Origin of the sequence: Natronincola ferrireducens, from assembly GCF_900100845.1 — a bacterium.
Taxonomy (GTDB): domain Bacteria; phylum Bacillota; class Clostridia; order Peptostreptococcales; family Natronincolaceae; genus Natronincola_B; species Natronincola_B ferrireducens.
The window spans coordinates 115,343-230,685 of sequence record NZ_FNFP01000002.1; the positions used below are offsets into that span (position 1 = coordinate 115,343).

The window sequence follows — 115,343 nt, forward strand, 5'->3', positions numbered from 1 at the left end:
TAGCATAGCTGAAGAGGTAGGAATAGAGGTAGGGGATATTTTATTAACTATTAATGGAGAACCAATAGAGGATATCATTGAATATAAGTTTTATTTAGGGGATGAATACTTAGAAGTAGAGATCGAAAAGCCTGATGGTGAGCAGTGGATAATTGAAATTGATAAGGATTATGATGAGGATTTAGGAATGGAGTTTGAAAATCCTATTATTGATCAAGCTAGAAGCTGTAAAAACAAATGTATGTTTTGCTTTATTGATCAATTACCTAAGAATATGAGAAAAAGCTTATATTTTAAGGACGATGATTCGAGGTTATCCTTTTTACATGGCAATTATATTACTTTAACCAATATGAAGGATGAAGACATTGATAAAATTATACAATACAGAATTAGTCCTATTAATATATCTGTCCATACTACCAATGGTGAATTAAGGAAAAAAATGTTAAACAATCCAAAGGCAGGAAACATCCTAGATACATTGAAAAAATTAGCTAAAAATAATATTGAGATGAACTGTCAAATTGTATTATGCCATTGTATCAATGATGGAAAGGAATTAGATAAAACCATAAAGGACTTAGGGAATTTGAGTGATGCTGTTAATAGTGTTGCAGTGGTACCGGTGGGATTAACAAGATATAGAGAAAAACTTTATCATCTAGAGCCATTTAACGAGGAAACATCAAAGAATACTATTGAGCAAGTAGAAAAATGGCAGAAGTTATTTTATAAAACATTAAAAAGGAAATTCGTCTATTTATCCGATGAGTTTTATCTATTGGCAGACAGGGCTTTTCCAGCCTATCAGGATTATGATGGCTTCCCTCAGTTGGAAAATGGTGTAGGAATGGTAGTGAAGTTCAAGGAAGAATTTTATAGCCACTTAGATGGATTAGAAAATCTTAGATTTGAAGGACCCCGAAAAGTAACGATATTAACTGGAACATTAGTATATAAAGAGATACAACAGATGTGCGATGACCTAATGGACAAAGTGAATAACCTTATGATACAGGTAATACCAATTAAAAATGAATACTTTGGTGGACAGGTGTCAGTAACAGGATTAATAACAGCTACAGATATATTAAAAACTTTAAAGGGAAAAGATTTAGGGGAAAATATATATATTCCAGAGTCTATGCTGAAGTCAGGGGAAGAAGTATTTTTAGATGATATGACTGTAGAAGATATAGAAAAACAATTAAATACTAAAATACACATATGTCAAGTAAAGGGTAGTGACTTGATTGATAGAATTTTAAATAAAAAATTATAGAAAAGTAAGAGGTGAAGGGTATGGCAAAGCCTATTGTAGCAGTGGTGGGAAGACCAAATGTTGGAAAATCAACACTTTTTAATAAAATTGCTGGAAAGAGGATAGCAATCGTAGAGGATGAACCAGGAGTTACAAGAGATAGAATTTATACTGAAGTAGAATGGTTAAATTATAAGTTTACCTTAATTGATACGGGTGGAATTGAGCCCGAATCGGAGGAAATTATACCAGCTCAAATGAGAAGGCAAGCAGAGTTAGCTATTGAAACTGCTAATGTCATTGTTTTTATGGCGGATGGGAAACAAGGGCTTACTGCTTCCGACAGAGAAATTGCTGATATGCTTAGAAAGTCAAAAAAACCTGTCATATTGGTTTTAAATAAAGTAGATACAAAGGAGCAATCTCCCCACTATTATGATTTTTATGAAATAGGTTTGGGAGATCCTATTGAAGTATCCTCCGCATTGGGCTTAGGTATCGGGGATTTACTAGACGAAATTGCAAAAAACTTTCCCGATGGAGCAGGAGAGGATTATGACGAAGAGGTTATGAAAGTAGCCATCATAGGGAAACCTAACGTTGGAAAATCATCTATTATCAATAAAATATTAGGAGAGAATAGGGTTATTGTTAGTGATATTGCTGGAACCACCAGAGATGCTATCGATACTCCCTTTACTGATGGAGAAGATCAATATGTTTTTATTGATACAGCAGGTATAAGAAGGAAAAGTAAGATAAAAGAGTATGTAGAACGATACAGTGTCATAAGATCACTGGCAGCTGTTGAAAGGGCTGATGTGTGTCTATTAGTAATTGATGCTAAAGAAGGGATTACAGAACAGGATAAAAGAATTGCTGGTTTTAGTCATGAAAATGGTAAAGGTCTAATAATTGTTATTAATAAGTGGGATTTAATTGAAAAGGAAACCAATACCATGAATCAATTTACAAAGGATATTCGTCAAGAACTATCTTTTTGTGAATATGCACCTATTCTATTTGTGTCAGCTGTAACAGGGCAGAGATTAATGAAAATATTAGATAAAATTAAATTTGTAGCAAATCAAAATGCCATGAGGATTCCTACAGGAACATTAAATGAGGTAATAGGAGAAGCTGTATTATTAAATCAACCGCCGTCTGATAAGGGCAAACGACTTAAAATATTTTATGGTACTCAAGCATCTGTTAAACCTCCTACCTTTGTGTTATTTATTAATGACAAGGAATTGATGCACTTTTCTTATCAAAGATATATTGAAAATAGAATCCGTGAAAATTTTGGATTTGAAGGAACACCTATAAGATTTATTCATAAGGAAAAAGCAGGAGGTGACAAATAGGTGCAACTTCTCGTTATACTGGTGGCGTATCTACTAGGAAATTTTTCAGCATCCTATATTATAGGTAAACTAACAGCAAATATCGATATTAGAAATTATGGTAGTGGTAATGCTGGTACAACCAATGTTATGCGAACTTTAGGCTATAAAGCAGCGGTGATTACCTTAATTATTGATTGCTTAAAAGGTGTATTAGCTGTTTATATAGCCAGACGGTTAGGAACAGAAAATCTAGCGTTGGTTGCTGGTGTTGCAGTAGTATTAGGTCATAACTGGCCCATATTATTAGGTTTTAAAGGTGGCAAGGGAATCGCAACAACAATAGGGGTAGGATTAGCTATTCATACATCAGCCGCGTTAATATGTATTGTCATTGGAATTATTATTCTTATTTTATTTAAATATGTTTCATTAGCAGCTATTATTGCTATTACCCTACTACCTATCATTTTAGCATTTGAAGGCCGTAACTATTTTTTGTTTGGTTTGATTTTATGTGCTTTAGCAATATATAGACATAGAGAAAATATTCAACGCCTACGGAATGGCACTGAAAGAAAAATCACCGAAAAACTAAAGGTAAAATAAAGGGGAGTTAGATATGAACTGTTATTCAATAGCTGTTTTAGGTGCTGGGAGTTGGGGGACGGCTTTAAGTCTAGTTCTTAACAGTAATAACCACTCAGTAAACCTATGGATGAGAAATAAGCAACAATATACCAATATTAGTGCAACAGGAGAAAATACCAAGTATTTGCCCCAGATCAAGATACCTTCTACTATAAACCTTTTTACAGATTATATAAAAGCCATTGAAAATACCGATATTATTTTATTAACTGTACCTACACAAAAAGTCAGGGAGGTTATTCAAAGCATTAAACCCTTTATAAAGCCCCATCAAATTATAGTTAATGCAGCTAAAGGAATAGAACAAAAGAGTCAATTAAGAATATCTCAGGTTATCCAAGAGGAGTTACCCAATCAACCCTATGCGGTTCTTTCAGGTCCCTCCCATGCTGAAGAAGCAGCTAGAAATATGCCTACAACAGTTGTAGTGGCTTCTGAAAAGAAAAGCACTGCAGAACTTGTACAGGAGGTATTTATGACTGCCCAATTTAGGGTATATACAAACCCTGATGTAGCAGGAGTGGAACTAGGAGGAGCACTTAAAAATGTTATTGCTTTTGGTGCTGGAATAGCTGATGGACTGGGTTTTGGTGATAATGCTAGAGCAGCCCTTATGACAAGGGGAATTCGTGAAATTGCACGATTAGGCAATGCTATGGGAGCTAATATCTCCACCTTTGCTGGACTTTCAGGTATTGGAGATTTAATCGTTACCTGTACCAGTATGCATAGCAGAAATCGTCGAGCTGGTATTTTGATTGGAAAGGGCAAAAATATGGAACAAACTTTACAAGAAATAGGTATGGTGGTGGAGGGTATTACCACCACCAATGTAGCTTATGAATTGGCTATTAAATACGGTATAGACATGCCCATAACAGAAGAAATATACAAGGTCTTATATGAAGGTAGAAATCCACGAGATGCTGTTGCTAATCTTATGACAAGAAGTCGTAAACATGAAATGGAAGAAATCGTTGATACTACTAATATTGATTGGTAATACTCATATAATTTATTAAAAAGAATCCCTAAAGGGGTTCTTTTTTTATGATAAACTTAAAAAAGTAGCATAAATTTCCATATAGAAAAATATAAAGTAGTAAATGGACTGAGCTGTCATAATTTTGAGGAGAAATCATATATTTATAGTGTTATAAAATATGGATACATAGTATTTATCTATATAATAAGGAGGGATAGAATGGAAAAATATAGTATATACAGGGATATAGCACAACGTACCCAAGGTGATATTTATATAGGTGTTGTAGGACCTGTTAGAACAGGTAAATCTACCTTGATTAAACGAGTGATGGATTTATTGGTTTTACCTAATATAGAAAACACCTATAAAAAGGAAAGAGCACAGGATGAGCTTCCACAAAGTGGTTCAGGAAAAACCATTACTACTACAGAACCTAAGTTTGTTCCTAATGAGGCTGTAGAACTGGTACTAAAAGAAAACGCATCCTTTAAGTTAAGAATGATTGATTGTGTTGGCTATTTAGTAAAAGGGGCTTTAGGACATCAAGAGGAAGGACAGCCAAGAATGGTAAATACTCCATGGTTTGAAAAACAAATACCATTTGAAGAAGCAGCAGAAATTGGTACAAGAAAAGTTATTCAAGAGCATTCTACCATAGGATTAGTTGTAACTACTGATGGCTCCATTACAGATATCGAGAGGGAAAGCTATATTGAAGCAGAAGAAAGGGTTATTAATGAGTTAAAAGAAATTGACAAACCCTTTGCAATTGTTTTGAATAGTAAATATCCACATTCGGAAGAGGCTGAAGCTTTAAGAGATAGCCTAGAAGAAAAGTACGGTGTTTCTGTAGTAGCTAAGGATTGTGCTAAAATGGATATTGACGATATCCATGAAATTTTAGAAAATGTCTTATTTGAGTTTCCTATTACAGAAATTAATTTTAATCTACCAGGCTGGTTAGAAAGCATTGAATCTACCCATTGGTTAAAGTCTACAATCATGAAGGGAATCAAAGGCATTGCTGGAGAAACAAGAAGACTTAAAAATATTGAAGGGATGTTGTCAGGATTAAAGGAAATTGAGAATATCAAGAAAGTAGCCCTTGAAAATATTAAGATGGGAGAGGGTAGTGCTTTAATAGAGTTAGCTACAGATGAGGGTTTGTTCTATAAAGTTATGGAAGAGAAGACGGGGTATAATATTGAAGGAGATCATCAGTTAATAGGATTAATTACTGAACTAGCCAGAGCAAAGAAGGAATACGATAGAGTAGAGAAGGCTTTGATGGATGTAAAAGAAATAGGATATGGTTTAGTCCCCCCAGCTTTAGAAGAACTAGCTCTTGAACAGCCGGAAATATTTAGACATGGCAATCAATTTGGTGTAAAACTAAGGGCTAATGCGCCATCTCTACACTTTATTAGAGCAGATATTGCAACAGAAGTATCACCTGTGGTTGGTACAGAAAAACAAAGTGAAGAATTAGTTAAATATCTATTAGAAGAGTTTGAACAAAATCCAGAAAAACTATGGGAAACCAATATGTTTGGTAAATCTCTTCATGATTTGGTTAAAGAGCAATTACAAAATAAGATCAATACAATGCCAGATGACACAAGAATTAAACTGCAAAAAACATTACAAAAAATTATCAATGAAGGTAACGGCGGTTTTATTGCTATTATCTTATAAGGATTTTTTTCTAAATGTTAGGACGAAAACGTCATAAAATAGGGGTATAGATGTATACCCCTAAAATTTTATGGCAAAAATACTTGACAATAACATAAAATCGACATACAATGTAATATGTAGTTTAATTAAATAACTGGCTGTGGCGCAGTTTGGTAGCGCGCCAGACTGGGGGTCTGGAGGTCGCAGGTTCAAGTCCTGTCAGCCAGACCAGTTCAAACCTGTATTTTCAATGAATGCAGGTTTTTTTACTTTTTGCAGAAAAAAACAATTAGATAGTTGGTCAATGTTATTAATAAAGGATCAACACTGAAAGAAGAAAGCTTAGCTCAAGTAGTAGATAGATTGAGAAGTTTAGTGGGATAAGCTAAAAGTCAGGGAGGATTAATTTTTCATTGAAAAAACTACTAGCAAGATTTGAAAATTAATTGTTAAAAAATATCGTTTTTTAAGAGGGTTTTGTTTTTCAAAAGGAAATAGAGAGGAGATGTAGAAATATATACATATATGTAAAATTCCATAATTCTAAATTCTAGTATCCTAGAACAAAGGGGAGCTCTATATAGAAAATGTAATCATTTTGTAATCAAAAATGTATCATTAAATTTTAGGATAGTTAATATTGTAATAGGAAGTCTATTTCATAAAAAATATAAATTGAGTCCTATGGAAAATCATTAGAAATAGAGGGCATGTAATATATTGATGTAAGCATATAAAAGCAAATATAAAATAGATGGAAAGAAGGACTGAAACATGTTTAAAGTATTTGATATATGCTTTAAAACTGGAGCACTATTTGCTGTCGTCTCCTTTGCTCTAGGTCAGATATTTAACTTTATGGGGGCAGGAGGAGATATAGATGTAGACGTGGATTTAGATGTGGATCTGGATTTTGATTCGGATACTGATTCTCACGGGAGTGGAAATACGGTTACTCCCTTAAAACCCGTAGTTATCACTGCATTTATTACTGTATTTGGAGGAGTAGGACTCATTAGCTTAAATAGAGGGATAGAATCTTTTTTAGCAACAATTATTGCTTCAGCATCTGGTTTAATTGTATCCACCTTACTTTATAAACTCGTAATCGTTCCCTTGCATAAGGCTCAAAACACCAGTGCTATTTCACAAAAAGAGCTCATTGGTCATCGAGCCAAAGTAAAATTAGAGATTAAAGCTAATGTCTTCGGAAGTATTGTATATAGTAAAGGGGGAAACACCTACTCTGCCCCTGCAAAATCAAGGGAGGGTGTGGATATTAAAAGGGGAGAAGAAGTAATCATTATTGCAATAGAAAAAGGTGTTTACTATGTAGAAAAAATATAAACTAGGGCAGTAGCTGCTGTTCAAAGATCTGCAACTAAATATATAATTATTTTTTAAAAATAATTCAACCAGTAGAGGAGGGAAAATTTTACTAAGTATACTTAAAAAAGTCAAAGGGAGGAATTTTTATGCTTATACCAATTATTATAGTTGGAGTTATTGTTTTACTTATTCTAGGTATTTTATTGATGTGGAAAAGAGTATCTCAGGACAAGGCATTGGTGATTACAGGACTTAAAAAACGTGTAATCTCTGGGGGTGGGGGATTTGTTGTTCCGCTATTAGAGAGAACCGACAAGATCTCCTTAGAAAACATGAAGATCGAAGTGAGAACAGATGGTGCTTTAACAGAACAAGGAGTAGATATTAAGGCTGATGGCGTGGCTGTTTTAAAGGTTAAATCTGATAAAGAATCTATCTTATCTGCAGTAGAGCAGTTTAATACAGGCCATGAAGCTAGAACAATAGAAGTAATAAAGGATACAGCAAAGGACGTATTAGAAGGCAAGCTTCGTGAGATTATTTCTAAAATGTCCGTAGAAGAAATCTATAAGGATAGAGAAAAATTTGCATCTCAAGTTCAAGAGGTAGCAGCTCTAGACTTAGCAGATATGGGGCTAGAAATCAAAGCCTTTACGATTCGTGATATTAAGGATGATAATGGTTATTTAATCGCCCTTGGAAAAAAGAGAATTGCAGAAGTAAAAAGAGACGCTGAAATTGCTGAAGCTGAATCCAAGAAAGAAACAAAGATTAAAACAGCTGAAGCCAATAAACAAGGGGAGCAAGCAAGGCTAATTTCTGAAACGCAAATTGCTGAAGCATCTAAGGAAAAGGAATTAAAGGTTCAAGCCTATAGAAAAGATCAGGAAACCGAAAAAGCCAAGGCTGACTTAGCCTATGAAATCGAAGCAAGTAAGGTTCAACAGGAAGTTGAAAAGGAAAAAATGCAGGTTCAAATCGTTAGAAAGCAAAAAGAAATTGAACTTGCAGAACAAGAGGCCCTTCGTAGAGAAAGAGAACTGGAAGCGACCATTAAGAAGCAAGCGGAAGCTGAAAAGTATAGCTCTGAAAGAAGGACAGATGCAGCTAAATACAAAGAAATCCAAGATGCTCAAGCATCAGCAGAATCTATTAAGCTAAGGGGGATGGCATCTGCTGAAGCTAAGAGGGCTGAAGGTATGGCAGAAGTAGATATTATTCGTGAAAAGGGTAAAGCTGAAGCTGAAGCCATGATGAAAAAGGCAGAGGCCTTTAAGCAGTACAACGATGCTGCTATTACCCAAATGATTATAGAAAAGCTTCCCGAAATTGCTAAGGCTATCGCAGAACCTTTATCGAAGACAGAGAAAATTGTTATCGTGGACTCTGGAAATGGAGAAGGAAAAGGAGCCGCGAAGGTTTCTGGATATATTACAGATATTATGGCTAGCTTACCTGAAACCGTCAATGCCTTAACTGGTACTGACTTAACCCAAATACTAAAGAGTAGAATTCACACAACTACTGAAAGTCCATCAGAGACTCAACCAGCACCAAAGATTCACCCAACTGAACAAGGGGAATAGATAAAAAAGTCTTAGCATAACTAGTGCTAAGACTTTTTTTGAGAAACAGTAAATACAAAGAATTTATTTGTTGAATGAAAAACTAAATTCCAGTGTCTAGAAGTTACCCATTTTATGCAGGATTAACTTCTATGTCAATACCTTAATAAACCAGTTTTTAGCTTTAACACCATAGATTTTAAGGATTTTCTGCACGACAAGGGGGCAACTGAAATTAGTGTGAAAGACTAAATTCCACTTTCCTTCGTGCAAGACTAAACTCTAAAAAGCAGAATTTAAATTTTCATTTTAGTTATAAATTACCTTTACTAAGAACGTATGTTCTGATATAATAAAAACAGAACATACGTTTGAATTCGGGAGGGGTAGTAATGAAGTCGATGGTATTTGTAGGAACAGTAAGGGAATTAAGACAATATCTAGAACAATGGAAAAAAACTACATCAAAGCAGGTAAAATAATAATGAATCTAAGCAAATTATGTAAGGGATGGAGGGATGTCCAAGTGAAGGGTGAACAGATAGAGATTTTAAAAGCCATTGAGAAATTTATAAGAGATAATGGATTTTACCCAACGATATGGGAAATATGTAGATTAGTAAATGTAAAATCTACTAGAGGAGTACATATGTATCTAAAACGGTTAGGAGAACTGGGAATTGTTGAAAATCAGGGGGCTTTACTTGGAACCATGAAGATCACCAAAAAGGGTAGAGATGTCATAAAGGCCTATGAAATTATAGGATGATTCTATTATGAATATAAGTATTAATCCAAGGTAGTGTTCACTTCTTCAATAGAAAGAGGGACCCTACCTTTTATTGTAGACCCTCTATTGCATAAAGAAGACAACCTATCCCCTAAACAATTCGACACATTGTGTTACTTTTTTGAAATTTCAATATTGCCTTGGTAATAGCTAAGTAATACTACAAGACAGTATAGCTACATCACTTCTTAAAAACTTGGCTTGGTTAAAAACTATTGTTGATTTTCACATTCCATGAATTCCTGAATTCTGTCATCGTGAGGGAACCAAAGGATCTTAGACTTTTCCCTATGGGCAGAGTGACAATCACTTAATATCTTGTTTATACAATATCAACATCTATCTTTAATATAGCCAAAAACTTAATTAATCTTTATATAATTCAATTGAAATGTCCTAGTATTTACTACAAGAGATTGCTGGTTTATAAAGTCATGTCGAATTTACTCTTTTTTTATTTATACGTTAATTTTAATATAGAAGAATGTCGAATAAATTGTTACAATGGAAATAGAAGGATAGATTTAAGATAAAGGGGGAGGGTAGAGGAGGCAAGTGACTGAAAGGATTACAAATAATTTAAAGTTTCTTCATAATAGCTTAACAGTTCTTCAGTGAATGTTTTAAAATGTCCGATATAATAGAGATAACAAAAGAAAACTTATACAGACTGGAGAGATTGGGATGAAAAAGTTAAGTGGAATATTAATTGCTGTGATAATGGTTATAGGACTTGTTGTAGGAGGATTTTCTTTTTCAGAAACTAGAAAACATATAACATCTAATGATTTACAAGAAATTGAAAAAGGCTTTCAAGAAGAGAAAGTCGTAGAAAATGAAGATAACCTAAAAGGTTTAGAGGATGAATTTAACGATAAAGAAGAAATGAACAAAGAAAAGGAAGAAAATAAAAAACATGAAACCATCAACACAGAAGATGGGAAAAAACCACTTCCAAACATAGGGGATTATGGACAAGAGGGTCATAAGTCTTCTAAAAAGGTATTTCTAACCTTTGATGACGGGCCCACTTCTTTAACACCTAAAATATTAGATATATTGAAGGAACATGATGTTTTAGCTACCTTTTTTGTTATAGGGAAATTAGCGGAAGATCAACCTGATATTGTACAAAGAACCTATGATGAGGGGCACATGGTTCTACCCCATTCTTATTCTCATGATTACAGCATTTATAGTACCTTTGAAACCTTTTATGATGATTTTTATAGGGCAGAAGAAGTTGTTGAAAACATATTAAACATAGAGGTACCTCCCATTTTTCGCTTTCCTGGTGGGTCCTCCAATCATAGCTCCTTTAGATATGGAGGTAAACAATTTATGCCTCAGCTTACAGAGGATATAAAAGAAAAAGGGTATTATTACATTGATTGGAATGTTTCATCTGGTGATGCAGGTCCTGATTATAATGATAAAGATAAGATGCTGAACAATATATTCCAAGGGGCAAAAAATAAAGATTTTATTGTAGTACTATGCCATGATGTTTCCTGGAATGTAAAAATGGCAGAAATATTACCCCAGGTAATCACAACGCTAAGAGAACAGGGTTACCAGTTTAGGACATTTAAAGATATTACTGAAGAAGAATTAAATAAAATGGTAAGCTTGAAAATTGCAAACAAGTCTATCGTGCGATAGAAAGAAGCGGGTTAGTAGTATACTCTAACCTGCTTTTAAAAATTAAAGCTATTCTAATTTTCACTTCATTACAAAATTCCACCCCTTCATTATATGATTAAGAACAGAATGTCAGTGTTGATTTTATTTTGTTATAGACAGGAGTAGTGGGCATATTTTTATAGTGTACTCAATATAATGGTTGTACAAATATAAATAATATGGGAGAAAAGCTTATGATTACAAAGGAGTCAATGGGTAAGAAAAGTGCTATAGCGGAGATAAAGAAACAGCAATATCGAGTTTTATACCAGGTGCTTCTGCAGATTTTAGAGTTTGCCTTGTTAATTGGCTGTTTGTTTGGATTACTTATGTTGTTCTTTGAATTGTATTATTAATAGTAAGATAGCTGCCATAAGGTGGCTTTTTCTTTTTTAGTGCCAAAGCATTACAAAATTTATCATATTCAATGAAGGATTTTAAAGGGAAATGAAGAATAAATATAATAAGAATCAAGCAGGCAGGTGATGGTTTTGGAAAAAAAAAGAAAAGCAAACAAGAGGATTTCCTTTAAAAAAGTTAGTAAATTATTTATAGGGATGATTATATTGTTATACTTTTTATCACGAGTATCTCCATTTTTTAGTCAAGCAACCAATAAGACCTATATAGCAGAGTATGGTAAAATAGAATCACTTGTATCAAGAGAAGGACTTGTTGTAAGGGATGAAAAAGTTGTTGGAACCTTAGGGGAAGGAGAAATAAACCTTGCTGTAAACATTGGAGAAAAGGTAGCAAAGGGTCAAAAACTAGCTACTATTTACTTAGATGAGGTGGATGAGAAAACAACAAAAGATTTAGAGATAATCAGTTTAAGAATAGAGAATATTAAGGGACAGCAAACCCAGCAATCAATTTTCCATAGAGATATTGAGAAAATCAATCAAGAGATAGCTGGAATTTCTAAGGAAATACAGCAAAATATAGAGGAAGGCCAATATGAAAAGATAAAAGGATTAAAAGAGAAGATAGCCCTTTTAGTGGAGAAGAAAAGTATTATCAGCGGTGAAAAAAGCTTTGCTGGTCAAAATTTAGAGCAATTGGAGAGACAACGGCAGATCCTTCAAAATAAAGTTAATGCATCTGTTGAGAAAATATATAGTGAATTTTCAGGCATAGTTGCTGTAGGCAGCGATGGACTAGAAGACATTTTAAGTTTGAAGAATATAGATGAAATTACGGGGCAACAATTAAGGGTAATTGAAAATACTTATGAGTCAGGGAGAAATAATTTACAGAAGCAGAATATAAAGATTATAAAGAGCCATCGATGGAGTATTATTGTTGAATTACAGGACTCAGAGATTGAAGGAATGGAGAAGGGAAAGACCATAAAGATAAGACAACGGGGAAATCCTAGAGAATACAATGCACTTATTAGGAATATTATTTCTGAGGAAGAAAGCAATATGGTTATACTGGATTTAAATGAGTTTATGGAAAGCTTTTATGAGGAACGAACCCTTGATCTGGATATGATTAAAAGTAGTTATGAAGGTATTATGATTCCTGAAACAGCTATTATAGAGAAAGAAGGACAAGAGGGTGTGTATCGATTAGATATTAATGGTTTTTCTAGATTTGTACCTGTTAAGGTAAAAGGAAGGAATCGAGAATATGCAATTGTTTATCATGGTTATTTTGAACATGAGGGTAATAGAGTAAACACCATAAACTTTTATGATGAAATAATAATGTATGCTGAAAAAATTTCAGAAGGCGATAAAGTACGCTAAATTAGGTAAGGAGGAATTTGTTTGACAATAGATATTAACATCAATCTTAGAGAAGTAGAAGAAAAAATCCGTGTAGCAGCTTTAAAGGCGGGAAGAGATGCTAAAGATATACAACTAATTGCTGTAACTAAAACAGTGGAGCCAGAGATTATAAAAAAAGCTATAGAGTATGGAGTTAAACATGTAGGAGAAAACAAAGTCCAAGAGTTGTTAAGGAAATATGAAGTAATAGGAGATCAAGTTCAATGGCACATGATTGGCCATCTTCAAAAAAACAAAGTAAAATATATTATTGATAAAGTTGCTCTAATCCATTCTGTAGATTCCTATGATTTAGCTTTAGAAATAGATAAGAGAGCTAAAAAATCAGGTCTTATAATGAAGTGTCTTCTACAGGTTAATGTTTCGGGAGAAGAGACAAAGTATGGTGTATCTCGAGAACAAGCAAAGGATTTATTAAAGGAAATTAGTAAACTGCATAATATTCATATTGTTGGTTTAATGACAATGGCTCCCTATGTTGAGGAAGCAAAGGAAACAAGAGCTTGCTTTGAAAGCCTCAAAGAACTATCTTTAGAGATAGAAAAAATGGGATTACATAATATCCAAATGAAATATTTATCTATGGGTATGTCTAATGATTTTGAAGTAGCAATTGAAGAAGGTGGAACTTTGGTAAGAATTGGAAGTAAAATTTTTGGAGAACGTAACTACTAGACTAAGGAGGATCAATTATGGCGGGAAAAATTATTGATAAGGTAAAATATTTTATGGGGTTAGATGTATTTGAAGAGGAAGAGATACAGGGTGATGATGAACAATATCAGCAGGATGATATGACACCTGTCTTAAATAGTAATAAAAAGAATAAAATTTTAAATATACATACAACAACACAAATGAAGGTAATTATTTATGAGCCTAGCAATTTTGATGAAGCTCCAGGTATTGTAGACAATTTAAAAAACAGAAAACCTGTTATTATTAATTTAGAAAATATCGAACCTGATTTAGCTAGAAAGTTTTTTGATTTTTTAAATGGTGCGATCTATGCCTTAGATGGAAATATTCAAAAGGTTTCCACAGGTATATTTATTTTAGCTCCTAACAATGTAGACATTATGGGGAACATTAAAGAGGAGTTAAAAAATAAAGGGGTTTTTCCCTGGCAGAAATAAAAAGGAGTGTGATTATATTTGTTTGCAACCTCAGATATTATAAGGGCATTATACTATTTAGCTAGACTAATCAATGTTTTTATTTTGATTAGAGTATTGTTTTCTTGGATTAACCCAAACCCCCACAGTTCATTGGTGCAGTTCATTTATGGGGTAACAGAACCTATCTTATCCCCTGTAAGAAATCTCATATACAAACTTGGATATACCGGCATGATAGATTTTTCACCAATTTTAGCTATATTATTGGTGAATATGGGCTATTCACTGCTGGTAAGGCTGGTAATTAGCCTGTGATTGACAAAGAACAGTATATACATCATATAAAGGATGATGCATTAAGACATTCAATGGTTAAAATATTGGACAAGGTAGAAGGCGTCCTAAGAAACCATGATATTAAAGGAACAGATTTTTTAAATCCATATGAGATAACAGCTGTAGAAGAAGTATTGTCTAACTTTGAAAATATTGCTTTCAAGGCATCTGGAGGATACAAAGGGGCAGAGAGACAAGTCCTTGTTATCTTTCAAGATTATTTGGCACTTGAATCTGTAAAAATCCCTGTGGCTGCTTTAGAACTCACTGGGAATATAAAATTCAAAACCTTAAATCATCGAGATTATTTAGGGGCTATATTATCATTAGGAGTTAAACGAGAAAAGGTTGGGGACATCATCATTAATGAAAATAGTTGTCAAATAGTTTTGCAGGAGGAGTTAAAAGACTTTCTTAAATTTCACTTGAATAAGGTAGGAAATGTTTCTATATCCATTAAAGAAATAGGGTTAGAAGAATTAAAGCCTTTGGATGTGACCTATAAAGAACTAAGTGGTACCGTTGCTTCATTAAGACTAGATAGTATTGTCAGCTTAGGATTTAAAGTGCCCAGAAGTGAAGCCCAAAGCTTAATAGCTAAGGAAAGAGTATATATAAACTGGAAACCTATTAATAAAAATTTCTATGAAATACATCCCAGTGATGTTATCTCTGTAAGAGGTAGAGGACGTATAATTGTGGAGGGTATCCAAGGGGAAACAAAATCAGGTAGAGTACATATCAAACTGAAAAAACCAATATAATAATGGAGGTGACCTTAATGCTTACACCTTTAGATATTCAAAATAAAGAGTTTAAAAAAGCGTTTAGAGGTTATAAAGAAGAGGAAGTAGATGAATTTTTAGACGAAGTTATGATACATTATGAAAAGCTATTTAAAGAAAATGCTGAATTAAAGGATAAGATAGAGAAAGCGCAGCAACAGGTGGAACAGTATAAAAATTTAGAAGAAACTTTGAAAAACACATTAGTTGTAGCCCAAAACACAGCGGAGGAAGTGAAAAGTAATGCATCTAAAAAATCTCAGCTAATTATTGAAGAAGCTGAGATACAAGCAAAAGAAATTATTAATAATGCCAAAAAAGATGTAGAAGATGTAAAGTATGAATATGAAGAAGTAAAAAAACAGATGAAAATTTTTAAAACTAGGTATAAAACCTTACTACAATCTCAATTGGAGACATTATTAGAAACCAAAGAAGAATTAGAAGGAAGTTAATGATTTGTTAGTAGATGCATTAATATTAAGTATGATAAAGTCTCGTTCTAATCAATAACTTGAACGAGATTTTGATTTGCGTATAAAAAACGCTGAAAAAGGTCTATACTTTAACAACAGTTAAAAAGGATTATTCTTAGAAAATTTAGGAGGTAAAAATATGAATAGGATAGGTATTATTGGAGCAATGGATGAGGAAGTAGATATTCTTAAGGACGAAATGAAGGTTCAAGAGATTAAAAATATAGGGAATATGGATTTTTATATAGGACAGCTGTCAAGTAGAGAGATTGTATTAGTTCGCTGTGGAATTGGGAAAGTTAATGCTGCAGTATGCACTCAAATCTTGATAGGACAACTTGGAGTAGAAGCTGTTATTAATACGGGAGTAGCAGGAGGAATTCATGATAGCTTAGAGGTTTTAGATGTAGTAATTTCTACAGATGTACAGCAGCATGATTTTGATGTAACAGGATTTGGATATAAAATAGGTGAAATACCAAGGATGGATACTTCTATCTTTAAGGCAGATGAAAACTTGCTGGATATGGGGTATAGGGCAGCAAAAAAAGCGTTGAAAAATCATAAGGTATTAAAGGGTAGAATTGTCTCAGGGGATGTTTTTGTTAGTAGTCCTGAATTAAAAAATAAAATACAGGAAGTTTTTCAAGCCTATTGTACAGAGATGGAGGGGGCAGCTATAGGACATACCTGTTATTTAAATGGAGTACCCTTTGTCATAATTAGAGCTATGTCAGATAAAGCGGATGGGTCGGCCCATACCAGTTTTACAGAATTTGTTACAGAGGCTGCCAATCATTCAAAAGCAATTGTTATGGACATGTTGAATCAAATTTAAAATATTCGTAAGCTCCTACTATGTAAAGTACTATTTTTACTGCTGTATAATGACCCTACTTAATAGCTAAAACAATACTTATTTGTAAAGAAAAAGGTACCCAAGTTACTTGATGTAGCACTGAATCTCCAATTTTTACAAAGTAAAAGCCGCAGGACTACAATATACTGAAGGATAAATTTCACTGAAAGGGTTAAAATATATTAACAGAGGAGAGCAGATATGTCTAGTAATAGAAAAAAGCCAAATCTAGGTGATAAGCTAGAGGATTTATCTAGAAAAATGGATAATATGAGGGTAGCAGAATATGTGGCGTTGGTTTCTAGCCCTAAAAAGCTTTTTTTAATGAATTTTTTGCTGGGGTTAGTTCGAGGCATAGGTATGGGCATAGGTTTTACCCTGCTCACAGGACTTATTATAGCGTTATTAGCTTATATGCTACGCAGTTGGGTAAATCTTCCCTTCATTGGTAAGATCATAGCAGATTTAATAGAAATTATTGAAAATTATAGGTAGGAGGGTTATTGTTTGAATGTAAAAAAACTAGAACATTTTAAAAACTTACTTTTAAAAGAAAAACAAGAAATTGTTGATACCCTAAGACGAATGGAGGAACATCAACCCCATAGTGGGTCTATGAAGGAATATACTGAAGAATTGTCGGCTTATGACAATCATCCGGCAGATTTGGGCACAGAAATGTTTATGACATCTATGCAGGCAAATTTGGAAAACAACGAAAAATATAGATTGCATGAGATTGATAGGGCTTTAAAAAGAATAGAAAATGATGAATATGGGATATGCAGAGATTGTAGTGGTGGTATTTCTGAAGAAAGACTAGAAATATTGCCAGAGGCAGATACTTGTATGGAATGTGAAAAAGGAAAAGTAGCTCTATATGATTCTAGTAGTAATCGACCTGTAGAAGAAAGACTACTGAGGCCTCCTTTTGGCAGAACCCATAAAAATACTGATGATTACACAGGCTATGATGGTGAGGATGCTTATCAAGAAGTAGCTAAGTATAATGAAGTGAAAAGTGATCCTTCTTTTTCCACCGGAGATAATCAAGGGGTATTTGATGATGATAGTTTAGGTATTGTTGAGGGAACAGATAAAATAACTGAAGGACACTATAAAAGCCAGATACCAGGCACAACTAAGGAAAGAAAAGGAAAGAAGGATTCTCAATAATAACACAGAAAAAAAGGTACTTTTTGTATCTTTTTTCTTTTTAGAATGATATAATCATAAAAGTAATAAAGAAGAAAGGGGCTCGTATATGAACTACATTATATCCTTTATTGTATTGTTATTGGATCAGGTGAGCAAAATATTAGCATTAAACTATTTAAAAGAAATTGGAGAAATTCCTATAATAAAAAACTTTTTATATTTTACCTATGTTGAAAATCGTGGTGCAGCCTTTGGTATACTTCAGAATCAAAAATGGTTTTTTGTTATTATGACATTTGCTGTTGTAGGATTTATCATTATTTATTTTACAAAAAACAAAGACTACCCCAAGCCTATGATGATTGGATTAAGCTTAATTGTCGGTGGTGCTATAGGCAATTTAATTGACAGGGTATTATATGGCTTTGTGGTGGACTTTATTGATTTTAGAGTATGGCCTGTATTTAATATTGCAGACTCTGCTATTGTAATAGGCCAAATACTGATTGTTTATGTTATTTTAAAATACGATCGCTTGAACCAAAAGGAGATGTAACGCTTTGGATAAAGAAGTATTTTTTGTATCGGAAGAAGAGGAAGGTATTCGGTTGGATTTGTACATTTCAGAGGAATATAAGGACTTAAGCAGAAGCTATATACAAAAGCTTATCAAGGATAGTATGGTTAAGGTGAATAATAAACATGAAAAAAGCAAGTACATTGTTAAAGAAGGGGATGAGATTGAGGTATTGATACCCCCTCCTAGGGAACTAGATATAAAACCTCAAAATATTTCCTTAGATATTGTCTATGAAGATGAAGATGTAATTGTGGTCAATAAACCTCAAAATATGGTTGTACATCCTGCTCCGGGAAACTATGAAAACACTTTAGTAAATGCCTTGTTATATCACTGTAAAAATCAGTTATCCTCTATCAATGGTGTAATTCGTCCCGGAATTGTCCATCGAATTGATAAAGATACCTCTGGTTTATTAATGGTTGCAAAAAATAATTGTGCCCATAGATCCTTAGCCGAACAATTAAAAGAACATACGATTACGAGGAAGTACCACGCTATTACCCTCGGAAGAATTAAGGAAAATAAGGCCACTATTAATGCTCCTATTGGCAGACATCCTATTCATCGTTTAAAAATGGCAGTGGTAGAGGGGGGCCGAGAGGCTGTAACCCATATACAGGTATTGGAAAGATTTCATCAATATACATATATTGAAGCAAAGCTAGAAACTGGGAGGACCCATCAAATTCGTGTTCATTTATCCTATATCAAGCACCCCTTACTAGGGGATGAGGTGTATGGAGGCAATACTAAAAAGTTTAACCTAGCGGGTCAAGTTTTACATGCTAAGGTTTTAGGATTTATTCATCCTAGCAAAGGGGAGTATATGGAATTTGAGGTATCTTTACCTCAAAACTTTGAAAGATTATTGAAAATAATAGGAAGTAGTAATTCCCAGGGATAAATTGTTAATTTATAAAGCGAGGTGTAAAAATGAAAAAACAAGTACATTTGATGGATGATAAAGCCATCAATAGAGCTATAACAAGAATAGCCCATGAAATATTAGAAAAAAACAAGGGCGCTAAGGACATTGTTTTAGTTGGCATCAAAACTAGAGGAGTACCTTTAGCACATCGTCTGGTAGAAAAGATTAAACTTATAGAAGAAGTAGTTGTTCCTGTAGGGGTACTGGATATTACTTTATACCGGGATGATCTAACAAAGGAAAATCTTGATCCTGTCATTCACGGCTCTAAAATACATATTGATATAAATGGAAAAAAAGTTATATTAATAGATGATGTTCTATATACAGGTCGAACGGTTAGAGCAGCCTTGGATGCCTTGGTTGACATTGGACGACCAAATACAATTCAATTGGCTGTACTGGTGGATAGAGGACATCGTGAACTACCTATAAGAGCAGATTATGTAGGAAAAAATGTACCAACTGCAAAGGATGAAGTGGTTAAGGTAAATCTTGAAGAAATAGACAAAAACAACTTTGTTATTATTGAAAAACTCTAAAAAAACCCTATGTAAATACATAGGGTTGCTCTTTATCAATAAGGCATTAACTCATTTGATATAGGTTGCAAATAGCCTTCTCGTTTCCGTCTACTAAAATAGTAGTATAATAATCATAGATTACCATACCTGGTTTAGCGCCTTTGGGTTTTCGCACATTTTTCTTTTGGGTATAGTCTACAGCTACTTTTGTAGCGTTTTTGGCTTTGCTATAATAGGCAGCTAAAGAAGCAGCTTCTTCAATGGCTCTTTGTGAGTACTTTTGGTTGTTTCCTTTTAAAATGACGTGGGAGCCGGGCATATCCTTAACATGAAACCATAAATCCTCTTTATCAGCAATTTTTAGAGTGATTTCATCATTTTGCTTGTTGTTTTTTCCTACTAATATTTCAAATCCATCAGAGGATTTATACTTTAAATGACCAGACTTTTTAAAATTAGCAACAACTTTTTTACCGTAACGCTTTTTAAGGTAACCTATTTCTACTAATTCACTATGGATTTCTTCAAGATCTGAAAGATAAGTTGATTGATCTATATTAACAATGATTTGCTCTAGATAATTAATTTCAGTTTGGGTTTTTTCTAACTGTTTATCTATCTCTAACAAAGCAGTTTTTGATTTATTATATTTTTTATAATAGGCCTGAGCATTTTGGGAGGGAGTTAACCTTTTATCTAACTGAAGTTTAATAGCCTGTTGAGCTTCATCATAATAATTAATTACCTCTATGGTATCCATACCTTTTTGAATTTGATATAAGTTAGCAGTTAAAAGTTCTCCCTTTAATTTATAGCTATCAGCTTTCTCTGCTTTTTTTAGATCTTGGTGAAGATTTTGAAGCTTATTGTATAACCGTTCAAGCTTGATGGTGATTGCTTTTCTCATGTCATAGGATTTTTGTTTAATCCTTTCTTTTGAATCACGATGAATGTAAAAAGTTTCTAGCATTTCACTGGTAGAGGAAGCTGCTTCATGTGTACAAAAGGATAGATGCTTCAAATCAACAACACTAAAGTCAACGTATTGATTACGGTTGGTATCTATAAAAATAGAAGGAACATAATTGTGATTTTTAACTGTTGCTGTAATGAAGGAAAATCCATTAAATAATTCAATGAATTCTAAATCTGATAGATTACTAATAAGTCCATCATTATCAACATTAGCTATAAAAGCAATTTCCTTAGCGATTAAGGGAGAGATCCCTGTAAAACAATTATATATAGCTTTTTCTACTGAAAGAGATGAAAAATGATTCAAGAGGGTTTGAAAGTCTTGGAAACTATTGACCGTTAATGGATTATATTTATTCTGCGAAGGAGGCATAGCATACTGTAATCCAGGTAAGACTTGACGATAACGACTAACATCTAAAGAAACCCTCTTAATACTATCTAAAATTTTGTTATCCTCACAGTCTATTAGTATGATATTACTATGACGACCCATCATCTCAATAATCAATTCCCTGGACTTTACCATATTTAATTCATCTAAGGTTTCAATTGTAAGTTTAACAACTCTTTCGAAATCTGGTTGTTGAATAGCTACTATTTTCCCTCCCTGTAAATATTTTCGTAGTAGCATACAGAAGTTTGGAGGAGTAGCGGGATTTTCTTTATTTGTATTTGTAAAGTGTATTCTAGGATAATTACTATTAGCAGATAATAAAAGCTTAAGGTTTTTTCCTTGACCTCTTAAATGTATAATAATTTCATCAACTTCTGGTTGATAGATTTTTTCTATCCTATTAAAGGTTAATAATTTATTTAAATCATAAACTAAAGCAGATACAACTAAACCGTCTAATGCCATAATCTATGCCTCCTATTCATTTGGTAATCCTACTATAGCATAAAAGGATGTTGAATGCAAAAAACATAGAATCTATAACAATTATGGAAGGAAACTATTGCATTCTTTAACTATTATTAGTATGCTTTTAATATTAAAAGAAATTTAAACTAGCTAAAAAATAATCAAAATTTACTTTAACAAAAATAAATTCCTATAAAAGTGTTAACACTTTAAAATAGAGTGAGGTGTAAAAATGAATATACCCTTTAAAAAGCTCCATGGAGCGGGAAATGATTTTGTTATCATAAAACATGAAAATTTCCCCTATAAAAAAGATTTTAGCCAGCTAGCTATAAAAAGCTGCCATAGACGATTTGGTATTGGAGCCGATGGATTAATGGTGGTGGCTGGATCTGAAATAGCTGATTTCAAAATGCATTATTATAACAGTGATGGTTCCGAGGCTAACATGTGTGGCAATGGTATAAGGTGTTTTGCCAAGTTTGTATTTGATGAAGGATTGATAAGGAAAAGACACTTTTCTATTGAAACCTTAGCAGGTATCAAAAACATTAGCATAAAGGAACAGGATGATAAAGTACATACTGTTGTTGTTAACATGGGTAAGATGATCCTAGAACCTAACAAAATCCCTGTTGTAACAGAAGAGGTGGACAAATTTATCAATCAATCTTTAGAGCTAGAGGACAAACAATTTGTTATATCAACGGTTTTAATGGGGGTCCCCCATACTGTTATTTTTACTGAAGATTTACAGTTAGCCACAATAGAAGAATGGGGGCCAATTATCGAAACACATAGGATGTTTCCTGAGAAGACAAACGTTAATTTTGCCAAGATTGTAGACAGATGCCACATAGAAGTTAGAACATGGGAACGGGGTGCCGGTTATACCCTAGCCTGTGGTACTGGCGTAACCAGTGTTTGTGGTGTTGCCCACTACTTAGGACTGGTGGATGAAACTGTTCGGGTTAATACAGAGGGTGGAGAACTAATAATTACTATATTTGAAGATGGTAATATAGATATGGAGGGACCCGCGGAGGATATATGCTGTGGGGTATATTTTTTCAAAGAATCTTAAACAATAGACTTGTAAATCTAACAGGTGACATATAGAATATTAAAGGGAGAATGATGAAAACGGAGGATGAATTTATGTTGATTAGCATGACAGGGTTTGGTAGAGGGGAAGGACAACAGGAGGGTAAACATTTTCAAATTGAAGTAAAATCCGTAAATCACAGATATATGGATATAAGTATTAAGATGCCCAGAAGTTTTACCTACTTAGAGGATAATATTAGACAATTAATAAAAGCATATATTAAAAGAGGTAGAGTGGAGATCTTTATTACCTATAAAAATCTTGGGGAAAGTGATGTAAAGGTCGTTACAGACGTTGCTCTAGCCCATCAGTATATAACGGCATTAGAGGAAATTCATAATAATTTTAAGGTTGAAAAGGATATTGCAGTTTCAACTATAGCAAAGTTTCCTGATGTCCTAAAGCTTGAAAAACAAGAAGAAGATGCAGAGATAATATGGAGACTTTTAGAAAAAGGCCTAGTAAATGCTTTAGAGGATTTAATGGATATGAGAAAGGCCGAAGGAAGTAAATTAAAAGAAGACCTATTGAAGCGCCTTAATATACTTATAGGTTTAATAGGGAAAATAGAAGCAAGGACGCCAGAGATAGTAAAGGAGTATAGAGAAAAACTAACAAAGCGTATTAAAGAAATATTAGATGAAGCTTTAGAGGTGGATGAAGGAAGGATAGCAATGGAGGTGGCTTTATTTGCTGATAAAAGCAACATAACAGAAGAACTGGTTCGCTTTAATAGTCATATAGAGCAATTTAAAAAAGCTATGGAACAAGATGATGCTGTTGGAAGAAAGTTGGATTTCCTCATTCAGGAAATGAATAGGGAAGTTAACACCATCGGCTCTAAAGCCAATGACTTAATCGTTTCTAATATTGTAGTAGATATTAAAAGCGAGTTAGAAAAAATAAGGGAACAGATACAGAATATTGAATAGGGAGGCCACATAATGAATATAAAATTAATCAATATTGGTTTTGGTAACATTGTCTCTGCTGGTCGTATTGTTGCCATTGTTAGCCCTGAATCAGCGCCTATTAAAAGAATTATTCAAGAGGCTAGGGACAGAGGTATGTTAATAGATGCTACTTATGGGCGTCGGACTAGAGCTGTTATTGTAACAGATAGCGATCACATTATTTTATCTGCAGTGCAACCAGAAACAGTTGCCCATAGATTAAATTCAAAGGACAAAGATGTTGAAACAATAACTGAAGTTGAATAGAGTAAGGAAGAGGAGATATATATTATGGATCAGAAGGGATTGTTGATTGTTATATCAGGACCTTCAGGGGCAGGAAAAGGAACGATTTGCAAGAGTCTACTTAATGCAAACAAGGATATAAAAATTTCTGTATCTGCTACTACTAGAAGTCCTAGAAAAGGTGAAGTAGAAGGAAAGAATTATTATTTTATTTCTAAAGAACAATTTGAGGAAATGCTACAGGAGGATGCTTTATTAGAATATGCGAAGGTCTATGAAAATTATTATGGTACACCTAAAAACTATGTATTAGAAAACCTAGACAGTGGTAATGACGTTCTGTTAGAAATAGATATAGTAGGAGCCCTTCAGGTTAAAGAGAAATTTAAGGATGGTATTTTTATTTTTATACTACCTCCTTCTTTGGAAGAACTGAAAAATAGAATTGTGGGTAGAGGAACAGAAAGTGATAAGGATATTGAAATACGATATGGCTGTGCTATTGAAGAAATTGAGCAAGTAATAAAATATGACTATGCTGTTATCAATGATGATATTGAAAGAGCTACAAGGGATGTAGAAGCTATTATTAAAGCTGAGAAATGTAAAGTTAGTAGAATGCATAACAACATAAAATCCATACTTTAAGGAGGTTTGATAACATGTTATATCCATCAACAAATGAGTTAATGACAAAGGTAGATAGTAGATATACTTTAGTGGTAGCAGTGGCTAAAAGAGCCCGTCAGTTAATAGACGGAAATGAACCAAAGGTGAAAGCTCCTTCTCTTAAACCAGTTTCTATAGCAACCCATGAAATTGTAGAAGATGTGGTGACCTATACACCAGCTGTAGAAGAGAAGGATAGAAAGGTTAATGAATAATGTTAAATAAAAAAAACATTGTGCTAGGAGTAACGGGAGGAATTGCTGTCTATAAAGCCTGTGATATTGTCAGTAGGCTTAAAAAGCTTTCTGCAAATGTAGACGTTATTATGACAAAAGCTGCTATGGAATTTGTCAACCCCCATACTTTCCAAGCATTAAGCCAAAATCCTGTTATTAAAGAAATTTTTGAAACCCCTAGACATTGGGATATAGAGCATATATCCTTAGCTCAAAAAGCGGATATTATTTTAGTAGCTCCTGCCACAGCAAATATTATAGGTAAAGTAGCCAATGGCATTGCTGATGATATGTTATCCACAACAATTATGGCATCAACTGCAAAGATTGTTTTTGCACCTGCCATGAATACAAAAATGTATGAAAATAAAATTTTTCAGTCTAATATGAAACGGTTAAAGGACTTAGGGTATGAATTTATCCCTCCACAATCAGGAAGATTAGCCTGTGGAGATATTGGGACAGGAAAATTAGCAGATGTTGATAAAATTATAGAGTTCCTTGTAGAACTTGAAACAGAGGAACAAGACTTGCTAGGTAAAAAAATATTAATTACTGCGGGACCGACGGCAGAAGCTATAGATCCTGTAAGGTTTATTACCAATCATTCCAGTGGCAAAATGGGTTATGCTTTAGCAGAGGCAGCCAGTAAAAGGGGTGCTGATGTTACCTTGATTGCAGGTCCCACTAAGCTAGCACCACCTATAGGTGTCAACCTTATTTCTATTAGAAGCACCCTGGACATGTATGCTGCTGTTATGAAGCATTTTCCTGAACAGGACATTGTTATTAAATCTGCTGCAGTAGCAGATTACCGGCCTGAAAATATTGCTGATAAAAAAATAAAAAAGGAAGAAGGTAACTTAACCTTAACCTTAGCAAGAAATCCTGATATTTTAGCAGAACTAGGAAAAATAAAAGAAAATAAAGTATTGGTGGGATTTGCAGCTGAAACAAACAATGTTATAGAGTATGCAAAAGAAAAAATCATAAAGAAAAACTTGGATTTTATTGTAGCTAATGATATTACTGAAGAAGGTGCGGGATTTGCTACTGACACGAATATTGTCTACTTAATTGATAAAAAGGGGGATGTTCGGAAAGTTGATAAAGCCACAAAACTAGAAATAGCTCATAATATCCTGAACAAAACAAAGGAATTTTTAAAATAATTATAGCCTGTATCTTTGGATACAGGTTTTTCGTTACAAAGAGCACTTTTTCATTTAGGTAGAAATTTGATATAATAAAATAATATGAAACAAAAAGTTGTATGTTTTGGAGGTGATAGGGTGGGAGAGAATTTATACATAGCACAGGCTATTGTAAATAATAACAGTCTTCACACAGATAAAATATTTGATTATAGCATACCAGAGGACCTCCAAGGAGTAGTGGCAAAGGGCATGAGGGTGATGGTTCCCTTTGGGATAGGTAATAATAGGTTAGAGGCTTATATACTTAATATAAAAAAAGAAGAAAAGGTAACCTACAAGCTAAAAGATATTTTATATCCTTTAGATGATAAACCAATTCTTACTGAGACTCAGATTAAAATGATTTTATGGCTGAAAAATAAATATTTATGCAGATATATCGAAGCCATCCATTGTTTTTTGCCTTCTGGAATTGTTAATAAAGAAAAGAAAATTGTTGAGCTTATAGAAAAAGATTGGCAGAAGGTTATTAGCAGGAATTCAAAAAATCAAATAGAGGTTTTAAGGATACTAGAAGATTTAGGTGGAAAAATAACATTAGAAAAATTGTTTGGGAAACTATCTTTTAAAAATTTCCAATCTACGTTAAAAATTTTAGAGGAAAAAAATATTATAAAAATAGATTATAGCATTTCTTCTAGAATTAAAATACAAACTCAACAATATGCACAGCTAACCCTCAAGGATGATGAGGTGGACACTACAATAGCATCCTTAAAAAATGCTAAAAGACAAAAGGAAATTTTACTGTTTTTAAAGGCCCATAAGGAATGTGCTGTGAAGGAATTGCTAGACATTTTAAAGGTTACTAGAAGCTCATTAAATGCTTTAATAAGTAAGGGATATATTACTATAATTGACAAGGAACATAAGAGAGATCCTTTTAAAGATATTGTATTTAAAGATTTTCCAAAGCTTGTTCCAAATTCCCAGCAAAAAAAGGTTATTGACGTAATTACCAATTACATCAAGGAGGAAAAAGCCCATACATTTTTACTCCATGGAATAACTGGAAGTGGAAAAACAGAAATTTATTTACAGTTAATGGAACAAGTCCTAAAAAAAGATAAGCAGGGAATTATTTTAGTTCCAGAAATAGCCTTAACTCCCCAAACAGTTGAGCGATTTTATGGAAGATTTGGAGAAGGAATAGCTGTTTTACACAGTAACCTTTCCGATGGAGAAAGATTTGATGAGTGGCGAAAAATTACTGAAGGAAAAGTAAATATTGCTATAGGAGCTAGGTCCGCTATATTTGCACCCTTTAAAAATCTTGGTATGGTTATTATTGATGAAGAACATGAAAATACGTATAAATCTGAAATCAATCCTAAATACCACGCTATAGAGGTAGCCAACTATCGTAGTAAGGAGGAGGGAGCTATTGTTGTACTAGGCTCTGCCACCCCTTCTATAGAAAGTTATTATAAAGGAGAACAAAAAGAAGTTTCACTATTTACTTTAACAAAGCGAGCTACAGCTTCGGATTTGCCAGAGGTAGAAATAATCGATATGAGGAAGGAATTAGACAATGGAAACAAAAGTATATTAAGTCATACATTGTTTTCTGCAATACAGCAAAACTTAGAAGTTAATAAACAGACAATACTGTTTTTAAATAGAAGGGGATTTGCAACCTTTGTCAGCTGTAGACAATGTGGTTACGTAGTAAAATGTAAGCATTGTGACATTGCTATGACCCATCATAAAAACATGAAAAATCTACAGTGTCATTATTGTGGAGATAAAATACAAGAACCTGAAACCTGTCCTTCATGTAGTAGTTCCAATATAAATTACTTTGGTGCTGGAACCCAACGGATAGAAAGTTTAATTAATACTTATTTTCCTAAAGCTATTATCGAGAGGATGGATATGGATTCCACAATAGTAAAGGGGTCCCATCAAAGGATTTTAGAGAAGTTTAAAAAAGGAAAAATAGATATCTTAGTGGGGACACAAATGATTTCTAAAGGATTAGATTTTCCTAATGTAACATTGGTGGGGGTTATTTCTGCAGATGCCTCGTTAAACCTACCGGACTTTCGAGCTTCAGAAAAGACCTTTCAATTAGTAACCCAGGTGGCAGGAAGGGCTGGGAGAGGATTGGATAAGGGTAGAGTAATTTTACAAACCTACAATCCAGAACATTATAGCATCTATACAGCAGCAAATCATGATTTTGAAAGCTTTTATAAAGAAGAATTACTGCTTAGGAAAGAATTTATTTATCCACCTTTTGTTCAGCTAATTAATATTTGTTTTACCGGCAAAAATGAAAAGGAAGTTTATATTGTTTCAGAAAAAATTACAAACAATATAAAATATATATTGCAGGCCAAAGGTTATAGCCAATACAATGAAATTGTCTTTGGTCCCAATCCTGCTATTATATCAAAGATTAATGAAAAGTTTAGATATCAAATATTATTAAAAAACCATGAAGTTCCCTATCATCTTTTAAGATCTATTGTAAAATATTTATTATTAGATAAGCGACAGAAGTTTATACCGTCAACCATTACTGTAAGCATTGATATTGATCCCTTATATATTATGTAAATTTGTTAGGAGGAAGAATATGGCTATTAGAATAATTAGACAAGAGGATGATCCCGTTTTAAGAAAGACGGCCAAGGTAGTAGAAGAAATCGATAAAAAGATTCATGTATTGATAGAAGATATGATAGAAACCATGTATGATGCTGATGGGGTAGGGCTGGCTGCTCCACAGATTGGTATTTTGAAAAGAATTATTGTCATCGATATTGGTGAAGGTCCTATAGAACTTATCAATCCAGAAATTTTTGAGAAAACCGGAGAACAATGTGATACCGAAGGTTGTTTAAGTCTTCCGGGAAGATCGGGGGAGGTTGTCCGGCCCAGAAGAGTTAAAGTAAAAGGAGTAAACAGACAAGGTAAAGAAGTAGTTATAGAAGCTACTGGTTTGCTGGCAAGAGTCTTGTGTCATGAAATTGATCATTTAAATGGTATCCTATTTATAGATAGAATAAAAGATGAATAGAGGTGAAGGTGATGAAAATCATTTTTATGGGAACACCGGATTTTGCAGTACCATCTCTAGAGGTTTTAATCCAAGAAAACCATGAGATTTTAGGGGTTTTTACTCAACCAGATAGACCGAAGGGCAGGGGAAAAAAAGTAGCTATGTCCCCCGTGAAGGAAAAAGCTTTAGAATATAATTTTGATGTATATCAGCCAACTACATTGAGAAGTCCAGAAGTGGTATCTACGATAAAAAATATGAAACCCGACCTCATGGTGGTGGTGGCCTATGGTCAAATTTTGACAAAAGAAATACTAGATATACCACCTTTAGGGTGTGTGAATGTTCATGCTTCTCTGTTGCCTAGGTATAGAGGTGCTGGACCTATTCAATGGGCTTTGATTAATGGTGAAAAAACAACCGGAATCACCACCATGTATATGGATGAAGGTCTCGATACAGGAGATATGATCTTAAAAGAAGAAATTTTTATTTCTCAAAATGAAACTGCTGTAGAGCTTCATGATAGATTAGCCCTTTTAGGTGGAAAGCTATTAAAGGAAACCATTAAACACATAATTGATGGAACTGCCCCTAGGGAAAAACAAAACCATGAAAAATCTACCTATGCCCCTAGACTTACTAAAGAACTAGGAGAGATCCAATGGAATAAAAACGCTGAGGAGATTCATAACTTAATAAGAGGAACAATACCTTGGCCAATGGCTTATACCACATATCTTGATAAAACTATGAAAATATGGAGAAGTGATGTGGAAAAAAGTCCTGGTCCCCATCAACCTGGAGAAATCGTCGAAGTAACAAAAAATAAAATTTACGTAGGAACTGGGAAAGATTTATTGGTAATAGAGGAACTACAATTTAGTGGGGGGAAACGATTATCAACAAAGGACTTCTTAGTAGGTAATAGCATAGAAAAGCATGTAATCCTAGGAGGATCATATGGAAATAAACAAGAAAATTGCAAGAGATAGCTCCTCAAAAACCTTTGCTATCCTATTAATTGTGATGCTAATGATAGTATTGGCTTTATCAGGAATAATATTTTGGCTATCCCTAAAGGAAAGTACAATCTTTTATCAAATCATTGGTTTTGGGAGTATGATATTTCTATTAATCATGGGGCTGTCCATAGGCTTAACTATTTTTGCTGTAATGATGTTATGGTATAATAAAAGAGTTCCTTCCATGGCGATAACTGTGATGGAGATTTTTATTCATGCTTCCTATCCCATCATTATAGCCTTAGGCAAGCTATTAAAATATGATAAAAATACTATCAGAAGGGCATACACCAACTTAAATAATCAATTGGTCCTAACTAGAGGGTATAAATTTAAGGGGGAAGACGTATTGATATTGACACCCCATTGTATTCAGAAATCCTCTTGTCCCCATAAAATCACCAACAATATATATAACTGTAAAAGGTGTGGTCTTTGTAATGTTGATAGATTAATAGATTTTAAAGAAAGATATAGCATTAATTTTAGTATTGTTACAGGAGGCACCCTGGCAAGAAAGATGATACAGGATTTAAAGCCAAGGGCCATCATTGCCATTGCTTGCGAGAGGGATCTTTTCAGTGGTTTGATGGATGTTAAAAGAATTCCTATACTAGCTATTGTCAATAAACGCCCAGAAGGACCCTGTATTAATACACAAGTGGATTTAAAGGAAGTAGAGAAAGGAATTTTACATTTTATAAAGGAGTGATAAAGTATGTATTTTATGCCTTTTGATTCAAGTATGATGATTTTAATTCCAGCCATTATATTTACCATGTATGCCCAAAGTAAGGTAAAAACAACTTTTAATAAATATTTAAGAATGCCTACTAAAAAAGGTTATACAGGATATGATGTAGCAAGAACCCTATTAGATCAAAATGACTTAAGGAATGTTCCGATAGAAATGGCTAGAGGGCATTTGTCGGATCATTATGATCCAAGAGGAAGGGTTTTAAGATTATCCAACGAGGTATATCGTGGAAGTTCTGTTGCTTCCATCAGTGTTGCAGCCCATGAGGTAGGTCATGCAATACAGCATGCTAGAGGATATGTTCCATTAACCTTTAGAAATGCTATATTCCCTGTAGCCAGCTTTGGCTCTTCTGCAGCATGGTTCTTTATTATGGCAGGCTTTTTGATCAGTGGATTTGAAGTTTTACTAGACGTAGGTATTTTATTGTATGCAGCAGCTGTGCTATTTCAAGTGGTAACCCTACCAGTGGAGTTTAATGCCAGTAGCAGAGCCTTAAGGCTTTTAGATGCTAATGGTTTTATTTCTAGGGATGAGTATAAACCTTCTCAAAAAGTTTTGAAGGCGGCAGCATTAACTTATGTAGCTGCAATGGCAGCAGCTGTTGCACAATTGCTTAGATTTATTGTGTTAAGAAATAGAAGAAATTAATAAAGGCGTGAAAACGCCTTTATTTTTTGGGTAAAATATCTCTATGAAGAAGAATATGCAAATATATTTATATGCATTGATACATCATATATAATAATTATAAATAGGAGGTAATAGGGATGGATGCTAGGGAAGGTGCTTTGAAGGTTTTATATGAAATAGAAGTAAACAAAGCCTATTCTAACATAGCTTTAAATAAAGAAATAAAAAGCAAACCATATACAAAGCTTGACAGAAATTTTATTACTGAATTGGTCTATGGAACTTTGGAAAATTTAATATTTATCGATTATGTTTTACAGCAGTTCTCTGCTATGAAGTTAAAAAAAATTAATCCTTGGGCTTTAAATATACTTAGGATGGGTATATACCAAATTCTATTTTTAGATAAAATCCCACCCTTTGCAGCTGTAAATGAAGGGGTAAATTTATCTAAAAAATATTGTAAAAGAGCCTCAGGTTTTATCAATGGCATCTTAAGAAATATCATTAGAAATCAAGGAACTATCAACATGCCTGATAGGAAAGAAAATTTATTGGAGTATTTATCCATAAAATATTCCCATCCCCAATGGATGGTTAAAAGATTTTTAAGTTATTATTCTGAGGATTTTACAGAAGAACTGCTAAAGGTAAATAATGAGACACCTAAGCTTTATATAAGAGTGAATACTTTAAAAACCACTGTTGAAGATGTAATAGAATTGCTGCAACAGCAGGAAATCAAAGCAGAAAAAAACCCTTATCTTTCGGAAGCCTTGGTCATTGAAGGTGGGTTTAGTGATTTAGAAGCTTTAGATGCATATAAAAAAGGACTGATACATATTCAAGATTTTAGTTCTATGCTGGTGGCCAGGATTTTAGACCCTAAAGAGGGTGAATTTATTATTGATGTATGTAGTGCTCCAGGTGGAAAGACCACCCATATAGCCCAGCTCATGAAAAACAAAGGACAAGTACTGGCCAGAGATATCTACGACCATAAATTGAAATTAATAAAGAACAATGCAAAAAGATTAGGCATCAAAATAATTAAGACAGAAAAATTTAATGGTAAGGACCTAGATCATGGTTTAATAGAAAAGGCTGATAAGGTTTTAGTAGATGCCCCATGTTCAGGCTTGGGAATTATTAGAAGAAAGCCAGAAATTAAATATCGTAAAGAGGCTGATGATATAAAGATTATTACAGAACTACAGCTTAAAATACTTATAAATGCTTCCAAATATGTAAAACCTGGTGGAGAACTACTTTATAGTACCTGCACTATTGATCCCAATGAGAACAATGGGGTAGTGGAAAGATTTTTAAAGGAAAATCCCCGATATCAGCTAATTGACATCAATCAACAGTATCCATTGATTTTACCAGGGGAATATCAAGAAAAAATGATTCAACTGTACCCTAATCTTCATGGAACTGATGGATTCTTTATTGCAAAGCTAAAGAAGAAATAAATATACGATAGTGTGCTAGGAGGTTTATCATTGGAAAAATTAGATTTACTGAGTTTATCATTAGAGGAAACCCAAGACCTAATAGATGGAATGGGAGAAAAGAAGTATAGGGGAAAACAGATTTTTCAATGGGTGAACAAAGGAATAAAAGATTTTGAGGATATGATGAATATACCAAAAGCTTTAAGGGAAAGGCTACAAGAAAATACTTTTATAACCCATATTCAGATGGAAAAGAAATTAATTTCTAATATAGATAATACAAGAAAATATTTATTTTTATTAGATGACGGCAACATTATAGAAGCAGTTGTGATGAGATATAAGCATGGTTTAACAGCCTGCATTTCTTCTCAAGTAGGCTGCTTAATGGGTTGTAGCTTTTGTGCTTCTACCAAGGGAGGATTAATAAGAAACCTAAGGGCAGGGGAAATGATGGATCAAATCCTCTTGATGCAAAAGGATTTAAATGAAAGGATATCTAATATTGTTTTGATGGGTAGTGGAGAACCATTACATAACTACCAGGAGGTCATTAAATTTCTTAAAATAGTCAATAATGAAAATGGGTTAAATATTGGCAATAGACATATAACCCTATCCACCTGTGGATTAATACCAGAAATTAAAAAATTGGCAGACCTCCAGATACCTATTAACTTAGCTATATCTCTTCATGCCCCCAATGATGGACTAAGACAACAGATGATGCCAATAGCCAAGAAGTATAATATTAAGGAGCTTATTGAAGCATGTAAATACTATTTAGAAAAAAATAATAGACGAATAACTTTTGAATATGCTTTGGTAAAAGGGGTTAATGATGAGGAAAATCATGCTCATCAATTAAGTGAGCTTTTGAAGGGAATGCTTTGTCATGTAAATCTAATCCCAGTCAATACTGTAGTAGAGAGCAATTATGAAAAGTCTAGTAATCAAAAGATTAATCTATTTCAAAAGGTTTTAAAGGAAAGAGGTATAGAAACTACCATTAGAAGAGAAATGGGAAGTGACATAAATGCTGCTTGTGGACAGCTTAGAAATAATTATTTAAATAGGGATTGAAGATAATAATTTCTACTAAAAAAATAATCAATAGAAACCTCTAAAATTGAAGGGTTTGGTACAAAACTGTCGAATATGTATATCGATAGGAGGGAGTAATTATGAAAGCAGCAGCTATTACAGATGTAGGCAAAGTAAGAGAAATAAATGAAGACAACTATTGTATTTATGAAAATGACATTGGGTTATATATGGTGGCCGATGGAATGGGAGGCCATAAAGGTGGAGAGGTTGCAAGTTCTATAGCTATTCATAGAATAAAAGACCATATTACCAAACACATAGAAGAAGAATTAGCTGAATTGGAGGGTCCAGCTATAGAGGGACTTATATTTGAAGCCTTTAATAGGGCTAATAGAGAAGTTTACAATAAGGCTAAGGAAGATTTAAATTGTGAGGGTATGGGAACAACTGTAACAATGGCTTTAATAGCAAATAACAAGTTATATATAGGTCATGTAGGAGATAGCAGAGGATATCTTTTAAGGAACAATACATTAGAGCAAATAACTCAAGATCACTCATTGGTGGCGGAATTAGTAAGAAATGGAAGCATTACCGAAAGAGAGGCTATGAAACATCCCCAAAAAAATATTATTACAAGATCCTTGGGAACAGATGAAAATATAAAAGTAGATATCTTTTCAGTAGAATTTCACGAAGGGGATATATTAATACTTTGCACCGATGGACTAACAAATTTTGTTGATAGGTATGAATTAGAAAAGATATTATTAGAAACAGATGATTGTGTTGAAGTTTGTAACACTTTAGTTTCTTTAGCAAACCAACGAGGTGGATATGATAATATTACTGTAGTTATCGTGAAAGAAAAAGCCACTGGCATAGAAGGTAGGTGAAAGAAATATGATTGGTAGGATATTAGGCAATAGATATGAAATTGTAGAAAAAATTGGCGGCGGTGGCATGGCTTTGGTTTATAAAGCTAAATGCAATTTATTAAATAGATACGTTGCGGTGAAAATTTTAAGATCTGAATTCACCAATGATAAGGATATTATTGAAAAATTCAAAAGGGAATCCCAAGCTGCTGCAAGTTTATCCCATCCTAATATAGTAAATCTATATGACGTTGGTGAAGAAGAAGATATTTATTATATTGTAATGGAATATGTCAAGGGCAAAACCCTTAAGGAAGTCATAAAAGAAAAAGAAATCCTAACCCTAGAGGAAATTATTAACTATACAAAGCAAATAGCCCTGGCTCTTCAGCAAGCCCATTATAATCATGTGATTCATAGAGATATTAAACCCCACAATATTTTAATCACAGAGGACAATAGAGCAAAAGTAACAGATTTTGGCATAGCATTAGCAGCTACTTCTTCTACTATAACCAATATGGGCAGTGTTATAGGCTCTGTTCATTACTTTTCTCCAGAACAGGCCAGGGGAGGATATACAGATGAAAAATCTGATTTATACTCCTTAGGTATAGTGATGTATGAGATGGCTACTGGAAAAGTACCCTTTGAAGGTGATAGTCCTATATCTGTAGCCTTGAAGCATATACAGGAGGAGCCTGTGCTGCCTTCTGAGGTTAACCCTCAAATATCAAAGGGGCTAGAAGAAATTATATTGCAATTAATACAAAAAGATCAGGCTTCTAGATATCAAAATACTCAAAGCTTAATAGAGGATTTAAATAAATTAAAGCAATCACCAGACGCCACCTATGTGGGAGGACCAATTAACCATGAAGATTCTCCAACTCAAATTATACCTAGAATTAAAGAAGAGGATATTCAAGTTCCTGGTAAAAAGCCTCAGAACAAGAAAAAAAGAAGGGATAAATTATTAATAACGTCTGCAGTCATAGCTGCATTGATTGCTGCACTGTTGTTTGTTTTTGGTCTTTTTTATGTAAGCAATATATTTAGAACTGAAGAAGTAGAAGTCCCAAATTTCGTTGGTATGGATATTGAGACAGCAAGACAACAGGCTGTTATACTGGAACTGGAATTAAGTGAAGAAACAACTCATAGTAAAGAAGTACCTATTGATGAAATTATTCGACAATACACTTCACCGGGCATGAAGGTTCGACCAGGGGCTACTGTTAAGGTACTAGTTAGTGAAGGCCCTAGAACAGTAACAGTACCTGATCTGAGGTTTGAGGATGAAACAAATGTACCCTATATATTGGAGAATGCTGGATTAGAGGTAGGGACACCTAGATATGAGTTTAGTGATTTTCCTAAAGGAGTTATTATTGAACAAAATCCTAGGGCTGGAGCTTCAGCCGTTGAAGGTACGATTGTGGATTATGTTGTTAGTCAAGGGCCCCAAGAGGTCACATTCCCTATGCCTAACCTCATTGGTGGGACTATTGAAAATGCTAGAAACATTATAGAGCAATTTCAATTGCAAAAAGGTAGTGAAAGACAAGAATATAATGATGAGTATCCTGAAGGCTTAGTTATAGATCAAAGCATTGCTCCAGGAAGCATGACAAGGGAAAATGCATTGATAAACCTTACGGTTAGCAGGGGACCAAAGCCAGTGCAAGAACCTGGAGAAGAAGATATTGAATTAGATATAAAAGAAGATGAAGAAGATGACCAAGAAGATAGTATAAACACTTCCACCACAAATACTTCTACTAAAAATCTTCGAGTGGAGCTACAGGGCTATACAGGTCTTGTAAGCATAAGGGTTAGAAATGTATCTAGTGGTGAAGAAGTATACAATAAAAACCATGATGTTTCAAGAGACGGAGAGACTGTTATGATTCCTATTACTGGAAGAGAAGGACAGGAATTTGAACTATATATCAATAACAAAAAGCACAACAAAAGCATTATACTTTAGGAGGAACTCAATGGAAAAAGGTCGGCTGATTAAAGGAATAGGAGGATTTTATTACGTTGATGTAATGGGAGAAATCTATGAATGTAAGGCTAGAGGAATATTTAGACAACACAATATAACACCTTTAGTAGGGGACCAGGTAATAATATCTGTAACCGATGAAGCAAAAAAAATGGGGGTTGTAGAAAAGGTTCTGGAAAGAAGAACACAATTAATTCGACCAGCTGTTGCAAATGTTGACCAAGCTATTATTGTCTTTGCTGTAACCCAACCAGAACCTAATATATCCCTATTGGACAGATTTTTAATATTGGCAGAAAGTGAAGACCTGGATATTATTATTTGTTTGAATAAAATTGACCTAGTGGAAAAAGAGGTATATGAAACCATCGTTAATATGTATACCTCTGCTGGGTATAAGGTTGTATTAACCAGTTATAAGGACAATGATAGTATATTAAATCTTAGGAGGATGCTACTAGAGAAAACCAGTGTTTTTGCAGGTCCTTCAGGAGTGGGGAAATCAACCCTATTAAATAAAGTTGATCCAAGGCTTAAATTAAAAACAGGGGTAATCAGCCAAAAAACAGCTAGGGGCAAACATACTACTAGACATGCTGAACTCATTGCTATTGAAAGAGAAAGCTGGGTTGTGGATACTCCAGGGTTTAGTGCATTAAACGTAGATTTTATTGATGAAGGAGAACTTTCCTTTTACTTTCCTGAATTTTTACCCTGTCTTGAGGAATGTAAGTTTGCCTCTTGTTACCATATGGATGAACCTAAATGTGGTGTTAAAAAAGGGTTGAAGGAAGGCAAGGTTTCAGAGCAACGTTATAGCAGCTATTTACAGCTTATACAGGAAATTAGAAATAGTAGGAGGTTTTAATTAATGATTAAATTAGCACCATCTATATTATCCGCAGACTTTAGTAATCTGTTGGCAGAAGTGGAAAAAGTGGAGAAGGCTGGATGTGATTTATTACATATTGATGTGATGGATGGACATTTTGTACCCAATATTACCTTAGGTCCACCTATAGTAAAAAGTTTAAAAGGAAAAACAAAAATGCCCTTTGATGTTCATCTTATGATAGAAAAACCCGATAACTATATTGGAGATTTTGTAGAAGCAGGTGCTGACATTATATCAGTTCATAGTGAAGCATGTACTCATCTACATAGAACAGTACAACATATAAAAAAACATGGGGTTAAAGCTGCAATAGCTTTAAATCCTGCTACACCATTGAGTGTTTTAGACTATGTCCTGGAGGACTTGGATATGATTCTAATTATGACTGTTAATCCAGGGTTTGGAGGACAAAGCTTTATACCTAGCACCATTGATAAAATAAAAGCATTAAAAAATATGATTGAAAGAAGAAATCTAAACATAGATATTCAAGTAGATGGTGGGATAAAGCCTGATAATATTCATTTGGTTACGGAAGCTGGTGCCAATGTAATCGTAGCAGGATCAGCTATATTTAATAGTGAGGATATAATGACTACAGTAGAATTAATGCGAAAAAATGCTGAGTAAAGAGGGAGCGTTATGGAGGTTATAATTATAGCCAATGGTGATATAGAAGACTTAGAATATGTTAGAAATATTGCAACTGACAAATATATCATTTGTGCCGATGGAGCTGCTAAATATTTAACCCAGTTGCTGATAATACCGAATCTATTAGTGGGAGATTTGGATTCCATAGCTTCTCAAGATTTAGATTGGATGATGGAAAAAGGGGTAAACTTCAAAAAATTCCCTACTAGGAAAGATCAAACAGATACTGAGTTAGCAGTGGAATACGCGTTAGATTTGCAGCCCAAGGCTATAACAATTATTGGAGCATTAGGCTCAAGACAGGATCATAGCTTAGCCAATGTTATGCTACTATGGAAGATACTTAATAGTAGCAACAATAGCATAAAAGCCAAAATTATTAATGAAAAAAATGAAATTATGATAACCAATAGCACACTATCGGTTAGAGGAGAGATAGGAGAAGTCCTTTCAATTATTCCTTTAACGGATATAGTAAAGGGAGTTACCCTTAAAGGCTTAGAATATCCTTTAGAAAACAAAGATATTGTTAGAGGGAGTACTTTAGGAGTAAGTAATGTATTTGCAACAGATAAAGCATATATTTCTATTGAAGAGGGAATATTAATTATTATTAAGTCAAGAGATTAACAATGAAATGTCACCTAATATTTTTTATAAGGTGGCATTTTTATTTTTTTTGAATATTATATTAGTAATAAACAGTTCAGGTAGGTGATTTGATGTTTCGAAGAAGAAGAAGAGGATTATCCTTTACAAAGATTATTGGACTTATTATATTCACCATAGGTATTGGAATATTTTTCTATATTATTCCCTTTAAGTTATGGATTTTTATATTTGCCTTTATTTGTATGGCAATAGGTATATTACTATATAATTTTTGAAACAAAAAAAGCCTACCCATTTTAGGTGGCTTTTTTTATTTATATTGCTCTTTCTACTTTACCAGAACGTAAGCATCTTGTACATATGTTGATTCTTTTTGGTGTACCATCAATGATAGCTTTTACTCTTCTTAGATTTGGTAACCAAGTTCTTTTGCTATGACGGTTAGAGTGGCTAACTTGATTTCCATATACTTTGCCTTTTTCACATACATCACATACTCTTGCCATTATGAACACCTCCTTCAAGCCCATGTTCAAACTTTAAAAACATTATAATATTATCATAATACCACTTCTTTTGCAACATGAATATGAAAATAATTGAAGTTAGTATATATATTTAGGGTAATAATAATAGACAAGGGTTGATTCATCGTTTTGTTATTGAACTATTTAATAGTTTCATATACAATAATTATATATATTTTAAATATATAATAAAAGGGATCACATATATTATTATATATTATTAGGGAAATACTAAAAAAATAAACTAAACTTGTAAAAATAAAGGAGGTTAAAAGATGCCAGGAAAATTAACCAATGATATTGGAACAATAGTTATTGATGACAATGTATTAGCTTCCATAGCCGGTGCTTCAGCTATGGAATGTTATGGATTGGTAGGGATGGCTGCAAAATCAGCAGCTGGAGGCCTAGTAGAGCTCTTAAAAAGAGAACATTCCAGTAAAGGTGTAAAGGTATATACAGAAAATGATGAAATAACTATTGAACTGTTTGTTATTGTAGAATTTGGCACAAGAGTATCTGTTGTAGCTAATAACATCATTGAAAAAGTAAAATACAATATTGAACATTTAACCGGTATGAATGTTAAAAAGGTGAATATTAACGTACAGGGTGTTAGAGTTCAAAAGTAATTTGAGGAGGTACAGGACTTGAAAATTGAATACATAGATCAACAACTATTGAGACAAATGCTTTTAGCAGGAGCACAATCTCTAGAGGCAAATAAGAAAGTGGTTAATGCACTAAATGTATTTCCTGTTCCTGATGGTGATACGGGGACCAATATGTCTTTAACAATGCAATCAGCTGTTAAAGAAATAAAAACTAATAAAGCCAATACATTAGAAGAAGTAGCCAGTTTAGTAGCTAATGGCTCTCTAATGGGGGCCCGAGGAAATTCAGGTGTAATACTATCTCAGCTTTTAAGAGGGTTTGCTAAAGGAGTAAGAGGTAAGGAAAGACTTAATACAAGGGATCTTGCTGATGCATTAAAATTAGCCTCTGATACCGCCTATAAAGCTGTAATGAAACCAGTGGAAGGAACTATTCTAACAGTAGCCCGTGAAAGTGCAGAACAAGCCATTATTATAGCTAAAAAAGAAAAGAGTATTACAACATTTCTAGAAAAAGTTATTCTTCAGGCAGAAGAAACCCTAAAAAGAACACCTGATATGTTAAAGGTTTTGAAGGACGCTGGTGTGGTGGACTCTGGAGGTAAAGGATTAATTTATATATACTTAGGTGCATTAGGAGCTCTAACAGGAAATGCTCCTACTACAGAGGACCTAGAGATTATACAACAAACCGTTGAACATGAAGAATATGTTGAAGGAAACATTGAGTTTGGTTATTGTACAGAATTTATCATTAACGCTCCTAATGCAAATGTGAAAAAACTTCAAAACATCTTAAAGGATTATGGGGATTCTATGTTGGTTGTAGGGAACGAAAATGTTGTAAAGATTCATATTCACACAAATAATCCTGGTGAAGTATTAGAGCATGGATTAAAGTTAGGTTACTTAAGTGATATAAAAATAGATAATATGAGATTACAGCATAGAAATCAAAACTTTGATAATTTTGATAATGCTAAATCAATGGCTAAAAAAGCAAAAAAACAGTATGGATTTATAACAGTAACCATGGGTGAAGGTTTAACAAAAATCTTTAAAGACTTCGATATTGACGCTGTTATTGAAGGTGGTCAAACTATGAATCCAAGTACTGAAGATTTTGTAAAGGCTATTGACACCATCGATGCTGAAACAATATTTATTTTACCAAACAATAGCAACATTATAATGGCGGCAAATCAAGCAAAAAACATTTCTAGTAAAGACATAAGAGTAATACCCACTAAATCAGTGCCCCAGGGTATAGCATCTTTAATGGTCTTCAATTTAGAAAATCAACCTGAAGATAATGAAACTCAAATGGTTGAAGCCATTAAGACGGTAAAAACAGGACAAGTAACCTATGCTGTAAGAGATACTAGCTATAATGACATACCTATCAACCAAGGAGATATTTTAGGTATTGCAGATGGCCAAATTCAATCAGTAGGTAAAGCTGTGGAAAAAGTATCTATTGAACTTTTGAGTAAAATGATAACAGAAAATGATGAAATGATTACTATTTTTTATGGTGAGGATACAAAAGAAGAAGAAGTAAAAAAACTTGGGGAGGAATTGGAAGAACTTTTCCCAGATTGTGATATTGAACTATATTATGGGGGTCAGCCTTTATATTACTATATATTCTCGGTTGAATAAAAAATTTTAAAGTAGTGATGGGTTATAGGAGTGAAAGTATCTATGGAAGTGCTGAAAAAGGATATACAGTATATTAAAGGAGTGGGACCTAAAAGGCTATACCTACTAAATAAAATGAAGATTTACAATGTAGAAGATATGTTATATCACTTCCCTAGGGACTATGAAAACCGTAGCATTTCTAAAAAAATAATTGATATAAAACCAGGGGAAAAAACAACCCTATATGGCGTAGTTGCACGAGGATGTCAATCTACCTACGTCAGAAAAGGACTATCTATAAATAAATATTTAGTTAAAGACTCTACTGGATATATAAATATTGTTTTTTTTAATCAGCCCTATATGAAAAATAAATTTAAACCAAATGATACACTAATGATAAACGGGAAGGTAAAGATGGGTCTACAGGGGTTAGAGATGACAAATCCTGTCTATGAAAAAGTTGAAGCTAATAGGGCTACTTTTTCTACAGATGGTATTATCCCCATATATCCCTCTACAGAAGGTTTTAGTCAAAGTCAAATTATCAATATTCAAAAAAATATTTTAGAAGAAGACCTTAACCATATAATAGACTATTTACCTGATAAGCTAGTTACCAGAAATAAACTATGTAATTTGAGTTATGCTTTGAGACACATTCATTTGCCAGCATCTATACAACATTTAAGAATAGCAAAATACAGATTGGTTTTTGATGAATTATTTCTGCTACAGCTTGCCCTTATAAAAATTAAAAAAAATACTTTAAAAGAAGAAAAAACCGTTTCCCTTAAGGAAAATACACAAATAGATAAATTGATTAAAAATCTACCTTTCTCCCTAACTAATTCCCAAAAAAATGTTTTGGAGGAGATTTTCAAAGATTTAGAGAAGGATATTCCTATGAATCGATTAGTTCAGGGGGATGTAGGCTCAGGGAAGACAGTAGTAGCGGTTATTGCTCTATATAAGGCTGTTATTAATGGTTGTCAAGGAGCTTTAATGGCACCTACGGAAATATTAGCAGAACAGCATTATAAATCATTAGAACAGCTACTAGAGCCTTTAGGGATACGAGTAGGGTTACTTATCGGAAGTCTAACTAAAACAAAAAAACAAAAACTATTGGATGACATACAAAAAGGTGAAATTGACATTATTATAGGTACCCATGCACTTATTCAGGAATCCGTATATTTTAAACGATTGGCTTTAGTAGTAACGGATGAACAGCATCGTTTTGGTGTTAGACAAAGAGCTACTCTAGTGGCTAAAGGAGATAATCCACATATTTTAGTTATGACAGCTACACCTATTCCTAGGACCTTAGCACTGATTTTGTATGGAGACTTAGATATTTCTATTATTGATGAATTGCCTCCGGGGCGAAAAGAAATAAAAACCTATTGTTTGACATCGGAAGAGAAGGATAGAGGCTATAACTTTGCTAAAAATCAGTTGGAATTAGGAAGACAAGTTTATATTGTATGTCCTTTGGTAGAAGAATCAGAAGCAATAGAGGCTAAAGCCGCTACAGAAATTAAAGAGGAACTGGAAAAAAGTTATTTTCTTAATTATAAAGTAGGCTTACTACATGGAAAGATGAATCCTAAAGATAAAGAAGAGGTTATGAAGCAGTTTGTGGAAAATAAACTTCATGTACTGGTGGCTACTACTGTGATTGAGGTAGGGGTTAATGTACCAAATGCTACTGTTATGATTATAGAAAATGCAGAACGATTTGGACTAGCTCAACTCCATCAGCTAAGGGGAAGGGTTGGTAGAGGTTCTGAACAATCCTATTGTATTCTAATTCATAATAATAAAAGTAAAATAGCAAAGGAACGTATGAAAATTATGGAGGAGACTACCGATGGTTTTATTATATCGGAAAAAGATCTGGAAATTAGGGGTCCTGGAGAATTTTTTGGTCTACGACAACACGGATTACCAGATTTAAAAATAGCCAACCTATTTAAGCATATGAAAATATTAAAAAAAGTTCAAGAAGAAATAGAGGACCTTTTAAAGGAGGATCCCTATTTAAATTTTGAAAAATATCCTCAATTGAAATTAAAATTACAAGAAAAATTTCAAGGGTTTGAAGGAATTTAAGAACAGAAATGCTTATAATAAAAGGAGCAACGTAGTTAGTTGTTCCTTTTATTGTTAAGTATAAAAACAGGAAAAAAGTTGTACAATGGAAAATATATAAAAATATTTTGTTACAGAATAAGCAATGTGTTAAAATATAAATAGAATCATTGGAGGAGGAAGTATATGCGAATTATTGCAGGTAAAGCTAGGGGACTTAGGCTCATGGCACCAAAGGATTTACAAGTAAGGCCTACCTCAGATCGTGTTAAAGAATCTATTTTTAATATTATACAAAACAGTTTATACGATAGTATAGTTATTGATCTTTTTGCTGGGACTGGAAACTTAGGTATCGAAGCTTTATCTAGAAATGCACAAAAGGCATACTTTGTAGAACAAAGCAAAACAAATATAGAAATAATTAAAGAAAATTTAAATAAAACTAGATTTACTGAGATAGGAGAAGTAATAAATGGTGATGTGATTTTTAGTATACATAAGCTAGCTCTTAAAGGTGTACAAGGAGATATTATATTTATGGATCCCCCCTACAATCAAGGATGGCCTATTAAAGTATTGGAAGAAATTTACAAAAAACAAATAGTGACTTCCTCGGGGATTATTATAGTGGAACACGATAAAAATGAAAATTTATTAGATGAAGTTCACGGATTATTTAGATTTAGGAAAAAAGACTATGGCAATACCACTATGTCCTTTTATAAGCTAAGGGAGGAAATTTAAATGAAAATAGGCATTTATCCAGGAAGCTTTGACCCAATTACCAATGGACATTTGGATATTATTGAAAGAGCTTCAAAGATATGTGATAAAGTGATTGTAGGAGTACTGGAAAATCCTAGTAAAAACCCCATATTTACTTTATCAGAAAGAGTAGAATTAATTGAAAAAGTTGTTAAAGATTATAGCAACGTAACGGTAGATTGCTTTTCAGGACTTTTGATAGACTATGCTAATAAAAAGGACGCAAAAGTTATTATTAAAGGACTAAGAGCTGTATCAGATTTTGAATATGAATTTCAAATGGCACTAATGAATAGGAAACTAGCTCCAGAGGTTGAAACAATTTTTTTAATGACCAGTAGCAAAAATTCTTATCTTAGTTCTAGTTTAGTAAAGGAAGTAGCTAAGTTTGGAGGGTGTATTGAAGGTTTAGTACCAGATATAATTAAAAAGGCGATTTTAAAGAAAATATAGAAGTGTTAGGGGGATGTGTTATGGATGTACTAAAAATGCTAGAAGAATTAGAGGAAATTGTTGAAAGTGGTTCATCTATACCTTTTGCACAGAAGGTATTAGTAGATAAACATGAAATACTGGAAATAATTAAAGAGATAAGAATTCATTTGCCAGATGAAGTAAAGCAAGCCCAGTGGATAAAAGAGGAAAGACAAAGGATTTTGGTTGAAGCACAGCAGGAAGCTGATACTGTTATACAGGAAGCCAATGAGCATATAGCCACTATGGTAGAACAGGATGAAATTACTAGATTAGCCATTAAACAGGCAGAGGAGATTACAGCTCAGGCTCAAATTGGAGCTAAAGAAATGCGCCTAGGGGCTAGGGATTATGCTGATGAACTGTTATCTAGAGTTGAAAATACATTGAATGAGTTAGCGGAAACCGTGAAAAATAATAGGGATGAGCTTAAAGGGATGAAGTAGAATGCTTCATCCCTTTAAAAGAATAATTTTTTTTCTTTGTTTTTGAACAGGGATATTATATATAAGACTATTCCCACCAATACAGAAATAAACAAAAGACCTACTAATATAACAATAAAAATTTCTACTGAAATTTTTAGATTATCCATGATGGTTTTAGATAATGATAAAGCTTCATGAGAAGAAGTAGCAGGTATAGTAATAGTAAAGAATGTTGTAAATATAGGATATAATAAATAAACTAAAATATAGGAAAATATACCGTGAAGCAGCTTGGCAAAAATATATAAATAAGAATTAATATCAGTAGTACTAATAATACTAATAGATTGTGCATGAATAGAAAAACCACTCCAGCCAATGATAAAACCAGCGGCTGCAATACGATTGACAAGGCTGGCACTAAAGGTTTCAGCTGCTAACTTGCAGCCCATAGTAATTTCTAAGAAACCAGTGATGAGGGCTTCAATAATAGCAAAATCAACATGGAAAGGTTTTAGGATAAAATATAAACTACTAGATAACAATTCTACAAATCCTATAATATTAAGAATGTTGATGATAACCGCAAAAAGAACAATAAACCCCCCCACCATTAACATTGTGTTAATTGACTCCTTAACAGCATTTCCTAGCAAAATTCCAAAGGGCGGGTTTTTCCTTCTACTGCTGTTTAATTGATAAAAAGCTTTTCTAAATAGACTATTATGTTTAGTTGTAGAAAAGGTTGTTAAATTGTTAGAAGTAGATCTTTTATAAAATCTAAAAAGAAAACCAACTACGATGGCAGCACTATAATGACAAATTGTTAACAAAATTCCTATCTCTGAAGATTGAAACATTCCTATAGAAACAGCACCAATCAAAAACAACGGCCCTGAAGTGCTGCAAAAAGAAACTAAGCGTTGTGCTTCCGCTTTGGAGATGAAATTATCTTTCCTTAACCTTGTAGTGATTTTGACACCTACTGGATAACCAGAGGTAATGCTCATTGCGAAAGCAAAGGAACCTTCCCCGGGAACATTAAAAAGTGGACGCATAACCGGCTCTAATAAAGTGCCAATAAACTTTACAACACCTAAACCCACTAACAACTCAGATCCTATAAAAAAAGGAAGCAGGGCTGGTAATACAACAGTGAACCAAATTTTCAAACCATCGTAGGCTGCTTTAACCGATTGATTTGGGAAAATCATTATACATATAACTAATAGGACTACAATTAGTATGATAAAATAATCAAAAAAATATCTGCGGACCTTTTCCTTGTATTTTTCACAAAGGAACAATATTAAACTAAACATTAAAAATAAAAAAGCTACTATAAAAATAACCTGCATAGTATTCCCCCTAAATAAAAATCCCTTTTATTGAATGATTATTGGTAAAATTAAAACCTAATAAATATATATTTATCTATAAAATATATATTCGTTTTTAAAGGGGGTAAAAATGAAATATTAAAATTTATAATAGTAGGGACTTAAATAAAAATCCAATGGACGTCTAGCATATTCTCTATTTTTTAGGGCTAAAGCATATATATTGGTGGATTGAATATCTGCATGAAGCATCTTTTTTGCTATTTCATTTTGGGGGTTATAGTGATTTATTTTACTAACAATAGGCAATTTAGCCCGGGATTTCATCAACTTCAAAAGCTCTCTACCTTTATTATTAAAGGCAAGCACCCTTATATATTGAGGGCCCTTCTTGTTGAAGGTCACAATATCATTCTTTTTGATATTTAATAGTACATGCATAGAAATTCTTTGAATCCGGGTTAATGTATATCTTTTACTCTTAATACAATTGTACAGCTCCGATAAAGAACATGAATTTTCACTGCAGTAATGAATTTTATTTTCTAAACCCTCCACTACATCAAAATAACTTGAGAGGTTTTCTAAGGATTCTCGTCTTAATAGGGTTAAAATAGCATCTTGGAAATCCTCTTTAAAAACCGGGGCTACACCCTCTTTAAAGGCTTCCTGTAAAACATTAAAAGTAGTGAGGGGAACTACATTTCTTATTTTGTCAATAAATCTATCCCTTTTAATAGTTTCTCGAATTGCAGTAGCACTAGCAATGGGAGAAGTAATATCAGTTGAATGATATGGGGCTATTAATCGAGGAATGGTATAGGGAGTAATAGAAGATTTAAGCTTCCTTAAAACCTTCAGGTATTCAATAGCTAAAATATTATTTGGATTGTTCATAATTTTTTCAATATCAAACAAATCATTTTCATCAAAGTCATATTGAATTTTCAAATAATTTACCAATGCTTTTGACCTAGCGACTGGAAAGGGTACACCCTCCTTCATATGGATTTTAAGATAATTTTCAAAGTCGGCAGGTGAGTCCTCCAGGATTTCAGCAATTCTCCTCAAGAGGGGTACTTTACCATACTCACTTCCAAAGCAAATAACGTCAACTATCCCCATAGAATCCAGTAAAAAAACAGAGCCATAAGCAAATAATTCTGCTGTGGCACAGGAATAAGGGGTGGGAAGCTCGATAACTAAATCAACACCAGCTTCTACTGCCATCTTAGCTCTAGCCCATTTATGTATCAAAGCGGGTTCTCCTCTTTGTAGAAAATTACCACTCATCACGGCAACGGTATGGGTGGAACTAGTAACTTCCTTTGATTTATTTAAGTGATATAAATGACCATTATGAAAAGGATTATATTCAGTAATTAAGCCTAATATTTTCATAAAAACCTCCAGCTAGTAAAGTTTAAAATGATTTTTCATATATATAGTTATTTTAATCTATCCCATAGAATTTAGCAAAACAAAACAAAAAAATCATATGTATAGTTTAAAACAAATAAGGTTATTTTACTAAGTGTGTCCAATAAATCATATATTAGGCTATGAAAAAATAGAAAAACTTAGAGTTGGTTTAAGAAAAGTTTTGTAAAACCTTGAAAAAACATTAAAAATTTATTATGATTGATATGTCAGAATAAAACTTGATAATTCTTTATCAAACTATTTATTATTATATTATATTAGGAGGTATTAAGTACAAATGAAAGTATTAGTTATGAACTGTGGTAGTTCATCTCTCAAGTATCAACTTATCAACATGGAAAATGAAGAGTTATTAGCTAAAGGTATTGCAGAAAGAATAGGAATTGAGGGTTCCTTTGTAAAGCATGAAACAACAGGAAAAGAAAAAGTTCTTATAGAGGAATCAATGGCGGATCATAAAGTAGCGATAAAATTCGTTATTGAGGCTTTAACCCATAGTCAACATGGGGCAATAAAATCTATGGACGAGATTGCTGCTGTGGGTCATAGAGTTGTACATGGAGGAGAAAAATTCTCAGGGTCTATAATTATTGATGCGGAAGTAAAAACTGTTTTAGAGGAATGTTCAGAATTAGCACCACTACATAATCCTCCTAACTTAATGGGAATTAATGCCTGCCAAGAGATTTTACCTAATGTACCTATGGTAGGAGTATTTGATACAGCCTTCCATCAAACAATGCCTAAGGAATCCTATATGTATGCTCTTCCTTACGAATTGTATGAAAAGCATAAAATCAGAAGATATGGTTTCCATGGCACATCCCATAAATATGTTGCTATGAAGGCTGCGGAATTACTAGGAAAATCTATAGAAGACTTAAAGCTTGTAACATGTCATTTAGGAAACGGAGCAAGTGTAGCTGCAGTAAAAAATGGCAAATCTATAGATACTAGCATGGGTTTAACACCATTAGAAGGTTTAGTAATGGGAACAAGGTGTGGGGACATGGACCCTGCTATCATTGCCTTCTGGATGGAAAAAGAAGGCCTATCTATAGCTGAAGTAAATAACGCAATGAATAAAAAATCTGGGGTATTAGGCTTATCAGGTGTAAGCAGTGACTTTAGAGATATAGAAGAAGCAGCTAGTGCAGGTAATGAAAGAGCACAATTAGCATTAGATGTATATTACCAAAGAGTAAAGAAATACATTGGCGCTTATGCTGCTGAAATGGGTGGCTTAGATGCAGTAATCTTTACAGCAGGATTAGGTGAAAATTCGACTGTAGCTAGAAAAGAAATCTGTAAAGGTCTTGAATTCTTAGGAATTAAGATTGATGATGATAAAAATGATGTTCGTGGTAAAGAAACAGTTGTAACAACAGATGATTCTAGTGTGAAGGTATTATTAATTCCAACAAATGAAGAATTGATGATAGCAAGAGAAACAAAAAGTTTAGTAGGCTAACAAGGAAAAAGGTAGGGAGGAAGGATTCTCTGCCTTTTCTTTGTCTAATAAATTTTATCTATCAAGATAAAGTACTTGACAAATGTACGATTGATTTGTATAATCAATTTTGTTGATATATTGGTAGCGAGCTTTTCCTTAAGGACAAAATATAAGATTTAATGTTGGATAAATAAAGAAATACCTTCATAATAAATAGAGGTGAGAACTTTGAAGCTTGATTTATACACCGTAAAAATAGGGGATCAAGATAAACTTACTTTTAATTTTACTGTAAATCATAATCCTATCAATTACTATGGAGATGTTCTTAAGGTAATAGAACCTATAGAAATAATAGGGACAGTATATAATGTAGGCAACAAGATCTTTTTAAACTGTAGTATTGAAACGGACTTAGAAGTAAATTGTGGAAGATGCTTAAAGTCCTTTACTTATCCCCTCAAAACTAAAATGGATGTTGAATTAATTCAGGAGGATGAAGTCCAAGAAGAGGACTATTCTGATGATATTATTACTTACAAAGACAATACGATAGACTTCAGCGAAATTGCTAAAGAGCAAATTATAACCAGCATTCCTATGAAGGTTGTATGCAGTAAAGACTGTAAAGGTTTATGTGAAGCGTGTGGCACAGATTTAAATATAGAGCCATGTCGATGCAATACTAACAAAGATAGAGATATAGATCCTCGATTGGCTAAATTAAAAGAGTTGCTACAACAAGATTAAGGAGGTGTTAAGCATGGCAGTACCAAAGCGAAAAACAAGCAAATCAAAAAGAGACATGAGAAGAGCAGCAAATTCTAAATATGTTGCACCAGGGTATGTAAAGTGCCCACAATGTCACGAGCCTAAGTTATCACATCGTGTATGTCCAGAATGTGGATATTACAAAAATAAAGAAGTAATTTCAGTAAATGAATAATTATGACAAAAAATAGTAATGACCCCTCATTACTATTTTTTTGTTATCTAAAAATAACTGATTGGTGAAATAAAGATCGGTTGTTTTTTTATTGAAGAGGTAATAATTTTCAAAAAATAACATTATAAAACATACTATTTTTTAAAATAATAAGCATAAACCACTTGATTTTTCAGTATCAATAATATATACTAATCATTAGTATCAGGTACTAATTTTTAGTACTAATTACGGGGTGAAAAAATGAAGAAAACAGGGAGATCCAGCAAATCTAATAGACAGAAAAGATTAATAGAATTGATTAAGGAAGAACCTTTTTTGACGGATGAAGACTTATCAACAAAATTCAATGTAAGCATACAAACTATACGACTAGATAGATTAGAATTAGGAATTCCAGAATTAAGGGAACGAATTAAAAATGTAGCAGAAAAAAATTATAAAAAAGTAAGAAGTATTGTAGGAACAGAAATTGTTGGAGAGCTAATTGATTTAAATTTAGGTGAAAGTGGTATATCTGTTTTGGAGACAACGACAGATATGGCCTTCAGTAAAAACAATATTGTTAGGGGCCATCATATTTTTTCTCAGGCTGAGTCTTTAGCCATGGCGGTTATTGATGCTGAAGTAGCATTGACTGGAGTATCCAACATTAAATACTTAAACCCTGTTAAGGCTGGGGATAAAGCGGTAGCAAAAGCAGAGGTAGTACGAGTAAGGGGAAACAATCACTTTGTGCATGTTCGTATTAAAGTAGATCAAATACAAGTTTTTAGAGGAAAATTTATATTGGTGGTCATTGATAATTAGAAAGGAGGGCTATAATGAAAATTGTCGTTGATGCAATGGGTGGCGATCATGGACCTGTTGTTACTGTGCCAGGAGCTATTGAGGCTGTTAATGATTATAATATAGAAATTATTCTAACTGGAGATCAAGAAAAGATTCAGAAGGAATTAGATAAATATAGTTATTCTAAAGAAAGAATAAAAATTATTCATTGTAGTGAAGAAATTAGCAATGAAGATAAACCCGTTGCTGCTATCCGAAGAAAAAAGGATTCCTCCATGGTTGTGGGTTTAAATCTAGTAAAAACGAAGGAAGCTGATGCTATTATATCAGCTGGAAATACAGGTGCGCTATTGGCAGGGGGATTATTTATATTAGGAAGAATAAAAGGAATCGATAGACCCGCCCTGGCTCCTGTGTACCCAACTACAGAGGGAGTTGCTGTGTTAATTGATGGTGGAGCCAATGCCGACTGTAGACCAAGGAATTTTTTAGAATTTGGTATTATGGGAGATGTCTATGCATCAAAAGTTATTGGCATACAAAATCCTAATGTATGTATTGTTAGCATTGGTGTTGAAGAAGGTAAAGGCAATGAAATTACAAAGGAATCCTATAAGCTGTGCAAGGAGAAGGCAAGGTTTAATTTTGGTGGGAATGTAGAAGCCCGTGATATTCCTTCTGGGTATGCAGACGTTATTATTTGTGATGGATTTACAGGTAATGTTATTCTGAAGCTGACTGAGGGAATTGCTAGCACAATATTTGGTGCACTAAAAGAAGAGTTCACAAAAAATATATTACGTAAACTTGGAGCTGTAATTCTTAAATCAGGGTTGAAGAACTTTAAGAAGCGTTTTGACTATACGGAGTACGGTGGAGCTCCTTTTTTAGGGGTACAGGGTAACTTAATAAAAGCCCACGGCAGTTCTAATGCTAAAGCTATAAAAAATGCAATTAGGCAAGCAAAGACCTTTGTAGAGAATAATGTAGTAGAACATATTGAAATGGAAATTAAGGAGCTAGGGGAGGATGGACTTGACTAAACAATTTACTGCTAAAATAACTGGTACAGGAAGCTATTTACCAGAAAAAGTATTGACGAATAATGATTTAGCAAAAATAGTTGATACCTCGGATGAATGGATAAGAACTAGAACAGGGATTACTCAAAGAAGAATGGCTGACCAAGAAACTGCTACATCTGATTTAGCTACAAAGGCGGCAGAGAGAGCTATAGAAGATGCTGGCATTACAGCAGAAGATATAGACTTAATTATTGTAGCCACAGCCACACCGGATATGGCATTTCCATCAACGGCATGTATTGTACAAAAAAATATTGGTGCTATAAATGCTTCTGCATTTGATCTAGAAGCAGCCTGTACAGGATTTCTTTACGGATTGACGATTGGTGAACAATTTATTAAAACTGGATTTTATAAGAGGATACTAATCATTGGTGCAGAGGTTTTAACAAAGGTTTTAGATTGGAAGGATCGTAATACTTGTGTGTTGTTTGGAGATGGGGCAGGAGCTGTAATTCTAGAGAGGAGTGAAGAAGGTGATGGTATATTGTCTTCTTATCTAGGATCTGATGGTAAAAGTGGAGAGTGCTTAACTCTACCAGGAGGTGGCTCTAGATTACCAGCAAGCTATGAAACCATTGATAACAGACTTCATTATATTAAAATGGAGGGCACTGAAGTGTTTAAGTTCGCCGTCAGAGTAATGGGAAGCTCTGCTTTGAAGGCTTTAGAAGGAAGCAACATCAAATTGGAAGAGGTGGATTTTTTAGTTCCCCACCAAGCCAATATAAGAATTATAGAAGCAGCTGCAAAGCGCTTACATTTATCAATGGATAAGGTGTATGTAAACCTAGATCAATATGGAAATATGTCAGCTGCATCTGTGCCAGTTGCACTAGATGAAGCCGTGAAAAAAGGTTGTATAAAAAAAGGAGATGTTGTTGTTTTAGTAGCCTTTGGTGGTGGATTAACCTGGGGTTCCTCGGTAATAAAATGGTCGAAGTAAAGATAGGAGAAGGTGATATAGATGCTACGAACAGACCTATGTAAGATTTTAAATATTGAGTATCCCATTATTCAAGGGGGGATGGCATGGCTTGCTACTGCTGAATTAGCAGCAGCTGTATCAAATGCTGGTGGTTTAGGGGTCATTGCTGCTGGGAATGCTCCAAGTGAAGTTGTTGAAAAAGAAATTTTGAAGGCTAAAGAATTGACAGATAAACCCTTTGGAGTAAACGTCATGCTATTATCTCCCTTTTTAGAGGAGGTCATGGAAGTTATCTATAGGCACAAGGTACCAGTTGTTACAACGGGGGCTGGTAACCCTGGCAAGTATATTAAGAAGCTAAAGGAAGTAGGTACGAAAATTGTACCTGTTGTGCCTTCAGTAGCCCTTGCAAGAAGAATGGAAAGCTTAGGGGTTGATGCTGTAATTGTAGAAGGTACAGAGGCAGGTGGCCACGTTGGAGAACTAACAACCTTTGTATTAGTACCACAGGTAGCAGATGAATTAAAGATTCCTGTTATTGCAGCTGGTGGTATTGTTGATGGCAGAGGATTAGTTGCGGCTTTAGCATTAGGAGCTAAGGGTGTACAAATGGGTACTCGATTTATTTGTTCAAATGAGTGTACCGTTCATGACAGGTATAAGGAGATAGTGATAAAGGCTAAGGATAGAGATGCAATTGTTACTGCTAGAAGCACTGGACATCCTGTAAGGGTTTTAAAAAATAAGTTTGCTAAAGAACTTGTAAAGTTAGAGAAAGAAGGTATATCTCCTGAAGAATTAGAAAAGATAGGGGTAGGGAGATTAAGACTAGCAGTAGTAGAAGGAGATGTGGAAAATGGTTCTGTAATGGCAGGTCAAGTAGCAGCTATGGTAAAAACCATTAAGCCATGTCAACAAATCATAGATGAAGTAATAGATCAAGCAGCAGGAATACTCAAGAATTTGAAGGCATAGGGCAAGGAGGAGTAGGAACATGGGAAAAACTGCTTTTGTATTTCCGGGGCAAGGAGCTCAATATGTAGGTATGGGAAAGGAATTTGCTGATAACTTTAAGGTTTCTAAAAGGACCTATGAGGAAGCTAGTGATTTCTTAGGCATAGATATGAAGGGGATTTGTTTTAATGGACCTGACGAGGAACTGGTAAAAACCGAAAATACACAGCCTGCTATATTGACTACTAGCATAGCTATATTAAGGGCTTTAGAGGAATTAGGCATAGACTGTCAAATGACAGCAGGCCTAAGCTTAGGTGAATACGGATCTTTGGTAAAATCCAATGTATTTGAATTTAGTGATGCTGTAAAGTTAGTAAAAAATCGCGGAAAATATATGCAGGAAGCTGTTCCTATAGGGTCAGGGATTATGGCAGCAATTTTAGGCTTAGATAGAAGTCAGTTGGAAGAATGTCTTAAGAGTTGTCGTCAGCATGGCGTTGTTGAAGCTGCGAATTATAATAGTCCTGGACAAATCGTTATATCTGGTGAGGTGGAAGCCGTAAAACTAGCAGTAAAAAAAGCTGTTGAGTTAGGAGCCAAGAAAGCGGTTGTATTACCTGTAAGTGCACCTTTCCATTGTAGTTTATTGAAGCCAGCGGGAGAACGATTAAAGTATGATCTGGAAAACTTAAAAATAAATCCCCCTAAAATTCCGGTAATAACCAATCATGCAGCTCAAATACTAAACTGTAAAACACAAGTTATACCATCCCTAGTGGAACAAGTAAGCAAGTCTGTTTTATGGCAAGATTCTGTTGAATTAATGATAGAAAACGGGGTGGATACTTTTATAGAGATTGGGCCTGGCAAAACCTTGGCTGCCTTTATAAAAAGGATTACAAAGGCTTTAGATAAAAAAGTAAGTATATACAGTATAGAAGATATGAATGGTTTAAAAGCTTTAACAACAAGTTTAGGAGGGATATAATTGAACCTTAAAGGGAAAAGTGCCATTGTAACAGGGGGTTCTAGGGGAATAGGCAAAGCTATTGCATTAGAACTAGCTAAAAATGGGGCAAATGTAATGATTAACTATACCAGTAATCAAAAAGCTGCTGAAGAGGTAGTAAAAGAGTTGGAGTCTTACAATGTCAAAGGAGTTGCAGTACAGTGTGATGTAACCAAAGCTGACGATGTAAAAATGATGATGGATCAAGCCGATGAAAAATTTGATACTATTGACATCTTGGTGAATAATGCTGGTATAACAAAAGATAACCTACTCCTGCGAATGAAGGAGGAGGAATGGCAACAGGTAATGGATGTAAACCTTAAGGGAGTATTCCTGTGTACTAAGGCTGTCATCAGGAAAATGATGAAGCAAAAGTATGGTAAGATTGTCAATATATCATCAGTAGTAGGTGTTACAGGGAATGCAGGACAAGCAAACTATTCGGCTTCTAAAGCTGGTGTGATAGGGTTTACAAAGTCAATAGCAAAGGAAATTGCTGGGAAAAATATTAATGTCAATGCTATTGCCCCAGGATTTATTGATACAGATATGACAGCTGTTTTATCGGATGAGGTAAAGCGTAGTTTAATAAATAATATTCCGTTAAAAAGGTATGGTAAACCTGAAGATATAGCAAATTTGGTTGTATTTTTAAGTAGTGATCAAGCTAATTATATTACTGGTCAAGTTATCCATGTCGATGGAGGCATGGCAATTTAAAATAGAAGCATACTATAATTATAGGGAGGAATTTATAATGGTATTTGAGAAAGTTGTAAAAATTATTGCTGAGCAATTAGGAGTAGAGGATATTGCATCAATTAAAAAAGAGACATCACTGATAAATGATTTAGAGGCAGACTCATTGGATGCAGTAGAAATTATTATGGCTATTGAAGATGAGTTTGATGTTGAAATACCTGATGATGAAGCTGAACATTTTAAAAATATTGGCGACATTGTTACCTTTGTGGAAAAAAATCTATAGGCATAAAAATAGACCTGAGAGCTCCTAACTTCATAGGGGTTTCTCAGGTGTCATTGGTAAAGGAGGACAATATGAAAAAAAGAGTTGTCGTGACGGGATTAGGCTGTGTTACTCCTGTAGGAATAGGCAAAGAATTCTTCTGGAAAGCTCTTACGTCGGGTGTTTGTGGAGTGGATTATATTGAAAAATTTGATACAACAGATTACCCTACCAAAATAGCTGCTGAGGTAAAAGGTTTCAATCCAGAAGAGTATATGGATAAAAAAGAAGCAAAAAAAATGGATAGGTTTACCCAATTCGCCATCGCAGCTTCTAAGTTAGCTGTTGAAGATGCAAAATTAGATATAGAGAATGTAGAAGCTGAGAGGTTTGGTGTAGTTCTTGGGTCAGGAATAGGTGGTATTGAAACCTTTGAAGAACAAAATAACAAGTTAATGGATAGGGGACCAAGAAGGATTAGTCCATTCTTTATACCTATGATGATTACAAATATGGGTTCTGGACAGGTTTCAATGTTTTTCAATGCTAAAGGACCAAATAGTACCGTTGTTACTGCATGTGCATCTTCAACCAATGCTGTGGGAGAAGCCTTTAAAATTATTGAACGCGGAGACGCAGACATTATGATTACAGGTGGGACAGAAGCTTCTATCACACCTCTTGCTATGGCAGGCTTTTGTTCTATGAAGGCTATGTCCACCTATAACGAAGATCCTAAAAAGGCCAGTAGGCCCTTTGATACAAATAGAGATGGGTTTGTTATGGGAGAAGGAGCAGGTATATTAATACTAGAGGATTTAGAGCATGCTCTTAAAAGGGGGGCTCCTATTTATGCTGAAATTGTGGGGTATGGTATGAGTAGTGATGCTTACCATATTACTACACCAGACCCAGAAGGCAAAGGCGCTTCTAGGGCGATGGAAAATGCTTTAAAGGATGCCGATGTTTCCTATGAAAAAATTGATTATATTAATGCCCATGGAACTAGTACCCCTTATAATGATAAGTTTGAAACGATGGCTATCAAAAAAGTGTTTAAGGAGCATGCAAAGAAATTGTGTATAAGCTCAACTAAATCTATGACGGGACATCTATTAGGGGCAGCCGGTGGAGTGGAGGGTATAGCATGTGTTCTAGCTATTTATAATGATAAGGTGCCACCTACCATTAACTATGAAACCCCTGATGAAGAATGTGATTTAGATTATGTTCCAAACGTGGCTAAGGAAAAAGAGGTAAGATATGCTCTTTCTAATTCCTTTGGTTTTGGAGGCCACAATGCTACTATTATTTTCAAAAAGTACGATAAATAAATTTTCAAAAAATAATTATGGAAATAAGTGGGTTTCCATAATTATTTTTTGCATTTATAGGGATTTAATAGTAAAATGTTATTGAATTTATATGATAAATAGAAATACTTTAAAAACTATTGAAAATTGGTATATAGAAAAATCATTCTACTTTAAATTACAACTATGTTAAAATATTTTTTATCATGGTATTTTGGAGGGAAAGCGATGCAATATATAGAGGATCATATAAAGGAATTACAGGAGACATTGAATTATAAATTTAAGGATTTAGAGCTATTAAAGGAAGCCTTAACCCATAGCTCTTATGCAAATGAATCTAAAACTAAAAAGGCCAAATATAATGAACGATTGGAATTTTTAGGAGATTCTATTTTGGGTTTGGTGGTAAGTGAGTATATATTTATGACCTATAAGCATTTACCGGAAGGAGAACTAACAAAGGTTAGAGCCAATGTAGTTTGCGAACCTTCCCTAGCTGTTCAAGCAAGAGGAATAAATTTAGGAAAATATTTACTGCTGGGAAAAGGAGAAGATTTTACCGGTGGGCGACAAAGAGAATCTATATTGGCAGATGCTTTTGAGGCTTTGATTGGGGCTATATATATTGATGGTGGTATTGAAGTTACAAAGAGATTTATCCTGGGTAAGTTTTTGGAGAGTATTGATTTAGCAACTAAAGGCAGTTTGTTTAGAGATTATAAAACCCTTTTGCAGGAACTGCTGCAGAGTAAAACCTCAGAAAAAATTACTTATCATGTTGTTAGAGAACATGGACCTGATCATAACAAAAGTTTTGATGTAGAAGTATTGATAGGGAATAAAGTCATTGGAAGAGGTAGTGGAAAAAGTAAAAAGGAGGCAGAACAAAGAGCTGCCCAAGAAGCAATTAAGCGAGGTTAGATGAAATATGTCAAAAAAACTTTATATTATTCCCATTTTTATACCCCATAAAGGCTGTCCCCATGATTGTAGCTTTTGCAATCAAAAGAAAATAGCCGGAGAAATAATAGATGTTACCTGTAGGGATGTAGATAGAATTATTCATCATTATTTAAATTTATTTTCTGAGCAAGCTAAAACTATAGAGGTTGCCTTTTATGGAGGAAGCTTTACAGGACTGTCTAAGGAAAAACAGATTGAACTTCTAAAGCCAGCTTTTGATATGAAGAAAAAAGGGATTATTCACAGTATTAGGCTGTCAACAAGACCAGATTATATTGACACAGAAATACTAGAGAACTTAAAAGAATATGGTGTTTCTACCATTGAATTAGGTTTGCAATCTACCGATGACAATATACTTCTTTTAAATAATAGGGGACATACAAGGGATGAAATTGTAAAGGCTGCTGTATTAATTAAGGATTTCCAATTTAAATTAGGACTACAAATGATGGTGGGTCTGCTGGGAGACAATAGACAAACAATAGATAAAACTGCTGAGGATATTATTTTATTGAAGCCCGACTTCGTAAGGGTCTATCCAACAGTTGTTATCCAAGATACCTACTTAGAAAAATTGTACTACAAAGGAAAATATAGACCTTTTACCCTAGGGGATACAGTTGAGATTTGCAAGGATCTCTTACTGAAGTTTGAGGAAAAGGATATACCAGTTATCCGCTTAGGATTACAAAGTACTGAGGATATTCAGCAAGGCAAGGCTATTATTGCAGGACCCTATCACCCCGCCTTTAGAGAAATAGTTGAATCTGAGATTTATAAAGATAGAATAGAGACAAAACTTAAAAATAAGCAGTTACTAAAAGAGGCTATATTAACAGTTTATTGTCATCCTAAGGTTATATCAAAAATAGCGGGCTTTAAGCAATGTAACAAGCTATATTTTATTAATAAATATAGCTTGTATAAGATGATAATTAAATCTTGTGATAATATGGAAACAAAAGATGTTAAAGTAGAAATAACTGTTCAATAGAAGACCTTAAAATCTTTTGTAGAGTAATGACCTTATTTTATGATAAAATATCTTTATGGAAATTTTATGGCATGTTTGGAGGGAATATTTTGTATTTAAAAAAGGTAGAGCTTCATGGTTTCAAATCCTTTGCCAATAAAATAGAGATGAGCTTTGAAAAAGGTGTTACTGCAGTAGTAGGGCCAAATGGAAGTGGGAAAAGTAATATTTCAGATGCCATAAGATGGGTCCTTGGGGAACAGAGTGTTAAGTCCCTAAGGGGTAGTAAGATGGAGGATGTTATTTTTTCAGGAACAAGCAATAGAAAGGCTTTAGGTATGGCGGAGGTTTCTCTCACTTTGGATAACAGCTCTCAAATGCTACCAATAGATTATGAAGAAGTCACCATTACAAGAAGGATGTATCGATCTGGAGAAAGTGAATACTATTTAAATAAATCAAACTGTCGTCTGAAGGATATAAGAGAGCTATTAATGGACACAGGAATTGGAAAAGATGGCTATTCTATTATTGGCCAAGGAAAAATTGATGAGATATTAAGTAGTAAATCTGAAGATAGAAGGCAATTGTTTGAAGAAGCTGTAGGAATTGTTAAGTATAAACATAGGAAACAGGAGGCTACAAAAAAAATAAATGCAACAAAGGATAACTTGTTAAGGGTGACAGACATCATTCATGAACTACAAAGTCAATTGGGACCTTTAGAAAAACAAAGTAAAAAAGCTAAAAGGTATACTTCTTTAAAGGAAAATCTCCTAAAGCTGGAGGTAAATCTTTTTATTAAAGAAATTGACAAGATAGATTTAGAGCTAAAACATATCCATCAACAGATGGATATGCTTAAAAAATCATTAGCACTCCAAAATAACGAGAAGGAAAGCTATTTTACTAAGTTGGAAGAAATCCAAAAACAACTGGATTTATGGGAGAATGAGATTGAACATTGTCAAAAAGACTTTTATGCTACACAAGGTGATATTGGTAAAAAAGAAGGAGAAGTTAATTTAAACCAAGAAAAACTAGCACATTTCATAGAAAATATTGAAAGACTTGAAAAAGAAGTTGAAGATATTTATAGGGATAATATAAAGGTTACAAAACAGTTAGAGGAAAAACTGACACAGTTAAAAAATGTAGATACATCATTAAAGGAATTAGAAGAAAATTTAAAGAAAGAAACAATGGAATATGAAAAGATAAATGAGTCTAGCACTATAAAATTACAGGATATAGAGGAATCAAAATCTAGCATCATTAATACGTTAAATGATATATCTGACAAAAAAAGTGATGGTAATAGTTTGAAAACTCTTGTAAACACAATGGATCATCGTATAGGTCAAATTCATAAGGATAGAATAAATTATGAAAAAAAAGAAGAAGAAACACAAAAAAAGATTTGTGATTTACAGCAATCTCTTGAAACAGTATTAAAAAACCTTGAAAAAACAGAAAAAGAAATAACTATAATTACTATAGAAAAAGATAGAATAGAAAATCAACAACAGGATATAGAAAACCAACTAGAAATCATAAAAAATCAAACGAATCATAACCAGTCCAAGAGAAATATTATCGAGGAAATGGAAAGGGAACATGATGGTTACAACAGAAGTGTAAAGAACACCTTAATAGCTTGTAAAAAGGATAAATACTTAGGAGAAGGAATCTATGGTGTTGTAGCCAACTTAATGAAGGTGCCAAAGGGATATGAAACAGCCATAGAAACTGCACTAGGAGCAGCTATACAAAATATTGTTACAAGAAATGAGGAAGATGCTAAAAAACTGATAGCCTATTTAAAAAAACACAACCTAGGCAGAATAACTCTTTTACCATTGACTTCAATGCAGAAAAAATCTATGAATCAAGAGGAATTGGAGATTGTTAAGGAAATTGACAATGCCAAGATTGCTATAGACCTTGTTGAGTTTCATAATCAGTTTTTAAAGGTATTTTCTAATCTATTAGGAAGGGTGGTAGTTGTTCCTAATATAGATATAGGTGTAAAAGCTGCTAAAAAGCTGCACTATAAGCTTAAAATTGTTACTGTAGATGGAGATATCATAAATATTGGGGGTTCTTTAACAGGCGGTAGTTCTACATTTAAGGGTAACAGTATTTTAGGCAGAAAAAGGGAATTGGAAGAACTAAACCAATCGATAGTTATTTTAGAAGAACAAGGCAAGAGATTAAAGGAAAAACGCAACATACTGCTTGAACAACTAAATAATAAGCAACACAAATTAGAAATTTTACATAAACAGCAGCAGGAAAATAAAATTATTGAGGCTACTTTAAAAAGCAAACTTCAACAGGCTAAAGAGGAAAAATATGAAACAACTGATTTTATTCATAGGATGAAGCGAGAACTACAGGAGCTAGAGGAAGCTAAAAAAACCACATTAGAAAAATATAAGCTCATTGAGAGGGCAATACAAGATATGGAGGAGACTATTTCCCAAACAAAACAGATGGTAGAAGGTTATGAAGAAAACATTGTTAAAGAAAAACAGCAATTAGAAAAACTGAATGAAGGAATAACTAAAGGTAAAATTAAGACTGCTACTATAAGAGAACAAAAAAAATCTTTATTGCAGGAAATTGAAAACCTTCAAACAATCTTAAAGTTCAATGAGACCCAGCTAGAGGAAAAAAACAAACGGATAGCTGAGATTAATAAAGACCATAAAATACTTCATCAAGTGATTGAAGAAAATAAAATACAGTTACAAAATTTAATGGGAATACTCAGAGAGTTAGAAAAAAAGTTAGAGGAGTTAAAGAAGAAGAGGCAGGATCTATTACAAGTAGATAAACAGAAAAAGGAAAGTCTCCAACAGATTGAAGAAATAATAAAGGACTTAAATGAAAGTACCTATAAATTGGACATGAAATGTACTAGGTTAGAAATGCAACAGCAAAGCTTTTATAACAAGCTATGGGAGGAATATGAATTAACTTATATTCAAGCAAAGAATATAAGAGAAGATATAACAGACAACATAAATATAGGGAGGGAAATCAAGACTTTAAAGGATGAGATTAAAGGATTGGGTCATATTAATATGGAGTCCATCCAGGAGTATGAAAATGTTAAGGAACGTTATGAATTCTTAACAAATCAAAAAGATGATTTAGAAAAAGCTCGACAAACTTTAGCTAAGGTTATCAAGGATATGGAAGAAACCATGAAAAAGCAGTTTCTAGAAGAGTTCATTAAAATTAGAAAGAATTTTAATGATGTGTTTATTAAGCTTTTTGGTGGTGGAAAGGCTCAGCTTGTTTTAGAGGATGAAAAAGATTTGTTAAATTGTGGTATTGAAATTATTGCTCAGCCACCAGGGAAAAAACTTCAAAGTTTATCTTTGCTATCAGGAGGGGAACGGGCATTAACTGCGATATCTTTATTATTTGGCATATTATTAGTTAAGCCTAGCCCATTCTGTATTTTAGACGAAATTGAAGCAGCGTTGGATGATGCAAATGTTAATAGATTTGCAGGATTTTTGCAGGAACTTTCCCCTGACACCCAGTTTGTTGTTGTTACCCATAGAAGGGGAACAATGGAAAGTGCTGATGCCCTATATGGAGTTACTATGGAGGAAGAAGGTATATCAAAAATTGTTTCAGTTAAATTTACCGATGAAATGAACAATGAAATCGCCAGTTAGGAGGAAACATCTATGTTAAAAAAACTATGGGATAAGATAGCAAAGAAAAATACTGAGTTAAGTAATGATGGCTATGAAGATAAAGAAGGATTAAAGAAAGATTTTAAGGAAGAACAAGAAGAAAATAGTATTGTTGACCCCAATGAAATTTTGGAAGTAGAAACCCATCAGCTAGAGAGTGAAGATAGAAGAGAGATAGAAGAAATAGAAGAAATAGAAGAGATAGAAGCGATAGAAGAGATAGAAGAGATAGAAGAGATAGAAGAGATAGAAGAGATAGAAGAGATAGAAGAGATAGAAGAGATAGAAGAGATAGAAGAAATACTAGAAGAACCAGTAGAAGAACCAGTAGAAAAAATCAGCTTATTTCAACGATTAAAGGAGGGATTGTCCAAAACAAAAAAAGGTATTACCGATAAGATTGATGTTTTGGTTCAATCTTATCAAAGTATAGATGAAGATCTTTTCGAGGAGTTAGAGGAAATTTTAATTACTGCTGATATTGGTGTTAACACAACTATGGAGGTTATAGATGAACTAAGAAATACCATAAAACAAGAAAAGATAAAAGATCCACAAGAAATTAAAAACCTATTAAAACAAAAATTAACTGATATATTGAATCAGCTCTCATCAACGGATTTAAACGTAGAGCCTACACCTTCTATTATACTGGTAGTAGGAGTAAATGGTGTAGGAAAAACTACATCTATCGGGAAGATTGCTCATAGATTAAAGAAACAAGGGAAAAGAGTGCTTTTAGCAGCTGGAGACACTTTTAGAGCGGCCGCTATAGATCAATTAAAGATATGGGGGGATAGAGTAGGAGTTGATGTTATTAAACATCAAGAGGGCTCAGACCCCGCAGCTGTTATTTATGATGCTATTCAAGCGGCTAGAGCTAGAAATATTGATGTATTAATATGTGATACTGCTGGTCGCCTCCATAACAAAAAAAATCTAATGAATGAACTAGGTAAGGTGTTCAAGGTAGTAGAAAGGGAATATCCTCAGGCAACTAAGGAGATATTGCTAGTACTAGATGCAACCACGGGACAAAACGCCATACAGCAAGCCAAGACCTTTAAAGAGGTAGCTAATATTTCAGGCTTAGTTTTAACAAAATTAGATGGAACTGCTAAAGGTGGTATTGTAATTGCCATAAGTCGTGAATTAAATATTCCTGTAAAACTTATTGGTGTAGGAGAAAAAATGGAGGATTTACAAGAGTTTCATGTGAAGAATTTTGTTTCAGCACTGTTTGGAGAGGAATAGAAAGCTGTCAATAAAAAATACTTGACAACAAAGTACTTTTCATATAAAATGCTACTGTAAAGCAAAAGTACTTTACATTAAATGTATAGGAAGTGCTGTCATGATAGAGAAAAAAATAGAAATATCTATGCTGTATGATTTCTATAGTCAATTACTCACAGAAAAACAGAGGGATATCATTGACCTATACTATAATCAGGATTTATCTCTAGGAGAAATTGCACAGGAGTTTAATATATCTAGGCAGGCAGTATATGATACCATTAAGAGAACAGAAAAAATACTTTATGATTATGAGGAAAAATTGAAGCTCCTTCAATTGTTTCGTTCCAAAATGATTAATATAGAAAATATACAACAAAAAGTACTAACCTTAGAAACAAAAATAGAATCCAATATATCAAAAGAATTACTAAAGAAGGAAATAGATGGTATAAAACTATTGTTTGATCAGTTATTAAATAATTAAGTCCTCTAGGTAGGTGAAAAGAATGGTTTTTGAAGGATTAGCTGAAAAGCTTCAAAACACGCTTAAAAAGCTAAAAGGCAAAGGAAAACTTACAGAACAAGATGTAGCAGAAGCAATGCGAGAAGTTAAATTGGCTCTTTTAGAGGCGGATGTTAACTTTAAGGTTGTAAAGGATTTTGTAAAAAAGGTGAAAGAAAGAGCTATAGGGGTTGATGTTTTAGAAAGTCTAACTCCCGGACAACAGGTCATCAAGATTGTTAATGAAGAATTAACTGATCTTATGGGACAAACCCAAAGCAAATTAACCTTTGCGTCTACTCCCCCTACCATCATTATGCTGGTAGGTTTACAGGGGGCTGGTAAAACAACCACTTGTGGAAAGTTATCTGGATTACTTAAAAAGCAGGGCAAGAGACCTTTGCTAATAGCTGGGGATATTTATAGACCAGCTGCTATAAAACAACTTCAAGTGGTAGGAAGTCAAGTGGATGTTCCTGTGTTTACAATGGGAGACAAGCTAAGCCCAGTGGACATTGTAAAGGCAGGGGTTGAACATGGTATAAACCATGGTAATGATGTAATCATTATTGATACTGCTGGGAGACTTCATATTAATGAGGAATTGATGGAAGAATTACAGGATGTAAAGTCCACGACTAAGCCTCATGAAATATTGCTGGTAATAGATTCTATGACAGGACAGGATGCTGTTAATGTTGCAGAAGAATTTAACGGCAAGCTAGGAATAGATGGTGTTATTTTAACAAAGTTAGATGGTGATACTAGGGGAGGGGCAGCTTTATCTGTTAGGGCAGTTACCAATAAACCCATAAAGTATGTAGGCTTAGGGGAGAAATTAGAAGATTTAGAACCCTTTCATCCTGATAGAATGGCTTCTAGAATCTTAGGGATGGGAGACGTTCTAAGTCTTATAGAGAAAGCCCAAGCTTCCTTTGATGCTGAAAAGGCTAAGGAACTCCACAATAAGATGAAAACTCAGCAATTTACCTTTGAAGATTTCTTGGAACAGCTACAACAGGTAAAAAATATGGGCCCTATTAGTCAATTGTTAGATATGGTGCCTGGTGCTGGTGGAAAACAGTTAAAAAATCTTGAAGTGGATGAAAAAGAGTTAGTGCACATACAAGCTATTATTCAATCCATGACAAAGGAAGAGCGATTGAATCCTTCTATTATTAATGGCAGCAGAAGAAAAAGAGTCGCCAAGGGTAGTGGCACCTCTGTTCAACAGGTAAATAGACTATTAAAGCAATTTGAACAAACAAGAAAAATGATGAAGCAGTTTGCTGATATGGAGAAATCCATGAAAAAGGGAGGAAAATTTAAGTTACCTTTCTTTGGAAGATAGAAGTTTAATTATTTAAAGGAGGTGAAAAAATGGCAGTAAAAATTAGATTAAAAAGAATGGGTCAAAAGAAAAAGCCTTTTTACAGAATTGTAGTTGCTGATGCTAGATCTCCTAGGGATGGTAGATTTATTGAAGAAATAGGATACTATAATCCAGTTTCCCAACCAAAGGAAATAAAAATAGATAATGAAAAAGCAACAAAATGGTTAAATGATGGTGCACAACCAACTGACACTGTAAAAGACTTATTCAAAAAGAATGGGATTATTGAATAATCTTTTAAACTAGGGGGTATACAAATGGGTCAATTAGTGGAAATCATCGCTAAAGCACTAGTAGATCATCCTGAGGAAGTAGTTGTCACAGAAGTAGAAGGAAATCAATCAATCATTGTTGAATTAAAAGTAGCCCCAGAAGATATGGGAAAAGTTATTGGTAAGCAGGGAAGAATCGCAAAAGCTATTAGAACTGTAGTCAAGGCTGCTGCTACCAAAGAAAACAAGAGAGTTATCGTAGAAATTATTTAATTAATAAGGATTAGGTGAACCTAATCCTTATTGAAATTTTCACCCTGCATAAGGGACTGACAGTAAATGTAAGATTTTTGTCATCTGTTTATAGTTTTAATAACTTTCCTTTAAGTTAATACTAAGTATAAATAAACAATAGCATTACAACCATATTTTTTAGTTTTTATTAAAAGGATGTAGAGCCTATGAAATATTTGAGAATCGGTAAAATATTAAATACCCATGGCATAAAAGGTGAGGTAAAAGTATTTTCATTGACGGATTACCCAGAACGATTTGAAGAGCTAAAATGGATATACATTGAGGACTATAAAGAAAAATTTCATATAAAAAAAGTGAAATATAGGCCAAAAGATATTTTGCTATCTTTTGAAGGCTATGACGATATTAATAAGGTTGAAAAATTCAAAGGTAAATATCTCTTAATTGATGAAAGTCAAAAAAGAGAATTACCAGAGGATACTTACTATATAACCGACATTATAGGGTTAGCTGTTTATACCATTGCAGATCAATATCTAGGAACTGTAGTAGATATTTTGCAGGCAGGCTCTAATGAAGTATATGTAATTAAAAACAAAGAAGGAAAAGAAGTATTGATTCCTGCTGTTAAGGAGTTTGTGCCGGAAATATCTTTGGAAGCTGGTAAAATCATTGTTAAGCCTATTGAAGGAATGATAGAATGATTATAAAAATTTTAACCTTATTTCCAGAAATGATTAAAGGACCTTTAAATTTAAGCATTATTAGAAATGCCCAAGATAAAGGATTATTAGATATAGAATATATTAATATAAGAGACTTTGCTGAAAATAAGCATAAAAAAGTAGACGATTATCCCTATGGTGGTGGGGCTGGAATGGTAATGACTCCACAACCTATATTTGATTCCTACGATGAGGCTGTTAAAAAGCTTAAAGTTACTAAGAAGCCGAGAACTATATATTGCTCCCCAAAAGGGAAGGTCTTTTGTCAAGAACTGGCATTAGAGCTGGCTAAGGAAGAGGAATTGATTTTTATTTGTGGGCATTATGAAGGCATAGATCAGCGGATTATTGATAGCTTAGTAACTGATGAAATTTCTATTGGTGACTATGTATTAACTGGCGGAGAGTTGCCTGTGGCTGTTATTATAGACGCTATATCACGACTAATACCAGGGGTTTTGGGTCAAAACGAAAGTTTTCAGGAAGAATCCTTTTATTCTGGCTTGTTGGAGTATCCCCACTTTACTAGACCCCAAAGCTTTCGGGGCTTAGATGTCCCCTCTGTGCTACTATCGGGAAACCATAAAGCAATTGAGGGATGGAGAAAAAGTAAATCCTTAGAAATCACCTTCAAAAGACGCCCTGATCTATTGGAAAAGGCAAATCTTACTGAAGAAGATAAAAGAATAATAGATGATTTTAAAAAACATAGCTAATTAACTATTGTATTATTAACACAATTATGATATAATTTCAAGGTCAGTACGGACGGTCCTCTATGTAGAACATATGAACGTCTAGGAAGGAAGGAGGTACAACCATGGATTTAATAAGAGCTATAGAAAAAGAACAATTAAAGAGTGATGTAGTAGAGTTTAATACTGGTGATACAGTAAGAGTACATGTTAGAATTAAAGAAGGTAACAGAGAGAGAATTCAGGTTTTCGAAGGAATCGTTATTAAGAAGCAAGGTGGGGGTGTAGGAGAAACCTTTACAGTAAGAAGAATTTCCTACGGTGTTGGTGTTGAAAGAACCTTCCCAGTACATTCTCCAAAGATTGAGAAAATCGAAGTTACAAAACATGGTAAGGTAAGACGAGCTAAATTATTCTATTTAAGAGATAGAATTGGTAAAGCTGCCTTCAAGATTAAAGAAAAGAAAAAATACTAGTAATAAAGGGACTGTAGACAGTCCCTTTATTTAATGTAGTAAATAATCATAGAATTATATAACTCCGTTAATTTACATAAACTAAGTAAAAGTCTTAAGATCTTCATTGATTTTAAAAGGAGAGATACAATGAATATCAATTGGTATCCTGGCCATATGAAAAAAACAAAGGAGCTATTAAAAGAGCAATTAAAGTTAGTAGATGTAGTATTTGAACTACTAGATGCAAGAATTCCATTAAGTAGTAAAAATCCAATCATAGATGAAACTATTGGCAACAAGCCTAAAGTCATTATATTAAACAAATCTGACCTTGCTAATGATACCATTACTAAACAATGGATAGATTACTATAAAAAACAAGGACGATATGCTCTATCTCTTGATACCATTAGTGGTAGAGGTTTAAGGGAGGTTACAGTAGCAGGGGAAAATGCTGTTAAAGAAAAAATGAATGCTCTACAAGAAAAAGGCCGCAGGATGAGGCCAGTAAGAATCATGATTGTAGGCATTCCTAATGTAGGCAAATCTTCTATTCTTAATAGATTGGCAGGGAGAAAAAGTGCTAAAACAGGCGATAGACCTGGCGTTACCAAAGGAAAACAGTGGATTCGTTTAAAAGGAAACATGGAACTACTGGATACTCCAGGAATATTGTGGCCTAAATTTGAAGATCAAGAAGTCGCTTTGAATTTAGCTTTTACAGGTGCTATTAAAGATGAAATTATGGATATAGAAACATTAGCCCTAAAACTAATAGAAAAATTATGGTTAACAGATAAAGAAAAATTAATGGATAGATATAAAGTGGGGGAAGAAGCAAGCTTACCTTTGGAGGTTATGAATGAAATTGCTAAAAACCGTGGCTGTATCCTTCGGGGTGGTGAAGTAGATTATTCTAGAACAGCTAATATGGTGTTAGATGAGTTTCGTGGCGGAAAAATCGGAAAAATATCCCTAGAAAAACCTTTGATATTGGCATAAGGATTTGATAGGAAAAGGGGGATTTTTTGCATGGAATTAACTATAGAAAAACAGCTGTGGGAAAAAGGGTATGAATATATAGGATTTTGTGATGAAGTAGGAAGAGGATGTTTGTTTGGTCCAGTATTAGCAGCAGCGGTGATTTTACCTAAGGATTTAATGATAGAAGGTGTGAAGGATTCCAAAAAACTTTCTCCTAAAAAGCGAGAAATAATGTATGAAATGATTATACAGGAGGCTGTTGCCATAGGAATAGGAATTGTTATGCCACAGGTTATTGATGAAATTAATATAAGAAATGCCACTAGGCTTGCTATGAAGGAGGCAGTCATTAATCTAGAAGATAAAGAAGGAAACAAAATAACTCCTGATTATATTCTGATTGATGCTGAAGAAATCGATATAACTATTCCCCAAACACCTATTGTCCAGGGTGACAATCTAGTACATGGTATTGCAGCGGCTTCTATTATAGCCAAGGTTACTAGAGATAGATTGTGTGAAGAGTGGCATTACCATTATCCTGAATATGGAATTAATCAACACAAGGGGTATGGAACCAAAAAGCACACAGAAGCATTAATAAAGTATGGACCCACCTCTATGCACCGCAAAAGTTTTTTGAAAAAAATATTAGGTTAAATAAAGGGGAGATGGTAGTGGGTAAAAATTTAGGAGCCTATGGTGAAGGTATAGGGAAAAAATATTTATTAGAGAAGGGTTATGTTATATTACATAGTAATTATAGAACGAAGCTAGGGGAATTAGATATTATTGCTCAGAAGGATAATATAATAGCTTTTGTAGAAGTGAAAACCAGACGAAATAGTAGCTTTGGTCTTCCTAGAGAAGCTGTTGATTATAGAAAACAACTAACATTAACAAAGATAGCCCAACTATATATACAGCAAAAAAAGCCAGGAAATGTTGACTTTCGGTTCGATGTAATAGAAGTTCGATGGATAGATGATAAATATGAAATAAACCATATTGAAAATGCTTTTTAAAGAAAAACTATGCCAACTGTTTCTTGGAAAGTTATTAGAGAAATATAAAGGAAAAACTTCATTTATATAGAATATTCTACTAATAATAATCTACGGAATAGGAAGTGGGATACAATGTTGGCAAAAGTTAAGACCTCTTGTTATTATGGGCTATTGGCTACAGAGATTGAAGTAGAAGTTGATATAACCAATGGTTTACCTGTGGTCAATATAGTGGGATTACCAGATGTTGCTTTAAAGGAATCCAAAGAAAGAGTAAGATCTGCAATCAATAACAGTGGACTAGAATTTCCTTTGAAAAGAATTACTATAAATCTTTCACCCGCCGACACAAAAAAAGAAGGAACCCATTTTGATTTACCTATAGCACTAGGTATATTAGCAGCCTCTGGGCAAATACAATTAGCAAAATTAGCTCAAGTAGTAGTGTTAGGAGAGTTATCCTTAGATGGTGAAGTTAATCGTGTAAACGGAGTACTACCAATGCTTTTAGAAATGTATACTCAGGGTTTTAGAAAAGTAATACTGCCTTTAGCCAACATAGAAGAAGCAAAAGCTGTCAGGGATCTTGAATGTATTGGTATTCAATCACTGAAGGAATTAATTTCTTTTATTAATAATGAGGTGGAAATAGAAACCCATACTGGAAGTGTGTTAGCAACATGGGGCAATGCTGAATTTCAAGAAGATTTTAAAGACTTAAGAGGGCAGGAAAACTTAAAAAGAGGATTAGAAATTGCAGCTGCTGGAAGTCACAACCTATTGATGATAGGTCCTCCTGGTTCAGGAAAGACCATGGCGGCACGGCGATTGCCTTCAATCATGCCTAAATTAACTTTTGAAGAAGCTATGGAGATAACTAAGATATATAGTGTTGCTGGACTATTAGATGCCAACAAAGGTTTAATCACCCAAAGACCCTTTAGATCCCCACATCATACAGCCTCAATGGTTGCATTAACAGGTGGGGGCAGGATACCAAAGCCAGGTGAAGTTTCATTAAGTCATTATGGTGTCTTGTTTTTAGATGAGCTACTGGAATTTAATAAAAATGTATTAGAAGTATTGAGACAGCCTATAGAAGATGGACACATCACCATATCTAGGGTAAATGCTTCCTTTACTTTCCCAGCTAAATTCATGCTGATAGGTTCCATGAATCCTTGTCCCTGTGGCTACTATGGCAGTGAAAATAGAGGGCATACTTGTAATTGTACTATCCAGCAGGTTAACCGATATGTCAGCAAAGTATCGGGACCATTATTAGATCGTATGGATATAGTTATAGAAACAGCAGCTGTTTCCTACGGAGATTTGACCAGCAATATAAAGGCAGAAGGTTCAAAGGAAATTCGCAAAAGAGTAGAAAAAGCCCGTCAGAAGCAGTTAGATAGATACGAAGGAACACAGTTTATGGTTAATAGTCAATTAACCCCATCAGCCTTAAAAAAGTACTGTCATCTAGATAGTAATTCCCATAATTTATTAAGTAATGCTTTTTCTAAGCTCAATCTAAGTGCTAGAGCATATAATAGAATTATTAAAATTAGTAGAACCATTGCTGATTTAGATGAAAGTGATAGCATAAAAAGCCATCATGTGGCAGAAGCATTACAATATAGAAGAGTCAATAACCTTATGGGGAGGTAAACCGTGATTAATAAGAGAAATATCCTGATCTGGCTTAACTATATAGGAGGCATTACCTATGAAATGATACTAAGTTTCATAGATTATTTTGGTGAACTTGAAGAAGTATGGTATGCAAGTGACAAGCATTTACATGAAGTGATGAACAATCATCGTATAATTGCTGAAAAAATGTTGAAAACTAGAAACAAACAGTTTTTAGATAAATTAATAAATAAAACAAACACAAATACCTATCATATCGTTACTATATTGGAAGCAGACTATCCAGAAAAACTAAAAAGCATATATAATCCACCTTATGTAATATACATAAAAGGTAAAAAGAACTTTGATAAACCCCTTATTGCAATGGTGGGTGCAAGGAAATCAACAGCCTATGGAAGGTGGGCTGCTAAAAAAATTGCAACAGAGTTGGGAGAATGGGGAGTAGGTGTAGTCAGTGGATTGGCTTTGGGAATCGATGCAGAAGGGCATAAGGGAGCCTTAGACCATGGAAGTTATACAATTGGTGTTTTAGGATGTGGTATAGATGTCTGCTATCCTCAAAGCAATCATTATTTATATAAACAGATAGAAGAAAAGGGCTGCATAGTATCAGAATATGGTCCTGGAATAGAACCCTACAAACATCATTTTCCGGCTAGAAATCGTATCATCAGTGGTCTATCTGATGGTGTAGTAGTGATTGAGGCCAGCGAAAAAAGTGGAACCCTTATTACAGTAGAGCATGCCCTTGAACAAGGAAGAGACGTATATGCCCTTCCAGGAAACATAAATTGCAATCAAAGCAAGGGAACAAACCGATTAATTAAAGAGGGAGCAAAAATTTTGTTGGATATTGAGGATATTCTTGAGGACCTTCGATACAAATATCCATTAAACAATATAGAGGCACAAAAACAAATAAAGGAAAATTTAAGTGATGAAGAACTAAAAGTATTTAATATTATTAAACAACAACCGATTCCTATTGATTTGATAGCTTATAAAAGTGGAATAAGTATCTCTGAACTGAATACAATATTAACCATATTAGAATTAAAGGGTTTTATTTGCCAGTTATCAGGAAAAACATTTACATTAAACAAATAAATCTGTTATAATAGATTGGATTAATTTCACATAATAATTCAAAAACAATGATGTACTGGAGGTGAGGTGATTGACAAAATCCCTTGTGATTGTAGAATCACCTGCTAAAGCAAAGACAATAAAAAAATTTTTAGGAAAAAATTATACGGTAAAGGCTTCCGTTGGTCATATTATAGATTTGCCTAAAAGTAAGCTAGGTATTGATATTGATGATGATTTTAAGCCGCAATATATTACCATAAGAGGGAAAGGACCTATACTAAAGGAGATTAAGGCAGAAGCCAAAAAAGCAAAACACATCTATTTAGCAACTGACCCAGATCGAGAAGGAGAAGCTATTTCGTGGCATTTATCCAATGCATTAAACATTAAACCAGATGTAGCCTGTAGAATTGAGTTTAATGAAATTACTAAAAATGCCATAAAAAGCGCTATCAAAAAACCAAGGACAATAAACAAAAGTGTAGTAGATGCACAGCAGGCTAGAAGAGTATTAGATCGATTGGTTGGGTATAAAATTAGTCCTCTTCTATGGAGAAAAATGAGAAAAGGGTTAAGTGCCGGTAGAGTTCAATCGGTTGCTACAAAAATTATCATCGAACGGGAAGAAGAAATCAACCGCTTTGTTCCTGAAGAATATTGGAGTCTCATTTTAAAAGTAGAGAACAGCAAAAAAGAAAAATTGCAATTGAAGTTTTACAGTGATGATTTAGGGAATAAAGATATTAAGAACGAAAAAGAAGTTAACAGTATCATTGAGAAAATAACTAATAAAAAACTAATTGTTACTGATGTAAAGCAAGGAACAAAAAAAAGAAATCCTTATTTTCCCTTTACTACTAGTACCCTTCAACAAGAAGCATCTAACAAATTAGGTTTTTCAACGAAGAAGACGATGGCTGTTGCTCAACAATTATATGAAGGAATCGATCTTGAAAAGGAAGGAACAGTAGGTTTAATTACCTATATCCGTACAGATTCCACTAGATTATCAGAAGAAGCTACAAAAAGTGCAAAAAATTATGTTTTAGACAATTTAGGCGAGAAATACATAAGTGAAGGTATTAAATCTACACCTAAGAAAAAACAGGATATTCAAGACGCTCACGAAGCTATACGTCCTACAGATATTTCTAGGAAACCTGATGCCATAAAAGGATCTTTATCCCGGGATCAGTTTAAGCTATATAAACTAATCTGGGAAAGGTTTGTTGCTAGTCAAATGACTGCCGCCATATATGATACACTAACAATAGAATTAAAAGTAGAAGACATAATCTTTAGAGCTTCGGGATCTAGATTAAACTTTGACGGATTTTTGAAAATATATTCCTTTGCTACAGCATCAGAGGAAATAAACCTACCTCTTGTAAAAGTAGGAGAAGAAATGGATATAAGAGACATCTTACCAAATCAACATTTTACCCAACCACCAGCCAGATATACTGAAGCATCTCTAGTAAAAACCATGGAGGAGTTAGGAATAGGCAGGCCCAGTACCTATTCCCCCACAATAAGTACAATTCTTTCAAGAGGTTATGTTGAGAAGGAAGGAAAACATTTAAAAGCAACGGAATTAGGGGTTCTTGTAACCGAGATACTTAATGAATATTTTACTGACATTATTGATATAAATTTCACTGCAGATTTTGAAAAGAGTTTAGATGATATTGCAGAAGGAAAAGAAGATTGGCATCAATTAATAAAAAATTTCTATGATATTTTTGAGAAAATGCTAAATAAAGCAGAAGAGGATATTGAAGAGATAGATATGGTAGAAGAAAGTGATGAGGACTGTGATGTATGTGGTGCTAAAATGCTTATTAAATACGGTCGATATGGTAAATTTTTAGCTTGTTCCAATTATCCAGAATGCACTTCCACAAAACCAATTATTCACAAAATCGGTGTAAAGTGTCCTAAATGTCAAGAAGGAGAAATAGTGGAGAGGAAATCAAAAAAAGGTAGAATATTTTATGGCTGCAGTGAGTTTCCACGATGTAAATTTGTCTCATGGAGTAAGCCTATAAATGAAAAGTGCCCACAGTGTAATGATTTACTAGCCCAGAAAATTAATAAAAAGAGCGAGAAGGTTGTTTGTACTAATAAAGAATGTAAGTATGAAAGGGAAATAAAAGCTGATTAGTTCTATAGAGAAATATCCATAAAGATTTGTCAATTTATTAAGTAGAGGCAATAGGAAGAGAGATGGGGGTGAAGCAATATGTTAAAGGGCACGACAATTGTAGCTGTTAGAAGGGGTGTTCAGGACTGTGCTATAGCTGGAGATGGGCAAGTCACCTTAGGAGAAAGAACAGTGATTAAACAGCGGGCTAAAAAAGTAAGACGTATTTATAAAGATCAAGTTTTGATCGGCTTTGCTGGCTCTGTAGCAGATGCTTTTACTCTGGCAGAAAAATTTGAAAATTATTTAGAAAAACATGATGGCAATCTCAAAAGAGCAGCCGTTGAACTGGCCCAAAGCTGGAGGCGGGATAAAATATTGACAAAGCTAGAGGCGATGCTAATTGCATTGGATAGAAATACTATGCTAGTCATAAGTGGTTCAGGTGAAGTAATAGAGCCCGATGACGATGTGATTGCTATAGGCTCTGGTGGTTCATATGCTTTAGCAGCTGCAATTGCTTTAAAGGAAAACACTGAATTATCGAGTGGAGAGATTGTAAAGAAATCTTTAGAAATTGCTGCCAATATATGTGTTTTTACTAACGATCAGATCATAGTGGAAACCTTATAGTAGTAAAGGAGGTGGGAACATATGAAGGATTTTACCCCCCGACAAATTGTAGAAGAGTTAGATAAGTATATTATTGGACAACAGGAGGCTAAAAAGGCTGTAGCTATTGCTTTAAGAAATAGGATAAGAAGAAGCAAATTAGCCTTAGAGCTTCAAGAAGAGATAAAACCCAAGAACATTTTAATGATAGGTCCTACAGGGGTAGGAAAAACAGAAATAGCTAGACGGTTAGCTAGACTAATTGATGCCCCTTTTATTAAAATTGAGGCTACTAAATTTACTGAAGTAGGATACGTAGGAAGAGATGTAGAATCCATGATAAGGGATTTAGTAGAGGCTTCTATTAGGATGATAAAGAACAAATATATAGAAAAAAATTACGAAAAAGCAAAGTCCTTAGCTAACCAGCGTTTGGTAGATTTACTGGATACTAATCCTAAAAAGGAAAATTCCTTCAAAAACCCATTGGATATGTTTTTTAAGGGCAACCAGTTTGTAGAAACAGACGAAGGGGTTCATGAAGATGAAGCTGATAGAAAACTTAAAAAACAACAAATCCAGAAACAATTAAAGGAAGGATTATTGGAAAATCAACTTGTAGAGATTGAAGTAGAAGATCGCATACCTAATACTTTTGGAGCTTTTGGCATAGGTAGTGAAGAGTTGAATATAAACTTTCAAGATATGCTGGGAGGGCTTATACCTAAAAAAACTAAAAGCAGGAAAGTTTCAGTAGGTGAAGCAAGAAGGATATTAACAGAGGAAGAAGCTCAAAAGCTAGTGGATATGGATGAAGTTATAATGACAGCTGTTTATAATGTAGAACAACAAGGAATTATTTTCATTGATGAAATTGATAAAATAGCAGGGAGTCATGGTACTATGGGACCAGATGTATCTCGAGAAGGTGTACAACGAGACATTCTTCCTATAATTGAAGGTTCAACCGTTATGACAAAGTATGGACCTATAAAAACTGATCATATATTATTCATAGCTGCTGGAGCTTTTCATATTGCTAAAGTTTCAGACCTAATACCAGAGCTCCAAGGAAGATTCCCTATTAGAGTTAACCTAAACAATTTAACTGTAGAGGACTTTCAGAAAATATTAATTCAACCACGAAATGCTTTATTAACCCAGTATAAGTTATTATTAGAAACAGAAGGTATAAAAATCCAATTTTTAGAGGATGCTATTAATGAGATTGCAACAATTTCTTATGGAGCAAATGTACAAGGAGATAATATTGGTGCTAGAAGGCTATACACTATTACTGAAAAATTATTAGAGGATATTTCTTTTGAAGCACCAGAGTTAAATACTGTAGAAATAACGATAGACAAACAATATGTAAGAAACAAACTTAAAAATACAATAAATACCTTTAAAGAAGATAATTATATTATTTAATGAACAAAGGAGGAAACAAAATGTCAAGCAACTTGTTAGAAAAAACAAGAAGAATTAACAAAATATTACAACAATCTGGGGATCATTCTGTGTCGTTCAACGAACTTTCTAGAATCCTAAGTGAGATATTAGAAGCTAATGTATATGTAGCCAGTTCAAAAGGTAAGGTGTTAGGGGTAAGTTTAACAGATGCTTCAGATTGTCCCATCATAGTAGATGAAAAAACAGGAACTAAAAGATTTCCAGAGGAATACAATGACCAATTATTACAAATCCTCGAAACAAAATCCAATATTACCGAAGATGACCTATTAAAAATATTCAAGTATGACGTGGACAGCTATAATAAACTAGTAACTATCGTTCCTATTAATGCCAGTGGTAAGAGATTAGGAACTTTAGTATTGGCGAGATATGAAAAAGAATTTTCAGATGAAGACTTAGTAATGGTGGAATACAGCGCCACTGTTGTAGGACTTGAAATACTTAGGGCAAAAACCGATGAAATTGAAGAAGAAGCTAGAAAGAAAGCTGTTGTTCAAATGGCAATTGATACTTTATCCTACTCTGAATTAGAGGCTGTAGAACATATTTTTAACGAATTAGATGGTAATGAAGGACTATTAGTAGCCAGTAAAATTGCAGATAGAGTTGGTATAACTAGATCAGTTATTGTCAATGCATTAAGAAAATTTGAAAGTGCAGGGGTAATTGAATCAAGATCCCTAGGAATGAAGGGAACTCACATTAGAATACTAAATAATAGATTGTTAGAGGAACTAAGGAAACTAAAGCGATAACTTTATAGAACTTAATATAATATAAAAGAAGTCACACTAAGTGGCTTCTTTTTTGTGTTTAGCATTTAAAGTTTTGTGTATTGTGCAAAGAGAATTCCCCTCGGCGTATTTAGGGATGCTTAGATTCTGAAGCAATTGTTAAAGGTAAGTTTTTTTAATCGGCACTATAAGACTTTAGACATAATAAATTAGGTCACAAAGCTTAGTGGAATCTTTTTCTAAATTAGTAAGAAAGTCCTAACTTAACTTAACTATTTCCACTGTTGATAAAAAAATAGCTTGCTAATTAAATTTTAGAATGGGGAGGGGTAAAATTCAGATAGATAAAATACAGTTATTGCAACAGATTAAAAATCAACAATAAAATAAATCCTATAAAGACTAGGAAAAAATATGGATATTTTTTACATTTCCATAAAAATCCTATAGAAGAAATTTAACAAAAAAAAGGTAAAAATTTAAAGGATTTAAATATCTTTTATCGAAATATAATCAGATGCAATGTAGTAAAATGAGATAAAATGTAGTAATATGTAAATTATAGAAAAAAATAAAGCATTGAAAAAAATAAAACTAAGCATATGTTAATCTATTAGCAAATCTAAAAAGCAGTAAAGGTTTCATGATAACATAGCCTGTAAATACAACTAGAAAATTTACAGTCAATTTATAGGGAGGATAGTATATGATGAGTATGTTTCAAAATATTGATATTATGACAAAGTCTTTAAATGCTTCGTGGAAGAGAAATGAGGTAATAGCCAATAATATAGCTAATGTAAATACACCTAATTATAAAAAAAGTCATGTGGTTTTTGAGGAACTGCTAAAGGATTATTTGAATGGAAGTTCTATTTCAGGTAGAAAAACCCATGAAAGCCATATTGATATTGGGATTACTGATATGAAAAATCTAAGACACAAAACAATAACTCCTGGGAATTACCAGACCCGGAGGGATGGGAATAATGTTGATATTGATGTAGAAATGGCGGCCTTAGCTAAAAACAACATTACTTTCAACACATTATCTACACAATTAAACAATGATTTAAGAAGATTAAAGCTAGCTATCAATGAAGGAAGGAGATAGAGCATGTCTATATTTAATGCCATAAATGTAAGTGCCACAGGTTTAACTGCGGAGAGATTAAGAATGGATGTTATTTCTAAAAATATTGCCAACGCTAATACAACCAGAACAGTAAATGGTGGACCCTATAGGAGACAGGTGGTTGTTTTTAAAACTGAGAAACAACCGGCTTTTGCAAAATATCTACAACAAGCTATGGGAGGAAAAGATAAGGGGTTGAAGGGGGTAGAGGTTACAGGAATTCGTGATGATCAATCTCCATTTAAAAAGGTTTATGATCCTGGACATCCAGATGCCAATGAAGAAGGTTATGTGTTGATGCCAAATGTAGAAGTTGTTACTGAGATGGCTAATATGATATCAGCTTCTAGAGCCTATGAAGCTAATGTTACTGCTTTAAATGCAACTAAAAATATGGCGCTAAAGGCTTTGGAATTAGGGAGATAGTGGAGGTGTAGATGTTGAAAATAAATGACTTACATATAATGAATGGTGTGGACAATGATCTAGGAATTTTCAATAAAAACAAAAATTCAGTTAAAGATAATCATTCTTTTAAAGCTTTTTTATCTGAAGCAGTAGATAGAGTAAATGAATTAGAAAACAGTTCTAAAACCTATTCTATGAAACTAGCTACTGGTGAGATTGAAAATATTCACGAAGCAATGATTGCATCGCAAAAAGCTGAAACATCCCTACAGTTTATTATGGAAGTTAGAAATAAAGTATTAGATGCCTATAAGGAAATTATGAGAATGCAGATTTAATCGCAGTTGAAAAGAGGTGTATGAATGACTGAAGGGCTAGAACAAATTAGAAATCAATTAAATGATTATCTTCATGGACTGGAAAAAAAACAAAAAATAAAGATATTTATATCTATCCTATTAACATTGCTAGCATTAACTGCACTTATTTTATACTTTGCAAGACCCCAATATGTTGTACTTTATAGCAACCTTGATCACAAACAAGCTGGAGAGGTTATGAATACCTTAGAAGGTAGCGGTATTCGAGCTAGGTTTGGAGATGCCAGTAGCACGATTTTAGTACAGAAACAGGATTATCAAAAATCACAGGTTGTAGTAGCCACTGAAGGTCTTCCTCAAGCCCGTTTTTCATATGAAGACTTTTTTTCAGGCAATAATTTAATGAAAACCAGTGAAGAAAAATCCAAAGAATTCATCGTTGCATTAGGAAACGAATTAGGAAAAATAATTGAAGAAATACCAGGAATAAATAAGGCTTATGTTACCGTTTCAATGCCAGAAACAACTGGATTTATTCGAACACCACAAGAACAGCATGCTAAGGCATCTGTATTTCTAAATCTAGATTATAATACACAGCTTGATAATAACAGTATAAATGGTATAGGTTTATTAGTTTCTAATGCAGTGCAGGGTTTAGAACCGCAAAATGTAACTGTTCATGGTCCTGACGGTAGGGTCCTCAATAATAATACAAGTCAATCCGATAGCTTATTTGGACCTAACGAGCAATTATCATTACAGCAAATGGTAAAAGAGGACTTAGAAGGGAGTATTACTGACTTTCTTTCTACAGTGTATGGCTTTGGCAATGTAGTGGTAATGGCAAATGTAAAATTAGATTTTGACAGCCAAATAACAGAAATACAAGAATTTTCACCCCCTATCGATGGGGAGACTGAAGGAATTATCAGAAGTATGCAAGAATTACAGCAAAGAGTAATCGACGGGGGTGTAGGTGGTCCCCCGGGAACAGATGCCAACATAGAGGATATCCCCCAGTATGGTGAAATAGAGGAAGGAAGCTCTGTTTATTATGAAGCAAATAAAACTATCAACTTTGAAATCAATGAACTGAGACAAAAAATTGTTAAGGCTCAAGGACAGGTACAGGATATAACTGTTGCTGTTTATTTAAATAGCAGGGCTTTAAATGATGGTAATCTTACAAATGAAGAAAGAAGAGAATTAGAAAATCTCATATCTGCTGCGGCGGGCTTAGATACCAGGGTGGTTCGAGTAGCTGTACAAGAATTCAATAATTCATTAGAGGATCAGTTACGATTAGCAATGGAAGCAGAGGATGTAAAGACAACTCCATCTATCCCATTGTGGATGATAGGATTACTGGTGGCCACATTGTTGGGTATTCTGTATTTTGTTATGATACAAACTAAAAAAAGAAAGACCCCAAAAGAAATTCCCCTCAGCACTCCTGTAGAAGAATCTTTACAGGAGATAGAGTTGGAGATGTCAGGCTCTGAAGTGAAACAGCAACTAGAAAAACTAGTAAACAAAAAACCAGATGCCGTAGCACAACTTCTAAGGAATTGGCTTAGTGAAGATTAGAGGTGAATAAGAATCATGGCCAGGAGAAATGGAAAAGGTGAAATAACTGGAAGAGAGAAGGCAGCAGTTTTATTAATTAGCTTGGGACCAGAATACTCAGCACAAATCTTCAAACATTTAAATGACGAAGAAATAGAAGAATTGACTTTGGAAATCGCCAACATGAGAAAGGTTTCTCCAGGAGAAAAGGAAAAAATCATGGAGGAGTTCTATCAGATATGTATTGCTCAAGAATACATATCAGAAGGCGGCATCAATTATGCCAAAGAGGTACTGGAAAAGGCCTTAGGCTCACAAAAAGCATTAGATATCATTAATAAGCTAACAGCCTCCCTACAGGTTAAACCCTTTGATTTCGCTAGAAAGGCAGATCCAGGACAATTGTTGAATTTCATACAAAACGAACATCCTCAAACAATTGCCCTAATATTATCTTACCTTCCAGCAAATCAATCAGCACAAATTTTATCGGCTCTTCCCCAAGCAAAACAAACGGAAGTAGCTAAGAGAATCGCAACTATGGATAGAACCTCTCCAGAAATTATCAAAGAGGTGGAGATGGTGCTAGAGAGAAAGCTTTCTGCCTTAGTTAGTCAAGATTACACTATGGCTGGAGGGATACAATCTATTGTGGATATACTTAATTCGGTGGACAGAGGAACAGAAAAAAATATTATGGATACCTTAGAGGTACAAGATACAGAGTTAGCCGAAGAAATTAGAAAACGTATGTTTGTATTTGAAGACATTATTACCTTGGATAGCACATCTATTCAAAGGTTCATTAGAGAAATTGATAATAATGATTTAGCAGTAGCATTAAAAGGAGCGACAGAGGAAGTTGCTGATGTCATTTATGCAAATATGTCTAAGCGTATGGCTGAAATGATTAAAGAGGATATGGAATTCATGGGACCTGTTAGACTTAGAGATGTAGAAGAGGCTCAACAAAAAATTGTGAACATCATAAGAAAGCTAGAAGAAACTGGAGATATTATCATTGCTCGTGGTGGAGGAGATGAAATCATTGTATAAGGTTTATAAATCCAGAGAAGTTATAGTAGGAAATACAAGAGCCATTGAGTTTATAGGTGATAATATTGTTCATAAAAAACATGATTCTTTAATTGTTCAAGAAGATAAGAGTAAAGCTAATAAAGCTATGGAGGAAAGGGCAAAAGAAATTCTAGATGCAGCAGAATTAGAGGCAAAAGAATTGGTAGAAAATGCAAAAAGAGAAGTTGATATGATTATTGAGGAAGCTTATCAAGATGCTAAGGATATTTATAATAAAGCCAAGAACGAGGGATATAATGAGGGCTTGACCTTAGGAAGACAAAAGGGCTATGAAGAATTCCATATGTTGCTGGAGGAAGCAAAAACTATCAAGCAAGGAATATATCAAACCCAAAAGGAACTAGCAAAAAGTTTAGAAACAGAAATAATTGATCTAGTGATTTATTGTGTGAAAAAAGTAATTGATTACGAACTTGATAAAAACCATGAATTACTGTTAAATCTTATTGAAAAGGGACTGCAAAAATGCACCTTTACAGAAACTTTAGTGGTTCGAGGGAATGAAAAGGAATACGAGGTGCTAAATTCTTATAAAAGTAGAATCTATATGATGACAGAAGGTATTGATGACTTAATAATTAAAAAGGATTTGGCTCTTAAAAAAGGCAGTATTATTATCGAAACATTGTCTGGTAAGATAGATGCCAGTGTAGATACCCAAATAAAACAAATTGAAGGCCTGTTCAAAGAATTGTTAAAAAGTGAGGGATTACATGAGGGAGATAGCACTGAATAAATATCAAAAATCCCTTGAAAATTTGGATTTAGTGAAGTACACTGGCCAGGTGTCCCAGGTTATTGGGTTAACTATAGAAGCCATTGGTCCAGCTGTAAGAATCGGAGAGGTATGTAAAATATACACTCTTGCCCACACCAAGCCTATTCTTGGTGAGGTTGTGGGGTTCAAGGGAAAAAAAGTTTTGCTAATGCCCTTGGGAGAAATGGAAGGGATAGGACCTGGAAGTAGAGTTGAAGCATTAGGAACTACTTTAGAGGTTAAAGTAGGGAAAAGCTTATTGGGACGAATTCTAGATGGGCTAGGCAATCCCATAGATGATAAAGGTCCTGTAAGGGAGACAAGAACCTATCCTGTAGCTGGAAAACCCTTCAACCCTTTAGAAAGGACAAGAATTATCCAGCCATTGTCTCTAGGGGTAAAGGCTATAGATGGACTTTTAACCTGTGGCAATGGTCAAAGAATAGGAATTTTTGCTGGTAGCGGTGTAGGTAAAAGCACCCTGCTGGGGATGATGGCTAGAAATACTCAAGCTGATGTTAATGTTATAGCATTGATTGGGGAGAGGGGTAGGGAAGTTAAGGAGTTTTTAGAAAATGATCTTAAGGAAGAAGGATTGAAAAGATCCATAGTTATTGTTGCTACATCTGATCAACCGCCTTTAGTAAGGATGAAGGGAGCACTATTAGCAACAGCTATTGCAGAATATTTTAGAGATGAGGGCAAAAATGTATTATTGTTGATGGACTCCTTAACTAGATTTTCTATGGCCCAAAGAGAGATAGGCTTGGCAATAGGTGAACCTCCTGTTACAAAAGGATATACACCTTCGGTTTTTGCAGAGTTACCAAAGTTATTAGAACGTACAGGAACATCAAAAAAAGGTGCTATTACAGGACTATATACAGTGTTAGTAGATGGAGACGATATGAATGAACCTATAGCAGATGCAGTAAGGGGTATTTTAGATGGACATATTGTTCTATCACGAAAAATGGCTACCCAAAACCATTACCCCGCTATTGACATTAATACTAGTGTTAGTAGGGTTATGCCTAATATTGTTTCTCCAGAACAATTAAGCATTGCTAATGAAATAAAGCAACTATTAGCTGTATACAGAGAAGCAGAAGATTTAATTAACATTGGCGCTTATGCCAAAGGAAGCAATAAAAAAATTGACACTGCAATAAGCAATATAGATGCTATCAACCATTTCTTACAGCAGGATGTGAATGATAAAATAACCTATGATGAGGCTTTAAATTTAATGCAGACATTACTCAACTACTAAGTAGAGGGGGTATTATAAAATGAAATTCACTTATAGATTCAACTCTATTCTTAAAATTAAAGAAAAGATAGAAGAGGAAAAAAAGTATGCCCTCGCATCTCAACAAAGAACCTGTGATATGGAAAAAGAAAACTTAAATCGTCTTTTAGAAAAGAAAAATGCTATTACCAGCAAAAAAAATCAGTTAACTAGAAATAATAATATAGTTAAAATTAGAGAATTAAAAAATGCATCACAGGATATTCAGTTCATTAACGATTTAATTGATAATCAAACCATTAGAGTAGAACAACAGGAAAAACGGGTTGTAGGCTGTAGAGAAGAACTTATAGTTGCTAAAAAACAAAAAAAGATATATGAAAAAATAATGGAAAAAGATTATCAAAACTTTAAACAACAGGAATTTAAAAAGGAAGCTGCTTTTATCGACCAGTTGGTTACCTATAAAAGCACTGTAAGAGGAGGTTAAAATGGTTACTAACCTTCAAGAAAACGAAAAAACAGGAAAATTGAAAATCATTTTAATTATTATTTTGGCATTTTTGTTTATTCCTATTATGACAGGAGTAATCATGTATTTTACAAACGAAGATTTTAAATATACTACTAATAAATTTTTGGTGGTTTTACCTGGGAATTTAGGTCAAAACTTTTCAAATATGCCTACTAAAGAAGAAAAGGAAAGTATGAAACTGGCAATAGCGAAGTATTACATTACTTTAGACGAAGACAGACTAGTGGATAAGCTTTTAATTATAAAAGCTGAAGACAGCAAGCTATATGATGACTTATTAATTATGTTAAATAAAGAAAACCCTATAAAAATGAAGAAAGTAAGAGAGGCTTTACGGGGTACACAGATGGAATCCAATACTGTATATAGGATTTTAGGAGAAATACAGCAGGATAAAGATGAGAAAATAGAGGCATTAAGTAAATACTATACTTCACTTAAAACAACAGATGCCATTAGAGAGATTGAAAGAACTTTTAAAAGTGGAGAATTAGAACAAGATGAGTTATCCAAAATTTTAGAAAGTATGCGTATTAAGGAAGGGGCAGAATTTCTCTTGTATTTAGATTCAGAAATAGTTGAAATGATTAACTATAGATTAAATCAAACTACTAGAAGAGAAATAGAGAAAAAAATTCAAGAGATTCAAAGCCTTGAAAAGGAATTGGAACAGCTAGCAAAGATTTACGAAAGAAAATCATTAGAAGAGCAAGTTTTAGCCCTAGGCAATACTGATGAATTTAGGATACAAGACTTAGCTGTTATATATAGTAGTATAGGCATTAAAAGTGGAGGACAGATATTAGCTCTAGTAGAGAACCATGAATTTATTACAGAGCTATACGAAGAGATTAACATACTAGAGAAGCTAAAAAAGCGGAATCACAATCGAGCTATAGATTTAGCAGAAACAGTACAAATCTATAAAAACTATCAATTAAAGGTGGAGGAATTAGTTGTCATTTATGAAAGAATGTCACTAGAAGAGTTAACAAAGGTTTTAGAGGAAATGTTCCGTAGAAATCAAACAATTCAGAGCTATAGCGTTGGTACAGAAGAATTGATTTTTACAGAAAAACAATTGGTGATTGATATACTACATAAATTAAAACCTAATAAAGCAGCTCAACTACTCCAGAGCTTGAAGCTAGAAAATTCAATCGATTTATCTAGAAAATTTGTTTTAGAATAGCCTATGCTATCAAATTATTCATACAAAAGCCTTTTATAACAAGGAAGGAAGGCTTTTATGAAGGGGATTGGAGATATACAAAGCTTTAAATTTTCTACGGGTTATAAAAAATGACAACTAGAAAGGAGGTGAAAGATATATGATAGAGCTTCAAAATATACCCGATATAAATATGTTTTCAAATAAACAGCAGGCAATACCTACAAAAGAAGGAAATAAAAATAAAAATTTTCTACAGATGCTTCAGAGGAAATTGGCAGAGGTAGATAATAATCAAAAAATGGGTTCAATAAAAACTTCAAATTCCAACACCTCTGAAGATAGACGACCTGTAAGCAATACTGATGCTAATAAAAAGTCTCGTAACCTACAGGAAGGTCTAAAGGAATATAATGATAATAAAAATTTAAAAAATGAAAAACAAGATGGAGCAAAGGCTGATTCAAAGACTGACTCAAAGGAAGAGAAGGACCTAAGCTTAATTGATGAAGAAACTAATGAAATAGGAGAAAATCCACTGCTACAGCAACTATTAAAGGTTATAGAAGATATGCTTCAATTAATGGAAGAAGAAAAAGAAGGATATTTACATCAAGACAAAGAAAAAATGAAGCTAGCTCTAGATTCATTAGGAGGAAAACTAGAACTAACACTAGAAATAAAAGAGCTGTTGCAATCAACAGAGATGCTTTTAGCAGGAGAAGAGGGATCTTTAAAAGATATTCAAATACCAAAAGGAATTATGGATTTGAAAAGAGAGATAGTAGGAATTCTTGAGGAATTCCAGGAGTTTCACCAACTTCAGGACAAGCCTTTAGAAGCTTTAGAAAATAATGCATCAAAGCTAGGGATGGAGACCTATAGAATAAATCAAGATTCATCAAAACCTGAAGAAAAACCCAAAGCTACAGGAGATGTAGTGATTTCACAGGAAGTGAAGGACTTAGGGGTTTCTAGTAAGCAAAAAGAGTTTGGTGAGGACTTCGGCTACAAAGGATATGAGGAGATAGAGTTAGATGAACAACTGGATGAATATAGATTTAATACTGAATTGCCAAAGGATTTTCAAATAAAATCTATTCATTCATCGAAGGAGTTCATCAACGACAAAACCCTTCACACTAAAAATATTTTAGAGCAAATTGTTCATAAGATGGATGGCATATATAAAAGCGGAAAAAATCAATTGAAGCTTCAGTTAACTCCAGAAAATCTTGGAAAGCTTTCGATAGACCTTCTGACAAGTGATCAAACAATAAAAGCAAAGGTATATGTAGAGTCTTTGCAGGTTAAAGAGGTTATAGAAAGCAACCTTAATCAATTTAAAGAATCCTTAAGGGATAAAGGGTTAAATATTTCTAGCATTGATGTTTCTGTTGGACAGGATCCTGGGACTTTTCATCAAGAGAGGAGCTATGGACAACAAAAAATAAAGCTAAAAAAGTCCTCTTACCTTGATGATGACAATTTAATAGCATTAGGAGAAGGAGATTCCTTAGCTATTAAAAATCCCTATATGATAAACACCAATTTTGATAAATTAGTATAAGGAGGGAACAAGACATTGAGTACTATTAATAACACGACTGAAGTGGAACATCGATATAGACATACCAATAAGGAAGAAAAGCCTAATAACGCTAGTAATTTAGACAAGGATGCGTTTTTAAATTTATTAGTGACACAGCTTAAAAATCAAGACCCATTAAATCCTATGGAGGATAGGGATTTTATCGCTCAAATGGCTCAATTCAGTGCTCTTGAGCAGATGCAAAATTTAAATGAAACTGTAAAAACCACAAAAGAAACAATCTCTCAACATATAACAATGATGAATAACAATATGGTAAAAAGTCAAACAGAAATTGCCAATATCCTATCAGAAATCAAGAAAGGACTAGAGATAGGCAAAGAAGATTTAGAAGATACAAATAAGGAAGAGGAAGTGGAAGTGGAACAATCCTAAAGGGTTACAAATGCAAGGAGGATGTCCTATGGTTACTTATAAAATTAATAATAAACACCTGATTTCTCAAAATAACTTACAAAAACCAAACAGTATAAAGGGTACTTCTGATTTTCATCAGGTTTTTCAACAGCAGATTAACAAAAGTGCTGAAATTAAATTTTCCAAACATGCCATTCAAAGGCTTCAGCAAAGAAATATAGAATTATCAGTCCAAGAAATATCTAAGCTAAACAATGCCATCGACACTGCTGCAAAAAAAGGAATTAAGGAAACCCTAATCATTATGGACAACAGGGCATTCATAGCAAGCGTCAACAATAAAACAGTTATTACGGCAGCGGTGGATGAACAGTTAGAGGACAATGTTTTTACCAATATAGACGGAGCTGTAATTATATAAGCCGGACCAACTATGGAGGCTTAACGTTTCTGACTGACAGAGGAAGCGGAGAAATGATAAATATAGGAGGTCATGAACAATGATGCGATCAATGTTTTCAGCTGTTTCTGGGTTAAGGGCCCATCAGCTTAGAATGGATGTTATTGGCAATAACATTGCCAATGTCAATACTGTAGGATTCAAAGGTTCCAGAGTTACCTTTCAGGAGGTTTTCAACCAAACCTTAAGGGGGGCTGGAGCCCCACAACAAGGAAGGGGTGGCACCAATCCTCAACAGGTGGGGTTAGGAATCAATGTTGCTTCTATGGACACCTTCCATATCCGTGGAGCAGTAGAAAGAACAGACTACAATACAGATTTAATGATTAATGGAGATGGATTTTTCATAGTAGGGGATGGAGATACAAGGAGTTATACTCGAGCTGGAAGCTTTGTTTTAGATGAGGCAGGAAACTTGGTTACACCTGAAGGCTTTAAGGTAATGGGTTATATGTATGATGAAAAGACAGGAAAAATGGGGACTACATTAGAAGGAATAGAAGTTTCTAGGGGGCTTAGTTTTGATGCAATGTCTACAGGAGCTAACTATCCAAGTCCTGGTGTTTTCTTTGAGGGTAATCTTAATGCAGACGTAAAGCCTGCTGGTGCTATGAATAATGAAGATCCTCCCAAATTCGAGGTAAAACCTCCTGAAGCTGGAACTGCATTGGAGGATATAAAGGATAATGAGGGTAAAAGTGCAGTTGCTAGGGACACAACATTCACTGTATATGATGAATTAGGAGGGGCTCATGAAGTAAGACTAGCTTTTGTTAAGACCGGTGCTAATGAATATAATGTATATACAGTAGATAAAGATGGGCGTATTACCGATGTCGGCCCTCACCCTATCGAATTTGAAAGTGATGGAACAATAAAAACTGGTCAAACGATGGAGCTAAAGAGGGTAGATTTAGATGATACCGGGAATGAAAAGGATTTGCTAGAAAATGGCGCTAAAAAATTTGAGTTTAAAATAAGCTTTGAAAAATTAACGCAATTTGCCAACGAATCCGATGCTTCCGCCACAAGTATTCATGGATATAAGCAAGGGAGTTTAAGTGATTTTGCTGTAGATAGCAATGGCGTTATAACCGGCTACTTTACCAATAATCAAATGCGCCCCATAGGACAAGTGGCCCTAGCTAACTTTAAAAACCCTGCAGGTCTAGAAAAAACAGGAAACAATCTTTACAGGGTTACATCTAACTCTGGAGAACCAATGATAGGAAATCCTGGAACCGGTGGAAGGGGTGCCTTAAACCCAGGGGCCTTAGAAATGTCGAATGTAGACTTGTCTAGGGAGTTTACCAATATGATTACCACCCAAAGGGGTTTTCAAGCAAATTCAAGAGTTATAACAGCTAGTGATGAAATGCTTCAGGAAGTAGTGAATATGAAAAGATAGTTTTATCCTTTAGTGGGATAGGTAAGCCATCCCACTAAAGGATAATGAAAGAATAATTTATACTACAAAAGAGGAAATTCAACAATGATTAAGGTTAAACGATTAAATAATAGTGAAATCCTATTAAATTGTGAATTAATAGAAATCATAGAAGAAACCCCGGATACGATAATTACCCTTATAAATGGACATAAAATTGTAGTTATAGAAAGTGCAGATGAAGTCCTTAACAAAATTATCAGCTATAAAAGAAGAATTTATGGTGTTCATCCTCAAAATCAAGAAAAGGCTTATGGAAAAGAGGTGTAGTTTTGGATTTAGCAACAGTTATTGGAATTATAGTAGGTTTAGCCTTTGTTACATGGGGTATTATTAGCACTGGTGATATTATTATGTATCTCAACTTGCCCTCTATTTTGATTGTATTAGGAGGAACAATATCTGCTACCTTCGTAGCCTATCCATTAGCAAAGGTATTAGAAGCCATGAAAATAGCATCAAAGGCATTTTCTAATAAAATCATTGAATCAGGAGAGATTATTGCAAAAATTATAGGATTGGCAAATACAGCAAGAAAAGAGGGGTTGCTGGCTCTAGAGGAGGCGGCAGAAGGAATAGAGGATGAATTTTTACAAAAAGGTATTATGTTAATTGTTGATGGTACCGATCCAGAGCTGGTAAGAAGCCTTCTGGAGACGGAATTATCCTTTATAGAAGAAAGACATAGGCAAGGACAGGGGATTTTTGAAACTATGGGGAGTTTGTCACCGGCCTTTGGTATGATAGGAACATTAATTGGGCTAATTAACATGTTAAGGACTTTAGATGATCCATCGACAATTGGCCCTAGTATGGCAGTAGCATTAATCACAACCTTTTATGGTTCCCTATTGGCTAATCTAATATTTATTCCTTTAGCCAATAAGTTACAACTTAGAAGTAGGGAAGAAATTTTAAGAAAAGAAATTATGGTTGAGGGATTACTATCTATTCAGGCAGGAGAAAATCCTCGTATTATTGAGGAAAAACTAAAGGCCTTTTTACCTCCAAAAACTAGAAGGGACTTGCAACAAAACCAGGAAGGTGTTGAAGCATAATGGCTAGGAGGAGGATTAGTGAAGACAAAACTCAACAAGGATCCCCAGCATGGATGGCTACCTATGGGGATATGGTAACTTTGCTGTTGTGTTTTTTTGTGTTGCTCTTTAGTTTTTCTGAAATTGATGTACAAAAATTTGAAGCTATTATACAATCTTTCCAGGGTTCCTTAGGTATTTTAGATGCTGGAAGATCAATTGAACCAAGTCAGTATATTTCTGATGGGTTGAATGATGAATTGACCACAAAGCAATTAGAAGAGTTAGAGGATTTTAGAAAGCTTCAGGAGCGACTTCAGCAATTTTTAAGGGAAAGAGAACTAGACGCTGACATATTGGTTTCTTTAGAAACTAGAGGGTTAGTCTTACGATTTCAAGACAATGTATTGTTTGATCCTGGAAGGGCTGAAATTAAAGGAACATTTACTGAGATTCTTTTAAATATAGCAGAGTTTCTAGATGAAGCAGAATATCAAAATAAATCTGTAAAGATAGAAGGGCATACTGATACAGTTCCTGTAGGTCTAAATTCAAAACATGAAACAAACTGGGAATTATCTGTGGCCAGAGCTGCTAATGTAGTAAGGTTTTTGATAGAAGATGTGGGACTGGAACCCACAAGGTTTTCAGCCGCGGGCTATGGAGAATATCATCCGGTAGCACCAAATGATACAGTAGAAAACAGAGCGAAAAATAGACGGGTGGATATTGTAATTTTAAAATCTGAACTAAATATTTCCACACCCTAACACATAAAAGGAATTGGGGGTAACTAAATGAATTTTAGGAAAATACTTTTATATTCATTAATAGGCTTTGTTCTATCTGGAATTTTCTTCGGGACCATATTATATTTTACTGTATTTAGAGTCCCCAAAGAAGTTAGCAATTATGTGGAAACTTATAAATTTCACCTAGGAAGCTTCTCAACCAATTTAAGCCATCAAAGGAGCTTTTTTAAAGGAGAAATTACAGTAGAAACAACAGATAAAAGTCTTTTGAAAAATTTAGATGAAAAAAATGCTGAACTTAGGGATCAAATTATAAAAACTATTATAGGACAAAAACCTGAAGATATTTTAAACCCCGAAGGACAGCAGGAGCTAAGGCAAGAACTGATAAGAATAATATCAGAGGTAATGGCATCAGATAAAATCACCAATGTTTACTTTACTGATTATATTATACAATAGGAGGTGATATGCTTGTCTGATGTTTTATCCCAAAATGAAATTGATGCTTTATTACAGGCTTTAAGTACTGGAGAGTTAGATGTAGAAGACATTCAAGAAGAAAAACAAGATAAAAAAATTAGAAGCTATGATTTTAAGAGTCCAAAAAAACTTGCCAAGGATCAGCTTCGAACCCTACAAATTATTCATGACAATTATTCTAGAAGCTTAAACACCTTTTTGTCAGGATACCTAAGAAGCTATGTGCAAACAGAAGTTTCTTCAGTAGAGGAATTATCCTACTATGAGTTTAGTAATTCCATCGTTAATCCTGCCATTATATCTATGATAAATTTTCATCCTCTTACAGGACAAATAGCTATAGATTTATCTCCTTCTATAGCCTTTACACTTATTGATAGAATACTTGGGGGTAGCGGTAAAAATTATGAAGAAATCCGAACCTTTACAGAAATTGAAATTACTTTGATCAAAAAGCTAATGAAACAAATAATTGATTTGATGATAGATCCATGGGAAAATGTTATTGAACTTCAACCTGTATTAGAAAAAATAGAGACCAACTCTCAGTTTGCTCAAATTGTATCTCCTAATGAAACGGTGGCATTAATAACCTTAAATATAAAAATAGGTGATGTTGAGGGGATGTTAAATATATGTATTCCCCATATTGTTATAGAGCCAATCTTGACAAAGCTCAGTACAAAATTTTGGTTCTCAAGCATTAGCAAAACAATAACAGAAGAAGACAAGAAAACCTTGAAAAAACGTGTAGAAAAAAGCAAAATTAATATTTGCGCCCAATTAGGCTCTACTTATATAACTGTAAAAGACTTTCTAGAACTACAGATAGAAGATGTGATCTTACTAGATCAATTGGCAAAGGCTGAAATAGAAATTTTTGCAGGGGATAAGCGGAAGTATTTTGGCCTCCCAGGAACAATGAAAAACAAAATCGCTGTAAAGGTTACTAGAATTGACAAGGAAGGAGATGAACTAGATGAATGATATGTTATCCCAAGAAGAAATAGATGCTCTCCTTAGAGGAAGTAGTATTAACTCAGATGAGGTTGAGGATGCAGGCTTTGAATTTACAGACATAGAAAAAGATGCTATTGGCGAAATAGGTAACATTAGCATGGGAACTTCAGCTACAACATTATCTACTTTATTAAGGCATAAGGTAACCATTACAACACCAAAGGTTTCTATCATGACAATGCAGCAGCTGTGTGAAGATTATCCAATGCCTTTCGTGGCAGTAGAGGTGAAATATAAAGAAGGTATACAGGGGCTGAATCTGTTAATTATAAAAATAGAAGATGTAAAAATTATTGCTGACTTAATGATGGGTGGCAGTGGACAAGCAGGTAGTGATCCTCTATCAGAACTCCATTTAAGTGCCATTAGTGAAGCTATGAATCAAATGGTGGGGTCTTCCGCAACCTCTTTATCGGAAATGTTCACAAAAAAAATAGATATAAGTCCACCTAGGGCATTTGAGCTGGACCTTCAAGAGAAAGATATCAATGGCATTTTTAACGATGACAAAGAAAAATTAGTTCGCATAGCCTTTAAAATGGAAATAGAAGGCTTAATAGATAGTGAGATTATGCAATTAATTCCAATTGGTTTTGCAAAAGAAATAATAAAGTCGTTAATGCCTACGAATGATGAAGCTTTGGCTTCCAGCATAAATCAATCTTTAGTTGAAGCAGAAGATAGAGATAAAGCAGATGATTATGATATTATAAATGCTTCTATGATAGAAGAAGAGACTTACTTAACAAGTGAAGCCCAACAAATAGATAACAAGCCTCAGCAAAACAAAAAGGTTAATGTTCAACCAGTGGAGTTCCAATCCTTTGACCAGCCTTCTTATAGAGGAATTCCAGAGAATATTAGTCTGATTCAAGATGTGCCCTTGAAGGTAACAGTTCAATTAGGAAAAACTGTAAAGAAGATAAATGAAGTACTGGAGTTTGGACCTGGTACAATAATTGAACTTGATAAACTTGTGGGGGAGCCCTTAGATATATTGGTAAATGGTCAATATGTAGCAAAGGGAGAAGTGGTTGTAATAGATGAAAACTATGGAGTGCGGATAACGGATATTGTTAATCCTCAAAAACGTTTTGCCAAACTTTAGGTAAGGGGTTATACTATAGATCTTATGGTGATTAATATTTAATTCAGACAAAATCTATAATTATTACAAGAATATGAAGGAGGAACTTAGTATGGCTAGTGGAATTTTAATAGTTGATGATGCTGCATTTATGAGAATGATGATTAAAGATGTGTTGACGAAAAATGGATTAGAGGTAATAGGTGAAGCGGAAAACGGACTGAAGGCTGTTGAAAAATATAAGGAGTTAGAGCCCCATCTAACGATTATGGATATTACTATGCCTGAAATGGATGGCATACAGGCTGTAAAAGAAATAAAAAAATTGGATGCTAACGCTAAAATTATTATGTGTTCAGCAATGGGTCAACAGGCAATGGTTATTGAAGCAATTCAAGCAGGAGCAAAGGATTTTATAGTAAAGCCTTTTCAAGCTGATCGTGTTATTGAAGCGGTTAAAAAAGCTATAGGATAACAAAGTAGATAGAAGGAGAATTCATGTTACAAAACAATATTTATACTATTTTTTCTACAGTAATTATGGCTGTTTTTGTAATTTTTATAGCTTATTATACAACAGTTATAATTAGCAAAAAATCAAATTTTTATCTTCAAGATAGAACCGTCAAGATATTAGAGCGAACAGGAATATCTACTCACTTGAATATAACAATTATTCAAATTGCTGATAAGGTTTATATATTAGCGGTTCAAAACAAAAATACTACAATCATTGATTCAATGGACTTTGAAAAATGGCATGAATATAGAAAAAACCACTATAGGCCAACTCAAAGTAATTTTGCTAGTATGTTTAAAAATCCTTTTAGTAAAATCATTGCATCAACAAGGACTAAAGCAGAAATCAGCAGCAAAAAAAAAGGGTGATAAAAATAAAAATCATGAGAAACAATAAAATTTCTAATAAAAAAAAACAGAAAAAGAAAATATACCTATGTGTAGTAGTTATTTTAATAAGTATACTTTTTAGTGCTATGGTTGTAAGTGCTGAGCCTAATAACATACCTATTCCAAGGATAGGATTAAATATTGAGGAGGCAGATAATCCCCAAGAGGTAGCGGTATCTATTCAGATATTGTTTTTGATGACTATCTTATCCCTAGCACCGGCTATTCTTATTATGATGACTAGCTTCACAAGAATCATTATTGTATTATCCTTTTTAAGAAATGCCTTGGCTACACAACAAACACCTCCTACTCAAGTTATAATTGGATTAGCTTTATTTTTAACCTTTTTCACAATGGCGCCTATAGCAACAGAAATCAATGAAAATGCACTGCAGCCTTATTTACAAGAAGAAATTAGTCAAGCAGATGCATTATCTATAGCTATAGAGCCTATAAGGGAATTTATGCTAAGACAGACTAGAGAAAAGGATTTAAGTTTATTTATAGAAATGGCCCATGTGGATGGACCTTTAGAAATCAATGAGATTTCCAATACAATATTAATACCCGCTTTTATTATTAGTGAATTAAAAACTGCATTTCAATTGGGGTTTATATTATTTATACCTTTTATCGTAATTGATATGGTAGTGGCTAGTACGTTAATGTCAATGGGGATGATGATGTTACCTCCAGCTATGATATCTTTACCCTTTAAATTATTATTATTTATTATGGTGGATGGATGGAATGTGCTAATCCGTTCCCTGCTTACAAGCTTCCATTAGAGGTGATAAGATGAATGAATCAATGGTTATCGAATTAGGACAACAGACAATGTTTACAATACTACTAATGGCGGCTCCTATGTTGGGTATAGGATTAATAGTAGGATTAGCTGTTAGTATTTTTCAAGCTACAACCCAGATTCAAGAGGCTACCCTAGCCTTTATTCCTAAAATCATAGCTGTTTTAGGTTCGGTAGTAATATTTGGACCTTGGCTACTATCTATTATTATTAACTTTACATTATCTTTATTTACAAATATGAGTAGTTTTATACAGTAAAGTGTGGTCAAACCTATGGAGAATATATATACAGATATTTTAGCAAATATAAACTTGTTTTTTCTTATTTTAGTTAGGGTTAGTGGTATATTTGTTATAGCACCTATATTTGGAAGAAATAATCTACCTGTAATTATGAAGGTGGGATTGTCAGCCCTTATATCCTTTATATTATTACCTATTATTTCATCAGATATAGGGATTCATCTACAACAGAATCATTTTTTTGAGTTAACTCTTAATATTACAAAGGAATTTTTATTAGGAGTCACTATTGGATTTATATGCTTTCTATACTTTAGTGCCTTGTATTTAGCTGGAACAATTATTGATACCCAAATAGGCTTTGCTATGGTAAATGTATTGGATCCTCAGCTTAATACCCAGATGCCTATAATGGCAAATTATTACAATATTTTAGTAACCTTAATATTTTTAATTTTAAATGGTCATCATTTCATCATCCGAGGTTTGGTATATAGCTATGAACTATTGCCAATAGGCTTTGTATTTACCATTAGCGAAGGAGTTATCTATAAATTAATTGATATGATGATGGAAATATTTGTATTGGCTTTTCAGTTCAGCGCTCCAATTTTAGCTACTATTTTTTTAGCCAATGTACTACTGGGTATTTTGGCCAGAACAATGCCCCAGATGAATGTTTTTATTGTTGGACTACCTTTGAAAATTTTTGTAGGTATCCTTACAATTTTGGTTACTTTACAATTTTTAATTCCTTTTTCCCAAAGGTTATTTGATAAGATGTTTGGTGGCCTATATGAAATACTTCAACTCTTATCAAAAGGATGATACTATGGAATTTAAAATCAATTTACAATTGTTCACAGAAGAAAAGACAGAAAAACCCACTCCGAAAAAAATTAAAGAGTCTAGGGAAAAAGGACAGGTTCTACAAAGTAAAGAAGTAAATTCTGCATTTATTTTATTAGGTGCTTTTGTTGCACTAAATCTATTGGCTACATATATAGGAATCACTTTAAGAAGCTTTACGATTAATCTATATGAAGAATACTTAAATGTAGATTATTTGTTTTCGATAAAGAATATAAATGGCTTATTGTTAGTTACCCTTTATAATCTTTTTAAAGTGGTATTGCCAATAGGATTTGTTTGTTTATTAATAGGGGTTATAGCAAGTTATTTACAAATAGGCTATTTGTTTACCACAAAAACCTTAGCCATAAAGTTTAGTAAATTAAATCCTGTTGAAGGATTTAAGAGAATGTTTTCTATGAAATCTATTGTTGAGCTAGTTAAATCTATTATAAAAATTCTTTTAATTGGCTTTGTTGTTTATCGATACAGTATAAATCAATTGAATGCTATATTCAATACAATAGTGATGGATGTAGAAGTAATCGTAAACACAATAAAGGAGATAACAATTAACTTAGGTTTAAGGGCTGGTATTGTATTATTAGTTATTGCAATACTAGACTATTATTATCAAAAATATGACTATGGAAAAAATCTCAAAATGTCTAAACAAGAAATTAAAGAAGAATTTAAACAAACAGAGGGGAACCCGCAAATCAAATCAAAGATTAAAGAGAAACAAAGACAAGCGGCTATGAGGAGAATGATGCAGGATGTACCTAAAGCAGATGTTATTATAACCAATCCAACCCATTATGCAATTGCTATCCAATATGACTCTCACCAATTTGCTGCACCTAAAATATTGGCAAAGGGCAAAGATTTAATAGCAGAAAACATAAAAAAAATTGCTAAAGAAAATAACCTGCCCATTATTGAAAACAAACCATTGGCTAGAACCCTGTATAGCACAGTAGAAGTTGGAGAGTTTATACCACCAGAGCTATATCAAGCTGTCGCTGAAATACTGGCCTATGTTTATCAAATCAACAACAGAATCTAAGGGGGACCCCATATGAAGTACGGAGATATTATTGTTGCATTAGCTGTCATTGCCATAGTTATTATAATTATCATACCTATCCCTTTAGCTGCCCTTGATGTATTATTGAGCTTTAATATATCACTAGCACTATTGATTTTATTAATAGCAATGTATACTCAAGAAGCTTTACAATTTTCTATATTCCCCTCTATTCTATTAATTACTACTTTATTTAGATTGGCTTTAAATATTACCACCACCCGATATATATTATCACGGGGGACAGCAGGTAATGTAATTAATACGTTTGGGGATTTTGTTATTGGAGGAAGTCCAATTGTAGGATTTATTGTGTTTTTAATCATTATTATTATTCAATTTTTGGTTATTACAAAGGGTTCTGAAAGGGTAGCCGAAGTAGCGGCAAGGTTTACATTAGATGCAATGCCTGGAAAGCAAATGGCAATTGATGCTGATTTAAATGCTGGACTAATTGATGATGCTGACGCTAGGAATCGAAGAAGTAAAATCCAAAGAGAGGCAGATTTTTATGGGGCTATGGATGGAGCCAGTAAGTTCGTTAAGGGGGATGCCATAGCTGGAATTATTATAACAATTATTAACATCATAGCAGGTTTTATTATAGGTGTATCGATACAGGGGTTAGATTTTGGTGCAGCAATACAAAAATACACCCTGCTAACTGTTGGAGATGGTTTAGTAAGCCAAATCCCTGCCTTGTTGATTTCTACAGCTACAGGGATTGTTGTAACTAGAGCTGCCTCAGAAGGGAACTTGGGCAGTGATTTAATTCATCAGCTTTTTAATCAACCGAAAATTATGTTCATTATTTCAGGGGTGCTATTATTTTTTGGTATTATAGGTCTACCTTTTTGGCCATTTTTCCTATTATCCATGGGTTTTCTATTTTTAGGAATGAAGCTAAGAAAGGAATTGCAAAAATCTCAGGTGGAAGAACCATTGGATGAAGTACAGGAGGCAGTTGAAGAAAAACGAAAGCCAGAAAATGTTATGCCCCTGTTGAATGTAGATCCTATAGAACTAGAGTTTGGATATGGCATACTTCCTTTAGCTGATGCAAGTCAAGGTGGAGACCTATTTGATAGATTGGTTATGATCAGAAGACAATGCGCTTTAGAACTAGGAATTATCGTACCTATGATACGGCTCCGTGACAATATACAACTAGAGCCTAATCAGTATGTCATAAAGATTAAAGGAATAGAAATTGCCATAGGAGAAATTATATTTGATCACTATCTTGCTATGAATCCAGGTATGGTTGATGAAGAGATAGAAGGTATTGATACCGTTGAGCCAGCATTTGGATTGCCAGCTAAATGGATAGATGAACAAGAACGAGAAAAGGCAGAGATATTAGGGTATACAGTTGTAGATCCACCGTCGATTATTGCAACCCATTTAACAGAAATTATTAAAAAACATGCTTTTGAATTATTAGGAAGACAAGACGTGAAAAAATTAATTGATCATGTTAAAGAAAATCATTCTGTATTAGTAGAAGAATTAATTCCTAATATTTTAACCTTAGGAGAAGTCCAAAAGATTTTAGGAAATCTATTAAAAGAAGGTGTATCTATTAGAAATTTAGTAACTATTTTAGAAACCTTAGCTGACTATGGAAATATTACAAGGGATACTGATATGCTTACTGAATATGCAAGACAATCTCTAGGTAGAGCCATTACGAAACAATTTATTACCACACAACCAGCTAAAGTTATAACAGTTACTCAAGATTTAGAACAAAGGATTATGGAATCTCTACAGCAGACGGAAAATGGAACTTATATTTCTATGGACCCTGATACAACCCAAAGAATGATTCATAATCTCTCTCAACAGGTTCAAAAAGTAGTTTCTTTAGGAGAGCAGCCTATTGTTGTTACAGCGCCGATAGTTAGACTGTATTTTAAAAGATTATCAGAGCAATTAACCTCAGATTTAATTGTTCTATCCTATAATGAAGTAGATCCCTCAATAGAAATTCAATCAATAGGGGCGGTGAGTATTTAGAGATGAAAGTAAAAAAATTTACAGCATCCAACAATCAAGAGGTCTTGATGAAGGTAAAAAATGAACTGGGTCCTGATGCAGTTATTTTATATCAAAGAAAAGTTAAACCTAAAGGATTATTTGGAATTTTTAAAAACCCTATTATTGAAGTAGTAGCAGCAAAAGAAGATAGGGAAGAGCTAATTACAAATAAATCTAAAGAAAAAATCAACCCTAACTTTGGAGCTTTTTACTCGGAGTTGAGTAATGAACCAAAAGAAGAAATCATCAAACCATCCCTTTCTAAGGAGGTTGATGAAATAAAGACAATGCTCAATACAGTTATTAATAAAATCAATCAACAGGAACTTCCTAGTCTATTAAACCATTCTCACCAAGAGGAAGTTTCAAAATTGTTCTATACCCTAAAGGAACAAGGGCTTGAAGAGGAAATCGTAAAGGAAATTTTACAGAAATGTATTGCGTATAATGACTTTAATGTAAAAGGGATAGAAAAAAAAGAAGAAATTAGAAAGGAAATTGCTAAGGTTGTCGATAAATATATTATGTATCCACCCCAATCATTAAAGTCCAAAATTATGTTTTTTATAGGACCCACAGGAGTTGGAAAGACAACTACGATAGCTAAACTAGCAGCTCAATTTTTATTGAATGAAGGTAAATCCATAGGTTTAATAAGTGCCGATACTTATAGAATTGCAGCTGTAGAACAGTTAAAAACCTATAGTGATATTTTGAACATTCCTCTAGAAGTTATCTATCATCCGTCAGAAATACATAATGCTATAAAAAAATTAAATGAAAAAGATATCATCATGATAGATACTGCTGGAAGAAGTCATAAAAATCAAAAACAGATTATAGAACTAAAAGCCCTGCTGGATGAAATAGAGGAAAAGGATATCTATCTTGTGATGAGTTGCACTTCTAAAGAACGAGATATTAAAGAGATTATTAACAGCTATAAGTTTATAGAAAATTACAGTGTTATTTTTACGAAACTTGATGAGGCTACTACCTTTGGATCTATTATAAATACTGGCAAAGAAACTAAACGTCCCATCGCCTATATTACTACTGGACAAAGTGTTCCAGATGATATTGAAGAAGTTAGCATTGAAAAAATTGTAAGCCTTATAACAAAGGAGGCTATGCAATAATGGATCAAGCTACAAAGCTAAGGGAATTAATTAATCGTAAAAAGCTACCCTCCACCAGCAATATAATAAAAAGTGATGGTAAAAGTAAACCTTCTACTAGAATCATATGTATAACCAGTGGAAAGGGTGGAGTAGGAAAGACAAATTTCACTGCAAATTTAGCCATAGCTTTAGCTAACTTGAATAAAAAAGTAGTAGTAATTGATGCAGATTTAGGATTAGCCAATGTTGATGTAATATTAGGTGTTATACCCCAGCATACCTTGTTGGATGTGGTGAAATTTAATAAAAGCATTACAGATGTTATGACTACAGGACCAAGAGGGATTAAGGTCATCTCTGGTGGTTCTGGTATTCATGATTTAGTTGATATGTCGAAAGAAAGTTTGGAGATATTAATAGAACAATTTAATGAAATCAACAGTCATGCTGATATTCTTTTAATAGATACTGGGGCAGGCTTATCAAAATCTGTTATGTCATTTGTTTTAGCTGCGGATGAAATTATTGTTGTTACTACATCTGAGCCTACTTCTATAACCGATGCCTATGCTATGATAAAAACCATAGGGGGATATAAAGAAAGTAAAAAGATCAAAGTTATTATAAATCGGGTAGAAAATACAAACGAAGGAAAGGCGACATTTGAAAAGCTTAAAAATGCTGCAGAAAAATTTTTAGGTATAGGGATAGAGAAGCTAGGATTCATTATAGATGATTATCATGTCAGTAGAGCAGTGAAAATTCAAAACCCCTTTATTATAGAATATCCTAATAGTTCAGCAGCTAAGAGTATAGAAATGATAGCATTGAAATTAATAGACCCTTTAGAAGGAGAAAAGGAATTTATAAAGACCCAGAGCTTTATCAATAAGGTTATTAGCTTGTTTAGATAGGAGAGAAAGACAAATGACTACTTCTATAAATTTTAAGATTGGTGAAAAACTTGAAATTGAGCCTGTGAAGGTGAAGAAGAATACTAATATAAAATCTATTTTTAGTCAATTAGTGGATAAAAAAAATGATTATTTATATATATCTAGTCCAATTAAACACGGAGTACCCTATCCCCTTAACATAGGACAACAGATAAAAATTATGCTTTATCGTGATGAAAAAGGAATGTATTGCTTCACTGGAGAAGTAATAGATAAAATAACCATACATCTTCCGATGTATATTATTGCCCCTTTAAGTGCCCCAGAAAAAATACAGCGTAGATATTATTATCGGCTAAAAACCTTAATAAAAGTAAATATAAGGGTTCTTAACGAAAATGATGTAATAGAGGGCTACACAAAAGATATCAGCGGTGGAGGAATGAAAGTTATTGCAAAAAAAACTGTAGAATTAGGCAAAAAATTGGAATTGAAGGTTTTTTTAAACGACAATAAAGAACTTACAATGGAAGGAGAAGTTATTAGGGTAGTAAGGGACCCTATATCAAATGAGTATGAAGTAGGTGTAAAGTATAGTGATATTAGTGATAACATAAGAAACCAAATAGTTGCTTTTATATTTGCAAAACAAAGAGAACTTCGACAAAAGGGATTGATTTAAAATGATATTAACCCAAAAAACAATAAAAGTGGGGATTGTAGATGATTCACCTTTTATGAGGAAGCTTTTAACAGACATTCTAAACAGTGATAAAGGGATAGAAGTAATAGCAACAGCAAAAAATGGCAAAGAAGCAATAGAGATGATTACAACTTTAAAACCTGATATCATAACTTTGGATATTGAAATGCCTATTATGAATGGTATAGATACATTAAAATATATTATGGAGTATAATCCATTGCCAGTAGTCATGCTAAGCAGCTTAACCTATACAGGAGGAGCAGCTACCATAACTGCCTTAGAACTAGGTGCTGTTGATTTTATTCAAAAACCATCAAGTATATTTATGATTAATGGAGAAAATTCAAAGGCAGAGATAATAAGAAAGGTTAAAAATTCTTATCGTGCAAAAGTAATTCATAGTCCCATAATCCCTTGCAAAGTTAACTGTGAAAATGTTACAAGGCCTAATAAAGCCTTGAGAAATGCAAAGGGAGATTGTGTGAACACTATTGTTGCCATTGCTACTTCAACTGGAGGACCTAGAGCACTGCAGTCTATTATTCCTTTAATACCTAAACATTTTCCAGGAGCATTTTTGATTGTTCAACATATGCCTCCTGGCTTTACAAAATCCTTGGCAGAAAGGTTAAACAGTATTTCTGAGGTTACTGTAAAGGAGGCAGAGGACTCAGAAAAAATTGAAACGGGTCATGTATATATTGCTCCTGGCAATTATCATCTAGGAGTAAAGAAGGATTATTCAAATCAATTATATATTGATCTGTCCCAAGAACCACCTATACTAGGGCATAGACCCTCTGCTGACCTGCTATTTAAGTCATTATCTCAAGGTATTCTAACAAATACTAGGATAATAGGTGTTATTATGACTGGTATGGGCTCTGATGGAACAAAAGGTTTAAAAGCCCTTAAGGAAAAAGCATCACCCTATATTATTGCTCAAAGTGAAGAAAGTTGTGTAGTTTATGGGATGCCTAAAAGTGCAGTTAATTCTGGAGTTGTTGATGAAATAGTTCCATTAGAAGGAATAATGGAAGCTATAGTAAATAGAGTGGGGGTGTCATAGTATGGATATGAATCAATATTTAGACATATTTATGGAGGAATCTAAAGAAAATTTACAAAGCATGAATGATATTTTGATGAAGCTAGAAAATGAACCGAAGGATATGAATTTATTAAACGAAATTTTTAGAATTGCCCATACTTTAAAAGGGATGTCTGGGACCATGGGTTTTACTAATATCGCCAGCTTAACCCATGAGATGGAGAATATTTTAGATGATGTACGAAATGGCACTATCGATATGAACCCAGAGGTAATAGATTTGTTGTTTGAATGCTTCGATGAATTAGAAAAATATGCAAATCATATTGATGAATACAACAATGAAGGTGATTTAGACTCTCATATATTAATAGAAAAGTTAAAAGATCTATCAAATATGAGGGGGGGAGAAACAAAAACTATGGATAAGGGAGAGAAAATCCTTCTTCAAGATGCTCCTCATATTAAAATAAACAAATATGTAGATAGCACTGTTCAAAGGGCAATTGAAAAGGATTTCAATGCATTTTTAATTAAAATCACCCTAGATGAAAAGTGTATGCTTAAGTCTGCAAGGGCTTACATCGTTATTAGCACCCTTGAAAAATTAGCAGAAATCATTCATGCTGAGCCAGACATAGAGGATATAGAGGATGAAAAATTTGATTTTTCCTTTGAGCTGATTATCATTACAAAACACAATGAAGAATATATTTACAAGGAACTTGAGGGTATATCAGAAATACAGTCTATAGAATTTACTAATCTTCAAGATAGAACGTACTCAATTGAGTTAAATGGTGGAGATGATAAAGCTGAGGCTAGTCTTCTTGAAAATCATGGAAAAACAAGTAATGATATGCCAAATAACCTTCAAGAAGAGACAAATAACAAAAAATCTAAAACTGGAAAGACAGTAAGAGTTGATATAGATAGACTTGATAATCTAATGAACTTAGTTAGTGAATTAATTATTATAAAAACAAGATTAGAAGATATTGATGATACAGATAAGAAACATGGAATGAATGAAGCCACTGAGCATTTAGAAAGAATTACTACCAGCTTACATGATGCAGTTATGAAGGTAAGGATGGTACCTATTGAAAGGGTATTTAATCGCTTTCCTAGAATGGTAAGGGATTTGTCTAAGGAATTAGATAAAGAAATTTCTTTAATTCTAACAGGTGCTGAGACAGAAGTAGATAGAACGGTTATAGATGAGATAGGAGATCCTCTTATTCACTTGATTAGAAATGCTATTGATCATGGCATTGAAAATGCTGAAACTAGGATAAAATCCAACAAAAACAAAAAAGGGGTTGTAAAGCTTTCAGCATATCCAGATGGGAATAGTGTCGTCATTGAAGTAGAAGATGATGGAAAGGGCATAGATGTAGAAAAAGTTAAAGCTAAAGCTATAGAAAAAAATATTATTTCTATACAACAAAGTCAGTTAATGGAAGATCATGAAATAATTCAGTTGTTATTTGCACCTGGTTTTAGTACCGCTGATAAAATTTCTGATATATCTGGTAGAGGAGTAGGGTTAGATGTTGTGAAAACCAAAATAGAAGCTTTGGGGGGTGTCGTAGAAGTTAACTCTAATCTAGGAAAAGGAAGTAAGTTCGTTATTAGACTTCCATTGACACTAGCTATCATTCAAGCTCTTCTTGTTATTACTGGTGATGAAAAATATGCTATTCCTTTGAATAATATTAAAGAGATTACAACGATTGATGTTAAAAATATTAGAAAGGTACAAGATAATGAAGTAATATTATTTAGAAATAGCACATTACCTATTTTAAGGCTATCAAATCTATTAAACATACCTAATTCCCAGGAAGACAAAGAAGAAATTACAGTTGTAATTGTAAGAAAAGGCGATAAAATCGTGGGAATAGTAGTAGATGAACTAATTGGACAACAAGAGATTGTTATAAAGTCTTTAGGAAAGTTTCTTTCTAATATAAAAGGTATTGCAGGGGCTACAATATTGGGTAATGGATCTGTGGCATTAATTATTGATACTAATTCATTTTTTTAAAGAGGTGAGATAAATTGAATAGTTATGAAGAGACAATAAATCAGTTTGTTATATTTAAGTTGGATGAAGAATATTATGGGATTCCTATTAATATTGTTGAGACAATTGAAAAAGTTACAGAAATTACTCGTCTTCCTAACGCCCCACATTATGTAAAAGGAGTGATTAATCTTCGGGGAGAAGTAGTTCCTATAATTGACTTGAGAAAAAGATTCAACATGGAAAAGGGGGAGCTATCAGATGAGTCCAGAATTATTATTTTATCCTTAGAGGAAATGATAATTGGCATGTTAGTTGATAGTTCATCAGAGGTTTTAACAATTGAACAAAATGACATTGATAATTCCAGCAATCTAATCGGTAGCTTCGAAGAAGATTACATTAAAGGTATAGGCAAGGCTGGAGATAGAATGATTATTATTTTAGACATAATAAAAGTAATAAGTTAAAGCACTTACTCAACACGAGGAATGGAGGTGTATTTAATAAGATGTTAAATGTTGAAGATTTGAATAGTATCCATCTTGATGTTTTACGAGAACTTGGCAACATTGGATCGGGGAATGCTGTAACTGCTTTAGCTAAGATGTTGGACAAAAAAATTGATATGGAAGTTCCAATGGTTAAAATATTAAATTTTCATGATGTCAGCAATACCTTAGGAGGAGAAGAGAAAGTAGTAGCAGGGATATATTTTGATGTAAGCGGCGATATAACGGGAAACATTATGTTTTTATTAGATATTATGTCATGCAAAGTATTAACTGGAATGCTTATGGGTAGAGAAGATTATGTTAAAGAGTTAGATGAGATGGATCGTTCAGCATTACAGGAAATAGGAAATATTTTATCGGGATCATATATCTCGTCTCTATCATCTCTTACGGGCTTAAATCTAAACCTTTCAATTCCTTCTCTGTGCATCGATATGGCTGGAGCTATTCTAAGTGTTCCAGCAATTCAGTTTGGTTGCATAAGTGATAAAGTATTACTAATAGAAACAAAGCTAAGGGAGGGCAATGACTTAGTAAAGGCTAATTTTTTTCTTATACCTAATGCCGAATCTTTTAGTGTCCTATTAAAAAGTCTGGGAGTGTATGGTTAGATGCAGAATATAATAAAGGTTGGTATGGCAGATTATAAAATTGCGAAACATCCAGAAATATTAACTACATTAGGACTAGGTTCCTGTGTAGGCATAGCTTTATATGATACAAAGGTTCAAGTTACAGGTTTAGCTCATATTATGCTTCCTTGTAGCAAACAAATTAAGAATAATAGTAACAAAGCAAAATTTGCAGACACAGCAATTAGTATGCTAGTAGAAGAAATGATTAAGGATGGTGCAAGCAGCAATAGAATTATAGCCAAAATAGCTGGAGGGGCACAGATGTTTTCCTTTGGAAACAATAGTGATGTCATGAAAATTGGTCAAAGGAACGTGATTGCCACGAAAGAAATTTTAGAAGGCTTTAAGATCCCTCTTATAGCAGAAGATACAGGAGGGAACTTCGGGAGAACAATAGAGGTTTATTCAGATACTGGGAAGATGTTCATTAAAACAATAGGATATGGTGTTAAAGAAATTTAAGAGACTATATAGGCCAGGAGGTTTTAAAATGACATATCAAAGCCTATGGCAACAGTATAAAAAGTGTAATGATTTAGACGCTAAAAATCAACTAATTGTCAAATACATTGAACTGGTTAAGGTGATTGCTGGCAGGCTATATACTACCTATGGTTCTAATATAGAGTTTGATGATCTAGTAAGCTATGGCATATTTGGATTGATAGATGCAATAGAAAAGTTTGATATGGATAAGAAAGTAAAATTTGAAACCTACGCTCAGATTCGTATTAGGGGAGCTATTATTGACCAAATAAGAAACCTGGATTGGATTCCAAGATCTATAAGACAAAAATCAAAATTGATAGAAGAAGGATACAATAATTTAGAGAATAAACTAGGGAGAACTGCAACTGATATAGAAATAGCTCAGGAACTAAATCTATCTCTACAGGAATTCTATACAATCCTCCACCAGGTCCATAGCTTTAATATAATATCATTGGAAGAAAAACTATATGATAGTAACATAATAGACTATAAAAACTATGAGTCGGAAAATTCACCTGAAGATATTGTTTGCAACAATGAAGCTTATGGAAATTTACAGCATAACATAGAGGGACTCCCTAATCGTGAAAGACAGGTTATTTCTCTATATTACTATAATGAATTAACCTATAAGGAGATAGGAAAGCTTTTAGGAATATCAGAATCTAGAGTTTCACAACTGCATTCTAAGGCCATAGCTAGATTGAAATCAAAAATAACAGTTCTATAGAATTAGATTAAAAAAGGGGGGAGAAGAATGAGTAAAAAATTTATTGTTATTGAGGGCCATAGCTATGAAAATGCATTGAATAAAGGATTGAGGGAATTAAAGATAACCGAGAAAGATGTAAATGTTGAAGTTTTGGAAGAAAAAAAATCTTTTATTTTTAGAAAAGATTATATTAAATTGAAAATAACCTTAAAGGAAGAAGTTACAGAAAATCCACTAGTAAATATAACTGATGAATTAGAAAAAGAAGCAAATGAAACTTTTCTTCATTGTCATAATGATAAGATTCATAGAGAGCATGAGAAAATCTTTGAAATCAACTATCTCCCTGATGGAGTCTACCTTAGTATTACTAAGTCTATATCAGAAAGCAATCAAGAAGTAAGACAAAAAATTATTGATTATTTGGAAAAAAAGTCTATTGAAGACTTTGAAATAGAGGCTATTGATACATATTTTAGTGAAAACATTAATAAGCCAATGAAAATTGCTCCCTATCAGGTAGAAAAACTCATTGATGGTGATGTAGTTATTGAAATCTCTAAAAACAAACTTGAGGCCTATATATCTATTACTAAAGCTGACGGAGGAAAAGCCGTTACATTTGATGTAGCCAAAGAAAAGTTAAAGGACAAAGGGATTGTATATGGTATAGATGAAGAAAAATTGCAAACGATTATAGAAAACAATTTGTTTCATACAAAAATGCTTGTTGCTCAAGGGAAGAAGCCAGAAGCCGGCAAGGATGGAAGTCTACGACATCACTATGATACAGATGGAGAAATTAAACCTAAAATATTAGAAGATGGAACAGTGGATTTTAAACAATTAAATCTAGTAAAAAACGTGAAAAAAGGACAACTACTAGTTGAAATTATTCCCCCTACTGAGGGTGTTGCAGGGATAAATATTTTTGGAGAAGAAATTCCCCCTCAAAAAGGAAAGGCAGCAAAACTAATCAAAGGGAAAAACATTATAGAAAGTGAAGATGGATTAAAAGTTTATGCTGCTACAGAAGGTCAAGTTCACACGAAGGATGGAAAATTACAGGTAAGTGAGATTTATGAAATTGTAAAAGATATCGATAATGGAACTGGAAATATTAAATTCAATGGCAAAGTCATTGTTAAGGGGAATGTTAAGTCAGGCTTTACTGTTGAAGCTGAAGGGGATATAGAAGTAAATGGTGTAGTAGAAGGGGCTACCCTATTAGCTAAGGGCGATATCATTTTAAATAGAGGTATACAGGGCAATAATCAAGCATATTTAGAGTGTAATGGAAACTTGATAGCGAAATATATTGAAAATAGTAGAATTAAAAGTTTGGGTAATATAGAGGCAGACTGTATATTACACAGCAATGTTGTTGCTAAAGAAGCTGTGAAGGTACTAGGTAAAAAAGGTTTAATTGCTGGAGGACATATTCGAGCTGGTAAAGAAGTAAGTGCTAAAATAATTGGTTCTCATATGGGTACTGTGACGAAGATAGAAGTAGGTATTGATCCTGATGATAAAGCAAAACATGAAAAAATTAAGGAAGAAATTGTGGAAATTGAAAAAAACTTAATTAATTTAAAAAAGACTATAGAACTATTAAATAAGACAGGGAAAAATTCAGGTTTGGAACAAAACAAGAAAGAATTTTTAATAAAATCCATAAAAACCTATGATTACTTAAAGGGTAAGCACGGAACAATGTCAGAAGAATTTAAAATGCTAGAATTTAAAATGCAGAATTTATCAATAGGCAAAATACATGTTATGGGTAAAATGTATCCAGGAGTAAAAGTAGGGATATCAAATGCAGTAAAACACATATATGATGAATTAAATAGAAGTACATTGTATAAAAAAGAAGGGGAAATAGTAATCGGTCCCTATGAAAAATAGGTGGTGATAATATGTCAATAAAACCCATTGATTATCATCTAACTATGAAGAACATAATATATGAAGCAAAGGATAAACACAATGATTTTAATAGGATAAAAGAAACAAATGCTTATTTGCAAAACAATGAAAAAATAGAATTTCAAAGAAATAAAAACAGAATCAAACAGACAGAGGAAACAGAAGGAAAAAAGATCAATAACGAAAATAAACAACAGTCAAAAGAACAGAAAAAAAAATCACCCTGTAATAGAAAAACTCAAGATGATTGTATGCAAAAGGAAAGTAAGTCCAGCAAAGTAGCTATAGATGGGAATAAAGGTATAAAAATAGATATATTTATATAAATATAGAGGTGTATTATGGATTATAATAGCATTATCATATTGATAGGAAGTATAATCATTATTGTTGCATTATATTTTTTGTTAAGAAACAAGAAGGAAGATTTTTATGGAGAGTATATAACTACATCCCCTCTCAATGAAAATCACATAAAAGATTTTGAAAGATTAATTAGAGAAGGGAACCAGAAAACAATTGATGAAATTAACAGATTAAAGTTGGAAATTAGAGAACTAAAGAAACATGTAAAAACAATGGAAAATCTAATAGAAGAACACAAAAAAGATGATAGTTTACAGAATGAAAATTTTAATAATATGGAAGAAGAAAACTTTAATTATTTATTAAATTACAATAAATTTATTCATAAAAACAAAGATGTTATAGAATTATTTAAAAATAATAAAACTCCTGAAGAAATTGCAAGAATATTAAATAAAAGCATTAGAGAAGTTGAAATGGTAACTAAACTGGTAAAATGAGGTGAAGTGTTTGAAACATTTTTCTATTCAGAGCTTAGTTATAGGAATAGGAATGGGGATGATTATTACATCCAGTATAAATATATTACATAATGGTCAAAATGATATAAATATACTTGATAACAATGAAAACTCATTAGTTGTAAATTCCCAAGACAATAGAGGGGTTCCTATAATTGCCGAAGAGTCTCATAAAAAACCTTATGAGAATGCAGAAAAAGCTAATAACATCAATAATGAAGAAAATAAAACAATTAAAGATCAAGAATATATAGAGATATTTATAAAAAAGGGATTAAATAGTAAAGAAATAGCAAAAATATTAGAGGAAAAGAAAATCATTGATAATAGCGATGATTTTCTACTATTAGCAAAGGAACTGAAGGTCACAAATTTATTAAGGCATGGATTTAGAAAGATACCTGTTAATAGTTCCTTAGAAGAAATAATAGAAATTTTGATGGAAATACAATAATAAATATATAATAAATTGACAATAATTATGATAGATTTACAAAATAAATATTGCTTAATGCTTGACAGTATGTTAGAATACAAAAGGTGATAAAACACACATCTTATAATCTGCTTAGTAGTGCCTATATAGGTCCTAGGTTGAAATGATTAAGATGGAGGAAAAAAACTAAAGGAGGCAATAAAATGTCAGTAATTTCTATGAAACAATTATTAGAAGCTGGTGTTCATTTTGGACATCAAACAAGAAGATGGAACCCTAAAATGGCAGAATATATTTTCACAGAAAGAAATGGTATTTATATCATTGACTTACAAAAAACCGTGAAAAAAGTTGAAGAAGCCTATGATTTCATTAGGGAATTAGCTTCAGAAGGAAAAACCATTCTTTTTGTAGGCACAAAAAAACAAGCCCAAGAAGCAATTGAAGAAGAAGCAAAAAGGGCTGGTATGCATTATGTTAATCAAAGATGGTTAGGTGGTATGTTAACCAACTACAATACAATTAAAAACAGAATTAATCGTCTTCGTGAATTAGAGAAAATGCAAGAAGATGGTACATTTGATGTGTTACCTAAAAAAGAAGTAATAAAGCTTAAAAACGAAATGGAAAAGCTAGAAAAATTCTTGGGTGGTATTAAAGACATGGCTCAAATGCCAAGTGCTCTTTTTGTAGTAGATCCAAGAAAAGAAAGAATAGCTATAAAAGAAGCTCATATATTAGGATTACCTGTAGTATCTATTGTTGATACTAATTGTGATCCTGATGATGTTGATTACGTGATTCCTGGAAATGATGATGCTATTCGAGCTGTAAAGTTAATAACAGCTACAATTGCAAATGCAATCTTAGAAGGAAAACAAGGATATCAAACTGAAGAATAGTAAACAAGAAACAATAATCAAGGTAAGGGTTTAGGGAAATTTTCCTTACATCCTTACCTTTAAAAATACTTTAGGGAGGCGTTATAAATGAATATTACTGCAGCCATGGTAAAAGAGCTTAGAGAGAAAACTGGAGCAGGTATGATGGATTGTAAAAAAGCACTAGCAGAAGTTGAAGGAAACATGGAAAAGGCTGTTGAAATTTTGAGGGAAAAGGGACTAGCTGCTGTTGCTAAGAAGGCAGGAAGAGTTGCAGCTGAAGGATTAGTAGAGGCATACATACATGGTGGTAGAATAGGTGTGTTAGTAGAGGTAAATTCAGAAACAGACTTTGTTGCTAAAAATCAGGAATTTAAAGAGTTTGTAAAAGATGTAGCTATGCAAATAGCTGCCACTAATCCTTTATATGTAACAAAAGAAGAAGTACCACAAGATGAAATTGAAAAAGAAAAAGAAATTTTAAGAAAACAAGCTTTAAATGAAGGAAAGCCAGAAAAAATTGTTGATAAAATGGTAGAAGGAAGAATTGAAAAATATTATAAAGAGGTTTGCTTATTAGAACAATCCTTTGTTAAAAATCCTGATATCACTATTGGGGAGTTATTAACACAAAAGGTTGCTAAAATAGGTGAAAACTTGAGTATTAGAAGATTTGTAAGATTTGAAGTTGGGGAAGGAATAGAAAAAAAATCTGAGAATTTTGCAGAAGAAGTTGCAAAGCAAATCGGACAGTAATTTTGATAGGAGAACACTTTCGTGTTCTCTTTTAAAATAAAGACGCTGTTAAAGAAAAATATTGATATTTTTATAGAACCATTTAATACAACCAAAATAGAAAATAATAAAATTATAGATAATTTAATGTGTGAAATAGTTTTTTTTAGTAAAAACTATATGTAAATTAAAGGATTTTTTCGCTAACTGTAGAAATAATTAGATTGGAGGCATATCTATGAAAAAACCTCTATATAAAAGAGTATTATTAAAGCTGAGTGGAGAAGCTCTTGCTGGAGAAAAAGGCTTTGGCTTAGATACAGATACAATAAACAAAATTGCTCTTCAAATTAAAGCAATTACCCAAGAGGGAGTAGAAGTTGCTGTTGTTGTCGGCGGAGGTAACTTCTGGAGAGGAAGAAGTGGAGAAGGTATGGATAGAACAACGGCTGATTATATGGGAATGATGGCCACTGTTATTAATTCTTTAGCTTTGCAAGATGCTCTAGAAAATATTGATATCGTAACAAGAGTACAGACAGCTATTGAAATGCGCCAAATTGCAGAACCTTATATTAGAAGGAGAGCCGTAAGACATCTAGAGAAAAACAGAGTAGTTATTTTTGCAGCTGGAACTGGAAATCCATATTTCTCAACAGATACCACAGCTGCCTTAAGAGCAGCTGAAATTGAGGCGGATATTATTTTACTAGCTAAAAAAGTTGATGCAGTATATGACAAAGATCCACATATAAATAGTGATGCCAAGAAATTTGAAGAATTGACTTATCTAGATGTTTTAAAGCTAGAGTTAAAAGTTATGGACTCCACAGCCACTTCTTTATGTATGGACAATAAAATACCAATAAAGGTATTCAGTCTAGATGAAGCAGAAAATATTGTCAAGGTTATTCATGGTGAAAAAATAGGAACCTATGTCCATAGTGATATTTAAAAAAGCTATATAAAAGGGAGGAGAAAAAATGTATTTAGATGCACATAAGAATTTAGAAGAAAAAATGAACAAAACCTTAAAAGTACTGAAGGATGATTTTAACAGCATAAGAGCTGGTAGGGCAAATCCAGCTATGCTTGACAGATTGACTATTGACTACTATGGAACTGTTACACCAATAAAACAAGTTGCTTCTATAGCAGCTCCTGAGCCAAGATTAATAACGATTCAACCCTATGATCCATC

General features: G+C 33.5%; 124 protein-coding genes and 1 tRNA gene (2 of these 125 running past the window's edge). 121 read left to right on the top strand and 4 right to left on the bottom strand.

The annotated features are described in order from the left end of the window. The 23 genes from BLS22_RS06000 to pyrR all read left to right on the top strand — a co-directional run. On the top strand, positions 1-1,285 hold the 3' portion of the coding sequence (locus BLS22_RS06000; protein ID WP_244269480.1) for a DUF512 domain-containing protein. It extends 47 nt beyond the left edge of the window; only the last 1,285 of its 1,332 coding nucleotides appear in the window; its start codon lies off the left edge, out of view; it ends in the stop codon at positions 1,283-1,285. Between the two features lie 20 nt (positions 1,286-1,305). Beyond that, positions 1,306-2,631 carry a ribosome biogenesis GTPase Der gene (gene der, locus BLS22_RS06005; RefSeq protein WP_090552027.1) on the top strand — a complete coding sequence of 442 codons (1,326 nt, stop codon included), beginning with the start codon at positions 1,306-1,308 and terminating at the stop codon, positions 2,629-2,631. After that, positions 2,632-3,219 (top strand): glycerol-3-phosphate 1-O-acyltransferase PlsY, encoded by a 588-nt coding sequence (gene plsY, locus BLS22_RS06010; RefSeq protein WP_090552030.1) that lies wholly within the window; start codon positions 2,632-2,634, stop codon positions 3,217-3,219. Positions 3,220-3,232: 13 nt separating this feature from the next. Beyond that, positions 3,233-4,264, top strand: coding sequence for an NAD(P)H-dependent glycerol-3-phosphate dehydrogenase (locus BLS22_RS06015; RefSeq protein ID WP_090552035.1), 1,032 nt, complete (start codon positions 3,233-3,235; stop codon positions 4,262-4,264). A 201-nt stretch (positions 4,265-4,465) separates the two neighbouring features. After that, positions 4,466-5,944, top strand: a complete 1,479-nt coding sequence (spoIVA, locus tag BLS22_RS06020; protein ID WP_090552041.1) for a stage IV sporulation protein A — start codon at positions 4,466-4,468, stop codon at positions 5,942-5,944. Positions 5,945-6,080: 136 nt separating this feature from the next. Then, positions 6,081-6,157 (top strand) — tRNA-Pro (locus BLS22_RS06025). Positions 6,158-6,700: 543 nt separating this feature from the next. Beyond that, positions 6,701-7,273: an NfeD family membrane protein gene (locus BLS22_RS06030; RefSeq protein ID WP_090552044.1), complete on the top strand. Its 573-nt coding sequence runs from the start codon at positions 6,701-6,703 to the stop codon at positions 7,271-7,273. Positions 7,274-7,401: 128 nt separating this feature from the next. Next, complete coding sequence (locus tag BLS22_RS06035) at positions 7,402-8,841, top strand: flotillin family protein (protein ID WP_090552047.1); 1,440 nt, start codon at positions 7,402-7,404, stop codon at positions 8,839-8,841. A gap of 505 nt (positions 8,842-9,346) precedes the next feature. Continuing rightward, positions 9,347-9,589 (top strand): LexA family protein, encoded by a 243-nt coding sequence (locus BLS22_RS06040; RefSeq protein WP_176762078.1) that lies wholly within the window; start codon positions 9,347-9,349, stop codon positions 9,587-9,589. A 705-nt stretch (positions 9,590-10,294) separates the two neighbouring features. Continuing rightward, positions 10,295-11,272, top strand: coding sequence for a polysaccharide deacetylase family protein (locus tag BLS22_RS06045; RefSeq protein ID WP_090552056.1), 978 nt, complete (start codon positions 10,295-10,297; stop codon positions 11,270-11,272). Positions 11,273-11,487: 215 nt separating this feature from the next. After that, positions 11,488-11,649, top strand: coding sequence for a hypothetical protein (locus BLS22_RS15075; protein ID WP_176762079.1), 162 nt, complete (start codon positions 11,488-11,490; stop codon positions 11,647-11,649). Positions 11,650-11,784: 135 nt separating this feature from the next. After that, positions 11,785-13,047 carry a biotin/lipoyl attachment domain-containing protein gene (locus BLS22_RS06050; protein WP_176762080.1) on the top strand — a complete coding sequence of 421 codons (1,263 nt, stop codon included), beginning with the start codon at positions 11,785-11,787 and terminating at the stop codon, positions 13,045-13,047. 15 nt (positions 13,048-13,062) lie between these two features. Continuing rightward, positions 13,063-13,764, top strand: a complete 702-nt coding sequence (locus BLS22_RS06055) for a YggS family pyridoxal phosphate-dependent enzyme (RefSeq protein ID WP_408633664.1) — start codon at positions 13,063-13,065, stop codon at positions 13,762-13,764. A gap of 17 nt (positions 13,765-13,781) precedes the next feature. Further along, positions 13,782-14,225 (top strand): cell division protein SepF, encoded by a 444-nt coding sequence (locus BLS22_RS06060; protein WP_090552065.1) that lies wholly within the window; start codon positions 13,782-13,784, stop codon positions 14,223-14,225. Positions 14,226-14,243: 18 nt separating this feature from the next. Next, positions 14,244-14,522, top strand: a complete 279-nt coding sequence (locus BLS22_RS06065; protein WP_090552068.1) for a YggT family protein — start codon at positions 14,244-14,246, stop codon at positions 14,520-14,522. Further along, positions 14,519-15,307: a YlmH family RNA-binding protein gene (locus BLS22_RS06070; protein WP_090552072.1), complete on the top strand. Its 789-nt coding sequence runs from the start codon at positions 14,519-14,521 to the stop codon at positions 15,305-15,307. The genes BLS22_RS06065 and BLS22_RS06070 overlap by 4 nt, the downstream gene beginning before the upstream one ends. Before the next feature lie 17 nt (positions 15,308-15,324). Continuing rightward, positions 15,325-15,783, top strand: coding sequence for a DivIVA domain-containing protein (locus BLS22_RS06075; protein WP_090552075.1), 459 nt, complete (start codon positions 15,325-15,327; stop codon positions 15,781-15,783). 160 nt (positions 15,784-15,943) lie between these two features. Then, positions 15,944-16,642: a 5'-methylthioadenosine/adenosylhomocysteine nucleosidase gene (locus tag BLS22_RS06080; protein WP_090552079.1), complete on the top strand. Its 699-nt coding sequence runs from the start codon at positions 15,944-15,946 to the stop codon at positions 16,640-16,642. Between the two features lie 222 nt (positions 16,643-16,864). Beyond that, on the top strand, positions 16,865-17,158 hold the full coding sequence (locus BLS22_RS06085; RefSeq protein WP_090552083.1) for a DUF5665 domain-containing protein: 294 nt from the start codon (positions 16,865-16,867) through the stop codon (positions 17,156-17,158). 12 nt (positions 17,159-17,170) lie between these two features. Beyond that, the gene (locus BLS22_RS06090) at positions 17,171-17,839 is read left to right on the top strand and encodes a TraR/DksA C4-type zinc finger protein (protein ID WP_090552087.1); all 669 of its coding nucleotides are present in this window, start codon (positions 17,171-17,173) and stop codon (positions 17,837-17,839) included. Positions 17,840-17,927: 88 nt separating this feature from the next. Further along, a complete protein-coding gene (gene lspA / locus BLS22_RS06095; protein ID WP_090552091.1) occupies positions 17,928-18,377 on the top strand; it encodes a signal peptidase II in 450 nt (149 codons plus the stop codon). A gap of 4 nt (positions 18,378-18,381) precedes the next feature. Next, on the top strand, positions 18,382-19,308 hold the full coding sequence (locus BLS22_RS06100; RefSeq protein ID WP_090552095.1) for an RluA family pseudouridine synthase: 927 nt from the start codon (positions 18,382-18,384) through the stop codon (positions 19,306-19,308). 29 nt (positions 19,309-19,337) lie between these two features. Beyond that, entirely contained in the window at positions 19,338-19,874 is a 537-nt protein-coding gene (gene pyrR, locus BLS22_RS06105; protein WP_090552098.1) for a bifunctional pyr operon transcriptional regulator/uracil phosphoribosyltransferase PyrR, read from the top strand. Positions 19,875-19,920: 46 nt separating this feature from the next. On the opposite strand, the gene BLS22_RS06110 is transcribed toward pyrR, so the two are convergent. Beyond that, positions 19,921-21,693, bottom strand: a complete 1,773-nt coding sequence (locus tag BLS22_RS06110; RefSeq protein ID WP_090552101.1) for an Rqc2 family fibronectin-binding protein — start codon at positions 21,691-21,693, stop codon at positions 19,921-19,923. Between the two features lie 235 nt (positions 21,694-21,928). Between BLS22_RS06110 and dapF the strand changes: the two genes are divergently transcribed. From dapF to BLS22_RS06200, 18 genes are all read left to right on the top strand, one after another. Next, positions 21,929-22,780 (top strand): diaminopimelate epimerase, encoded by an 852-nt coding sequence (gene dapF, locus BLS22_RS06115; protein WP_090552103.1) that lies wholly within the window; start codon positions 21,929-21,931, stop codon positions 22,778-22,780. 50 nt (positions 22,781-22,830) lie between these two features. Further along, complete coding sequence (locus BLS22_RS06120; protein WP_330386477.1) at positions 22,831-23,736, top strand: YicC/YloC family endoribonuclease; 906 nt, start codon at positions 22,831-22,833, stop codon at positions 23,734-23,736. A 12-nt stretch (positions 23,737-23,748) separates the two neighbouring features. After that, entirely contained in the window at positions 23,749-24,024 is a 276-nt protein-coding gene (remA, locus tag BLS22_RS06125) for an extracellular matrix/biofilm regulator RemA (protein ID WP_090552106.1), read from the top strand. A 24-nt stretch (positions 24,025-24,048) separates the two neighbouring features. Beyond that, the gene (gene gmk, locus BLS22_RS06130; RefSeq protein ID WP_090552110.1) at positions 24,049-24,651 is read left to right on the top strand and encodes a guanylate kinase; all 603 of its coding nucleotides are present in this window, start codon (positions 24,049-24,051) and stop codon (positions 24,649-24,651) included. Between the two features lie 14 nt (positions 24,652-24,665). Next, on the top strand, positions 24,666-24,887 hold the full coding sequence (gene rpoZ / locus BLS22_RS06135) for a DNA-directed RNA polymerase subunit omega (RefSeq protein WP_090552114.1): 222 nt from the start codon (positions 24,666-24,668) through the stop codon (positions 24,885-24,887). Next, positions 24,887-26,080, top strand: coding sequence for a bifunctional phosphopantothenoylcysteine decarboxylase/phosphopantothenate--cysteine ligase CoaBC (gene coaBC / locus BLS22_RS06140; protein WP_090552118.1), 1,194 nt, complete (start codon positions 24,887-24,889; stop codon positions 26,078-26,080). Before rpoZ ends, coaBC begins: the two co-directional genes overlap by 1 nt. Before the next feature lie 120 nt (positions 26,081-26,200). Then, positions 26,201-28,687, top strand: coding sequence for a primosomal protein N' (gene priA / locus BLS22_RS06145; RefSeq protein WP_090552122.1), 2,487 nt, complete (start codon positions 26,201-26,203; stop codon positions 28,685-28,687). Positions 28,688-28,706: 19 nt separating this feature from the next. Continuing rightward, positions 28,707-29,150 (top strand): peptide deformylase, encoded by a 444-nt coding sequence (gene def, locus BLS22_RS06150; RefSeq protein ID WP_090552126.1) that lies wholly within the window; start codon positions 28,707-28,709, stop codon positions 29,148-29,150. Positions 29,151-29,161: 11 nt separating this feature from the next. Then, entirely contained in the window at positions 29,162-30,127 is a 966-nt protein-coding gene (gene fmt, locus BLS22_RS06155) for a methionyl-tRNA formyltransferase (RefSeq protein ID WP_090552131.1), read from the top strand. Then, positions 30,096-30,869, top strand: coding sequence for a DUF116 domain-containing protein (locus BLS22_RS06160; RefSeq protein WP_090552134.1), 774 nt, complete (start codon positions 30,096-30,098; stop codon positions 30,867-30,869). Before fmt ends, BLS22_RS06160 begins: the two co-directional genes overlap by 32 nt. Before the next feature lie 6 nt (positions 30,870-30,875). Further along, on the top strand, positions 30,876-31,565 hold the full coding sequence (locus BLS22_RS06165) for a zinc metallopeptidase (protein WP_090552138.1): 690 nt from the start codon (positions 30,876-30,878) through the stop codon (positions 31,563-31,565). 119 nt (positions 31,566-31,684) lie between these two features. Then, positions 31,685-33,022, top strand: coding sequence for a 16S rRNA (cytosine(967)-C(5))-methyltransferase RsmB (gene rsmB / locus BLS22_RS06170; RefSeq protein WP_176762081.1), 1,338 nt, complete (start codon positions 31,685-31,687; stop codon positions 33,020-33,022). Positions 33,023-33,052: 30 nt separating this feature from the next. Next, positions 33,053-34,087: a dual-specificity RNA methyltransferase RlmN gene (gene rlmN, locus BLS22_RS06175; protein WP_090552145.1), complete on the top strand. Its 1,035-nt coding sequence runs from the start codon at positions 33,053-33,055 to the stop codon at positions 34,085-34,087. A gap of 101 nt (positions 34,088-34,188) precedes the next feature. Next, positions 34,189-34,947, top strand: coding sequence for a Stp1/IreP family PP2C-type Ser/Thr phosphatase (locus BLS22_RS06180; RefSeq protein ID WP_090552148.1), 759 nt, complete (start codon positions 34,189-34,191; stop codon positions 34,945-34,947). Between the two features lie 7 nt (positions 34,948-34,954). Further along, positions 34,955-36,919 (top strand): Stk1 family PASTA domain-containing Ser/Thr kinase, encoded by a 1,965-nt coding sequence (gene pknB, locus BLS22_RS06185; protein WP_090552151.1) that lies wholly within the window; start codon positions 34,955-34,957, stop codon positions 36,917-36,919. A gap of 10 nt (positions 36,920-36,929) precedes the next feature. Continuing rightward, a complete protein-coding gene (gene rsgA, locus BLS22_RS06190; RefSeq protein WP_090552154.1) occupies positions 36,930-37,808 on the top strand; it encodes a ribosome small subunit-dependent GTPase A in 879 nt (292 codons plus the stop codon). 3 nt (positions 37,809-37,811) lie between these two features. After that, the gene (gene rpe, locus BLS22_RS06195; RefSeq protein WP_090552158.1) at positions 37,812-38,465 is read left to right on the top strand and encodes a ribulose-phosphate 3-epimerase; all 654 of its coding nucleotides are present in this window, start codon (positions 37,812-37,814) and stop codon (positions 38,463-38,465) included. A gap of 12 nt (positions 38,466-38,477) precedes the next feature. Continuing rightward, entirely contained in the window at positions 38,478-39,119 is a 642-nt protein-coding gene (locus BLS22_RS06200) for a thiamine diphosphokinase (RefSeq protein WP_090552162.1), read from the top strand. A gap of 296 nt (positions 39,120-39,415) precedes the next feature. Here the strand turns inward: BLS22_RS06200 and rpmB are convergent, their stop codons facing one another. Beyond that, on the bottom strand, positions 39,416-39,607 hold the full coding sequence (gene rpmB / locus BLS22_RS06205) for a 50S ribosomal protein L28 (protein WP_090552166.1): 192 nt from the start codon (positions 39,605-39,607) through the stop codon (positions 39,416-39,418). Positions 39,608-39,903: 296 nt separating this feature from the next. On the opposite strand from rpmB, the gene BLS22_RS06210 reads away from it, so the two are divergent. The 6 genes from BLS22_RS06210 to BLS22_RS06235 all read left to right on the top strand — a co-directional run bounded on the left by BLS22_RS06210 (position 39,904) and on the right by BLS22_RS06235 (position 45,671). Continuing rightward, entirely contained in the window at positions 39,904-40,260 is a 357-nt protein-coding gene (locus BLS22_RS06210; RefSeq protein WP_090552170.1) for an Asp23/Gls24 family envelope stress response protein, read from the top strand. A 57-nt stretch (positions 40,261-40,317) separates the two neighbouring features. Then, positions 40,318-41,904 carry a DAK2 domain-containing protein gene (locus BLS22_RS06215; protein ID WP_176762107.1) on the top strand — a complete coding sequence of 529 codons (1,587 nt, stop codon included), beginning with the start codon at positions 40,318-40,320 and terminating at the stop codon, positions 41,902-41,904. A 42-nt stretch (positions 41,905-41,946) separates the two neighbouring features. Continuing rightward, positions 41,947-44,004 (top strand): ATP-dependent DNA helicase RecG, encoded by a 2,058-nt coding sequence (gene recG, locus BLS22_RS06220; RefSeq protein WP_090552176.1) that lies wholly within the window; start codon positions 41,947-41,949, stop codon positions 44,002-44,004. A 165-nt stretch (positions 44,005-44,169) separates the two neighbouring features. Next, on the top strand, positions 44,170-44,730 hold the full coding sequence (gene rsmD, locus BLS22_RS06225) for a 16S rRNA (guanine(966)-N(2))-methyltransferase RsmD (RefSeq protein WP_090552180.1): 561 nt from the start codon (positions 44,170-44,172) through the stop codon (positions 44,728-44,730). Continuing rightward, the gene (gene coaD / locus BLS22_RS06230) at positions 44,731-45,204 is read left to right on the top strand and encodes a pantetheine-phosphate adenylyltransferase (RefSeq protein WP_090552183.1); all 474 of its coding nucleotides are present in this window, start codon (positions 44,731-44,733) and stop codon (positions 45,202-45,204) included. Positions 45,205-45,224: 20 nt separating this feature from the next. Then, positions 45,225-45,671 (top strand): ATPase, encoded by a 447-nt coding sequence (locus BLS22_RS06235; protein WP_090552186.1) that lies wholly within the window; start codon positions 45,225-45,227, stop codon positions 45,669-45,671. 14 nt (positions 45,672-45,685) lie between these two features. Here BLS22_RS06235 and ylbJ read toward each other — a convergent pair whose 3' ends face one another. Beyond that, positions 45,686-47,011 carry a sporulation integral membrane protein YlbJ gene (gene ylbJ / locus BLS22_RS06240; protein ID WP_244269482.1) on the bottom strand — a complete coding sequence of 442 codons (1,326 nt, stop codon included), beginning with the start codon at positions 47,009-47,011 and terminating at the stop codon, positions 45,686-45,688. A 120-nt stretch (positions 47,012-47,131) separates the two neighbouring features. Then, the gene (locus tag BLS22_RS06245; protein ID WP_090552190.1) at positions 47,132-48,394 is read right to left on the bottom strand and encodes a nucleotidyltransferase; all 1,263 of its coding nucleotides are present in this window, start codon (positions 48,392-48,394) and stop codon (positions 47,132-47,134) included. A gap of 319 nt (positions 48,395-48,713) precedes the next feature. On the opposite strand from BLS22_RS06245, the gene BLS22_RS06250 reads away from it, so the two are divergent. The 74 genes from BLS22_RS06250 to frr all read left to right on the top strand — a co-directional run. Beyond that, a complete protein-coding gene (locus BLS22_RS06250) occupies positions 48,714-49,907 on the top strand; it encodes an acetate/propionate family kinase (protein WP_090552193.1) in 1,194 nt (397 codons plus the stop codon). Positions 49,908-50,117: 210 nt separating this feature from the next. Next, positions 50,118-50,639 (top strand): YceD family protein, encoded by a 522-nt coding sequence (locus BLS22_RS06255; RefSeq protein WP_176762082.1) that lies wholly within the window; start codon positions 50,118-50,120, stop codon positions 50,637-50,639. 13 nt (positions 50,640-50,652) lie between these two features. Then, on the top strand, positions 50,653-50,835 hold the full coding sequence (gene rpmF / locus BLS22_RS06260; protein WP_090552200.1) for a 50S ribosomal protein L32: 183 nt from the start codon (positions 50,653-50,655) through the stop codon (positions 50,833-50,835). A 243-nt stretch (positions 50,836-51,078) separates the two neighbouring features. After that, on the top strand, positions 51,079-51,645 hold the full coding sequence (gene fapR / locus BLS22_RS06265; RefSeq protein WP_090552204.1) for a transcription factor FapR: 567 nt from the start codon (positions 51,079-51,081) through the stop codon (positions 51,643-51,645). Positions 51,646-51,659: 14 nt separating this feature from the next. Next, positions 51,660-52,670 carry a phosphate acyltransferase PlsX gene (gene plsX / locus BLS22_RS06270; RefSeq protein WP_090552208.1) on the top strand — a complete coding sequence of 337 codons (1,011 nt, stop codon included), beginning with the start codon at positions 51,660-51,662 and terminating at the stop codon, positions 52,668-52,670. Next, complete coding sequence (locus tag BLS22_RS06275) at positions 52,663-53,658, top strand: beta-ketoacyl-ACP synthase III (protein WP_090552212.1); 996 nt, start codon at positions 52,663-52,665, stop codon at positions 53,656-53,658. Before plsX ends, BLS22_RS06275 begins: the two co-directional genes overlap by 8 nt. 21 nt (positions 53,659-53,679) lie before the next feature. Further along, on the top strand, positions 53,680-54,615 hold the full coding sequence (gene fabK / locus BLS22_RS06280; RefSeq protein WP_090552216.1) for an enoyl-[acyl-carrier-protein] reductase FabK: 936 nt from the start codon (positions 53,680-53,682) through the stop codon (positions 54,613-54,615). A 19-nt stretch (positions 54,616-54,634) separates the two neighbouring features. Then, positions 54,635-55,585 (top strand): ACP S-malonyltransferase, encoded by a 951-nt coding sequence (gene fabD, locus BLS22_RS06285; RefSeq protein ID WP_090552219.1) that lies wholly within the window; start codon positions 54,635-54,637, stop codon positions 55,583-55,585. Then, a complete protein-coding gene (gene fabG / locus BLS22_RS06290) occupies positions 55,586-56,329 on the top strand; it encodes a 3-oxoacyl-[acyl-carrier-protein] reductase (protein ID WP_090552223.1) in 744 nt (247 codons plus the stop codon). Positions 56,330-56,366: 37 nt separating this feature from the next. Further along, the gene (gene acpP, locus BLS22_RS06295) at positions 56,367-56,597 is read left to right on the top strand and encodes an acyl carrier protein (RefSeq protein WP_090552226.1); all 231 of its coding nucleotides are present in this window, start codon (positions 56,367-56,369) and stop codon (positions 56,595-56,597) included. A gap of 71 nt (positions 56,598-56,668) precedes the next feature. Then, positions 56,669-57,910 carry a beta-ketoacyl-ACP synthase II gene (gene fabF / locus BLS22_RS06300; RefSeq protein ID WP_090552230.1) on the top strand — a complete coding sequence of 414 codons (1,242 nt, stop codon included), beginning with the start codon at positions 56,669-56,671 and terminating at the stop codon, positions 57,908-57,910. A gap of 207 nt (positions 57,911-58,117) precedes the next feature. Beyond that, positions 58,118-58,813 (top strand): ribonuclease III, encoded by a 696-nt coding sequence (gene rnc, locus BLS22_RS06305; protein WP_208974677.1) that lies wholly within the window; start codon positions 58,118-58,120, stop codon positions 58,811-58,813. Between the two features lie 7 nt (positions 58,814-58,820). Next, a complete protein-coding gene (locus tag BLS22_RS06310) occupies positions 58,821-59,852 on the top strand; it encodes an elongator complex protein 3 (protein ID WP_090552236.1) in 1,032 nt (343 codons plus the stop codon). 89 nt (positions 59,853-59,941) lie between these two features. Beyond that, on the top strand, positions 59,942-63,526 hold the full coding sequence (gene smc / locus BLS22_RS06315) for a chromosome segregation protein SMC (RefSeq protein ID WP_090552240.1): 3,585 nt from the start codon (positions 59,942-59,944) through the stop codon (positions 63,524-63,526). Positions 63,527-63,538: 12 nt separating this feature from the next. Beyond that, a complete protein-coding gene (gene ftsY, locus BLS22_RS06320) occupies positions 63,539-64,801 on the top strand; it encodes a signal recognition particle-docking protein FtsY (protein ID WP_090552243.1) in 1,263 nt (420 codons plus the stop codon). A gap of 100 nt (positions 64,802-64,901) precedes the next feature. After that, positions 64,902-65,270, top strand: a complete 369-nt coding sequence (gene ylxM / locus BLS22_RS06325; RefSeq protein WP_090552250.1) for a YlxM family DNA-binding protein — start codon at positions 64,902-64,904, stop codon at positions 65,268-65,270. A gap of 22 nt (positions 65,271-65,292) precedes the next feature. Beyond that, positions 65,293-66,639: a signal recognition particle protein gene (ffh, locus tag BLS22_RS06330; RefSeq protein ID WP_090552253.1), complete on the top strand. Its 1,347-nt coding sequence runs from the start codon at positions 65,293-65,295 to the stop codon at positions 66,637-66,639. A 29-nt stretch (positions 66,640-66,668) separates the two neighbouring features. After that, entirely contained in the window at positions 66,669-66,914 is a 246-nt protein-coding gene (rpsP, locus tag BLS22_RS06335) for a 30S ribosomal protein S16 (protein WP_090552257.1), read from the top strand. A gap of 24 nt (positions 66,915-66,938) precedes the next feature. Next, positions 66,939-67,166: a KH domain-containing protein gene (locus BLS22_RS06340; protein ID WP_090552261.1), complete on the top strand. Its 228-nt coding sequence runs from the start codon at positions 66,939-66,941 to the stop codon at positions 67,164-67,166. 188 nt (positions 67,167-67,354) lie between these two features. After that, positions 67,355-67,855, top strand: coding sequence for a ribosome maturation factor RimM (gene rimM / locus BLS22_RS06345; RefSeq protein WP_090552265.1), 501 nt, complete (start codon positions 67,355-67,357; stop codon positions 67,853-67,855). Next, complete coding sequence (gene trmD / locus BLS22_RS06350; RefSeq protein WP_090552269.1) at positions 67,852-68,592, top strand: tRNA (guanosine(37)-N1)-methyltransferase TrmD; 741 nt, start codon at positions 67,852-67,854, stop codon at positions 68,590-68,592. The genes rimM and trmD overlap by 4 nt, the downstream gene beginning before the upstream one ends. Positions 68,593-68,696: 104 nt before the next feature. After that, positions 68,697-69,047, top strand: coding sequence for a 50S ribosomal protein L19 (gene rplS / locus BLS22_RS06355; protein WP_090552271.1), 351 nt, complete (start codon positions 68,697-68,699; stop codon positions 69,045-69,047). A gap of 129 nt (positions 69,048-69,176) precedes the next feature. Further along, the gene (gene ylqF, locus BLS22_RS06360) at positions 69,177-70,031 is read left to right on the top strand and encodes a ribosome biogenesis GTPase YlqF (RefSeq protein ID WP_090552275.1); all 855 of its coding nucleotides are present in this window, start codon (positions 69,177-69,179) and stop codon (positions 70,029-70,031) included. Between the two features lie 30 nt (positions 70,032-70,061). Beyond that, positions 70,062-70,673 (top strand): ribonuclease HII, encoded by a 612-nt coding sequence (locus BLS22_RS06365; RefSeq protein WP_090552280.1) that lies wholly within the window; start codon positions 70,062-70,064, stop codon positions 70,671-70,673. Positions 70,674-70,690: 17 nt separating this feature from the next. Then, positions 70,691-71,038, top strand: coding sequence for a YraN family protein (locus BLS22_RS06370; protein WP_330386480.1), 348 nt, complete (start codon positions 70,691-70,693; stop codon positions 71,036-71,038). Positions 71,039-71,152: 114 nt separating this feature from the next. Beyond that, positions 71,153-72,688, top strand: a complete 1,536-nt coding sequence (locus tag BLS22_RS06375) for a YifB family Mg chelatase-like AAA ATPase (protein ID WP_090552287.1) — start codon at positions 71,153-71,155, stop codon at positions 72,686-72,688. Between the two features lie 3 nt (positions 72,689-72,691). Continuing rightward, positions 72,692-73,783 carry a DNA-processing protein DprA gene (gene dprA / locus BLS22_RS06380; RefSeq protein ID WP_244269483.1) on the top strand — a complete coding sequence of 364 codons (1,092 nt, stop codon included), beginning with the start codon at positions 72,692-72,694 and terminating at the stop codon, positions 73,781-73,783. 70 nt (positions 73,784-73,853) lie between these two features. Beyond that, positions 73,854-75,929 carry a type I DNA topoisomerase gene (gene topA / locus BLS22_RS06385; RefSeq protein WP_090552290.1) on the top strand — a complete coding sequence of 692 codons (2,076 nt, stop codon included), beginning with the start codon at positions 73,854-73,856 and terminating at the stop codon, positions 75,927-75,929. Positions 75,930-76,007: 78 nt separating this feature from the next. After that, entirely contained in the window at positions 76,008-76,541 is a 534-nt protein-coding gene (hslV, locus tag BLS22_RS06390; protein WP_090552293.1) for an ATP-dependent protease subunit HslV, read from the top strand. 21 nt (positions 76,542-76,562) lie between these two features. After that, positions 76,563-77,954 carry an ATP-dependent protease ATPase subunit HslU gene (gene hslU / locus BLS22_RS06395; RefSeq protein WP_090552297.1) on the top strand — a complete coding sequence of 464 codons (1,392 nt, stop codon included), beginning with the start codon at positions 76,563-76,565 and terminating at the stop codon, positions 77,952-77,954. 20 nt (positions 77,955-77,974) lie between these two features. Then, the gene (gene codY, locus BLS22_RS06400) at positions 77,975-78,754 is read left to right on the top strand and encodes a GTP-sensing pleiotropic transcriptional regulator CodY (RefSeq protein ID WP_090552300.1); all 780 of its coding nucleotides are present in this window, start codon (positions 77,975-77,977) and stop codon (positions 78,752-78,754) included. Between the two features lie 685 nt (positions 78,755-79,439). Further along, entirely contained in the window at positions 79,440-79,847 is a 408-nt protein-coding gene (flgB, locus tag BLS22_RS06405; protein WP_090552304.1) for a flagellar basal body rod protein FlgB, read from the top strand. Positions 79,848-79,850: 3 nt separating this feature from the next. Beyond that, the gene (gene flgC / locus BLS22_RS06410; RefSeq protein ID WP_090552307.1) at positions 79,851-80,294 is read left to right on the top strand and encodes a flagellar basal body rod protein FlgC; all 444 of its coding nucleotides are present in this window, start codon (positions 79,851-79,853) and stop codon (positions 80,292-80,294) included. An 11-nt stretch (positions 80,295-80,305) separates the two neighbouring features. After that, positions 80,306-80,614, top strand: coding sequence for a flagellar hook-basal body complex protein FliE (gene fliE, locus BLS22_RS06415; RefSeq protein WP_090552311.1), 309 nt, complete (start codon positions 80,306-80,308; stop codon positions 80,612-80,614). A gap of 24 nt (positions 80,615-80,638) precedes the next feature. After that, on the top strand, positions 80,639-82,186 hold the full coding sequence (gene fliF / locus BLS22_RS06420; RefSeq protein ID WP_090552316.1) for a flagellar basal-body MS-ring/collar protein FliF: 1,548 nt from the start codon (positions 80,639-80,641) through the stop codon (positions 82,184-82,186). A 15-nt stretch (positions 82,187-82,201) separates the two neighbouring features. Next, positions 82,202-83,221: a flagellar motor switch protein FliG gene (fliG, locus tag BLS22_RS06425; protein WP_090552319.1), complete on the top strand. Its 1,020-nt coding sequence runs from the start codon at positions 82,202-82,204 to the stop codon at positions 83,219-83,221. Further along, positions 83,205-83,999, top strand: a complete 795-nt coding sequence (locus tag BLS22_RS06430; RefSeq protein ID WP_090552324.1) for a FliH/SctL family protein — start codon at positions 83,205-83,207, stop codon at positions 83,997-83,999. Before fliG ends, BLS22_RS06430 begins: the two co-directional genes overlap by 17 nt. Continuing rightward, positions 83,977-85,293: a flagellar protein export ATPase FliI gene (gene fliI, locus BLS22_RS06435; protein ID WP_090552329.1), complete on the top strand. Its 1,317-nt coding sequence runs from the start codon at positions 83,977-83,979 to the stop codon at positions 85,291-85,293. The genes BLS22_RS06430 and fliI overlap by 23 nt, the downstream gene beginning before the upstream one ends. 19 nt (positions 85,294-85,312) lie before the next feature. Next, positions 85,313-85,762, top strand: a complete 450-nt coding sequence (fliJ, locus tag BLS22_RS06440) for a flagellar export protein FliJ (RefSeq protein ID WP_090552332.1) — start codon at positions 85,313-85,315, stop codon at positions 85,760-85,762. 1 nt (position 85,763) lies between these two features. Then, positions 85,764-86,999 (top strand): hypothetical protein, encoded by a 1,236-nt coding sequence (locus BLS22_RS06445; RefSeq protein ID WP_090552335.1) that lies wholly within the window; start codon positions 85,764-85,766, stop codon positions 86,997-86,999. Between the two features lie 139 nt (positions 87,000-87,138). Then, entirely contained in the window at positions 87,139-88,548 is a 1,410-nt protein-coding gene (locus BLS22_RS06450; protein ID WP_090552340.1) for a flagellar hook-length control protein FliK, read from the top strand. A gap of 15 nt (positions 88,549-88,563) precedes the next feature. After that, on the top strand, positions 88,564-88,965 hold the full coding sequence (locus BLS22_RS06455) for a flagellar hook assembly protein FlgD (protein WP_244269484.1): 402 nt from the start codon (positions 88,564-88,566) through the stop codon (positions 88,963-88,965). Positions 88,966-88,993: 28 nt separating this feature from the next. After that, the gene (locus BLS22_RS06460) at positions 88,994-89,368 is read left to right on the top strand and encodes a TIGR02530 family flagellar biosynthesis protein (protein ID WP_090552344.1); all 375 of its coding nucleotides are present in this window, start codon (positions 88,994-88,996) and stop codon (positions 89,366-89,368) included. 79 nt (positions 89,369-89,447) lie between these two features. Then, the gene (locus tag BLS22_RS06465; protein ID WP_090552348.1) at positions 89,448-90,815 is read left to right on the top strand and encodes a flagellar hook protein FlgE; all 1,368 of its coding nucleotides are present in this window, start codon (positions 89,448-89,450) and stop codon (positions 90,813-90,815) included. Positions 90,816-90,899: 84 nt separating this feature from the next. Continuing rightward, the gene (locus BLS22_RS06470; protein ID WP_090552352.1) at positions 90,900-91,124 is read left to right on the top strand and encodes a flagellar FlbD family protein; all 225 of its coding nucleotides are present in this window, start codon (positions 90,900-90,902) and stop codon (positions 91,122-91,124) included. Positions 91,125-91,126: 2 nt separating this feature from the next. Beyond that, positions 91,127-91,912, top strand: coding sequence for a motility protein A (locus BLS22_RS06475; protein WP_090552356.1), 786 nt, complete (start codon positions 91,127-91,129; stop codon positions 91,910-91,912). After that, on the top strand, positions 91,912-92,661 hold the full coding sequence (locus BLS22_RS06480; RefSeq protein WP_090552360.1) for a flagellar motor protein MotB: 750 nt from the start codon (positions 91,912-91,914) through the stop codon (positions 92,659-92,661). The genes BLS22_RS06475 and BLS22_RS06480 overlap by 1 nt, the downstream gene beginning before the upstream one ends. A 27-nt stretch (positions 92,662-92,688) precedes the next feature. Continuing rightward, positions 92,689-93,105, top strand: a complete 417-nt coding sequence (locus BLS22_RS06485) for a flagellar basal body-associated FliL family protein (RefSeq protein WP_090552364.1) — start codon at positions 92,689-92,691, stop codon at positions 93,103-93,105. A 3-nt stretch (positions 93,106-93,108) separates the two neighbouring features. Next, positions 93,109-94,113 carry a flagellar motor switch protein FliM gene (gene fliM, locus BLS22_RS06490; protein WP_334292611.1) on the top strand — a complete coding sequence of 335 codons (1,005 nt, stop codon included), beginning with the start codon at positions 93,109-93,111 and terminating at the stop codon, positions 94,111-94,113. After that, complete coding sequence (fliY, locus tag BLS22_RS06495; RefSeq protein ID WP_090552372.1) at positions 94,106-95,254, top strand: flagellar motor switch phosphatase FliY; 1,149 nt, start codon at positions 94,106-94,108, stop codon at positions 95,252-95,254. The genes fliM and fliY overlap by 8 nt, the downstream gene beginning before the upstream one ends. Before the next feature lie 91 nt (positions 95,255-95,345). Next, on the top strand, positions 95,346-95,708 hold the full coding sequence (locus BLS22_RS06500) for a response regulator (protein WP_090552376.1): 363 nt from the start codon (positions 95,346-95,348) through the stop codon (positions 95,706-95,708). Positions 95,709-95,731: 23 nt separating this feature from the next. Next, complete coding sequence (locus tag BLS22_RS06505) at positions 95,732-96,121, top strand: flagellar biosynthetic protein FliO (RefSeq protein ID WP_090552380.1); 390 nt, start codon at positions 95,732-95,734, stop codon at positions 96,119-96,121. A 14-nt stretch (positions 96,122-96,135) separates the two neighbouring features. Continuing rightward, on the top strand, positions 96,136-96,933 hold the full coding sequence (gene fliP, locus BLS22_RS06510; RefSeq protein WP_090552383.1) for a flagellar type III secretion system pore protein FliP: 798 nt from the start codon (positions 96,136-96,138) through the stop codon (positions 96,931-96,933). A 10-nt stretch (positions 96,934-96,943) separates the two neighbouring features. Then, the gene (gene fliQ, locus BLS22_RS06515) at positions 96,944-97,213 is read left to right on the top strand and encodes a flagellar biosynthesis protein FliQ (RefSeq protein WP_090552387.1); all 270 of its coding nucleotides are present in this window, start codon (positions 96,944-96,946) and stop codon (positions 97,211-97,213) included. 15 nt (positions 97,214-97,228) lie between these two features. Beyond that, positions 97,229-98,026, top strand: a complete 798-nt coding sequence (gene fliR, locus BLS22_RS06520; RefSeq protein WP_090552390.1) for a flagellar biosynthetic protein FliR — start codon at positions 97,229-97,231, stop codon at positions 98,024-98,026. Next, complete coding sequence (flhB, locus tag BLS22_RS06525; protein WP_244269485.1) at positions 97,995-99,116, top strand: flagellar biosynthesis protein FlhB; 1,122 nt, start codon at positions 97,995-97,997, stop codon at positions 99,114-99,116. The genes fliR and flhB overlap by 32 nt, the downstream gene beginning before the upstream one ends. Before the next feature lie 12 nt (positions 99,117-99,128). Continuing rightward, complete coding sequence (gene flhA, locus BLS22_RS06530) at positions 99,129-101,156, top strand: flagellar biosynthesis protein FlhA (RefSeq protein WP_090552394.1); 2,028 nt, start codon at positions 99,129-99,131, stop codon at positions 101,154-101,156. A gap of 2 nt (positions 101,157-101,158) precedes the next feature. Then, positions 101,159-102,316, top strand: coding sequence for a flagellar biosynthesis GTPase FlhF (gene flhF / locus BLS22_RS06535; protein ID WP_090552397.1), 1,158 nt, complete (start codon positions 101,159-101,161; stop codon positions 102,314-102,316). Then, the gene (locus BLS22_RS06540) at positions 102,316-103,212 is read left to right on the top strand and encodes a MinD/ParA family protein (RefSeq protein ID WP_244269486.1); all 897 of its coding nucleotides are present in this window, start codon (positions 102,316-102,318) and stop codon (positions 103,210-103,212) included. The genes flhF and BLS22_RS06540 overlap by 1 nt, the downstream gene beginning before the upstream one ends. A 13-nt stretch (positions 103,213-103,225) precedes the next feature. Beyond that, positions 103,226-103,876, top strand: a complete 651-nt coding sequence (locus BLS22_RS06545; protein WP_090552405.1) for a flagellar brake protein — start codon at positions 103,226-103,228, stop codon at positions 103,874-103,876. A 1-nt stretch (position 103,877) separates the two neighbouring features. Then, entirely contained in the window at positions 103,878-104,969 is a 1,092-nt protein-coding gene (locus BLS22_RS06550) for a protein-glutamate methylesterase/protein-glutamine glutaminase (RefSeq protein WP_090552408.1), read from the top strand. Position 104,970: 1 nt separating this feature from the next. Further along, the gene (locus BLS22_RS06555) at positions 104,971-107,001 is read left to right on the top strand and encodes a chemotaxis protein CheA (protein ID WP_090552412.1); all 2,031 of its coding nucleotides are present in this window, start codon (positions 104,971-104,973) and stop codon (positions 106,999-107,001) included. 14 nt (positions 107,002-107,015) lie between these two features. Then, a complete protein-coding gene (locus BLS22_RS06560; protein ID WP_090552415.1) occupies positions 107,016-107,450 on the top strand; it encodes a chemotaxis protein CheW in 435 nt (144 codons plus the stop codon). 41 nt (positions 107,451-107,491) lie between these two features. Next, entirely contained in the window at positions 107,492-108,106 is a 615-nt protein-coding gene (locus tag BLS22_RS06565) for a chemotaxis protein CheC (protein ID WP_090552419.1), read from the top strand. Further along, the gene (locus BLS22_RS06570; RefSeq protein WP_090552424.1) at positions 108,107-108,592 is read left to right on the top strand and encodes a chemotaxis protein CheD; all 486 of its coding nucleotides are present in this window, start codon (positions 108,107-108,109) and stop codon (positions 108,590-108,592) included. It begins immediately after the preceding gene. 28 nt (positions 108,593-108,620) lie between these two features. After that, positions 108,621-109,352, top strand: coding sequence for a FliA/WhiG family RNA polymerase sigma factor (locus tag BLS22_RS06575; RefSeq protein WP_090552426.1), 732 nt, complete (start codon positions 108,621-108,623; stop codon positions 109,350-109,352). Positions 109,353-109,379: 27 nt separating this feature from the next. After that, positions 109,380-111,242 (top strand): FapA family protein, encoded by a 1,863-nt coding sequence (locus tag BLS22_RS06580; protein ID WP_090552430.1) that lies wholly within the window; start codon positions 109,380-109,382, stop codon positions 111,240-111,242. 11 nt (positions 111,243-111,253) lie between these two features. Next, on the top strand, positions 111,254-111,589 hold the full coding sequence (locus tag BLS22_RS06585; protein WP_090552434.1) for a hypothetical protein: 336 nt from the start codon (positions 111,254-111,256) through the stop codon (positions 111,587-111,589). A 15-nt stretch (positions 111,590-111,604) separates the two neighbouring features. Continuing rightward, complete coding sequence (locus tag BLS22_RS06590) at positions 111,605-112,069, top strand: hypothetical protein (RefSeq protein WP_090552438.1); 465 nt, start codon at positions 111,605-111,607, stop codon at positions 112,067-112,069. Between the two features lie 10 nt (positions 112,070-112,079). Beyond that, entirely contained in the window at positions 112,080-112,544 is a 465-nt protein-coding gene (locus BLS22_RS06595; RefSeq protein ID WP_090552442.1) for a hypothetical protein, read from the top strand. Between the two features lie 185 nt (positions 112,545-112,729). Next, positions 112,730-113,428, top strand: a complete 699-nt coding sequence (gene rpsB, locus BLS22_RS06600) for a 30S ribosomal protein S2 (RefSeq protein WP_090552446.1) — start codon at positions 112,730-112,732, stop codon at positions 113,426-113,428. Positions 113,429-113,515: 87 nt separating this feature from the next. After that, positions 113,516-114,163: a translation elongation factor Ts gene (gene tsf / locus BLS22_RS06605; protein ID WP_090552449.1), complete on the top strand. Its 648-nt coding sequence runs from the start codon at positions 113,516-113,518 to the stop codon at positions 114,161-114,163. 217 nt (positions 114,164-114,380) lie between these two features. Further along, the gene (gene pyrH / locus BLS22_RS06610) at positions 114,381-115,097 is read left to right on the top strand and encodes a UMP kinase (RefSeq protein WP_090552454.1); all 717 of its coding nucleotides are present in this window, start codon (positions 114,381-114,383) and stop codon (positions 115,095-115,097) included. Between the two features lie 28 nt (positions 115,098-115,125). Beyond that, positions 115,126-115,343, top strand: partial view of a ribosome recycling factor gene (gene frr, locus BLS22_RS06615; RefSeq protein ID WP_090552458.1) — the beginning only. The gene runs 340 nt beyond the window's last position; only the first 218 of its 558 coding nucleotides appear in the window; it begins with the start codon at positions 115,126-115,128; its stop codon lies off the right edge, out of view.

Excerpts from the sequence above, each read along its gene's own strand:
- pyrH (WP_090552454.1), top strand. The coding sequence starts at position 114,381 with ATGAAAAAACCTCTATATAAAAGAGTATTATTAAAGCTGAGTGGAGAA.
- hslV (WP_090552293.1), top strand. The coding sequence starts at position 76,008 with ATGTTAAAGGGCACGACAATTGTAGCTGTTAGAAGGGGTGTTCAGGAC.
- coaD (WP_090552183.1), top strand. The coding sequence starts at position 44,731 with ATGAAAATAGGCATTTATCCAGGAAGCTTTGACCCAATTACCAATGGA.
- der (WP_090552027.1), top strand. The coding sequence starts at position 1,306 with ATGGCAAAGCCTATTGTAGCAGTGGTGGGAAGACCAAATGTTGGAAAA.
- acpP (WP_090552226.1), top strand. The coding sequence starts at position 56,367 with ATGGTATTTGAGAAAGTTGTAAAAATTATTGCTGAGCAATTAGGAGTA.
- BLS22_RS06505 (WP_090552380.1), top strand. The coding sequence starts at position 95,732 with ATGTTACAAAACAATATTTATACTATTTTTTCTACAGTAATTATGGCT.
- BLS22_RS06570 (WP_090552424.1), top strand. The coding sequence starts at position 108,107 with ATGCAGAATATAATAAAGGTTGGTATGGCAGATTATAAAATTGCGAAA.
- BLS22_RS06445 (WP_090552335.1), top strand. The coding sequence starts at position 85,764 with ATGGTTACTAACCTTCAAGAAAACGAAAAAACAGGAAAATTGAAAATC.
- fliJ (WP_090552332.1), top strand. The coding sequence starts at position 85,313 with ATGAAATTCACTTATAGATTCAACTCTATTCTTAAAATTAAAGAAAAG.
- trmD (WP_090552269.1), top strand. The coding sequence starts at position 67,852 with ATGATTATAAAAATTTTAACCTTATTTCCAGAAATGATTAAAGGACCT.
- BLS22_RS06015 (WP_090552035.1), top strand. The coding sequence starts at position 3,233 with ATGAACTGTTATTCAATAGCTGTTTTAGGTGCTGGGAGTTGGGGGACG.
- BLS22_RS06565 (WP_090552419.1), top strand. The coding sequence starts at position 107,492 with ATGTTAAATGTTGAAGATTTGAATAGTATCCATCTTGATGTTTTACGA.
- rsmD (WP_090552180.1), top strand. The coding sequence starts at position 44,170 with ATGCGAATTATTGCAGGTAAAGCTAGGGGACTTAGGCTCATGGCACCA.
- BLS22_RS06430 (WP_090552324.1), top strand. The coding sequence starts at position 83,205 with ATGAAATCATTGTATAAGGTTTATAAATCCAGAGAAGTTATAGTAGGA.
- lspA (WP_090552091.1), top strand. The coding sequence starts at position 17,928 with ATGAACTACATTATATCCTTTATTGTATTGTTATTGGATCAGGTGAGC.
- BLS22_RS06200 (WP_090552162.1), top strand. The coding sequence starts at position 38,478 with ATGGAGGTTATAATTATAGCCAATGGTGATATAGAAGACTTAGAATAT.
- recG (WP_090552176.1), top strand. The coding sequence starts at position 41,947 with ATGGAAGTGCTGAAAAAGGATATACAGTATATTAAAGGAGTGGGACCT.
- BLS22_RS06235 (WP_090552186.1), top strand. The coding sequence starts at position 45,225 with ATGGATGTACTAAAAATGCTAGAAGAATTAGAGGAAATTGTTGAAAGT.
- BLS22_RS06470 (WP_090552352.1), top strand. The coding sequence starts at position 90,900 with ATGATTAAGGTTAAACGATTAAATAATAGTGAAATCCTATTAAATTGT.
- rpsP (WP_090552257.1), top strand. The coding sequence starts at position 66,669 with ATGGCAGTAAAAATTAGATTAAAAAGAATGGGTCAAAAGAAAAAGCCT.
- BLS22_RS06460 (WP_090552344.1), top strand. The coding sequence starts at position 88,994 with ATGGTTACTTATAAAATTAATAATAAACACCTGATTTCTCAAAATAAC.
- fabK (WP_090552216.1), top strand. The coding sequence starts at position 53,680 with ATGCTACGAACAGACCTATGTAAGATTTTAAATATTGAGTATCCCATT.
- ffh (WP_090552253.1), top strand. The coding sequence starts at position 65,293 with ATGGTTTTTGAAGGATTAGCTGAAAAGCTTCAAAACACGCTTAAAAAG.
- rnc (WP_208974677.1), top strand. The coding sequence starts at position 58,118 with ATGCAATATATAGAGGATCATATAAAGGAATTACAGGAGACATTGAAT.
- hslU (WP_090552297.1), top strand. The coding sequence starts at position 76,563 with ATGAAGGATTTTACCCCCCGACAAATTGTAGAAGAGTTAGATAAGTAT.
- BLS22_RS06545 (WP_090552405.1), top strand. The coding sequence starts at position 103,226 with ATGACTACTTCTATAAATTTTAAGATTGGTGAAAAACTTGAAATTGAG.
- BLS22_RS06085 (WP_090552083.1), top strand. The coding sequence starts at position 16,865 with ATGTCTAGTAATAGAAAAAAGCCAAATCTAGGTGATAAGCTAGAGGAT.
- BLS22_RS06555 (WP_090552412.1), top strand. The coding sequence starts at position 104,971 with ATGGATATGAATCAATATTTAGACATATTTATGGAGGAATCTAAAGAA.
- coaBC (WP_090552118.1), top strand. The coding sequence starts at position 24,887 with ATGTTAAATAAAAAAAACATTGTGCTAGGAGTAACGGGAGGAATTGCT.
- BLS22_RS06215 (WP_176762107.1), top strand. The coding sequence starts at position 40,318 with ATGCTTTTAGCAGGAGCACAATCTCTAGAGGCAAATAAGAAAGTGGTT.
- ylxM (WP_090552250.1), top strand. The coding sequence starts at position 64,902 with ATGATAGAGAAAAAAATAGAAATATCTATGCTGTATGATTTCTATAGT.
- pyrR (WP_090552098.1), top strand. The coding sequence starts at position 19,338 with ATGAAAAAACAAGTACATTTGATGGATGATAAAGCCATCAATAGAGCT.
- BLS22_RS06165 (WP_090552138.1), top strand. The coding sequence starts at position 30,876 with ATGTATTTTATGCCTTTTGATTCAAGTATGATGATTTTAATTCCAGCC.
- fliF (WP_090552316.1), top strand. The coding sequence starts at position 80,639 with ATGACTGAAGGGCTAGAACAAATTAGAAATCAATTAAATGATTATCTT.
- BLS22_RS06045 (WP_090552056.1), top strand. The coding sequence starts at position 10,295 with ATGAAAAAGTTAAGTGGAATATTAATTGCTGTGATAATGGTTATAGGA.
- fabD (WP_090552219.1), top strand. The coding sequence starts at position 54,635 with ATGGGAAAAACTGCTTTTGTATTTCCGGGGCAAGGAGCTCAATATGTA.
- BLS22_RS06075 (WP_090552075.1), top strand. The coding sequence starts at position 15,325 with ATGCTTACACCTTTAGATATTCAAAATAAAGAGTTTAAAAAAGCGTTT.
- rsmB (WP_176762081.1), top strand. The coding sequence starts at position 31,685 with ATGGATGCTAGGGAAGGTGCTTTGAAGGTTTTATATGAAATAGAAGTA.
- fliY (WP_090552372.1), top strand. The coding sequence starts at position 94,106 with ATGAATGATATGTTATCCCAAGAAGAAATAGATGCTCTCCTTAGAGGA.
- BLS22_RS06250 (WP_090552193.1), top strand. The coding sequence starts at position 48,714 with ATGAAAGTATTAGTTATGAACTGTGGTAGTTCATCTCTCAAGTATCAA.
- BLS22_RS06485 (WP_090552364.1), top strand. The coding sequence starts at position 92,689 with ATGAATTTTAGGAAAATACTTTTATATTCATTAATAGGCTTTGTTCTA.
- BLS22_RS06060 (WP_090552065.1), top strand. The coding sequence starts at position 13,782 with ATGGCGGGAAAAATTATTGATAAGGTAAAATATTTTATGGGGTTAGAT.
- pknB (WP_090552151.1), top strand. The coding sequence starts at position 34,955 with ATGATTGGTAGGATATTAGGCAATAGATATGAAATTGTAGAAAAAATT.
- gmk (WP_090552110.1), top strand. The coding sequence starts at position 24,049 with ATGGATCAGAAGGGATTGTTGATTGTTATATCAGGACCTTCAGGGGCA.
- BLS22_RS06585 (WP_090552434.1), top strand. The coding sequence starts at position 111,254 with ATGTCAATAAAACCCATTGATTATCATCTAACTATGAAGAACATAATA.
- BLS22_RS06210 (WP_090552170.1), top strand. The coding sequence starts at position 39,904 with ATGCCAGGAAAATTAACCAATGATATTGGAACAATAGTTATTGATGAC.
- BLS22_RS06575 (WP_090552426.1), top strand. The coding sequence starts at position 108,621 with ATGACATATCAAAGCCTATGGCAACAGTATAAAAAGTGTAATGATTTA.
- BLS22_RS06480 (WP_090552360.1), top strand. The coding sequence starts at position 91,912 with ATGGCTAGGAGGAGGATTAGTGAAGACAAAACTCAACAAGGATCCCCA.
- BLS22_RS06160 (WP_090552134.1), top strand. The coding sequence starts at position 30,096 with ATGGAAATAAACAAGAAAATTGCAAGAGATAGCTCCTCAAAAACCTTT.
- rpmB (WP_090552166.1), bottom strand. The coding sequence starts at position 39,607 with ATGGCAAGAGTATGTGATGTATGTGAAAAAGGCAAAGTATATGGAAAT.
- BLS22_RS06310 (WP_090552236.1), top strand. The coding sequence starts at position 58,821 with ATGTCAAAAAAACTTTATATTATTCCCATTTTTATACCCCATAAAGGC.
- BLS22_RS06180 (WP_090552148.1), top strand. The coding sequence starts at position 34,189 with ATGAAAGCAGCAGCTATTACAGATGTAGGCAAAGTAAGAGAAATAAAT.
- flhA (WP_090552394.1), top strand. The coding sequence starts at position 99,129 with ATGAAGTACGGAGATATTATTGTTGCATTAGCTGTCATTGCCATAGTT.
- ftsY (WP_090552243.1), top strand. The coding sequence starts at position 63,539 with ATGTTAAAAAAACTATGGGATAAGATAGCAAAGAAAAATACTGAGTTA.
- fliG (WP_090552319.1), top strand. The coding sequence starts at position 82,202 with ATGGCCAGGAGAAATGGAAAAGGTGAAATAACTGGAAGAGAGAAGGCA.
- rpe (WP_090552158.1), top strand. The coding sequence starts at position 37,812 with ATGATTAAATTAGCACCATCTATATTATCCGCAGACTTTAGTAATCTG.
- fliP (WP_090552383.1), top strand. The coding sequence starts at position 96,136 with ATGAGAAACAATAAAATTTCTAATAAAAAAAAACAGAAAAAGAAAATA.
- BLS22_RS06550 (WP_090552408.1), top strand. The coding sequence starts at position 103,878 with ATGATATTAACCCAAAAAACAATAAAAGTGGGGATTGTAGATGATTCA.
- fliE (WP_090552311.1), top strand. The coding sequence starts at position 80,306 with ATGTTGAAAATAAATGACTTACATATAATGAATGGTGTGGACAATGAT.
- BLS22_RS06540 (WP_244269486.1), top strand. The coding sequence starts at position 102,316 with ATGGATCAAGCTACAAAGCTAAGGGAATTAATTAATCGTAAAAAGCTA.
- BLS22_RS06245 (WP_090552190.1), bottom strand. The coding sequence starts at position 48,394 with ATGAAAATATTAGGCTTAATTACTGAATATAATCCTTTTCATAATGGT.
- BLS22_RS06110 (WP_090552101.1), bottom strand. The coding sequence starts at position 21,693 with ATGGCATTAGACGGTTTAGTTGTATCTGCTTTAGTTTATGATTTAAAT.
- spoIVA (WP_090552041.1), top strand. The coding sequence starts at position 4,466 with ATGGAAAAATATAGTATATACAGGGATATAGCACAACGTACCCAAGGT.
- rimM (WP_090552265.1), top strand. The coding sequence starts at position 67,355 with ATGAAATATTTGAGAATCGGTAAAATATTAAATACCCATGGCATAAAA.
- flhF (WP_090552397.1), top strand. The coding sequence starts at position 101,159 with ATGAAAGTAAAAAAATTTACAGCATCCAACAATCAAGAGGTCTTGATG.
- rpsB (WP_090552446.1), top strand. The coding sequence starts at position 112,730 with ATGTCAGTAATTTCTATGAAACAATTATTAGAAGCTGGTGTTCATTTT.
- fliQ (WP_090552387.1), top strand. The coding sequence starts at position 96,944 with ATGAATGAATCAATGGTTATCGAATTAGGACAACAGACAATGTTTACA.
- def (WP_090552126.1), top strand. The coding sequence starts at position 28,707 with ATGGCTATTAGAATAATTAGACAAGAGGATGATCCCGTTTTAAGAAAG.
- BLS22_RS06590 (WP_090552438.1), top strand. The coding sequence starts at position 111,605 with ATGGATTATAATAGCATTATCATATTGATAGGAAGTATAATCATTATT.
- remA (WP_090552106.1), top strand. The coding sequence starts at position 23,749 with ATGAATATAAAATTAATCAATATTGGTTTTGGTAACATTGTCTCTGCT.
- BLS22_RS06120 (WP_330386477.1), top strand. The coding sequence starts at position 22,831 with ATGATGAAAACGGAGGATGAATTTATGTTGATTAGCATGACAGGGTTT.
- rplS (WP_090552271.1), top strand. The coding sequence starts at position 68,697 with ATGGATTTAATAAGAGCTATAGAAAAAGAACAATTAAAGAGTGATGTA.
- flgC (WP_090552307.1), top strand. The coding sequence starts at position 79,851 with ATGTCTATATTTAATGCCATAAATGTAAGTGCCACAGGTTTAACTGCG.
- dapF (WP_090552103.1), top strand. The coding sequence starts at position 21,929 with ATGAATATACCCTTTAAAAAGCTCCATGGAGCGGGAAATGATTTTGTT.
- BLS22_RS06340 (WP_090552261.1), top strand. The coding sequence starts at position 66,939 with ATGGGTCAATTAGTGGAAATCATCGCTAAAGCACTAGTAGATCATCCT.
- BLS22_RS15075 (WP_176762079.1), top strand. The coding sequence starts at position 11,488 with ATGATTACAAAGGAGTCAATGGGTAAGAAAAGTGCTATAGCGGAGATA.
- fliI (WP_090552329.1), top strand. The coding sequence starts at position 83,977 with ATGAGGGAGATAGCACTGAATAAATATCAAAAATCCCTTGAAAATTTG.
- BLS22_RS06580 (WP_090552430.1), top strand. The coding sequence starts at position 109,380 with ATGAGTAAAAAATTTATTGTTATTGAGGGCCATAGCTATGAAAATGCA.
- flhB (WP_244269485.1), top strand. The coding sequence starts at position 97,995 with ATGAAATACTTCAACTCTTATCAAAAGGATGATACTATGGAATTTAAA.
- tsf (WP_090552449.1), top strand. The coding sequence starts at position 113,516 with ATGAATATTACTGCAGCCATGGTAAAAGAGCTTAGAGAGAAAACTGGA.
- plsX (WP_090552208.1), top strand. The coding sequence starts at position 51,660 with ATGAAAATTGTCGTTGATGCAATGGGTGGCGATCATGGACCTGTTGTT.
- fliR (WP_090552390.1), top strand. The coding sequence starts at position 97,229 with ATGGAGAATATATATACAGATATTTTAGCAAATATAAACTTGTTTTTT.
- flgB (WP_090552304.1), top strand. The coding sequence starts at position 79,440 with ATGATGAGTATGTTTCAAAATATTGATATTATGACAAAGTCTTTAAAT.
- fabF (WP_090552230.1), top strand. The coding sequence starts at position 56,669 with ATGAAAAAAAGAGTTGTCGTGACGGGATTAGGCTGTGTTACTCCTGTA.
- BLS22_RS06465 (WP_090552348.1), top strand. The coding sequence starts at position 89,448 with ATGATGCGATCAATGTTTTCAGCTGTTTCTGGGTTAAGGGCCCATCAG.
- BLS22_RS06500 (WP_090552376.1), top strand. The coding sequence starts at position 95,346 with ATGGCTAGTGGAATTTTAATAGTTGATGATGCTGCATTTATGAGAATG.
- ylqF (WP_090552275.1), top strand. The coding sequence starts at position 69,177 with ATGAATATCAATTGGTATCCTGGCCATATGAAAAAAACAAAGGAGCTA.
- codY (WP_090552300.1), top strand. The coding sequence starts at position 77,975 with ATGTCAAGCAACTTGTTAGAAAAAACAAGAAGAATTAACAAAATATTA.
- BLS22_RS06375 (WP_090552287.1), top strand. The coding sequence starts at position 71,153 with ATGTTGGCAAAAGTTAAGACCTCTTGTTATTATGGGCTATTGGCTACA.
- rpmF (WP_090552200.1), top strand. The coding sequence starts at position 50,653 with ATGGCAGTACCAAAGCGAAAAACAAGCAAATCAAAAAGAGACATGAGA.
- fapR (WP_090552204.1), top strand. The coding sequence starts at position 51,079 with ATGAAGAAAACAGGGAGATCCAGCAAATCTAATAGACAGAAAAGATTA.
- BLS22_RS06080 (WP_090552079.1), top strand. The coding sequence starts at position 15,944 with ATGAATAGGATAGGTATTATTGGAGCAATGGATGAGGAAGTAGATATT.
- rpoZ (WP_090552114.1), top strand. The coding sequence starts at position 24,666 with ATGTTATATCCATCAACAAATGAGTTAATGACAAAGGTAGATAGTAGA.
- fmt (WP_090552131.1), top strand. The coding sequence starts at position 29,162 with ATGAAAATCATTTTTATGGGAACACCGGATTTTGCAGTACCATCTCTA.
- BLS22_RS06030 (WP_090552044.1), top strand. The coding sequence starts at position 6,701 with ATGTTTAAAGTATTTGATATATGCTTTAAAACTGGAGCACTATTTGCT.
- ylbJ (WP_244269482.1), bottom strand. The coding sequence starts at position 47,011 with ATGCAGGTTATTTTTATAGTAGCTTTTTTATTTTTAATGTTTAGTTTA.
- BLS22_RS06035 (WP_090552047.1), top strand. The coding sequence starts at position 7,402 with ATGCTTATACCAATTATTATAGTTGGAGTTATTGTTTTACTTATTCTA.
- BLS22_RS06365 (WP_090552280.1), top strand. The coding sequence starts at position 70,062 with ATGGAATTAACTATAGAAAAACAGCTGTGGGAAAAAGGGTATGAATAT.
- BLS22_RS06450 (WP_090552340.1), top strand. The coding sequence starts at position 87,139 with ATGATAGAGCTTCAAAATATACCCGATATAAATATGTTTTCAAATAAA.
- rsgA (WP_090552154.1), top strand. The coding sequence starts at position 36,930 with ATGGAAAAAGGTCGGCTGATTAAAGGAATAGGAGGATTTTATTACGTT.